The organism is Streptomyces sp. NPDC002676 (genome assembly GCF_053592455.1).
Genome location: NZ_JBSFVT010000011.1, coordinates 1 through 115343 on the forward strand (window position 1 = coordinate 1; position 115343 = coordinate 115343).

Here is a 115343-nt window from a genome sequence, read left to right on the forward strand (position 1 = left end):
CGTCACCGTCACCGACCCGCGGCGCGGCCTGCCGCTGCGGACCACCGACGCCAACCTCAAGACGACCTCCCAGACCTATGACGCCCTCGGCCGCCGCACGGCCGTGTGGCTGCCCGGACGAGCCCAGGACCCGGCCACCCCGGCCAACCTGACCTTCGCCTACCGGGTGTCCAACCAGGCCGGAGTGCCGTCCACGATCACCACGTCCACGCTCACCCAGGACGGCGACACCCCCGTCTACACCACGTCCGTGCGGCTCATCGACGGCTTCGCGCGGACTCGGCAGATCCAGGAGACGCCCAAGAACCCCGCGTACAAAGCCGGCCGGCTCATCTCGGACACGGTCTACGACTCACAGGGCCGTACGGCGTTCACCGACGCACCGTGGTTCAACAACGCGTCGGCCCCGTCCGAGACGCTCGTGACGACGGCGGAGAGCGACATCCCCGCCCAGACACGCACGGAGTACGACGGACGGGGACGCGCCGTGGTGAGCGCCTTCCGGTCCCTGGGCGTGGAGCAGAACCGCACCACGACCACGTACAAGGGAGCCGACCGCGTCGACGTGGTCCCGCCGAAGGGCAGCTTCCCCACCACCACGCTCGCGGACGCCCGGGGCCGCCGCACCGAGACCTGGCAGTACCGGACGGCCACCGCCACCGGCTCGGCCCTCGACGCCGTCATCAGCCGGTACACGTACACGGCCGACGGCAAGCCGCTGACCCGGACGGACGCGGCCGGGAACACCTGGTCCACCGAGTACGACCTGCGTGGCCGGGAGACCGGCCACAAGGAACCCGACAAGGGCGTCTCCCGGCAGACCTGGGACGCGGCCTCGCGCCTTGCGACGACCACCGACGCCCGCGGCACCACCCTCAGCTACAGCTACGACCTGCTCGGGCGCAAGACCGGGCTGTACGAGGGCGACATCACGCCCGAACACCAGCTGGCCGGCTGGACCTTCGACACCGTCCCCGACGGCAAGGGCAAGGCGGCGAGCTCGACACGGTACGTCGGGGGCCGTGACGGCAAGGCGTACACGACGGCCGTCACCGGCTACGACGACGGCTACCGGCCCCTGGGCAGCAAGCTGACCGTCCCGGGTCCTGAGGTCGGCCAGCAGGCCGGCACCACCTTCACGTACACGACCGCGAGCGGATACGACCCGGTGACGGGCACGCCAGTCAGCAGCACGCTGCCCGCGCTCGGCGGTCTGCCCCGGGACGACATCGCGTACTCGCTCAACGACTACGGCCAGATGTTCTCGTACATGGGCGCCACCACCTATGACGTGCAGACGGAGTACGACGCCTTCGGGCGGGTGGTCCGATCCACCGTGAACCCCTGGGGCAAGCAGGTCGTCTCGACGACCGACTACGACCAGTCCACCGGGCGGGTCCGCAGCCAGTTCGTCGACCAGCAGACCGCGCTGAAGGGATCCGTCCAGCAGACCGACTACACCTACGACCCGTCCGGAAAGATCACCTCGATCACCAACCTCCCGGACAACACGCCCTCCCTGCGTGACCGCCAGTGCTTCCGCTACGACGAGCTGAACCGGCTCGCCGAGGCCTGGACCGACACCGGCGGCATCTCTGTACCACCCGCCTCCGAGTACCGGACCCTCGACCAGGGCGAGTGTGCCAACAGCCGGCCCAGCACCGCCACAGTGGGCGGACCCGCCGCCTACTGGGACGAGTTCGGGTACGACCTCACCGGCAACCGCACTTCGCTGGTCCGGCACGACCCGGCCGGCGACCGCGCCGCCGACGTCGCCGTCACCCAGACGTACGGCACGGCCGGGGAGCGCAACGCCCCCACCACCGCGCCGGACACGGGCGGCGGCACGGGCGGCCCGCACGCGCTGCTGACCGCGGAGACGAAGACCGGCTCCACGGTGACCGGCACCGGCCGGTACCAGTACGACGCGATGGGCAACACCACCCGGTACCAGGACCCCGCCTCGGGCACGGCCGAGGTGACCTGGAACAGCGAGGGCAAGCCGGCATCGGTGACCACGGCCGACCGGATCAAGGGCATCGCCGGCAAGTGCCTGGACCTGGACGGCACCGGGACGGCGGACGGCACCGCCCTGCGGATCGCCGCCTGCGGCTCGGCCGCGGGGCAGAAGTACCTCGTCACCGGCGACCGGCTGATCACCGCCGACAAGTGCGTGACCGCCACGGGCACCCTCGCGGGCAGCGCCGTGGAGCTGCGCGGCTGTGACGGCCGCCCCGGTCAGACCTGGAAGTCCCGGAGCGACGGCACGCTCTACAACCCGGACTCCACCCGCTGCCTCACCGTGCCCCAGGGCGCCACGGCGGACGGCACGAAGCCGGTCCTGGACGACTGCGCCCTCACGCCGTCTTCCGCCCAGCAGTGGACCATCCCGAAGTCGACCACCACCTACCTCTACGACACGGAAGGAAAGCTGCTCGTTCGCCACAGCCCTGGCACGACCGTGCTGAACCTCGGCGACGACCAGCTGAGCGTCGACACCGCCACGGGCGCCCAGACCGGCACCCGCTACTACCCGATCCCGGGCGGCATGACCATCGTGCGCGTCGGGGCCGGCACGGCCAAGGGGGCGTTCACCGTCCAGACCGCCGATCATCACGGCACGAACACGCTGAGCGTCGACCTCTCCTCGGGCGCGGTCAGCCGACGCGCCCAGGATCCCTTCGGCAACCCGCGCGGCGCCCAGCCGGCGGCGTGGGCCGGGGACCGGGGATTCGTCGGCGGCCGGCTGGACCCGGGCACCGGGCTGACCCTGCTCGGCGCCCGCCAGTACCAGCCGAGCACGGGCCGGTTCATCAGCTCGGACCCGCTGCTCGACTCGGACGACCCGCAGTCGTGGAACGGTTACGCCTACAGCGACAACAACCCCGTCAACGGCAGCGACCCCAGCGGGCTGTTCTGTGACGGCTGCTCGGTCGACAACCCGGACTCGGCGTGGATCGACCACGGGCCCGGCTGCACGAACAGCGGCTGCTACCACGAGGACGGCAGCCACACCGACCTCAACGGTTACTGGACGTCGGGCAAGGTGTACGGGCCGTACAACCCGTGTATGTGGTGCAAGCCGAAGCCGCCGGTGGACCCGTGCCCGTACTGCGTGAAGAAGCCGTCGGGTTCGACGTCCAGCGACCGGGGCCCGGGACCCTGGAAGCCCAGGCCGACTCCGGCCCCGGCGGGGTCGCAGCCGGGGCCGTACGGCGACATGATTCCGCCGAGCAACAAACTGGCGCCGATAGCGCATGCGTACACCCACACCGAAGACGTGGGATCGTCTCGATGGATGAGCCCCGAAAAACTGATGAGCGACTTCCAGCAGCATCCGCTGCAGTTCTTCCCCTTCCCGGTCGAGGGCTGCACTTCCCTGACCGAAGGGGCCGAGTGCCGTCTCAAGCCCGGCGAGCTCATCCCCGGGGGCATGTACGTCGGCGGCAACGGCGTCGTGCGGGTGCACACCACGCCCACCAGCACGAGCTTCGTCGTCATCTCCCAGAACTACTTCGACGATCCGGGTTCGGTCATCACGTTCACGACCTCGGAGAAGAACGGCAGGCTGATCATGACTCAGCGAGGCGAATCCACCGGTTCCAACGGGATGATCTGGGCTGGGGTCAAGGCCGGCCTCGCTGACTACTCGTGGGGGTTGATGGGCGACAAGCTCCGCGACCACGTCGAGCCGCCGGTGACCCAGTCCCAGCTGTCCTGGTCGCTCACCTGGGACAAGATCCGAGGAGGCTTGGGCTACTAGTACTGCGGTTGTGGCGACGAGGTCACAGCTCTACGGGCTGTGACCTCGTTGTCTGTGATGGCCCCGCGAGCGCCGTTCCCACCGGCCTCTCGGCCCACTGAGCAAGCAGCAGCGGCTGCTCGTCCACGGACTTCAGCAAGTCTGTGAACTGGCCGGCATCCGGTGCAGCCGGAAGGGCGCAGCCGATCACCGTGCTGCTCGTCGCACGTTGACGGCCAACCCCCCAAGCGGGCCGCGGCCACGGTGTTTGCCGTACCGCCGCGCGCCGAGCGTGGGCGGGTGTAGCGCAGGATCAGAACCCCGGCCCCCAGCGGGGGCCAGGCCTCCGATCAGCACCACGGCTGACGCGGGGCGAACTGACTGACCAGGATAGGGAGACCCGGCCCTCTTCGGCGTCGCCGGTGACGGAGGAGACCACGGAGCGGCGTCCTCGATGGGCGGTCAACTGATCGGCAGGGTAGGGGCCTTCGGGTCGCTGCTGCGCGGGCAGCGGTGACTGCTTCGGGCGTCGCTGGCAACGGGGTCCGGCGGAGCCTCGTCGTGCGCTTGCCGTCAAGTGCACTCCAAGTCCTAGGCTGACGCTCCCAACCCACCCCCTGCCTGCGACGGAGTATCGGTATGCGCTATCGCTTCCTCGGCAAGACCGGTATCGAGGTCAGTAACCACTGCCTCGGTACGATGATGTTCGGTGCCGTTGGCAACCCCGACCATGAGGACTGCACACGCATCGTCCATGCGGCGCTCGACGCCGGGATCAACTTCGTGGACACCGCCGACATGTACTCGGCCGGCGAATGCGAGGAGATCGTCGGCAAGGCACTCAAGGGCAGACGCGACGACGTCGTGCTCGCCACGAAGGTGCATTTTCCGCTGGGGGAGGGACGTAACCGAAGTGGCAATTCGCGCCGCTGGATCCTCAAAGCGGTCGAGGACAGTCTGCGGCGCCTGGACACGGACTGGATCGACCTCTACCAGGTGCACCGTCCCGACCACACCACCGACATCGAGGAGACGGTGTCCGTTCTCAGCGATTTGGTGAGGGCAGGCAAGATCCGGGCGTTCGGCTGCTCCACGTTCCCCGCCGAGGATCTCGTGGAGGCTCACCATGTGGCGGAGCGGCGCGGTCTGATGCGGCTGCGCACAGAGCAGCCGCCGTACTCGATTCTCGCGCGCGGTGTCGAGCGGTCCGTGCTGCCGACGGCGCAGCGCCTGGGGATGGGAGTGCTGACCTGGGCGCCGCTCGCTTCGGGATTTCTGTCCGGCGCCTATCGTGAGGGCCGGCCCGTCGACCTCACCGCCGGCCGTGCCAGGCTCACTCCGCACCGCTTCGACCCTGCCCTCCCGGGCAACGCCGCGAAGCTCGCGGCGGTCGAGCAACTCGTCACTCTCGCTGAGGAGGTGGGCTGCACCCTGCCGGAACTGGCCGTCGCCTTCCCGTTGGTGCACCCGGCCGTCACGTCAGTGATCATCGGGCCGCGCACCATGGACCAGCTCACCTCGCTGCTCAAGGGGGCCGACCTGCTGCTGGACGACGCGGTGCTCGACCGCATCGACGAGATCGTGGCGCCCGGCACCGATCTCTATCAGGCCGACGGTGTCTGGCAGCCGCCCTCGCTCACGGAGCGTGCGTGGCGTCGGCGCCCGGCCGGGGAGCGGGCGGCTGCGGACTGAGCCTTGCCGTTCGAGCCGGAACGGCTGCCTTCTCGCCCGAGGCAGCAAGGGCGTTGATGAGGCGGGAAACGGCCGGATCGGATGCCGCCAGGCCGAAGACGGCCCAGGCGGATCAGGTCGATCGACGCCTCAGGCATGAGGGCGCCTTCCAGCTCGGCTCCAGATGCGACACACCTTCACTCGTCGTCGCCGGAGCCGGGCTCGAAGGTCGGGTTGAGCGCGTACTGCGCCACTCCGAACGGCTGGAAATCGGCATCGGCAAGGACGCGGTAGAGGAACTCCGCGGTGGACATGTCGTAACGGTGCCATGGGCCGACGTCATCGGCCCGCGCAAGGATGGGGTACTCGCCCGGCCGCTCGGCATCGATCAGCCAGCAGTACTCGTCGGCCCATTCGGTGGAGCCCCACTCAACCAGCCCCTTGCCGCCCGGCGCGTAGACCGCATAGGGATCGACGGCGGAGACGTCTCCGAGCGCGCTGTCCTGATCGGCCGACAGGGCGGCCCGCCACTGTCTCAGGAAGTCGAACGCGAGGCCCCCGTCGCGCCCCAGAAAGTAGACGCAATCACTGAAGACGCCGCCGCCGAACACCTCGTAGAGCTCCTTGTAATCCGCCGGCAGCGGAACCCCCAACTCTGCCTCGATCGCCGTCCAGTCGACGGAGATCCCGAGCGGCTTCCACCCGGTCAGTTCGATCACTCGCTGAACCCACATACAACAACCTTTCAGAAAGGATGGCCGGCGGGATCGGCATATGTCCGCCAACTCCGTCCGGTCGCAGCGTGGCCCAGTCCTCGCTGAGCGCCCATCGGGTCGAAGCAGTCCAGCACCACGCACTGCAGATCAGCGAACATGGGGGCAGATCCTAGGTGGCCAACTGAAGGCCCGACCACTCATAACTGAGTTCGCAGAGACGGACCCTGGTCAAGTTCCCCGGCTCTTCTCGCAAGACGTTGTGGAGAACGGCCGTAAGGGGCAGACAGCAGCTGCAGATGCTCGCGATAAGCCCGTGCCAGCAGCACTTCCAGCCCTCACCAGCCGACAGGCGCCTGTCGCAACCGGGCCAATGCTAGTGTTGATCCCCGTTTGGTCGAACACTGCTGACCACAGTGCGCGATGGAACGGCGATACGCCGATGCCGTAGGGGGACAGGGAGAATGTCTGAGGCCACGTCCGAAGACGTGTTCGACGGCCGCGTGCTTGAGTGGCGCAGGGAAGAGGGATGGGGAGTCCTTGCTTCCGATGCTCTTCCGGACGGGGTGTGGGCACACTTTTCGGCTATTCAGGCTGAGGGCTTCCGCGAGCTGACCGCCGGTCAGTCTGTCAGGTTTTCGGCCGAGCAGGCCGAGCAGGACGGGTACCGCTGGCGTGCTGTGTCTGTCTGGCCAGAGGGCGCAGCACACCCCCGGCAAAGCGGAGACGATGGTCCGGCCTATTCGTCCAGCCTGCACATCACTTTCGATTCCTGACCCGCCGTCATCGCCCGCCCGGATTCATTTCCGTCAATCGCTCAGCGGCAGCGTGATCTCTCCTGTTGCGCGATCGCAGTTCTCACCCTCTGTGCCCTTCCCGCGCACGCCGGGCCGGGACGCAGTACTCCGCACCTTCGAGGCAGCACAGGCCTTGCCACGGGCAGGAGTTCAGCGCACGCGGCCGACTGATCGTCTTCGGCAAGCTCGTCGAGGAACGGCCGGGGAGCCAGGCTCAGCCACCGGCGTTGACCGGCTGACGGCCGGTCAGGTCGCGGTTCCGGCCCTGGAAGGTGCGGCGGTACGCGGCGGGTGAGACGCCGATCGCGGCGGCCAGGTGCTGGCGCAGTGAGGAGGCGCTGCCGAATCCGGCGCGCTCGGCGACCTGGTCCACCGGCAGGTCGCTGGACTCCAGCAGCCTGCGGGCGAGTTCGAGCCGCTGGGCGGTGAGCCACTGGCCGGGGGTCTGGCCGGTCTCGGCGAGGAAGCGACGGCTGAAGGTGCGCACACTCATGCCCGCCTGGGTGGCCAACTGGGCGAGTTGGATGGGCCGGTGGAGCTGTTGGAGGGCCCACTCACGAGCCCCGGCGGTGTCGCTTGCGCTGTTGTCGGGGACGGGTCGGGCGATGTACTGGGCCTGCCCGCCGTCGCGCCACGGCGGAACGACGCAAAGGCGGGCGACCTGGTTGGCGATCTCGCTGCCGTGGTCGCGGCGGATCAGGTGCAGGCAGAGGTCCATCCCGGCGGCGGCGCCGGCCGAGGTGAGTACGTCGTCGTCGTCCACGTAGAGCACATCGGGATCGAGCGGGGTCCGAGGGTACTGCTTGCGGAAGCGCTCGGTGTGTATCCAGTGCGTGGTGGCGGGCCGGCCGTCGAGCAGTCCGGCGGCGGCGAGGACGAATGAGGCCGTGCAGATCGACACCAGGCGGGTCCCGGGCCGGATCTGGGCCAGAGCGGTGGCGACCGGTTCCGGGAGCGGGTCGCTGCCGCCGATCGGGTCTTTGATGGGCGCCACGATCAGGGTGTCGGCGGTGGCGATCACGCGTGCGTCGTGCTCGACGGCGATCGAGAAGTCCTCGCTGGTTTGCACCGGCCGGCCGTCCGGGGTGCAGGTGAGCACCTCGTAGAGCCGGTTCCCGTCCGGGCCGTAGGCGAGGCCGAACGTCTTGGCGGGGATGCCGAGTTCGAAGGGGATGACGCCGGGGAGGGCGAGGACGACGACGCGGTGCATGGTCTGCTGCATGGCCAGATTCTCTCACTTATTGTCAATCTGGCCACTCGTTTCGGTTGTTCGGCGGCGTCAGTCTGTGGATCAACCGCGAACGAGATCGCGAACGAGGTCGCGAACGAGATGGGGGATGATTCGGGATGGCGGAGAAGATGCTGGCCGTGGCCTTCGAGGAGCCGGGCGGGCCGGAGGTCCTGAAGGTCGTCGAACGGGAGCGGCCGGTACCCGGCCCGACGGAGATCCTGGTCCGGGTGCACGCGGCCGGCGTCAACCCGGTGGACTGGAAGACCCGGGCGGTCGGTGTCCTGTACCTCCCGGGTGATGGCATCGTGGGGTGGGACGTCTCGGGTGTGGTGGAGGCCGTCAGCCGCGGCGTGACACTCTTCCGGCCGGGCGACGAGGTGTACGGCATGCCGGGCTTTCCTCGGATGGTCGGCGGCTATGCGCAGTACGTGGCCGCTCCGGCACGCCATTTCGCCCCCAAGCCGGCTGGACTCGACCATGTGCAGGCGGCGGCCCTGCCGCTGGCCGCGCTGACGGCCTGGCAAGCCCTGGTGGACACGGCGGCCCTGCGGGAGGGGCAGCGAGTCCTGGTACACGCCGCGGCAGGTGGCGTGGGGCACCTGGCGGTGCAGATCGCCAAGGCGTACGGCGCGTACGTCATCGGCACCGCCAGCGCGGGCAAGCACGAGTTCGTGCGGGGGCTGGGTGCGGACGAGGTGATCGACTACACGGCGGTCGACTTCGCGTCGGTGGTCTCCGATGTGGACGTGGTGATCGACCCGATCGCCGGGGACTACCAGGAGCGCTCGCTGTCGGTCCTGCGGAACGGTGGCACCTTGATCACCCTCCCGGCCCGTGAGACCGAGGCGCTCGCCTCGGCTGCGGCCGCGCGCTCCATCCGCTCGGGCTTCATGCTGGTCGAGCCGGACCAGCGAGCGCTGTTGGCCATCACGGAGTTGGTCGACACCGGCAGGCTGAAGGTCCACGTCGACGCCGTCTTCCCGCTGGCGGACGCCGCCAAGGCCCACGAGCTCGGTGAAACCGGGAGGACCACGGGGAAGTTGGTGCTCACCGTCGGGTAATCCTCGCCCCGGGCCTGACCGCCGCCTGGCGCAACGCGCCGGCCGAGCTTCCCGGATCCATGCATTGCCGGACCCTGATGAATAAAGAGGCTTCCTATCGTGGCAAGTAGTCAGCAATCAGCCAGCCCGCCGTCAGTGGCCGCGAAAGCTGACGCCATTCCGTGGATGACGATATCGGTTGTCTTGTCCGCCCTGTTCATGGCGGTCCTCGACTCGTTCATCGTCGTGGTCGCCGACCCCTCGATCGTGGCGGACCTGCGTGCCTCCGCCAGCGATGTCCAGTGGGTTCTGGCGGGTTATCAGCTGAGTTACGCGGTCTTCATCATCACCGCTACTCGCCTGGCTGACCTGTACGGTCGCAAGCGGATTTTCCTTCTCGGGGTGGCCCTGTTCACTCTGTCATCAGTCGCTTGCGCGCTATCACCGAACGCAGGCAGCCTTATCGCCGCGCGTGTCATCCAGGGCCTGGGAGCGGCCCTGATGGTTCCCCAGGTGTTCGCGTACGTCACCGTGCTGGTGCCGACGGTGAGGCGGCATAGCGTGTACGGCGTGGTCGGCATCGTCATGGGTATGGCCACCATCGGCGGACAGCTCATCGGCGGACTGCTGATCGGCGCCAACCTGTTCGACTCCGGCTGGCGCCTGGTGTTCTGGGTGAACGTGCCGATCGGGATTGCCCTGTTCCTGCTCGCCGTTCGATACGTGCCGAAGACAGGCTCGGCTGCCACCCGCAAGCTGGACATGCCCGGCGTCCTGGTGCTCAGCGCGGCCCTCTTCCTCCTGGTGCTCCCGCTGATCCAGGGGCAGGAGGCAGGCTGGCCGTGGTGGGTCTGGGCCTGCTTCGCGGGCAGCGCGGTCGCGTTCGGTTTGTTCGTCGCGGTCGAGCGGGGCCTGGAACGGCGGGGCGGGGATCCGCTGGTACCGCTGACGCTGTTCAAACAGCGCTCGTTCTCGCTCGGGATCATTCTCGTCCTGGCCCTGTACGCGCTGATCTACTCGTACTACCTGGCCTTGTCGGTGACGATGCAGCAAGGCCTCGACATGTCGGCGCTCGGCGCGGGCCTGGTCTACGCGCCGGCAGCCACCGCATTCTTCGTGTTCAGCATGGTGGCGAGCCGGATCATCCCGAAATATGGACGACGTGTCCTTGAGGTCGGGGCGATCATAATGGCGAGCGGTTACCTGGTGGCCGGCCTCTTGCTGGTGTCCGGCCCGCGGATCACTCCGCTGCTCGTGATTCCCGCCCTCGTTCTGCAGAGCGTCGGTGGCGGACTGGTCATCACACCGGCGCTCAATACAGTGCTGAGCCGCGTCAGGCCGGAGTCGGCCGGTGTCGCGTCAGGGGTCTTGTCCACGGCCCAGCAGTGTGGCGGAGCGCTAGGCGTTGCCGTTATCGGAGCGGTCTTCTTCGGCTCGTTCCATCCCGCGGCAGACGGCAGGGTTTCCGCCGCCGGTCACGCCTTTGCCGTCGCGTCCTTCGGGGTGTTCGTCATCGCTGTCATAGCGGGCATTGTCGTCTTCCTTCTGCCGAAGCGGCCAGCGGCCCAGGCCTGAGCGCGAGGATCACCAGTCTTGGCCAGGCTGCGGATGCAGCGGGCCCAGCCATAGCGACGTCCGGACAGGTCAGTTGTCCGGACGTCCGCCTTTTGGAGAGCACCGGCCAGGCGCTCGTCACGCCTGCAAGGGCGGCTCTGGGGCCTTCGAGCGGAACGTGGTGGCGCAGGACTGGTCGGGCCCGACGGCACCGCCTACATCGGCGTCTTCAACGGACTCGCCGCCGGGCTGGCGTGCGGTCGCGAGTTCATCAGCCTGCTGCGGGGAGAGACCCCGCCCGCGTACGACAGATGGGCCCGCTGACCGGGTCAGCTACGCGTTTGGTCAGCATCGGGTCTGATGAGCACATTGACCCAGCGTTCACGGCACCGCGGTCAGATCCAAATCCAGCTGAATTCACGGGGGATGGACCGCTACCGCCGAGGCTGCCCCCTCATCCGAAGGACAGCCGAAGCGCCTGTCACTCCTGGAGTCAGACCTCCGAGCGGAGCCACAGCAATCATCATTGTCAGTCCTCGTTCGTAGGATCACGGCATGTCTGATGCCTTCACCGTTTTGTGGACCCATGACACGTGCCGTGCGCTGCGTAGTGCGGGTCGCGTGGGAGAGCGGCCGCCGGTCGCCTTCAGCGGCGTACATTCCTCCCTGCCCGCATGGTCGGGTGCCCGAGCCGGGGACGAGGTGTACGCACTGCACGTCAACCGGTGCGTCGTGTATGCGGTGAGCCGGATGCGGGTGATTGACATGGAGCGGCGCGACTGCTGCGGCACCATGCCCACGACGTGGCAGGATCCGGCGTTTCCCGGGCACGGTGACTGGTCGATGCTCGGCGCCGGCGGCTGCGGCGCCGCCGCAGTGCACGTGGACGCGACGCCCGTACGCTTCGACATGCCGATCCCTGGTGAACTCTTGGCGAGACTCACTTGGCGTAACCGCCGGGGCCAGACCCGCGGTCTGAAGTACGTGGTGGATGGCCGCCTTGAGCGCTCGGTCAGCCTCCAGGGCTTCTACCGACTGACCTCCGAGTCGGCTGACGAGCTGGCGGAGATCGTGAGTAGCGCCGCCCCATGATCTAGACGAACGACGGGGTAACCGGATTGACTTGTCGCAGCGCAGGTTGAGCGACCCTCATCCACGACTGAGCGCCGGTTCATGCCCGACCGGAGGGGCGAAGACCCGGCAGACTTCCTCATACCGCACGCGGCGCAGTCCAGGTACTCCGCCCCTCTTCGTCTTCGACGACCGGCTCCGGAAGGGCAGCCCCGATCGTCAGCTCGACGGCGAGTTCAGCAGGGGCTCCAGGAGACGCCGCTGGTCCGCCGCAGCGGGCAAATCGCTGACCTGGCCGTCCCCGACTTCCACCACCCGCCAGACGCCGTCGGAACGCAGGGCCAGGTCAGTGGTGACGAACCGGCAGTCAAGGGCGCGCACCAGCGGTGCCACGCGGGCAAGTTCCGGGCCTGGCAGGGACACTGTGTCCGTGTCCGTGTGGGCGTCCGGGTGCAGGGTGACCAGGGACGGCTCGCCGTCGATCCACCACACCCGGAGCTCGTCGCCGGTGAAGTCCTCGAAAGCGCGCAGGACGATCCCCCCGGCAAGGAAGTCCTCCTGCAACTCCGTGAAGCGCCTGACCACGGCCGCCAGCCGCTCCGTGTCGGCGGCGTCGGGCACGAAACACGCCTCGTCCCACTCGTGCTTGCGGGACTTGACGTAGTCCTTGACCACGACCGGCCCGTGGCCCAGCGGTGCGGCGAGCGAGGCCAGGCGCGCTGCCGGAAGCGTGAGCCCCGGCTCCGCCGGAAGCCAGACGCTGCGGGGGGTCACGGCCGCGAACGTCTCGTACCAGCCTGGCAGTTCATGGGCTCTGCGGTAGCGGAGCGCATCGGTCGCCAAGGGGCTGCCGCGCTCGGCCAGCGCGTCCGTCAGTCGGGCGTAGCGGCTGCCCGGCAGCATCCAGCCTCGGTACCAGAGCGGGCCGAGACCGCGCGGCACGCCAGCCACGGCCTCTTCGGCATGCCCCCGCATCAGGGCGTCGTGATCGATGAGTGCGACGTCACCCCCCAGGGCCTTGGCGGTCTCGGCCGCTGCCGAGAAGTGCGGTTCCGGACGACGAGGCCGCAGCGGGTCGCGACATGTCAACAGGGCAGCCGTCATGGACGCAGCCTAAAGGGTCTTGCAGAAGGCCTGGCGGGACTCGGGCCTGGCCGAGCATTGAAGACCCCGGCCGCGGCCCACTGACCAGCGTCCGCAGGTCGGGAATCGGGCCGCGCTCACCCATCGGCAGCAGTGGATCGCTCATCGCCCACTCGCCGTCCGTGGGACCACTGATCACCCCGAGTGCCGAACGGACCGCTCTACGTTCTCTGCGGGATGCGTGAGCCCTTCGGATGGTCTCCCCATGCCGGGGCGTCGGAGGCATCACATGGCCGCGATCTGGGCCGGGCTTACTCCGAGGGTTCACACAGGCGCACGGCGAGGGCGGCGATGTCGTCGTCAAGGCGTCCTTTGCTGTAGCGGAGGAGGTCGTGGTGAAGAGCCGTGAGCAGCTCGTGGGGCGGTGTCGGGGGCTGTCGGCGCATCCAGGCCGCCAGCGGGAAGAACTCGCCGTCGCGGGCGCGGGCCTCGGCGACCCCGTCCGTATAGAGAAGAAGCAGGTCGCCGGGGGCGAAGTCGAAGGTGTCGACGTTGTAGTGATCGCCAATCAGCTCCGCGAGGTTGAGCAGTGGCGAGGGGGTGGTGGGCTCGAGGGTACGGACTTCCCCGCGGTTCAGGAGCAGCGGCGGGGGGTGTCCACAGTTGAGGATCTTGATGCGTCTGCCCCCGTGCGGGATCTCGGCGAGCAGGGCGGTGGCGAAGCGCTCCATCGGCCCCTCGGGGGGAAACGCGGCGTTGTAACGGGTGCTGCTGGCGTCCAGTCGGCGCGCGACGCTGACAATGTCGGCCTCGCCATAGGCCGCCTCCCGGAAGGCGTTGACGATCGCCGCGGCCTCCCCCACTGCCGGCAGGCCCTTGCCCCGCACGTCACCGATGAGAAGCCTGACCCCGTATCGTGTGTCGACCACCTCGTAGAAGTCCCCGCCAATACGGGCCTCCGCCGCGGCAGCGAGATACAGCGACTCGATCTCGACATTCCCGAAGCGGCGCGGCATAGGACTCAGCACAACCTGCTGCGCCGCGTCGGCGACGAGCCGCACCTGAAAGAGGGTCCGCTCCCGCTGGAGCCGGACATGACTTCCGTACGCGGCCGCCACGGTGACCGCGATGATCCCCGCAGCCGTCCACCACGTCCCAAGACCGGGAAACACGAGGCTGAGGCCGATCATCAGAAGGAGGCAGACCGTCCCCAGCAGGACAGTGGGGAGCACCGGCCACATGGCGGCGGCGAGGGCCGGCGCCGCGGGCAGGAGGCGGCTGAAGGCCATGTCCGGGGGAGTGGCGTATGCCAGGCTGGCGATGACGGCGGTCAGGATGACCGGCGACAGCCGCACAAGCCTCCCCCGGCCATGGCGACGACGGAGCCGTGGCCGTCCGGACTCGATCACACTTCATAGAATATCTATGCAATGAGGGCATAGCGCTCTGACGGATACGAGTCGGCCGCCTGCCCCGGACCCGGCTCGTCGGCTTTGTTCGTGTCGCACCTGTTCCGCGCGACTCCGGCAGGGCCAGCGGGAACCTACGACGCCCCCCCGTGATGCAACACACTGGGCACCAAGAGGCAGGGAGTCCTGTTAGGGGCCGAAAGAGTGAACGGCGGAGCGGCAGACGGCGCCTGCCCAGCCGGGGCTCGGCCGGGCGGTCGGCGCGAACGCGCGGTTCCGACGGAGCAGAGGCGTTTTGCCGCCGGACCGGTTGGCTATGCGGGCCACGGCGGGTGCGTCATCGAGGAGCTCTGCTCCTTGGAGCCGACACCGGTGGGCGAGACCTTCGTCTACGCCGAGAAGCCGCACGAGACCTTGCTCCACCGGTACTGTCTCCGGCACCGACCTGGCCTTGGCGGAGCAGCTCGCCTTCAAGGCTGCCGTCTTCATCGACAATGCCCGTCTGTACGGGCGCGAGCGCGAGCATGTCGTCTCGGTTGCAGCGCACCCTGCTGCCGCGCGTGACTTCGGCGACGCCGGGCCTGTTGGTGCATGCCGAGTACGCCCCTCACGGCGTGATGGCCCTGCCCATCGGGCGGACGGCCCTCTTGATGGGCGACGTAACGGGGCACGGGCTGACCTTGGTGGGCCCGACCGCCGCCTGGACGGTGGTTGTACCGTCGCGCCGAGAGGTGCACCGAGGGCTTCAGCACCCCTCTGCACGGTTCTGGCGTTCGTGCAGCTCACCCCCGTAGGCCAGCCCGAAGCCAATACCAACACCTCTTTCTCCGCGCCAGTCGGAGGAAGAGGACGATCCAGCAGCCAGAGCTGCGGGCTGGTCAGCGCGGTGTCCACACGGCGCAGCGGGCGACCGGTGTACCTCTTCCCGGTCGCGGAGAGTGCATGTGGTCGAGCTGCCTGTGCCGCCAGGGGTGTCTCCCGGCTTCGGTGACAGTGAGACCAGACACTGTCCCTGTCTGATGGAACGTCAGATAGGTACTGCGGAACCGCTCTGAGGCCCCCTGTTTCAGTGGTGTGTGCCGTCTCACGCGCTCAAAGGGTCGTCCAAGTTGTCTTAATCACAGCGCATATGTCCATTTAGCGTCCATGCTCGAAACGGCTACCGACTCCCGAAGTGGAGCTCATCGGCATTCTCTTGGGCACGAAGTTCAAAGTGGCCCAAGACATAGCACTTGTGATGCTCCTCATCGTTCCCCCTCGAAAGGTGCCCATCATGGCCGCTTACCTCTGTCCGCCTGCCGTGATACACGGCGAGCACGCCGTGGAGACCAGCCAGATCGTGGCGGAGGTGCGCGACCGGCACCCGCACGCGGCGTGGGCGCCGCGGATCGACGGCATCGCGGCCAGTACGGGCATCGAGACCCGCGGGTGGATGCTGCCGCTGGAGGCGGCCGTCGCGCGCGGCAACCGCGGCGGCCTGCGGGATGTCGGCATCGGGGCGGCCCAAGAGGCGCTGGCACGCGACGGGTTCGCCCAGCAGGACGTGGACCGTGTGATCGCCGCACTTGAGGCGATACCTGCGCCGCAGACCGTCCAGGAGCGCACCGCGCCGGCTTGGGAGGCCGTGCAGTCCTACGGGGAGCGTGCGGCGCGCGGGGCCCTGCAGATCGCCGGGCTCGACGCCGCAGACATCGACTGCCTGATCACCAGTCACTCCACCACCCCGGCGCTTCCGGGTCTGGACATCGCCCTGGCCAACAAGCTTCCGCTCCGCAACGACGTGAAGCTGCTGCCGGCCACGCAGTGGGCCTGTGTCGCGGGGACCCGCTCCCTGGCGCTGGCGGCGGATCTCGTGGCCGCGGACCCCGACCGCGTGGTCCTGGTCGTGATCGCGGAGGCGCTGAGCACGACCTACCAGCCCGCGGACGACACCCTGGAGTCCCTGATAGTCCGGTTGCTGTTTGCGGACACCGCGGTCGCCGCGGTGGTCACGGGCCGCCCGAGGCGCGAGTCGGTGCTGCGGCTGGACGCCGCCTGGCACTACACCCTGCCCGGCACCCAGGACCTGCACCGCCTGGATACGCGGTCGGACGGCACCCACTTCGTGATGGACCGGCGTGGGCCGCGCGCCGTACAGGAGACGGTCACCGCGATGTGGGAGTGGCTGCGCGTCCGTTACCAGGACCACCCCGACTCCTGGCACCCTGACGTGCTGCTCGCGCACCCCGGCGGGACCCGGGTGCTGGAGTACATGGAGCAGACGATGCCCGACGCGTGGCCGCCGGGGCTGCTGGACTACAGCCGGGACAGCTACACCAGTGGCAACCGCGGAGGCGCCGCCGTCTTCGACATCATGCGGCGGGCGCACGACGCCGGGCAGAAGTCAGGCGATCGCGCCGTCCTGTACGCGGCGGCACCGGGTCTCACCGCCACCGCCCTGGAAGGGGAGTGGCTGTAGCGCGAGCCCGCGCCACCCCCACCAGCAAACGGGCCACCCGCATCATCGGTCACGACAGCGGTACGCCGAGGGCGCCGTCCGTACCGTCGGTGGCGCCGGCTGCGCGCACGCCGCCCGCACACTCGCCGCGCTCCCAGACGACGGTCGCGCCCCCGCCCCGCAGCTACGTCACCTCGCGACTACCGCCCAGACCACCTTGCCGGTGTCCGTCCACCGCACCCCCCACCGGGTGGTGAGCCTGTGCACGACGTGCAGGCCACGACCGCCGTCGTCGAGGATGCCGCCCCGGCTCAGACGTGGCCTGCCGTTGCCGGTGTCGCCCACCTCGCACAGCAGGCCGTGACCGGCCCTGATCAGCCGTACCGTGATGGGCCCGGTGGCGAAGCGCACCGCGTTCGTGACCAGCTCACTGACCAGCAGCGGCACGTTGTCCAGGGTGTCGTCCCTGGTGCGCCATTGCCGCAGCAGGGCGGAGACCTGCGCGCGGGCACGGGCGGGCGCGTCGTCGCGGGCGGGCAGCCGCCAGGTCGCGGTGTCCCCCTTGCGATAGCCGATCATGCGCGCGAGCAGCAGGGTCACGTCGTCGCGCTGGGGCTCGGGCGCCAGCGCGGAGGCGACGCGCCGTGCGGCCTGCTGCAGGGCGTCCCAGGGGTGCACCGTGGACACGGCGTCCGCAAGCCTGTCGATCCCCTCGTCGATCGACACGACCGGATCCTCCACCAGACCGTCGGTGTAGAGGGCGAGCAGGGAGCCCGGTGGTGCGCCGAACGTGTGCACGTCGAACGGCTCCCGCAGCGCGAACTCGGCGCCCAGGCCGGGATGAGGGCGGACCGCGATCGGGCCCGCATACCCGTCCGGGGACACCAGGACCGGGGGGAGGTGGCCGGCGCTGGACAGCGCCACATGGTGGCTGACCGGGTCGTAGAGGGCGATGCAGCAGGTCGACCCGAGGGCGCTGTAGCCGGCCGCCAGCCCGGACTCCGCGTCGTCCAGCAGCGTCACGGTCTCGTCCAGGTGCTCCAGCACCTCGTCGGGCGCCAGCCCCGCGGACAGCAGCGCGCGGGCCTCCATGCTCAGCTGGCCCATGACTGCCGCGGCCCCCAGGCCGTGCCCGACGACGTCACCGACCACCAGCGCGGTACGGCCGTCCGGCAGCGGAAAGCTGTTCACCCAGTCACCGCCGACGCCCGCACTGTCGGGGGTGGCGGGCTGGTAGACGCTGGCGATCTCGATGGTGTCGCCGCCCATCCGGGGCAGCAGCCGACGCTGCAACGCCAGCACCTGCGTGTGCTCGCGCTGGTGCTGACGGGCCAGGTCGACGTGATGGGCGGTCCTGGCCACCAGTTCCTGCAGGTCGAGCAGCTCGCTGTCGCGGAAGGGGCAGTCCGCCCGCCGCCAGACCTCCGCCAGGCCCAGCACGACGGGCGGCGCGCCGTCCAGGACCAGCGGTATGCACGCCACACCCGCCGACCGGTCGCCGGGCACCAGGGCACGCATCACTTGCGGACTGCCGAGTACCCGCTCGACCGCCTCCCGGTCGGGGATGACGATGGCCTGCGGGGCGTCGTTCCGCTGCACCGCCTGCGCCAGCAGACGACTCGCGTCGCTGGGAAGATCGTCGCCCGGAGTCACGTAGCCCTCGGGCCACGCCCGGTCCGGCACCAGGGCCGCCCGCCGTAGCCGGATGCGCCCCTGCGCCTGCCCGGTGACCCCCTCGCCCGTCCACACGGCGAAGTCGAGGTCGATGGCGGCCACGTCTCCCCAAGCCAGCAGGGACTCCGCCAGCGACTGCGCGGTCTCGCCGATGTCCAGCGAGGTGCCGATCGCGGTCTCGGCGGCGTACAGGTGCAGCCTCCTGGCCATCGCGATCACGGAGACGGTCAGACCCTCCTGAGGCACCGCGGCGGGCAAGATGCTCAACGAGACCACCAGCTCCGACCCGTCGCCGCGCCGCAGGCGCTGGATCCGGGCGACATGCGCCTCACCGGTCTCCAGGACCTGCCGCAACCGCCGTGTGACCGTCGGTACGTCCCCGGGGGGCAGGAGATCGACGAAGGGCCTCCCGGCCACGGCGTCCAGACCCGCAAATACGGGGGCGTCCAGATTGCAGCGGGTGATTCTCAGATCCCTGTCCAGGTTGACCGCGCCGAGAATCTGCTCCTGACCGCCGGCTGCCGGGTTGTCGGGTACGCGTCGGCGTGTGATGCCGTCGCCCTGCGCGTCGGCAGGACCGGTGGCCGCTGCCGCTCCGCCGCGCGGGATGTAGCGCCCCAGGGCGCCGCTGACCAGGTCGAACGGCGAAGAGGACGAGGGGGAGGGTGTGGAGTCCATGCGGCTCTCTCAGAAATCCCCGGTGCAGCGCCGGGGCCGTACTCGGACCCGTGCGACGGGGCCCCGAGATCCCTGACCGCACACCTCATTGAATAACACCGGGGGTCGCGTCGCGCCCAGAGCAGCGGATCGCGCGGTGAAAAAGGAGCGCAGGCGCGCCCTCGAGCGCATCCCCCTGAGCTCCGGCCGGCGCGCGCCTGAGGGGAAGGCGTCCGGTGTCAGCGCAGCCGGACCGGCAGGGTGAGCAGTCCCCGGTGCCGGGGGTTGTCCTGCCATGCGGGGGCGCGGTCCGGGTCGGCAAGGCGCAGAGCGGGAAAGCGCCGCAGTACGTGACCGAAGGCGATTTCGGCCTGGAGGCGGGCCAGCGGGGCGCCCAGGCAGTGGTGAATGCCGTGGCCGAACGCCAGGTGCCCGGAGGTGTCACGGGTGAGGTCGAAGCGGTCGGGGTCCGCGAAGACCTCCGGATCGCGGTTGGCGGCCAGCAGCGCGATCTGCACGAACTCCCCGGCCGGGATCGTGGTGCCCTCGATCGTCACCGGCTGCGTGGTGTAGCGCAGGCTCGCGATGCCGAACGGGCTCTCGTGGCGCAGGACTTCCTCGGTCAGGCCGGGGATCAGCGAGGCGTCGGCGCGCACTGCGGCCGACTGCCCGGGGTGGGAGAGCAGGGCGTAAAGGCCGTTGGCGATCAGGTTGACGGTGGTCTGGTGGCCCGCGATCACCAGCAGGAACGCCATCGAGGTGACCTCCTCCTCGGTGAGACGGTCACCGTCGTCGCGGGCAGCGACGAGAGCGGACAGGAGGTCGTCGCCCGGGTGGGCCCGCTTCTGCTCGATCAGGGCGCGCAGCCGGTCCAGCATCGCCTCGGCCGTCGGAACGGACACCTCGCCGTCGCCCTCGTTCCCGGTCACCGTGTGGCCCCGGACCTGGAGGATCCCGGGGTCGCCCGGGTCCGCGCCGAGCAGGTCGAAGATCACCGCCAGCGGCAGCGGGAGCGCGAACCGGCCGATCAGATCGACCTCGTCCCTCCCGTCCAGGGCGTCGAGCAGTGCGGTGACCCGGGCCTCGATCCTGGGGCGCAGCTCCGCCACCCGCCGCTGCGTGAAAGCCTGTTGCACCAGACGGCGCAGCCGGGTGTGGCGCGGCGGGTCGGAGTTGAGCATATGGGTGGTGAGCGCTCCGCCCGGACCGCCGGTGGGCAGTCCCGCGTACCGGGCGAACGCCTCGGTCGCGCCGTCCTTGCTCAGCCGCGGGTCGGCGAGGGCAGCCCGGCAGGCCGCGTGCCCGGTGACGACCCAGCCGGCCAGAGGCGCGGCACCGGAGAAGCGGACCTTGCGGACCCCGCCCGTCTCACGCCAGCGCCGATAGATCTCGTGCGGGTGGCAGGCGAAGGACCCGTCCACCCTCTCGGTTCTGTCGGACGGTTCAGGCAGCGGCACGGCGCACCCTCGTCACCTCTACGTCCTCCACGCCGAGCAGTCCGACGAGGGGCACCTTCGCGGAGGTCTGCCCGGGGGCTACCTCCAGGCCCGATGCGCGGATGAGGTCCAGGAGCAGTTCGGCGAGCGGCATCACCATGTGCCGGCCCCAGCAACGCTCGGAGGAGTGGCCGAAGGGGAGGTAGCCGGGAGCGGTATCCGGGTCGAGGGTCTCCCAGCGCTCCGGGCGGAACTCGTCCGGGTCCTCCCACAGCTTCGGGTCCCGGTGCGAGAGGAGAGGCAGCAGGAGGACGTCGTCGCCCGCCCCGATGCGCTCGTCGATCTCGGGGTATTCGGGGCAGGCGTTGCGCAGGATGTTCCAGGACGGCGGCAGCAGCCGCATGGCCTCGTACAGGATGTGCCGGTTCGGCGTCTCGGGGTCGAACGGCGAGCCGAGCCACAGTGCGTTCGCGACGAGGGTGGACACCGTGAAGCACACGGGGGCCGCCGCGCGCCGGTACATGCCCATGGCGTAGCGGCGCTCGTGATAGCCGGTGGCGTCGGCCGTCAGGCCCGCGATCGCGGTCAGCGGGGCTCCCCGCCGGCCGACCCGCCCCGGGAGCGCGGCGCCCGCCGCGATCACCGTCCAGGTGAGCTTGGGGGTCAGTTCGAGGTTGCGGCTCATCAGGATCCGCAGCCGGTAGGGGTCCTGGCCGAGTATCAGGTCTCGCAGGAACAGATGTCCCCTGAGGGGCCAGACCCCGGACAGATCGACGTCCTCGGGCCGGGGGCGGGTCCTCTTCAGCGCCTCGCGCACATCGCCGCCGATGGTCCGCATCACCGAGGAGGCCTCGCTGCGGGGGATCGAGCGCCCGTGCAGCGGCTTGAACGTGGGCCGTTCGGTCTCGGTGGCCCGGCGGGCGGCGAGGATCCGGTCGGCGACCTCGTGTCCGGCGATCCCGATGGTGTCGGGTTCGAGCCGGAAGACGTCCTGCCCGAGGTGGTCCCGGAACAGGGCGGCGAGTCGTGGGTGGAACACCGTGGCGCGCATGGAAGTCTCCGGGGAGGCCGAGGGGGCAGGCGACGGCAGGCGGCGTCGTCCCCGCCTCGCGGCGGGGACGACCACTCGGCCTAGTACCAGAAGTACCAAGCACTGGCCTTCAGGCTCTTCTGCGCGGACACCTTGTTGCGAATGGCGAAGAGAAGCTTCATCACTGCACCCCCTTTCCGGGTGGAGATGTCACGCACTTCCTCGTGCGGAGGTCGTGCGCAGCTGGCTCGACAAAGATGTGTCAGGGCGATCAACGAATGATGAATGCCCAGGCCAGGCAGCTGGTTGTCGCAGCCGCGCATGACGAAGTCCCCGCCTCTGGGCAGTCCGCTGTGATGTTCTCGGCCCCGGCGATCACGAGACTGAGGCCGCCGACGGGCCCGGTCACTGTTTGGTTTCCCGACCGCAGGGTGGCGGTCGCAGACGGCACGGCGACCGGGAGGTCCTGGCGGCGATCGTGTTCGTTGCCACCTCAGGCCGCACGTGGAACCAGTTGCCGCCCGGCTTTGGCCCATCGGGCGTGACCGCGTTCCGCCGGTTCACCGAGTGGTCGCAGGCTCGCGTGTGGGCCAAACTGCATCGCCTGATCCTCGACGAACTCTGCAGCCAGAGTGAGCTGGACCGGACAAGGGCTACGGCTGCTCCCACCTGCGGCGATGGTTACGCATGCGCGGCATCGCCCGGCGCATCGCCCGCCGCGGCATCGAGGACTCCACGCACCTGGGCCGACATCGCCGCCCATTCCTGGCCTTCACCGCGATCGCAGCCCTTCCACCTGGAGGAGGCGCAAGGGTGGCAATCCACTCCGCCGCTCGGGGCGATTGTGGCGAGCCCAGCTGTGGTGGTGGCAGCACGCCGCCGGTGTCGGCAGCGCCCGCCTACCGCCGCTTGGGTCAGCTGTCGGCTTCGTCCTCCGGCCCGGGCGCGTCGCCGATGGCGACGCGTAGGTCATGCACGCCTTGCAGGATGTCGATGAGGGCTTCTTCCGCCCCGCTCAGGGCGTGTCGGGTGCCCTCCGTATCACCGCGCTCCGCGTGGAGTTGAGCGCTGAGCGCGTACACCGCCGTCATGACGGCGGCGAAGGCGGCCTCTCGGCCGGGTGGCAGTTCTTCCGCCTCGGGTTCGGAGACCTGCACCGCAGTGCGCTGCAACCTGTTCGTCACGACGTTGACCGCGAGGCCGGGATCCGCTTCCAGCTGTTCCCACCAGCCGAGCAAGGTCTCAAGGACGTCCTCGATCTCTTCTTCCTCGGTCAGACGGGTCGCGGCGGTGATCTCGAGCTCCGTTTTCGCCAGCAGACTGCCCAGCAGGTGCAGGCGGTCTTCTTCCTGCGGCCCCTCGGGCCGCTTCTCCGGATCTGCCGCCGGCTCAGCCGCCAGAGCGGCTAGCGCTGCGTAGATCTGCTCAGCACTCACCGGGCGCTCGCTACTGATGCTCACGTCTTCAGCTTCACCCAGCAAAGGCGTACCCGCCCACCCAGACACACGGAATCTATCCACAGGTAAGCCGTTCTGGCGTCGGTGCCCGCTTCCGCGTGTGAGGCGCCGTAAACGCACCGAAAGGACACGGCCTGTGAAGCGCACCGACGCCGCCGCTCCTACAAGGCCGGTGGGAGGCGCAGCGCCACCCGCCTGATCCGGCTCGGTACCTTCACCGAGGGCGGCTACCTGGTCGACGCCGCCTACGAAGTTCGCCCGGTCGCTGTCAGCAGCAACCTCCACCCGCCCGGCTTCGACGAGATCATGCCCAAGACCCTGGCCATGGCCACGGTCGACCGGGCACGGTGACGTCCGGGTCATTCCCGAGCTGCTGGGCGAACCGGAAGCGGAGCATCCGAGCTGAACTACCTGACCGGCCCGGTCAGATCTGTTCCTCGGACGCGGCTGGGCGACCACGCGACCGGTCCTGCGCAGCCTCAGCCCCTCGGCGCGCCGTCCTCGTGCAGAGGACCGGCGGTGGGCATGCCGAGGTCGGCGCGGGGCGGCGCTGTCCCGCAGGCGGCTGCCCGTCGTCGTCGAAGAGCCCGGTGACGGCGGCTACGGCCAGCACAGCGAGGGCGGGCACCCAAACGGCTCCGATCGCGGAGGCAGCCCCGACCCCGCCCAACAGGGCCAGGAGCGGTCCCGCGCCGCACACCGCGCACGCGGCCACCGCAGCCGCTCCGGCGTCCGACGGGGTGGTGGTCATACGGGTGCTCCAAAGAGGTCGTCCAGTATCCCGGCGGCACCCTCTGGTGCGCGGACCGTCAGCTGGAGGGCTTCGGGGGTCAGGTGCAGGGTGAAGTCGAAGAAGGCGCAGCAGCTCTGCTCGGCGGCGGCGAGCGCCGCGATCTGGCCGGCGAGGTCGGCGTCCGGCGGGAAGGACAGCCGCGCTCCGTCGTCGGCCTCTTCCCGTCGGTCGGACATTCCGATGAGCGTGCGCCACTGCTTGGTGCGCTAGCCCAGCTCGGCGCCACCGAGGGTGCAGGCGACCGGGACATCCCGCCACGTCTCTTGCTCCGGCTCGGGCGCAGGGCCCGTTGTGGGGCGGGTCAAGGAGAGCGCCACCGGCACGGGCCCGACGGGGCGAGCACCCGTTGTGGTGCAGCCGCAGTCCGGCCCGCACGCACCCTCGGGCGCCGGGCCGGACAGCGTGGTGTGAACACGGGCCAGGTGTGCGGAGAAGGCGCGCAGCTCCGCGATCCGGCCGTCGGTGTCCCTGATCCGATCAGCGACCAGTGGCAGCATCCGGGCACGCAGTGAAGCGCACACACCCTCCTCACGGACGTCCAGGAGCTCGCGGATCTCCTCCAGCGCCAGGCCCAGCAGCTTCGCCGAGGAGATGAACGCCAGCCGGTCCACCGCGTCCTCGCCGTACACGCGGTACCCGGATGCGGTCGCTCGAAGGTCAAGCCGTGACCGCCCCCACGACGGAACCTGCACGCGAAGAGCGACTCATACGTCGCCCGCGGACGGGGGCACTCGCGTCGTCGCTGCCCACCTCGCCGTTCAGGCCCGCGCGATCTCCGCGATCAGGCCCTCCACCAGGGTCCTGATCTCGTCCCGGATCGGCCGGACGGCCTCGACGCCCTGACCCGCCGGGTCGTCGAGCTTCCAGTCGAGGTAGCGCTTGCCGGGGAAGACGGGGCAGGTGTCGCCGCAACCCATGGTGATGACGACGTCCGAGGCCTGGACCGCCTCGGTGGTGAGGATCTTCGGGGTTTCGGCGGAGATGTCGATGCCGACCTCGTCCATCGCCTGCACGACGGCGGGGTTGACCGAGTTGGCGGGAGCCGAGCCGGCCGAGCGGACCTCGACGCGGTCACCGGCGAGGTGGGTGAGGAAGGCGGCGGCCATCTGGGAGCGGCCGGCGTTGTGGACGCAGACGAACAGCACCGACGGACGCGGAGTGGCGGGAGCGCTCATGAGCAGGGGGCTTTCTCGGGAGAACGGATAGGTCAGGAGGCGGCGCGTTCCGGCTCGCCGTGCGGGACGACGACCTCATCCGTGGCGGGTGCAGGGCGGCCGTAGACCACCACGACGGCCCCCAGCCCCAGCGCAGTGCCGAGCAACTGGGCCGCGATGAACGGGGCGACGGAGGCAGGGGCGATGCCGGTGAAGGTGTCGGTGAACGCCCGGCCGATGGTCACCGCCGGGTTCGCGAAGGACGTGGAGGAGGTGAACCAGTACGCGGCACCGATGTAGGAGGCCACGGCGGCCGGGGCGAGCGCGGCGCGGCCGATCCGGCTGAGGCCGAAGATCAGCAGGATCAGCCCGGCCGTCGCGACGGCCTCGCCCAGCAGCAGGTGACCGGTGGACCGGTCGTGGCTGGAGAACTTGACCAGCGGCTTGGCGAACATGGCGTCGGCCAGGACTGCGCCGCCGATCGCGCCCGTGATCTGGGCGGGCACGTATGCGACGACTTCCCGCAGGGCCAGGCCGTCCGGATCACGGCCGTCCGGATCACGGCGGCCGGTGAACCAGGCGGCGAGGGTGACGACCGGGTTGAAGTGTGCGCCGGAGACCGGCCCGAGCAGCAGGATGAGCACGCCCAGGCCGAAGACGGTGGCGAGGGAGTTGGCGAGCAGCTGCACGCCGACGTCCTGCGACAGCTCGGTGGCCTGGATGCCGGAGCCGACCACCACGGCCACCAGAAGCCCGGTCCCGAGTGTCTCGGCGGCGACCCGGCGGGCGAGAGAGGCGTTCACGCGTCGGCTCCGTCGGGCTGCGCGGTGCTCAGGAACGCGGCGAGCTTGTCCAGGACGCCGGGCAGCACCCAGTAGTAGACCCAGGTCCCGCGCCGCTCGCAGTCGATGAGCCCGGTCTGGCGTAGGAGCTTGAGGTGGTGGGAGATCGTCGGCTGGGACAGGTCGAAGGCCGGGGTCAGCTCGCAGACGCACACCTCGCCGCCAGGGCCGCGCGAGGCGATCATCGACATCAGGCGCAGCCGGACGGGGTCGCCCAGGGCCTTGAAGACCTTGGCCAGGTCGGCGGCCTGGTCCTCGTCCAGAGGCGCGGCGGACATGACCGGGCAGCAGGCGGCGTCCTGGCCGATCACCTCAAGCTGTTGTTTCGACATGCCTCTATGTTGACGCTTTTCGATTCAAGGCACAAGGTTGCATCAATGAGCGTCAATACAGAGCAGGAGACCGTCCGCCAGCGGTACGCGGCGGCGGCCGTGGAGGTCACCGAGGGCGGCACCGCCTGCTGCGGGTCGGAGCCGGTCGAGGCCGACGAGAACTTCGGTTCGCCCCTGTACGCCGCCGGCGCTCGCGACGTGCCGCCCGCGGAGGCGGTCGCCGTCTCGCTCGGCTGCGGCAACCCCGATCGACGTCCTGCTGTCCGCCCGTCGTGTCGGCCCGGCCGGAGCTGATCACCCGACGGCCATTGCCCACGGAACCAGTGTGCCGAGCTGCTCGCGACAGCGGCTCGGCGTACGAGTACATACCGGCTGCCCTGCGGGCCGTCGGCTCGTGGGCCCGGTCTGGAACTTCCACGCGAACGCGTCGATGGCCTGCCGGTGATCCCGTCGGCGCCCGCCCCGCCTGGGGGATCGGTCTCGCAGCAACGGCTCGATTCGTGCCCAAGTCATGCCAAGGACCGCCACCCGGAAGCTGACTCAGCGCGGGCCACTTCTGCGTCGTACTCGCTCGCGTCGAAGTCGAATTCCAGCAGTGGGCCCTCCCTGTGAGGAACCTGCCAGCCCGACCACTGGACGACATTCCCCATGCGTTGCACGGCCACGGAGAGGAAGCCGCAGCACCCCCCGGTGCACTCCGGCTCGCCCAACTGCACGCGGCGCGGCTCAGACGTCGCCCGCAGCGGGCTGGGGAGCCCGACGGGCAATGCTTCCGCTGCCAGAGTCCCGCGGCCCCCAGGGCCCACCGCCTGCTCCACCACGTCCTCGCCGTTGACCCAGAAGCGCAGCTGGGCAGGGAAACGCGGTCCCGGCGGCAGCACCGTGATCGCCAACCGATCGAACATCACTCCCGTCGTCACCACCATGTGGGCGTAGTTGTCGGCCACGCGGTCATAGGACTCACGGACCACGTCGAGTTCGGCTGGGCGGTCAATATGGCGTGCGCGCATCGGCCAACGATAGGACTGTGCGACTGCCTACTGGCGGGCTCGCTTCTTCAACTGTCGCCAGTTCTCCGCGGGGTCCAGCCTGGTGGTGACCGCCGGTGCTCTGCAGAGGAGTATCGGCTCCAACTGCCTCCAGATCCCATTGCTGACCAGCCTGCTCGCCCCCCCGGCGACGCCCGCCGCTGAACGTTCAGCGCGGAATCACCCAGCCCGGCCTCCAGGTCCCGGCGGCGTCGTGGCCGGTCGCCGTCGCGGTGAGGTGGGCGCGGAGGGCGGCCAGCGCCGGGTGGGGGTTGTCACGGTGCCAGAGGAGCGAGTGCGGGTAGACGGGCGTCGGGTCGGTCACCGGGATGCGGCGCAGGCCGTGGCCGGCGGGCCAGACGAGGCGGGTCAGCTCGCCCATGAAGGTGGCCAGGGCCGGGGTGTCGGCGACGGTGTCGAGGAGCGCGTCGGAGCCGAAGTTCGGGCCGGTCGCCTCGATGGTGAGGCCGAACTCGGCGACGAGGTCGTCGTAGTACGCGGCCCACTCGGTACCTGGGACGATGCCTGGCATCCAGATCCGGTGCCCGGCGAGCTGAGCGACGGTCACCGACCGGGCGGACGCCAGCGCGTGGGCGGGGCCGGTGAGGAGCTGGAGCGGCTCGTCGAGCACGCGGACGGACTCGATGTCCTCGGGAAGGGGCCGGCCGGGCATGGCGACGGCGCGGAAGGACGCGTCGATGGCACCGGAACGGATGGCGGTGACGGCCGTCTCGACGTCGAACAGCATCACCACGTCGAGGTCGATCTCGGGGTGCGCGCGGTGGAAGCCGCGCATCAGGCCCGACGGCGCGACGCGTGAGGCGATCACGTCGACGCGTAGCGGACGGCGGCCGGTGCGCACGGACGCGACCGCGCGCTCGGCGGCGCGCAGCAGCTCGCGCGCGTGGGGCAGGAAGGCCTGCCCGTCGATGGTGAGCTCGGCACCGCGCTGCGTGCGGGTGAACAGCCGCACGCCGAGGTCGCGCTCCAGCGTGGCGATGCGCTTGGAGACGGCCTGCTGGGTGACCGACAGGTCGACAGCCGCCTTCTGGAACTGGCCCGCTTCCGCGGCGGCGACGAAGGTACGTACGGCTTCGAGATCCACGCCGACCCACCTTAGTGAACAACGGATCGTTGTGAAGAGCAGGTAAGGCAGTTGTTTGACCTGCTGTTGTGCCGCCCGCTTAGCTCTCACCGGTCAACGTCGGTTTGTTCGAGTAGGACATCGAGGGGCGCGCTGAGCATGGTGGGCAGGAGGCCGTTGGGCCGGCAGTTCGGCTGGCTGTGGGCGGCGTACGCGGTGAGCGCGTACGGGTCCGGGCTGGGGTTCGGGGCATTACCACTGATCGCCGTGCTGGTGGTGCATGCCGGCTCGGCTGAGGTGTCCGCGCTGTCCGCGGTGGGGCCCGCGGTGGGTGCGCTGATCGCGGTACCACTCGCGCCGTGGGTGGAGTTCCGGCGCAAGCGCCCGGTCATGATCGCGATGGACCTGACCCGGTTCGCGGCCATGGCGACGATCCCGGTCGCCTACGCCCTCGGCCGGCTCGGTTTCATCCAGCTGCTCGTGATCTCGGCTGTGGTCGCCGCGGCCAAGATCGCGTTCAACGCGGCCAGCGGCGCCTACCTCAAGGCCCTCGTCCGGCAGGACGATCTGCTCGTGGCCAACGCGCGGTTCGAGTCCACGAACTGGAGCTCCATCGCGGTCGGGCCACCGCTGGGCGGGGCGGCGATCGGTCTGTTCGGGCCGGTCACCACCGTGGTGGCGGACGCGCTCAGCTACCTGCTCTCCGCGCTGGGCATCACCGCGATTCACGACCGAGAGGAAGCGCCGCAGCCAACCGACAAAAGCCCGGTCCGGGCCGGCGCATTGTTCGACGGCTGGCGACACATCATGGGCGATCCCGGTTTGCGGGCGCTCTACCTCAACAACATGCTCGTCTCCGGTCTGATCATGGCCACCGAGCCGCTGCTGGCCGTACTCCTCCTCCGCCAGCTCGGGTTCCCACCCTGGCAGTACGGCCTCGCCTTCGCCGCCCCGTGTCTCGGCGGACTCATCGGCTCCCGGCTGGCCCAGCGTGTCGTGGCTCGCTACGGCCGGCAGCGGGTCTTCCGGACCGTCGGCACTCTGCGTGCCGTCTGGCTGATCGGCCTGGCCTTCGTCCGTCCCGGCGTCGTCGGCCTCGTCACCGTGATGGCCGTCGAGCTGGCGATCATCATCAACATGAGCCTGTACACCCCGGTGCTCGCCACCTACCGGCTCGAACGTACGCCCAAGCACCTCGTCGCCCGCACCCTGTCGGCCTGGTCGATCGGCCAGCAGGCGTCCATCGCCGTCTTCACCGCGCTCGGCGGGCTGCTCGCCGACGTCACCAGCCCACGCACCGCTCTCACGGTCGCGGGACTGCTCATCCTGGCCACCCCGCTCCTGCTTCCCCGACGCGACCAGACGTCTCAGCACGAGCCGGAACTGTCCCGTAGGCACGCATGACGCACCGCAACTCTCCGCTGAAGCCGGCAGGCCGCAGCTGATCCGCCGGCGCACGTCCACACCGTCCAGGCACACCACCAGCAAGGAGCACACTCGCGTGAGCACTGCCCCCGCACTCGACCCCGCGCACACCGCTCTTCTCGTCATCGACTACCAACCCGCTATCGTGGCCGCGCTGCCCGAAGGCGGGGACCGCGAGGCCCTGCTCGGTCGCATGGAAGGGGCCATCGCCGACGTTCGTGCAACGGGCAGCACCATCGCCTACGTACGCGTCGGCTTCACCGAGGCCGACTGGGACGCGATCCCGGCGGTCAACAAGTCCTTCGCCCCGCTGGCCCAACACCGTGTCATGCACCACGAGGACCCGGCCACTGCCATCCACGAGCGCCTGGCTCCCCAGGACGGCGACATCATCGTGCGCAAGACCCGCTACGGCGGCATGTCCACCACCGACCTCAACCAGCAGCTGCGCGAGCGCGGCATCACCACTTTGGTCGTCTCCGGCATCAGCACCAGCGGTGCCGTCCTGTCCACCGTCATCTACGCGGCCGACCGCGACTACCAGCTCTACGTCCTGTCCGACGGCGTCGCCGACCCCGACGCCGAAGTCCACAACGTCCTGCTCCATCACGTTCTCCCCTCACGGGCACACATCGTCGACACCGCCGACCTGCATGCCCTGCTCCGGGCCGACTAGCCCGAAGCAGTCCGGAGCTCTCACCGCCGCCTACCGCACCCGCCGCCCCGCGTAGCCGCCACGACCTCCGCCGGTGTTACGGCTCCCGGCCCCGTACGAGCCGATGACCAGTGCAAACGTCACCGCCGCGAGAGACCCCGGCGGTGACGGCCACCCGCATCGGGTTCACTGAACAGTCTGTAGAACGCCAGCTGAGCGGCCGCGACCCCGACTTGCTCGGCGACGTACTCGACCGCGTCGGGCGGCAGCTCCGGTTATCCGGCGATGTACTCCCACTTGGCGTCGAAAGCCAGATCATTTATCGGCGTTCACCGTTCACTTACCGGTGAACGCCGACGCCCCGGCCAACCGTTCGTCAGCGCCCAGGAGTTGCCCTCGACGGCGGCCGACACCCCCGCTGCTGGTCCGGCTCGGCCTGCTTCATCAGCCCCTGCACATACGTCCCCACTGCGGAACCGCACAGTTGCAGGTCGGCGTCTGCCGGGTCGAGCCGCAAAGTGGCGACGAGTATTTGGGGGCGGAGTGCAGCCGAACAGTGGACCAGGCGTGGGTCTCAGCCCGGAGGAGTCAGCCGCACTCCTGCTGGACAAGATCCGGCAAGGCAACGGCTACGCCCGCGGCAAGAAGCAGAGATTCCGTAGAAGTGCTTCGGTGACCAAAATACTGACGCTGGCGCTGTCCGCCGCGTCCACCATCATTCTGGGTCTGCAAAACCTCAACACATGGGCTGGTCTGGCCTTTGCGCTGGTGGCCCTGGGGACGTTGCTGGGCGCCGTTGAACCGTTCTTCAACTGGCGCTCCCGGTGGGTACTGATGGAGGAAGCGCAGCACCGGTTCCAGCGCCTTGCCGATGACCTCGAATACCTGGTGGCATCAACGCCTGTCGATGAACTCACCTATGACCAGCTTGGCGAGGTTTTCGATAGATACCAAACGATTTGGGATGACCTGAGTCGCACGTGGCTGGAGCACCGCCGGGAACCGACACCGTCGACCAGCGCATAGCTCGAAGCTGCCGCGGCACTGCATGCAGACGTGGTCATCCTGGTGGGCGGTGCGCAGGCGCCCGCACGGTCGCAAGCGGCCCGCCTGGGCGACGGAGCCCCGGCTGATCGTGCTGGTTCCGCTGAGGCCCTGGTGCGGCAGGGCGAGCAACCGATCGCGATCCCGGAGGACGTGCAGGCTCTGGTGGAGAACGTTCACGGCCACCCACCGGACCAGTTCGCTTGGGACGATCCGGCGAAGTCCGCCGCCTGCACTGCCTACCGGGGCAAGGAGCCGGCCGATCGCCGCGTCGGTGATGTCCTGGTCATTCCGCGGGCGCGCAGCGTGGCGGGACTGCAGGATCTGCATCATCTGCGGGGGCGGAAGATGAGCGGGAAGCGGCGACCAGACTGCGTGCGGACACCGCACGCCTGCTGTGGTCTCGCGACCTCGGACGTGCGGGCGGTGATGGCGCGTCTGTCTGGATGCCGACTTGGGGGCTCGTGCGCACGTGACGGGCTAGGCCTTTTCTTTCGGATCACTCTCACGAGTGTGCGATAGGTTGCCCGCCATGACTGGACTCGGACCCGTCGCCTGGCCCCCTGCCCCGACAAGGACCGAACGGCTCGTGCTCCGCGAGTCCGAGGCCCGGGACCGTGCGGCGTTCATCGAACTGTTCGCATCGCCAGAGGTGGGCACCTACATCGGTGGCCCTCGACCGCGCGATGAGCTCGAACGCGCGGTGCCTGACATGCCCGGGCGGCGACCTGGCCTTTTCGTGATCGATCTCGACGGAGCGATGATCGGTGTGGTCACGCTCGATCGGCGCGATGCAGAGCGTCCGGGTCACGTCCGTCCGGATGCCGGGGAGGCCGAACTCGGTTACATGTTCCTGCCGGAAGCGTGGGGATGCGGGTACGCCGCCGAGGCGTGCGCAGCGGCACTCGACTGGTTCGCCGACGTACTCCCCAACGAGCCGGTGGTGCTCTGCACCCAGACCGTCAACGACCGCGCGATGCGCCTCGCGGCGAAGCTGGGATTCACCGAGGTGGCGCGGTTCGAGGAGTACGGCGCCGAGCAGTGGTTCGGCGTGTGGTCCTCGGTCACACCGTCCGGTTGAGCTAGGGCCCGCCTTCGAACGGATCTTGCCCAGCGCAGGAACGACGCCAGGCTGACTGCCGCTTCGCAGGTGGGGGGCGGCAGCGTGGGCGGCCGGGACCGAGGCGTGGGACGCGGATGCGTTTCAGCAGCGCCTGCGCGCAGACCCCGTGGCGGCGGCATGCTGGTGAGCTCGCACGATGGTGGAGTCGATCTGGACGAGCCAGTCGAGGGCGCCGGCCGCATCAGCTCGGGCCTGGATCGGGCCTGGATCTGTTGGAGGGCCTGGGTGAAATCCTGTCGGCCATGATCCACCAACAAGTGATCTCTGATGACAGGGGCGTAGGACCCCCGCACAATCATGGTGTGACCAACATCGTCGAGGCAGCCTGGCACAAGATCCTCGCCGCTGCTGGTGAACCCGCCCGGCCGGAGGGATCACCTCTTCTGGAACCGTTTGCCGAGCTGGTGCGGGAGGCGCATGCAGAGCCGCTGCTGCGTCAGCTCTACCCCTGGACCGGTATGTGGGAGCTGCACTTCAGCAGGTGCACGGAGATCCGGCACACCTGGGACATCCCCTACATCGGCACACTGAGCGAGGGCCGGTACTACGTCGAAGGACCGAGTCGGAGCAGCCCGCGGATCGCCGAGACGGACAGCGCCCAGGCCGCAGTAGCTATGGTCATCGATCGCCTGCCGCCACGCTGCGGCCCGGCCTTCATCGGCAATGCGGAGGAACTGACCGCTTACGAGAGGCGCGGCACAGCAGGTAGGAGCGGGCCCATCAGCTTGGCGGAAGCAGAACCCCGGGACACTGAGCGGCTTTGAAGAGGGGCCCTAGTTGGCCCGTCCGTCCGGTCAACTCTGTGCTCAGCTCCTGGCGGGAGTTCGGGTCGGTCGCGGCTGGTGTCACCGGCCTGGCCCTGCTGTGCGTTTTCGCGGCGTGAGCAGCCCCGGCCCACGGCCCGAGCAGGACGCGGTCAGTGGCCGGGGCTACTGTGCTGCCGCATGAAGATCGAATCCCTTCTCGAGGACCTGGACAGCGACGACGCCGTGCGCGTGGAGGCCGCGGTCGCACGGCTGGCGGAGCAGGCCGACAGTGTGGTGCCGACGCTGCTGCGGGGTCTGGCCGGTGTGCAGCGGACCGCTGATCTGGAGCCGGTCATACGAGTGTTGAGGCGCATCGGGCCGCCGGCCTTCGACGCCCTACTGGCGGCGTGGGGCCGGAAGGAGGTGACGGACTGGCAGGCGGGCCGGCTCCTCGGGGTGTTCGACGAGCGCTCCGCCGACCAGTACGCGGCCTTGGCGGCCGATCCGGACTACGGCAAGTCGGGCAACGGCTTCCAGGGGCTCTTGAGGCTGCGGACGGACTCCGAGGCCGGACTGCGGGCCCTGGTGGATTGCCACGCCCGCGGCCGCCTCATCCCGTACAAGGCTTCCGACTACGCCCGCCTGCTGCACGATTCCTTCCGACCGCGGCTGCGCTCCCTGCGCCGCGACCCGGCCGCGTCCCCGAGGACCCGGCGGGGCGCGATGGCGGCGCTGGTGGCGGGCGGCGGCGCCGACGCGCTCGACGACCGCGACCGCGCGGCGATCGAGCGCCTGATACGGGTGAAGATCCCGCACGAGACCCCGAAGCTGCCGTCGTCGACCCTCAGCGGTTGGTGGATGGCCGTGCCCGGGGCGTCGTACGAAGGCGTTTTCGAGGCCCTGGACCTGCACGACCGGCGGCCCGTCACGGTCACCGCCGGCGTCCAGGCGGCGGAGAGCCAGGAGATCCGGGTGCCCGGGCCGGACGGCGCCGGCCACACCGTGGGGCGGGCCTTCGTCACCCCGGAGCTGGACGGCTGGCGCCTCGTCTTCGGTCCCTTCGACCTGCTCGTCGGCGACCCCTGGGACGGCATGATCGAGACGGTCGAACGGGTCAGTGTCCACTGCGGCCAAGCCCAGTTCTTCTTCCTGGACGACGCCGGCGGCTCCGACGTGTGGATGGTCGCGGAGAACGGCCGGGTGATCCGTCGGTACGCCGCCGAAAGCGACCCCGAATGGGAAGGCGACCCGCTGCCGTGGGAGACCCTCGCGGTCGACGACCCGGACTTCGACCCCGAGTACGACGAAGCCCCGTCCAACGCGGGCACCACCGGTGCCCGGTCCGCCTGCGGGTACCTCTCGGTCGATCCCGGCGAGGTCGGCCCGGACGCCGAAGTACGCGGCCATGGCTGGCTGGCCCTCACTGCACCAGGCGTCGGCCACGGCGCGTTCCCCGGGACGCTCCGCATCTGAGGCTCACTGCTGACGGCCCCGGCCCCGGCCCCCGACACCAGCCCGGCCACCTGTCACCTCGACGCCTCAGGTGGCCCGGACGGACCGGGCCCTCGGCCGAGGTGCCGGCGGGACGGACTTGTACAACCGGCCTTCGACACCGCACTGTTGGCCGGTATTCGTCCATACGATCAGGAGTCCCGGCTTGTCTTCCCACACCCCCGCTCCCGCGCACGCCCACGTCGTCGACCCCGCCGGCGGCTGCCCGCACGCCCTGAACGCCGACCTGCGGGCCCGGGGGCCCGTTGCGGACATCGTCCTGCCCGGCGGGGTGCCCGCAGCGGTCGTCCTGGGGCACGACGCGCTCAAGGAATTCCTCTCCCACCCCGACGTGGCCAAGGACGCCCGCCACTGCCCGGCCCTGAACGACGGCACGATCCCCGCGGACTGGCCGCTGCGGGTCTTCGCCAACGCCCAGGGCATGCACACCGCCGACGGCGCCGACCACCGCCGGCTGCGCTCCCTCGTCGGTAACGCCTTCACCACCCGTCAGGTGGAGCGGCTGCGGCCGCGCATCGAGGAGCTGACCGCCGGCCTCCTCGACGACCTCGGCCGGGCCGCCGCCGAGGACCCGGACGGCGTCGCCGACCTGCGCACCCACTTCGCGCTCCCGCTCCCGATGAGCGTCATCTGCGAGTTGCTCGGCGTGGACCCCGAGCACCGCGGCCGGCTGCACGACCTCACCTACACGGTGGTCATCGCCACCGACACCACCCCGGCGGAGGTGATGGCTGCCGTACGCGAGCTCGTCGAGTTGCTCGGCACGATCGCGACCGCCCGCCGGGCCGCCCCCGGCGACGACCTGACCAGCGCCCTGATAGCCGCCCGCGAGGACGACGGCGACCGGCTCAGCGAGGCCGAACTCATCGGCACGATGCGCCTGATGCTGGTCGCCGGCCACGAGACCACCCTCAACCTGATCAGCAATGCCGTACGGGCACTGTGCACCCACCGCGACCAGCTGGCGCTGGTCCTGGATGGCGAAGCCACCTGGTCGGACGTGGTGGACGAGACGCTGCGCTGGGACGGCCCGGTCAGCTGGTTCCCCTTCCGCTACCCCACCCGCGACCTGGCCCTCGGCGGCACCGTGATCCCGCAGGGCACCCCGGTCCTCGCCGGCTACACCGCCGCCGGGCGCGACGAGGCCTTCCACGGCCCGGACGCCGACCGCTTCGACGTCACCCGGCCCGGCGCGGCCCGGCACCTCTCCTTCGGCCAGGGTGTGCACTACTGCGTGGGTGCCCCGCTCGCCCGCCTCGAGGCCACGATCGCCCTGGAACGGCTCTTCACCCGCTTCCCGGACCTCGACCTCGCCATCCCCGAGGCCGAACTGCCCCGCCAGCGCAGCTTCATCGGCAACAGTGTCGAAGCGCTCCCGGTCCGCCCGGTGCGCCCGGTGCGCCCGGTGCGGCTCTGAGGCGCGTTCTCTCTCTGACCCCTACCGGCCCGCGGCGGGCGGGGACAGTTCTGTACTCAGCCAGCCCAGCACATCGGGGTACATCCCGCGCCAGTTCTGGAAGTTGTCGCCGTCGGCGGGGCGGATGAGGGGTCCTGACGCGGACCCCGCTGCCCGCCACGGCCCGGACGAACGCCTCCAACTGCTGCGGCGGGCTGTCCCGGTGCTGAGCGGAGATGGCCGAGAACAGCCCGATGCCGGCGTTCGCGCCTGTCGGACCAGCCACATCGGGCTGTTGCGCCCCCGCAGCCGCGCGTCCGGCAGCACCTCGGGGTCCGCGGTCAGCGGGTCCGGATCCAGGGCCGCACCGGCTCGGAACAGGGCCTCCACCGAGATCATCGCCCAGGCCGACCAGGCCCGCCTGTCCCGCAGCAAACGCGAGGGCGTCGAAGCCTGCCACCGCTACCTCACCGGACAGCCCCCGCAGGGCGGCGCCGAAGGGCCAGGGCGAGTCGGGGGTCTGGTCGGTGGCGAGGGATCAGCTGTTGCAACACCGACTTCACCGGCCCGGAACGCCTGATCCCGACGCGACGCTGAAACGGGCGAAGGGCTGTTTCCCGCCCTCTCAGGAGTGCCGGTGATAGGCCTTGTTGGCGATGCGCCAGCTGTCGTCGGCGCGGACAAGCAGGAAGATGTCGGTGAACGTGTCCGCACCATGCGAGAGCGTCATCGTCGCGGTCGCGACGGTGCCGTGGACATCGATGGCGTCGATGCGACGGGAACGGGTCGGTTCGTCCGGGGCCGGCTGGCCCCGGAAGAGAGCGCAGTACTCGTCCAGGGGCCACGAGACGAATGCGCCGTCCCGGATCCCTTCTATGTGGGCGGTGGGCAGGAACGCGTCGCGAAAGTGGGTGGGATCGCCGGTGGCGTGCCCGCGGATGTAGGCGCGCAGCGGTTCGAGCACGGCGTCCTCCACGGCGGGGACCATGGCGGCAACGGCGATATCGGCCTCGGGGGCGGCAGGAGAGTCGGCCAGGCCCGCTGCGCTGCGCAAGGGGGTGTCCGACGCGGCGGCCAGCAGAGCCATGTCCTTGGCCAGCGCACCGATGGTGAATTCGGCCGTGGCAGCGGTCGGCTCGCCGAGGAGGAAGGGTCGCTTGCGGGCCACGAGCCCGCCGAGCTGGCCGAGTTCGAGGACGTCCAGCACGTGGGTACGGGGCAGGCCGAGGGCGTCGGCTTGCCGTAGTGAGTCACGCAGCGCGAGGACGGCGCCGGCGAGGCTGTTGTTGGCGATCAGCTTGAGCGCGGCGGCACTGGAGGCGTCGTCCACGCGCCGGACGGTGCCCAGCGTTTCCAGAATCGGTCGGACTCGATCGAATGCGTCTTGGTGAGCGGCGGCGAGAATCTGCAGGGCGCCGGCGGAGACAGCCGGCACAGAGCCGAGCACGGGCGCGTGGACGTATGAGGGGCCGAGTTGCCGGGCCAGCTTCGACGCTTCGGCGGGCGCGATCGTGCTGGTGTTCAGCACGATCGTCTCCGTTCGCAGCGATTCACGGACGTCGTCGAGGACCTGCAGGCAGGCAGGGCCGTCGAACAGCGCCAGGAGCACGAGGTCGGCCTTCGCCACGGCCTCGTTCGGGTCGCTGGTCATCTTGACGGCGCCTGATGCGCGCCCTGAGCGTGTCCAGCCAACGACGTCCCAGCCCTGGGTGGCCAGTCGAGTCCCGATCGCGCCGCCCATGCGCCCCAGACCGAGGACGGCGATCGTGTGCGGTGTGGTCATGCGCACCAGATTGGTGCACCTCGATGGATGCGACAAGCGCAGATTTCGCAGGCCTGCCCTGCGGAACTCGCATACCGGATAGGCATATTGCCGCCATGGAATTGCAGCTCGGCGTGCCTCTGACAGAGCGCCATGCGCGCCGGTGCCCGCACGGGGTGGAGCCACGCCGGGGGGACGGACCGGTGCAGCTGCCGGGAGATGCTGCTGCACGGTCGGGCCGGCGCGGGCACCAGATGGGGGGAAGGTCACCGGCCGGTCCGGCGGTCAGATCAGCGGCCCGGCTGCTCGGTCAGCGGCCCTGGATGTCATGTCCGCGCCATTCCTCAGCACATGGCGAGACTCCCCAAAAACTCCACCCACTATCAACTGGGAGCTGCTACCATTTACCTATGGCTGTCAGAAATCGCGGGTTAGCGCTGATCGGTCTGACGATCAGCGTCCCTCGTCATCATTCGATGCGACGATCCTGCACGTCGCCCTCCCAACTCTGGCCGCCGAAACCGGCGCCTCCGCAGGTGAGTTGCAGTGAATCGTCGCCCCTATGCCGGCGTCTTCGCCGCCTCGATGCTCCCCGCGGGCTTCGGTGCAGGAAGTCATGAACAGCGAGGGCGGCGGCACCGCATGAGTACGCCTGACCGACGGCACGTTCGTGGCCCACCGCACCCCCGCGGTCGCTACCCGGATGCAGGCCCGTACCGAGGGCTCGGACGGCCTGAAGCTGCTGATGGAGGAGCTGCCCGACAACACGGGGCGCCGCTTCGCCTCCGGCATGGCCGGCACCACCGAGGTGCCGGGCGTGTGGGTGGCCTGGCAACGCCACCGAGCTGACCGCCCAGGTCGGCGCCTCCGCTGCTGCAGACGCCCTGGCCGCCACCCACATCAACGCCCTGCCGCCACCGCTGACACCAACGCGGCCCTCGCCGCACCACAGGGTGCCACCACCACCTGGCGTCCGGGCCCGCACCCACCTCCCATCCACTCGGCGACCGGTCCTCCGGCGCTGATTCTGCATGTCCTTTTCGAGAGGAATCCATGAGTACGAACCCTGCACCGGTGGCACCCGCTGACGGGAGCGGCGGGGGCGCGCTGGATGCGCGTCAGCTGCGCGCGATCCTGACCACCGTCTCGATCGCGCTGATGGCCGTCATCGCGTCGGTGTCCGGGCTGAACGTCGCCCAGACGCACATGGCCGTCGACTTCGACACCTCGCAGAACACGGTCCTGTGGATCATCAACATCTACACCCTCGCCCTGGCCGCACTGCTGCTGCCGCTCGGCGCGATCGGCGACCGCCTGGGCCGCAAGCCCATGCTGATCGCCGGGCTGGCCGTCTTCGGCGTCGCGAGCGTTGTGTCGGCTGTGGCCCCGAACGCCGAGGTGATGCTCGCCGCGCGCGTGGTCAGCGGTATCGGCGCAGCGACGATCATGCCCGTCACCCTGGCCGTCATCACCTCCAGCTTCCCCGAGGAGCAGCGCGGAAAGGCGATCGGCGTGTGGACCGGCGTCGCCGGAGGCGGCGGCATCCTGGGCATGTTCCTCTCCGCCCTTCTCGTGGACGTCGCCGACTGGCGCTGGCTGTTCGCCCTGCCCGTGGCCCTGGTCGTCGTGGCCCTGGCCATGACGCTGAAGACGGTTCCCAACTCCCGCGAGCGCTCCCCCCACGCCTTCGACACCGTCGGCGCACTGCTGTCCATCGTCGCCGTGGCCGCCGTCGTCTTCGTCCTGCAGGAGGGACCGGAGCGAGGCTGGACCGCAGCCAGGACTCTGATCAGCCTCGTCGTCGGCCTCGTCGCCACGGCAGGTTTCGTGTCCTGGGAACTGCGTCGCCGGGACGCCTCGCTGCTGGACGTACGCCTGTTCCGTGAGCGCGGCCTGGCCGGCGGCTCGATCACGCTGGTCGTGGTCTTCGCCGTCCAGGGAGGTATCGCCGTAGTCCTCTTCCCGTTCCTCCAGGCCGTGGCCGGCTGGACGGGACTGCAGGCCGCTGCGGGGCTGATGCCCCTGGCCATCGCCATGATGGTGGCCTCCGGCCTGGCCCCCAAGCTGGCCGCGAAGATCGGCCCCCGAGCGACCATGAGCGCGGGAATCGCGCTGGTCGGCGTCAGCCTGGCGCTCATGGCCCTGTTCGTCTCCGTCGACGGCGGCTACCTGTCGATCCTGCCCGGCATCATTGTCATGGGCCTCGGCCTGGCCCTGTCCATGGTGCCCTCCACCGAGGCCATCACCCGCTCCCTGCCGCGCGAGAAGCAAGGCGTCGCCTCCGCCCTCAACGACGTCACCCGGGAATTCGGCACCGCACTCGGCGTCGCCATGCTCGGCGCGATCCTGACGGCCGGCTACCGCAACGCCATCGACGACAAGCTGCACGGCATCCCTCAGGGGACCGCGGACACCGCACGGGAAGGCATCGCCAACGCCGTCGAGGTCTCGGGCAGCGCAGGCTCACACGCGAAGGACCTGCTCCACGCCGCAAAGCAGTCCTACGTCGACGGATGGCAGCAGTCCATGTGGGTAGGCGTCGCCGTCATGGGCGTGCTGTTCGTCTACATCGCCCTGCGCGGCCCGAAGAACGCCACCCCCGCGGCTGCGTCGGACGAGGCAGAGGACACCGAGACCGTCGCCGCCTGATGACCGCATAAGAACTGGATGCACGGCACGCAGACTGTGCGAGGGCAGACCTGAACTGTGCGGCAGCCGGTCCCCGTTGATGGGGGCCGGCTGCCGCACAGTCGGGGCGGGGGCGGGGGTGTTCAGCTCGTGACCGGCTCGGCGGTACGCTTCGTCGTCGCCCGGAACCATGACCAGGACGACTCGATGGGCGACCCCCCTGCGGAACCTCCCAACGATGCCGTTGGGCACCGTCCTGTCGTCCAGTCGGGGCCGCCCCAGACCAGCTGCCCGTCCGTCAGCAGCACCCGCTGCGGGGCAGCGCTGCCCAGGCGGCGGCGAGGCGGGTGACCAGTTCCGTCGCGGTGTCCGGGGTGAAGGAGTACGGCAGACGGAGGAAGTCGTCGTGGGCCCCGGTGGTGTCCATGGTGTTGCCCGGGATGACCTCGGCGCCGTGGCGCAGGGCCAGCTGGGCGTAGCCGTGGGCGTCGGTACCCGGGGGGAGCCGGATCCACAGCACGGAGCCGGCCTGCGGGGGCTGCCACTGCCAGTCCGGGAGGTGCTCACCCAGCAGCCGGGTCATGGTGGCGAGCCGTTTTTGGCGCAGGCGTTCGCGCTCGGGTGCGAGGGCGGGAAGCCCGGGAAGCAGGCGCGCGGCCAGGGCCTGGTCGAGCAGCGGGCTGCCGAGATCGTTGAGCGCCTTGAGTCGGGCCAGGCGCTCAACGGTCTCCCGCGGCGCGCGGATCCAGCCGATCCGCAGCCCGCCCCAGACCGCTTTGGTCAGCGAGCCCACCGTCAGCACCGTTCCCCCGGCGGGGTGCGCGGCGATCGGCGGCGGGGCCTGCCCGGGGGCGAGGGCCGCGGCATGCGCGCTGTCCTCGACAAGGATGACGCCGTGTTGGGCGGCGAGTTCAGCCACCCGGCGGCGGCGTCCGGCGGACATCAGGGTGCCGGTGGGGTTGTGACAGGTCGGCGTGACATACAGCAACGCGGGGCGGTGGACGACGAGTTCGGCTGCGAGACGGTCGATCCGAATGCCGTCGGAGTCGAGTTCGACGCCGATCAGCCGGGCGTCGGCCGCCCGCAGCGCGTCCAGGCAGCCGGGCCAGCCGGGGGACTCCACGATCGCGGTCGAGCCCCGCCCGAGGTACAGCCGGGCGATCAGGGTGACCGCCTGCGTGGCCCCGGTGGTCACCACGACCTGCTCGGGCACGGTCGGCAGGCCCTGCACGTTGTGGTGGTCGGCGATCGCCGCGCGCAGCGCGGGCAGCCCGGCCGGGTGATAGCCCGCGTCGCGGACCAGGCCGGGCAGGTCCTCGCGGGCCACGTCGAGCAGCGCCCCGGCCAGGTCCGGGCCGCCGGTCTCGGCCGCCTGCCCCAGCGAGATGAGGTCCGGCAGCTCCGTCACCAGCCGTTGGATCACCGCGGTGGCCTGGCCACCGCGCACCCGCCCGTCCTCTGGGGTCCGGTGGCCGGCCGCCGCCGCGGACACCCGGGTGCCGCTGCCCCGGCGGGTGTCGACCAGGCCCGCGGCGCGCAGCTCGTCGTAGGCGGCGACCACAGTCGCCCGGCTCACCGAGACCGCGTCGGCCAGCCGCCGCTCGGACGGCAGACGGTCGCCGGCCCGCAGGTCCCCGCAGCGCACGGCGTAGGTCAACGCCTCCGCGAGCCGCCGGTACAGCGGGCCCCCGCCCGAACTCCACTCTCCCAGCAGGTCGATCAGCACGGCGGGCTCGGAGGTCCCCCGATTCCAGTCCACTTCCCCCTCCATTGGCACGGGATCGCATACCGCCGCCGCCCGAGGCTAACGGTATGACGATCACCTCTTCTTTCGACCCCCGGCTGACCGCCGTCTGCGAGCTGTCCGTCCCCGCCGCGCGGGACGGCGCCGGACGGCACGAGTACGACGGCTCCGTCCAGGACCTCTCCCCGGACGGCGTGCGCCGCGGCCTCGCCGCCCTCGGCGGCCCGGCCGGCACCGCGCCATATGCGGACCCGCACGACGAGGCGCACGCGACGGCCGCCGAGCAGGCCCTCCGGGTCCGCTTCGGGGAGCTGAAACTGCACCGCAGCAACCCGATCTGGCACATCGAGAACCTTGAACTGTCCGGCTACGACCGCCCGTACGCGCCCCGACCCGAGCGGGACGCCGCCCGGGCGGCCCATCTGCGACAGTGGCCGGACGCTGTGGACGCGGCCGTCGAGGCCCTGGACCGGGTGCCCGCGCCGCTGGCCGAGGCCACCCTGCCGCTCGCCCGCGGCCTGGTCGCCCACCTCGACCCCGAGGGCGGCCCGGTGCACACCGCCGCAGCCCGGGCGCACGCACGGCTGGTGGCCCACCTGGAGCGGGCCGCCGCCGACGGCCCGCCATCTGCCGCGCTCGGCGGCCCCGCGCTCGCCCGGCTGCTCGGCGTGGCCGAGGCCTGCAGCGTCGACCTCCCCGCGCTGACCGCCCGGGTGGATGCCGAACGCGACCGGCTGCGCGCGCTGCTCGACGAGTCACTGCGCCGTATCGACCCCGAGGCCGCGCCCGCCGACACCGTACGGGCCCTGCAGGCCGACCACCCCGACACCGACGGCCTGTTGGCCGAGTTCGCGGAGCTCGTCGACGAGACGGTCGCCTGGACCGCCCGGCTCGACCTGGTGCCCCACCACGACGTGGAGGTCGCTGTCCAGCCCATGCCCGACTCCCAGCGCCGAGCACTGGCAGGCCTGTTCGCGTCCGCTCCGTACGAGGCCGACGCCCCCGCGAGCTTCCGGGTCACCCTCCCGGACGCCGGCTGGTCGGACGCCGAGGGCGAGCAGTGGCTGGCGACCGGCTTCAACCGGACCCTGATGCCCAACATGGCCGTGCACGAGGTGGCCCCCGGGCACGCCAGCCACGGCCGGGCGCTGCGCCGGGCCCCGAGCGAGGTCCGCCGCACGCTCCACTCCGAGGCCTTCATCGAGGGCTGGGCGCACTACTGCGAGGAGTTGGCCCTGGAACAGGGCTTTCGCGCGGGCGATCCCCGGATCGCCGTCGCGGTCGCCCAGGACGCGCTGCGCCGGGTGACCCGCTTCGCCTGCGCGATCGGGCTGCATACCGGGGCGATGTCCCTGGCGGACGCGGCGGCCCGGTTCACCGCGGACGTCTCGCTGGTCGGGCCCGCCGCCTGGCACGAGGCGCAGCGCGGGCTGTTCGACCCCACCTACGGCCGGTACACCTGGGGCAAGTTCGCCATCCTCGACGCGCGCGAACAGGCCGCGAAGCTCTGGGGCGGCGGCTTCTCGCTCCGCCGCTTCCACACCGCTCTGTTCGACCTCGGCGCGCCCCCGCTGGGCCTGCTGCGGACGGCGCTGGACCGCGGATGACCTCGCTCGCCGCCTTCCTGCTGGCCTCACTGCTCCTGGTCGCCGTGCCCGGGCCCAACCTGGTCTACATCGTCACGCGCAGCGTCCAGGACGGACGGCGGGCCGGCCTCGTCTCGGCCCTGGGCGTGGAGACCGGAACGCTGGTCCACGTCCTCGCCGCCGTCGGCGGGGTGGGAACCCTGATCACCGACCACCCGCTCGCCTTCACCGTGCTGCGCCACGCGGGCGCCGGCTACCTCGCGTACCTGGGCGTACGGACATTGCTCAGCCGCCCGCGGCCCGCCGCCGAGGCCGTCCCTCCCGCTCGGCGCCGACTGCTCCGGGTCTACCGGGACGCGGTCCTGGTCAACCTGCTCAACCCCAAGGTGATCCTGTTCTTCCTGGCCTTCCTCCCGCAGTTCCTGCCGACCGGCCTGTCCCCCGGGCAGACCAGGGCCCGGATGCTGCTCCTCGGTGTGACCTTCCTGGCCGTCGCGCTCGCCCTGGACCTCGGTTACGCCCTGCTCGGTGCCGCGCTCACCGGTCGACTGCACGGCACACCGCGCCGCGAACGGCGGCTGTCCCGGCTGGTCGGCGGCGTCTACCTGGGGCTGGCGGCCCTGGTGTCCGTCTGAGCCCGAGGTCGTGGTCGACCGGCCGGCGTCGATCGGAGCTCTGCCGCTGGCGGTCGCCCGGGCTTGCATCGTCCGAGGAAGCGTTGCAGCGGGCGAAACTCGTTGGCCGGCCCCCGGTAGCCCTCGTCGACCTCGGCCTTCGCCTGCGGGTGCAGGCGGAGCTGTTCGGCGATGCCCTCGGTTCGGACGGATGTCTGATCGTGCATGCGGCCCGGCCGGTCAGCTCCGGACCACAGGGTGCAGCCCTGCCCATCGGGGAGCTGCTGCCGTGGCCGTCGCCGCGATCAATCGGTGCTGTCTGTGGCGTAGCCGTGGCTGTGGGCCCAGGCGACGGCCTCGGCGCGGGTGGTGACGCCGAGTTTGGCGAACAGGTGGTTGACGTGAGTTTTGACCGTGGCGGGGCCGATGAGGAGGCGGCGGCCGATGGCGGCGTTCGGCAGTCCGGTGGCGAGCAGCCGCAGTACGTCCTCCTCGCGGGGCGTGAGCTGGAGAGCTGAGGGCGGCGTCCGCCGTCGTTCATCGTCTTGGTCCTGGAGGTCTTGTGCCTGGTGGCCGCGCACGGCTGCGGCGAGCAGCCGGCGCTGGACCTCGGGGTCGAGGGTGACCTGGCGGGAGACCGCCGCCTGGATGGCACGGGCGATCTGGTCCTTGCCGGCGTCCTTGGTGAGGTACCCCAGGGCGCCGGCCTGGAGAGCGTCGATGATCTTGCCCTCGTCGGCCAGTGTCGTCAGCACCACGACGGCGACGCCGGGCAGTTCGGAGGTGATTCGGCGGGTGGCCTCCACGCCGTCGAGGACGGGCATCACCAGGTCCATGAGGACGGCGTCCGGGCGCAGTTCCTCCGTGCGGGCGAGGGCTTCCTCGCCATTGGCGGCGCCGGCGACCACGTCGATCCCCGGGACCATGTCGAGGAGGGTCATCAGTCCTTCGCGGACGGCTGCCTGGTCGTCCGCGACCACGACTCGTACTGTCATGCCTCCACCTCCGCGGCCACTCGCCAGCCCTCCGGGCAGGGACCCGCGGTCAGCTCCCCGCCGACCAGGAGCAGTCGCTCGCGCATCCCGGCCAGGCCGTAGCCGCCGGACCTGCCTTCCACGGTACGGGGCTCGGCCGTCTCCGGGGCCGTCGAGGCCATGTCCGGTGCCGTGTGGGAGACGACGGTGAGCCGGACCCTGTGCTCGGTGTACTCCAGGGTCATGCTCACCGGTCGGCCCAGGGCGTGCTTGGCGGCGTTCGCCAGAGCCTCCTGGGCTACGCGCAGGAGCGCCAGGCTGGCCTCCGCTCCCAGGGGGCGGGGCTTGCCGTGCAGTTGGAAGTCCGCGGCGCGGCCTGTGGCCGTGTGGTGGCCGGCGGCCAGCAAGACGAGGGCCTCGGGCAGGGGCGGGGTGTCGGTACGGAGAGCAGCGATGGCGCGGCGGGTCTCGGTGAGGCCGTCTTTCGCGATCAGACGCGCCCGGGCGGCGCGTTCGGTCGCCTGGGCCACGTCGGCCGGATCGGCGGCGAGCAGGTTCTCGATCACTTCGAGCTGGATGACGAGTGCACCGAGGGAGTGGGCCAGTACGTCGTGGATCTCCCGGGCGAGGCGGGTGCGCTCGGCCAGTGCTGCGGCGCGCTGGCGCTCCTCCTGCGCTTCCTGGGTTTCCGCGAGCAGGCGGCGCGCTTGGAGGTGCTGGATACGGATGCTGCGGCGGGTCACCCCGGCCAGGTAGGCGGCCAGCAGGACCGCGCTCCCCACCGCCAGGGCCTGGGTGTGGGTCCCGTGCGGGACAAGGGCCGTACCGGCGGCCAGAGCGAGCGCGCCGCAGGTCAGCACCCCTGCGCTGATCAGCATGGGCAGGTCGGCGCTGGCCGCGATCGTCGCCAGGACGACCAGCAGGGAGACCGGCTGGGCGCCGGGCGCCGCGGTCAGCAGCACGCTGCCGGACACCACGACCACGGTCAGCAGCGCGGCCGTGGTGCGCTGAGGCACCAGGTCGAGGGCGAATGCGGCTCGCGCGGCCACCACGGACCACACCAGCCAGGCCACGGCGAGCAGCAGGAATGCGGCGAGGTGGGCCGTGCTCCACTGGAACTGCCGCTGCGGCACGAGCGCGGTGACGACGGCGGCCAACGCGATGGGCCGGAGCAGGACCATCGTCCACAGCTCGGCGCGCGTTCCGGACGGGCGACGGGATGTGTCACCGGTGGTGGCCTGCCGGTCGTGTGCGGCCGGATCGGGCCGGGAGCCAGGCTGCATGTGATCACGCTAAGCGAGCCGGTGCCCGCTCGCTTCCACCGACGGGTGGACAAGGGTGGACGTCACCGACTCAACCCTCCTCGACCGGCAGGCGGAGGCCCCGCGCGGCCTGGCGGACGCACACTCGTCGAGGTTCGCCGGAATCGCCCGCAGATCCCGAACCCCACCCCTTTCCGCCACGCCCCCGAGGAGTCTCCATGTCCGCCTTCGAACAGGCGCTGCTGGTGAACGCGGCCGTCCTGACCACCACCCTCCTGGCCGACCTTGGCCTGAAGCAGGTCACCCGCAAGCGGTTGACCCGGCCGCTGATCACCGCCGCCGTCATCGTCCCGCTCTTCATGCACACCCTGTTCACCAGCGGCATCGGCCTGACCATCGAGATGGTCGGCCTGGCAGCGGGCATCCTGCTCGGCCTGGCCGTCGCCAGCCGCCTGAAGATCACGCGGCAGACATCCGACGGCGCCCTGTCCACCATCGGCGGCTGGGACTACGCCGCCATCTGGATCACCGTTTCCGCGGCACGGACGCTGTTCTCCTACGGCGCCTCGCACTGGTTCACCATGAGCCTGGGCCGCTGGTTCGTCCAGCACGGCGCACTGCCCACCCAGGTCGACGCGATCGTCACCAACGGCCTGGTGCTGATGGCCGTAGCCGCGGTGATCACCCGCACCATGGCCCTGCGCGTCCGCTCCCGCAACGCACTGACCGCCGCGCCCGCCCCGGTGCGCGTGTGAGGGAGGTGACAGACTGGCGGTCCGGGGCAGGGTGTGTGGCCAGGGGAGGGGAACCGGGTTGGGCTTGGTGATTGAGAGCCGACCGTCGGAGCTGCCGTACATCGAGCGGGTGTGGCGCAGCCGCAGCGACGACGTCAGCCGGATGATGTCGGTCGCCACGCCGCACTGGGAGCTGGTGTTCTGGGAGCACCGCGGTCAGGTGCAGGCGGCTGTGCTGGGTCCGGAGGCGAAGGCGTCCCGCGCCCCGGTCCCCGGGGACGCTGTCTTCTTCGGGATCAGTTTCGCGCTGGGTACGTCGATGCCGCATATCCCGGTCAGCCGACTGGTGGGCGGCAATGCGGCGATCCCCGACGTGACGCGGCGTTCGCTGTGGCTGAAGGGGTCGGCCTGGCACGTCCCCGACTACGACAACGCCGAGGCGTTCGTGTTGCGGATGGTGCGCGAGGGCATCGTGGACCTGGACCCGGTCGTGCCCGCTGTCCTCGACGGCGCCAGCCCGGATGTCTCCGATCGCACTCTGCAACGGCGCTTTGTCGCGGCGACCGGCCTGGCCCGAGGCGCCATCCGGCAGATCCACCGCGCCCGCCAGGCGGCGGTGTTGGTCCAGGAGGGCGCGCCGGCCCAGGAGGTCGTGCACCGGCTGGGGTACTTCGACCAGCCTCACCTGGCACGGTCCTTGAGGCGGTATGTGGGGCGGACCGCCACTCAGCTGAGCGCACCGGACGCGGCGGAGCCGCTGTCGCTTCTGTACAAGACCTGACCCTTGGCGCCTGCCTAGCCTTCATGACGTAGCCGACGGGGTCGGCTCGTCCCGGCCGGAGCACCGTCCGGGCCGGGGCGAGGACAAGACTCCGGACTCATCATGGAGGAATCATGCGCAAGGTTGTTTCGGGTCTGTTCGTCTCGCTCGACGGTGTCGCCCAGTCGCCCAACGAGTGGCAGTTCGAGTTCGACGAGGAGATGGGTGCGGCGCTGGCCCGCACGCTGGAGACGGCCGATACGATCCTGCTGGGCGGGGTGACCTTCACCGAGTGGGCCGGATACTGGCCGACGGTGACCAGCGGTGAGGACGCCGGTTTCGCGAAGTGGATCAACGAATCGCCCAAGTACGTCGTCTCCTCGGCCCTGGACAGCGTTGAGGACTGGTCGAACAGCACGCTGATCAAGGGCGATCTGGTGGCTGCGGTCAACGAGCTCAAGGCGGGCGAGGGCAAGGACATCACCATCGCGGGCAGCCCGACGCTGGTGCGCTCGCTGCTGGAGCTGGACCTGCTGGACGAGCTGGTGTTGCTGATCCACCCGGTGGTGGCCGGCGAGGGTCGCAAGAAGCTGTTCGCCGACGACGCCGCGCTGAAGAAGCTGCAGCTGGTGAGCGCCCAGCCGACCAGCAGTGGGGTGATCATCGCGACCTACCACCCGGCGCGCTGAGCCGGCGCGAAGGATCGTCTCTCCTGGTGACTCACGCGGGCCGTGCGCCAGCCGGAGACCCGGCCTGGCTTGCTCCACGTTCGCCGAGCCATTCGCTCGGCCGGCCGCCCCGTATGCACGCATCACCACGCGGCTGGCCCACGTCCTGGAACGCGTCGGGCTCGCACTCGCCGGACGGGCCGGCGCACGGCTCGCTGATCAACTGAGTCTGTGCGCAGGGCGGATGACCTTGCTGCGCAGGGGCATGGCGCTGCCGGACCCGCAGCCCAACACGCGGCGCGTGCCGGGCGCCCCGACAGAGCCGGGAAACTTGATCGTCGACAGCCCTCACGCGGGCGACGTTCTACCCGAACTGACAAGTGGGAGGCGGGGGTTCGGACGTAGGCTGTGCCTTGAATGATCCACGCCTTGGCTGAAAGACGGACGCGACTCATGACTGACCCGACCACGACCACCGAGCAAGCGATGCGCCAGAAGATTGACACGTCGGTTCCGCACTCCGCCCGCATCTGGAACTACTGGCTCGGTGGCAAGGACAACTACCCCGTGGACGAGGAGGCCGGCGACGCGTACACCGAGGTCTTCCCTGGCATCGTCACCATCGCCCGCAGCAGCCGTGCCTTCCTGCGCCGCAACATCGCGTACCTGATCTCGGAGGCGGGCATCCGGCAGTTCCTGGACGTCGGCACCGGCCTGCCGACCGCCGAGAACACTCATGAGGTCGCCCAGCGTCTCGCCCCCGAAGCGCGGATCGTCTATGTCGACAACGACCCTCTGGTCCTGACCCATGCCCGTGCCCTGCTCTATTCCTCTCCCGAGGGTGCGACCGCATACATCGACGCCAATGTGACGGACCCAGACCGCATCCTCGCGGCCGCCGCCGAGACGCTCGACTTCGGCCGCCCCATCGCGCTCATCCTCAGCAACATCCTGGGACACGTCGCCGACTACGATCAGGCCCGTTCCATCGTCACCCGGCTGATGGACGCCCTGCCGTCGGGCAGTTACCTCTCCATCAACGACGGATCACGCGGCATCGACCCCGTCTTCGAGCAGGCCCAGGACGCCTACAACAACAGCGGCGCCGCCCCGTACATCCTGCGCACCGTCGACGAGATCACCGCGTTCTTCGACAGCTTGGAACTCATAGAGCCCGGCGTCGTCTCGGTCACGCAGTGGCGTCCAGAACCTGGTTCGCCCACCCCGGACGTCATCGCCGAACACGGCGGACTCGCCCGGAAGCCGTGACTACTGGCTGGTGCCTGGGCTGGAGCGGCCAGGCTGCTGAGCCGCCCTGGGGATGCCAGTGCGTGGGAGGGCGATGGCGCGAGCCGCGATCGTGCCGACGGCAGACCTCGGCGAAGGCGGCCGATCCATATTGCGCGCCCCTGTCCATGTGAACGACGATGCTGTGGACCTGGCCGTCGCGGGCGGCCACGGCCAGGTGATGCCGAGGTCCGCGGCCACCGTCGCGTATGTACGCTTGCCGCCTGCGGCGCGGTAGAGCGAGACCGCGTCCTTCCGGAACTCCTCCGGGTACGGAGACTTGCGTCCCACCTGGACATCCCTCCCTGGACCATCAAGATCCATTGTCAGGGTGTCCACTCCATAGGATCAGCCTCAGTTGCACGCATCGCCGTACCGGCGTGAAACCGGTACGGCGATGCGTGGAGAGTTGTCGGGTATCGGTGTGGCCGCAAGGGGCTACTTCTGCCAGCCGACGGTCTCCGGGAGGGGGGTGCCGAAAATGGTGGCGCCGACGTTGGCCAGGCCGTTCTTGACGCCGTAGATGGACGGGCCGCTGAACAGGGGCAGGTAGCCGTACTGCGCCAGTGCCTTGCGCTCGACGGCGTTGGCCTGGGCGATCTGCTTGTCGGGGTCGGCGATCGCGGAGACGGCGTGGATCTCCTTGTCGAGTTCGGGGGTGCCGATGCTCACGATGTTGGAGTCGCTGTCGGTGCAGTAGAACTGGCACAGGTAGCGGGTGCCGAATGGGTCCGTTTCGCGGTTGCCGACGAGGAAGATGTCGAAGCTGCGGTCGGTGAGGATCTTGGCGAAATCGGCGTCGGTGGAGTTCTTCAGTGTGACCTGGATGCCGACGGGCTTGAGCATGGCCACGAGGGCGCCGGCGGTGGCCTTCTCCAGTGGGTCGCCGCTACGCAGGGTGTAGGTGACGGTGAGCTTCTTGCCGTCCTTCTCACGGATGCCGTCGTTGCCGGGCTTCCAGCCGGCGGCGTCCAGGATCTTCTTGGCAGCCTCCGGGTCATGTTTGATCACGGCGCCGACGTTGTCGGAGTAGCCCTTCTGGAAGCTGAAGAGCAGCAGGGAGCCGGGCAGGGGCTCGCTGTAGCCGCCCAGGCCCTGGAACTGGATCTTGGCGATCTGGGTCCGGTCGATGCTCTCCAGGAGAGCCTTGCGCACCTGGATGTCCTTCAGGTTGGGGGACTTGGCGTTCACGTAGAAGGAGTACGCGAACGGGCTGCCACCCTGGCGGATCTGGGTGCCCTTGATGCCGGTGAGCTGCTTCAGGCCCTCGGCGTCGCCGGTGGGGGCGTAGTCGATCTGGCCGTTCTTGAAGGCGTTGACCGCGGCGTTCGACTCCAGGTTGACGTAGACGCGCTTGTCGAGCTTGCCCTTCTTCCCCCACCACTTGGGGTTGCGCACGAAGGTCAGGTCGCCGGTCTTGGTGTCGAACTTCCCGACGGTGTAGGGGCCGGCGCCCCACTCGGGGTGGGCCTTCTTGACGTAGGCGTCGTTGAAGTTGGTGACGGTGGCGGCCTTGGGGTGCAGGAACGTGGTGAACAGGCTCGACCACCAGGGGTCGACGCCCTGGAAGTCGACGATGGCCTGCTTGTCGTCGGTGCCGCGGGTGACCGAGGTGATGTGGCTGTAGCCCTCGGTGTTGGTCGCGTTGTAGCTCTTGTTCGTGCCGTTGTTCGCCTGCCACGTCGCCTTGACGGCCCGCCAGTCGATCGGGGTGCCGTCGTTGTAGGTGGCCTTGGGGTTGAGGGTGAGGACCACCCGCTGGTTGCCGCCGGTGACGGTGACCCTGACGTTGCTGAGGTAGTCGGGGTTGTACCGCGTCTCACCGGTGGGGGAGTAGGTGATGACGTCCGGGTTGTACCAGGCCCAGACGCGCAGGGCGGTGAGCGTGGCGTTGGCGTTGAAAGGGTTGCCCTGGTCGTCGAAGCTGCCGGCGGTGGTGTAGGTGCCGCCGTCCTTGATGTTGTCGTAGGGCTGCGGGTTGTAGTCGACCTTTGCCGAAGCCGCGGCGGGGGTCGCGCCTCCGGATGCCTTGCCGGTGTCCGGGGTGCCGGAGCCGGAGGAGCCGCAGGCCGTGACGGCGAGGGTGAGGGCCGCGGTAAGGGCGGCTGCGGGGACGGCGATTCTCGGTCGCATGGGGGAGTGGATCCTCATTCCTTCAACTGGTTCCGCGACACCATCGGGGTGCGGCGTCGACTTGATGGGGCCCGCGGTCAGCGGGCGTGGCAGGCGTGGCGGTGTCCGGAGCCGGATGCCGCCGGGCCCAGGACGGGCCGTTCGGTGCGGCACCGCTCCTGCAAGCCGTGGTCGAGCAGCCGGTACAGCGGACAGCGGTCGACGAAGACGCAGCCCTGCGGCAGGCGTGACGCGCTCGGCTGCTCGCCTTCCAGCACGATCCGCTCACGGGAGCGCTCGCGCTGCGGGTCTGGCACCGGGATCGCCGAGAGCAGTGCCTCGGTGTACGGGTGCTTCGGGTCTTCGAAGAGTGCTTCGGTGCTGCCGGTCTCGACGATGTGCCCGAGGTACATGACCGCGATGCGGTCGGAGAAGTGCCGCATGACGGCGAGGTCGTGCGCGACGACCAGATACGCCAGGCCCAGTTCGCGCTTGAGCCTGGCGAGCAGGTTGACGACGCCCGCCTGCACGGACACGTCCAGGGCCGAGACCGGCTCGTCCAGGACCATGATCCGCGGTTCGGTCGCCAGGGCGCGGGCGATGCCGACGCGCTGGCGCTGGCCACCGGACAGGGCCGCCGGGAAGCGGTCCGCGACCGACGCGTCCAGGCCGACCAGGTCCAGAAGTTCGGTCACCCGGGCGCGGATCGTTGCCCGGCTGCCGCCGACGGCCTGCAGCGGTTCGGCGAGCAGTTGGAAGACCGGGAGCCGCGGATCGAGGGAGCCCATCGGATCCTGCATGACGATCTGCACCGCGCGGCGCAGTTCACGCACCCGCTCGGCGGAGCCGAGGTCGGCGACGTCCATGCCGGCGACCTCGATCCGGCCGCGCTCCGGCTGCCTGAGCCGCAGGATCTCCAGCAGCGTTGTGGTCTTGCCGCTGCCGGACTCGCCCACCAGGCCCAGGGTCTCGCCGGCCCGCAGCTCGAAGCCGACGTCGCTCACCGCGTGCAGCGTGCCGACGCGGCGCTTGAGGAATGCTCCCTGGGTGACCGGGAACGTCTTGGCCAGGCCGGACACCCGCAGCACCACCTCCCCTGAGGCGCCGGTGCCGTTCGTGTCCTCCCCGGCGGACTCGACGTCCTCGGGGGCCGGGAAGAGCGAATCCGCCTCCAGCCGGCCGTCGGCGATCTCGTCGGCGCGCAGACAGGCGACCTGCCCGTGACCGGCGACCGGTGTCGGCGCGGGTTCCTGCGTGCGGCAGCGGTCGAGTGCGGCGGGGCACCGGTCCGCGAAGGGGCACCCGGCCCGGAGCCCCACCAGCGACGGGGGCTCGCCGCCGATCGGCACGAGCGGCCTGTCCGCCCGGGCATCGGGACGGGGCACCGCGCCCAGCAGCCCGATCGTGTAAGGCATGGTGGGCCGCCGGAACAGCTCGTCGGCGCCGGCCTGTTCCACGATCCGCCCGGCGTACATCACGGCGACGTCGTCGGCGTACCCGGCGACGACACCGAGGTCATGGGTGATCAGCACGACCCCCGCACCGGTCTCGGCCTGCGCGGTCCGCAGCACGTCCAGGATCTGGGCCTGCACGGTCACGTCGAGGGCGGTGGTGGGCTCGTCGGCCACGATGACCGAGGGTGTGTTCGCCATCGCGAGGGCGATCACGACACGCTGGCGCATCCCCCCGGAGAACTCGTGCGGGAACGACCGTGCCCTGCGCTGCGGTTCGGGGATGCCGACCAGATCCAGCAGCTCGACCGCGCGGTTCCACGCGGCCTGCTTCGTCAGATCCTGGTGCACGCGCAGCGCGTCGGACAGCAGACGGCCGACGGAGAAGATCGGGGTCAGCGCGGACAGCGGGTCCTGGAAGACCATGCCGATGTCCTTGCCGCGCGCCTGGGACAGCTGCCTGTCGTTCAGCCCGACCAGGTCGAGGCCGCCCAGCAGCACCTCGCCCGACACCCGGGCGGTCGGCGGCAGCAGTCCCATGACGCCCATCGCGGTCGCGGACTTGCCCGAGCCCGACTCGCCGACGATGCCGAGCGTCCGGCCGGGCAGCACGTCGAAGCTCACTCCGCGCACCGCCTCGACCCGTCCCGCCTCGGACGGGAACGAGATCCGCAGGTCCCGGACCGACAGCACCGGGGTCTGCGCGGCGTCGCGCGACGGCGATTCGGGGGCCGGTGTGAGGGCGTGCGTCATCGCGTGCCTCCCGAGGCCGAGACCGAGGTGGGGTCGAGGGCGTCGCGCAGCCCGTCGCCGACGAGTGTCATCGACACCGTGAGCAGCACCACCAGACCAGCGGGGAACGCGAACAGCCACGGGGCGCTGGTGATGGTGCCGGATCCGTCGGCGAGCATGGTGCCCAGCGAAACGTCGGGGGTCTGGACACCGAAACCGAGGAACGACAGGGCGGTCTCACTGAGCACAGTGGTGACAACGCCGAGGGTCAGGTTGACCACCAGCAGGGAACCCAGGTTGGGGATGATGTGCCGCACCACGATCCGCCACGGCCGTACCCCCATGAACTCGGCGGCCAGCACGTAGTCGCGTTCACGCAGCGAAGTGGACATCGACCAGATGACCCGGGCGGTCGACATCCAGCCGAAGAGGGTGAGCACGAGGATCAGCACCCGCCAGTCGCCCGCGAGACGGTGTGAGACCAGGGCGAGGATCAGGAACGACGGAACCACCAGCAGGAAGTGGATGACCGCCAGCGTCAGCTTCTCCACCCTCCCGCCGAGGTAGGCGGCCCCCGAGCCGATCACCGCGGCCACCACGGTCGTCAGCACCGACACGCTGACCGCGATCACCAGCGAACGCTGCAGGCCGTGCACCGACTCGGCCAAGACGTCGTTGCCGCCCTGGTTGGTGCCGAAGTAGTGGGCCGCGCTCGGCGGCTGGGTGAGCGCGGTGAAGTCGGCGTCGGTGTACGCGAAGTGTGTGAACAGACCGCCGAACACACTGAACAGCACCAGGAGCGCGAAGAGCGCCACTCCGAGCAGGGCCCCGCGGTTGCGGGCGAACCGCCGCAGGTACAGCCGGCCGCCGCCGAGCCGGGGAGCCGGGTCGCCGTCGGCGGTGTCCGGGGAGGGCAGCTCGGGCGGGGATGTCAGGGTCGCTGCCATGTCAGCTCACCCGCACCCGTGGGTCGAGGAGGACGACGGCGATGTCGGCCAGGATCGCGCCGATCGCGGTCATGGCCGCGCCGAACGCCGCCACCGCGACGGCGCCGTGCACGTCGTTCTTGCTGATGGTTTGGATGAAGTACTGGCCCATGCCGTTCCAGCCGAAGACGGTCTCGGTGATCACCGCGCCGGTGAAGATGGCGGGGATGCCGAACGCGACCGATGTGGCCGTCGGGATCAGCGAGGTGCGCAGCGCATGGCGTCGGATCGCCTGGGCGCGGGTCAGCCCGGTGGCCCGCGCGGTGCGCACGAAGTCCGAGTCGATGGCGTCCAGCAGCAGCGTGCGCTGGGTCAGGTGATAGCCGACGTACCCCAGCAGGGTCAGGCTCAGCGTCGGCAGGATCAGATGCTGCACCCGGTCGACCACCGTCGGCAACAGCCCTTCGACGGTCGGAGACTTCTCCCCTGCAACATACAGAAAGCGCAGTCCGAGGCTCTGGTTGAGCCAGACGCCGGCGAAGACGACCGCCAACGCGGCGACCGCGGTGGGGATGTTGAGCAAGAACACCGACACCAGCTGCGTGGTCCGGTCCCACCAGCCGTACTGCCGGGACGCGGTGGACACGCTGAGCGCGACACCGCCCACCACGGACAAGAGCGTGGCCACGGTGACCAGCTGGCCGCTGACCAGCACCCGGAAACCGATCTCGGAGTTCACCGACGCCCCGACCGGGGACTTCCCCCAGTCGAAGTGCCAGACCACGTTGCTGAACCAGTGCCACCACCGGTCCACCAGCGGCACCCGCGGGTCCAGGTTGTACGGCGCCAGGGCCCGGTCGATCTCCGCCTCGGTGCGGACCGGGCGTGTGCCCTTGTAGTTCGACCTCGGGTCGAGGAACCAGGCGGCCAGTACGTACGTGACATTCGTGGCGACCACGATCATGGCCAGCCAACCTGCCGCCTTGCGTATCACATGGCGGAGCATGGATCCGCCTTCCCGGGCGCCGATACGGCGGTCGTGGCGCGGGCTGCGGCGGTGTGGGCCGCGTGGGCCGCGTGGAGGGCCGGCGGAGGTGTGCCGGTTCTGGGCATGATCGTCGTGGCCTTCTGACGGGTGGATGGAAGCAGGCGACCGGTCCGGCGACGCTGTGCTCGTGTTGAGGTGCCCGGCCCGATTCCTCTGAGTCGGAGGAGAACTGGCCTGACGAGGAGTGATTCTGGAGGCGTGATCACTTTCACTGCCAGTCTTCGAAGGCTCCTGCCATGTGATCGCAATGCGCGCGTCACAACTGCCCGCTGGACGCAGGGGAGGCCTCGGCCGGGCGGCCATCTCGGGCACTGCGGTGCGGCCGGCGATCGCGACGGTGGCGCCTGCCGTCTGCGCCTCCCCGCCGACGCGAGAGGTGATCCGCCGCCTTCACTTTCGTGGGCACGTCAGCGTGCTGAGTCGTGCTGACGGCTTCCGGATGAGTCCGGCGATGGCCTCCCGCCCCCTCGTGCGCGGTGCGGCGGGAACATCCCGGGGCGGAAGTCTCACGCCGAGGCGGTGTCTTCACTGCGGGGAGCCCATGAGGTTCGTTCGCGTGTGGCCTCCCCGGCAGTTCCCAGGCTGAGAGCAGGTTTTCGTTACGGCATGTCGTATCAGTGAGCTCGTGCTCGGTTGCCGCGACCCTGAGGTGCTGGCGCGGTTCTGGTGCGAGGTCCTGGACTTCGCCGTGCTCGATCGCGAGGACGACGGCACGTTGGAGATCGGGCCGCGCGAAGGGTTCGGTGGTCCGCAGCCGACGATCATCCTCAGTCGCAGGGATGAGGCGGAGAAGGGGAAATCCCGGCTGCACATCGGCGTCAACGCCACCGACCGCGATCAGGACGCCGAGCTCGAACGCCTTCTGAAGCTCGGTGCGCGCCCGGCCGACATCGGCCAGACGGGGGAGGAGCAGTGGCATGTCCTGACCGACCCCGAAGGCAATGAGTTCTGTCTGCTCAAGGCCCGCCTCGCCCCACTCCGGTAGAGGGTGCATCGACCAAGAAGAACCTGAACACCGGAGAGCTCGTGGCCACCCTAGTGGTGACAAGGCGGCTTGACCTGACCGGTGAGCAATGGGCGCGGCTGGAACCGCTGTTGCCTGTGCCCACGCGGTCGGGTCGGCCGTCGGCGAGGACGAAACGGCAGCTCATCGACGCGATCGGGTGACGGGTACAGGTCGGTGCGCTCTGGCGGGACGTCCCGGACTGATTGCGGTGCTGCCGGCCGGCGGAGATCCCGGGCGACGGTTCGTGCTCCAGCACGTGCGGGTGCTGCTCGGCCAGCCGGCCGGCGACGGCAGGCAGGGGACGTCTCCGACCGCAGCTTCGCGGCCAAGGAGATGGTCCTGTCCCGGCACACGCATCACGACGTGGCGACGCTGCGCGCGGAGATGGACCGGGACAAGGTGCTCACCGCCGAGGAGGCCGTCGTCTACGGGCTCGCCAACGAACGTACTGCGCCGTGGGCGACGTGCGGCCCCGGCCCACCGGGCTCCGCGAGTACCGCGCCGGCTCGTTGTGGGCGAGCGAGAGCAGGTCGGCGAGGCCGAGCCCGAGGGCCTGGACGGCGGCCGCGCACCACATCGCCGACGAACTGGCCCGCGGGATGATCCTGCGGGCCCTCGCCTCAGCCCTGCCCATCGCCTGGGTGACCGGCGACTGCACCTGACGACGTCATCCGGACTCCCGCCCTGGTCGACGGCAACTCGCCCGCGCGTGGGGTCAGGAGGTCAGGACCGAGGCGTCCCATGCGGGCGCCTCGAGGACGGCCAGCAGCCGGGCGACCTCGGTGGCGACGGCCGCGCGCCCGGCGCCGAGGTAGCGGCGGGTGTCGACCAACCGCGCTTCGTCGGCCAGGGTCTGGCGCACGGCGGTGGTGAACACCTGGTTGAGGTGGGTGGAGATGTTGATCTTGGTCATACCGTGCCCGACGGCGGCCGTGAGGTGCTCGTCGGCCACGCCGGAGGAGCCGTGCAGGACCAGCGGCACCGGGACGGCGGTGCGCAGCGCGGTGATCAGGTCGAAGTCGAGCGCCGCGTCACGGGTGAGCATGGCGTGCGAGGTGCCGACCGCCACGGCGAGCGCGTCCACGCCGGTCGCGGCGACGAAGGCGGCGGCCTCGGCCGGATCGGTACGGGCGCCCGGGGCGTGCACGCCGTCCTTGCCGCCGACCTTGCCGAGTTCGGCCTCCACCCAGACACCCTCGTCGTGGCAGTGGGCCACCACGTCGGCGGTGGCGCGCACGTTGTCCGCATACTCCAGTGCCGACGCGTCGAACATGACTGAGGAGAAGCCGAGTTCGACGGCCTGGCGGACGAGGTCGGGGTTGGTGGCGTGGTCGAGGTGGACGCCCACCGGCACCTGGGCGGCGTGGGCGGCGGCGAGCACAGCAGCGCCGATGACGTCGAGACCGCCGTGGTAGCGGACGGCGTTCTCGCTGAGCTGGAGCACGACCGGCGTCCGGGCGGTCACGGCTCCGGCGATGATCGCCTGGGCGTGTTCGAGCTGGATGACGTTGAACGCGCCGACGCCACCTGCGGCGTCGACGGCGTGGGCGACGATCACGCCGGTACCGGTCAGCGGCATGCGGGAACTCCTTCGCGAGGGGTGAGGCGTTCGACGGTCACCTGCTCCAGCAGGCTCCGGTGGACGCCGGGATCGAAGTCACCGGCCTGCGGCGCAGCGACCGCTGCGGCGGACAGTGCCACGGCCTCCACGAGCTGGGCGGGCCACGGCGTGCCACCGACCACGCCCAGCGCCAGCGCGGCGACGGCCGCGTCACCCGCGCCAGTGGGGTTGCCCGCGATCCGGCGCGGGGGGCGGGCGCGCCAGCAGCCCTGCGGGGTGACGGCGAGTAGGCCGGCCGGACCGAGCGAGGCGACCACGGCACGGGCGCCTGCCGTCAGCAGGGACTGTGCCGCGCGGAGCGGATCGGCCTGCCCGGTGGTGGCGATGAGCTCGTCGGCATTGGGCTTGATCACCGCCGGCTCCTCGGGCAGCCCGGCGAGCAGAGCGGGCCCTTCCGCGTCCAGCACCGCGGGCACGTCGTGGCTGTGTGCGAGGCGGAGCAGGACGCCGTACGCGTCGGCGGGCAGGCCGGGCGGCAGGCTGCCGGACAGGACCACGGCCGCGGCGCCGTCCAGCAGTTGCTCGAAGCGGTCGAGGAAGGCCGCCCACTCGGCGGGCGAGACCGGCGGCCCGGGCTCCAGGAGGATGGTGGTGTCCCCGGCCTGCTCGTCCACCACCGCGACCGTGCGGCGGGTCTCGCCCATGGTTGCCACCAGGTGGTCGGTGAGACCGGCGGTGGCGAGGTCGCGGCGGACGGCCTCGCCGGTCGGGCCGCCGACCAGGCCGGTGACGGCCGTCGGGTGGCCGAGCGCATGCAGGACGCGGGAGACGTTGACACCCTTGCCCCCGGCGCGGCCGGCCGCATCGCGCACGCGGATGCTGGCGCGGGGGAGCAGCCGGTCCACCCGGTAGGTGATGTCGAGCGCCGGGTTGAGCGTGACGGTAAGGATCACGAGAACGTCCTTACGGCGGCGGTGGACGCGTGCTGGGGGAGCGGCGCCCGGCGGTCGGCGAGGTCCCGGGCGAGCAGCGCCGCACCGAGGCAGCCGGCCTGGTGGCCGAGCCTGGCGGGGACGACCGGCGGTGCCGCGCGGAAGGTCAGCCGGGCGGCCAGTGCATTGCGTAGCTGGCCGAGGTACGACTCCCCGGCTCGGGCGAGCCCACCGCCGATGACGATCCGTTCCGGATCGACGAGCTGGACGGCCGCGCTCAGCCCGTCGGCGAGGGCGTTGACGGCCTCCCCCCAGACCGCGGCCGCCACGGCGTCGCCCGCTCGCGCGCGCCGGTGGACGTCCTTGGCGCTCAGTCCGGTCCGGCCGGTGGCACTGCGGTAGCGGCGGGCGACGGCGGAGGCGGAGGCGAGCGTCTCCACGCAGCCGCGGCTGCCGCACCGGCACAGCTCGCCGTCCGGGCGGACCGTCAGGTGGCCGAGCTCACCGGCCGACTGCGAGATGCCCGTCCAGGCGCGGCCGCCGACCATCACGGCGGCGGCGATCCCGGTGCCCACCGGGACGAACAGGAAGGAGCGACTGCCCCGGCCGGCGCCGAGCCTGGCCTCGGCGAGGCCTCCGGCCCGGACGTCGTGCGCGAAGGCCACTGGGAGGTCCAGTTCGTGGGCCAGCCAGTTCCGTACGGGCACATCGCGCCAGCCGAGGTTGGCGGCGAAGACGGCCTTCCCGGCCTCCTCGTCGACGAGGCCGGGCACCGCGATGCCGGCCGCGACCGGTGCGTACCGGTCGGCGAGGTCGCGGGCGTGATCGATGACAGCGTCGATGACTGCGTCCGGACCCTGCTCCGCCCCGGTGGGGCGACGTTCGCTGTGCACCAGCGAGCGGTCCGCCGCCATGACCCCGGCCTTGATCTCGGTGCCGCCGACGTCCAGGGCGATCACCGGTCCGTCGGCGATCGCGGCGCGGTGGTCGTCCACGGGGCTCACGCCCTTGCCCGGCTCACTCATGCCTGGGCCAGGACGATCGAGCGGGTGAGGTTGCGCGGCTGATCCGGGTCCAGCCCACGGGCCTCAGCCAACTCCACCGCGAGCCGCTGGGCGCGGATCAGGTCGGCGAGCGGGTCGAGCGAGGAGACCGAGGCAGCCGCTCCGGTCGCCCGGACCTGGTCCAGCAGCCCGGTCGGCGGCTCCCCGAAGAACCACACCAGGCTCTCTGGGCCGGTGACGCTGATCGGGCCGTGTCGGTACTCCATGGCCGGGTAGGACTCGGTCCACGATCCCGAGGCCTCGCGCAGCTTGAGCGCTGCCTCGTTCGCCAGGCCGACCGTCCAGCCGCCGCCGAGGAAGGTGAACTGGTTCGCCTGGAGGGCGCCCTGGGGGAGCGGCTCGGCCAGCGCCGACTGAGCCTGCTCCGGGAGGTCGGCCGGCGCGAGACCGAGGTGGGCACGCAGCAGCACCAGGGCGGTGGTCGCGAAGCGGGTCTGCACGACCGACTTCTCGTCCGCGAACCCAAGGTCGACCACGGTCTCGGCGGCCTCGCTGATCGGCGTGGCGAGGTCGCCGGTGAGCGCGACGGTCGGCACTCCGGCGGACCGGGCGAGGGCGGCGAGCACCTCGGTGGTGGTGCCGGAGCGGGTGATGGCCACGACCCGGTCGTAGCGACGGGCCGACGGGAACTCGGACGCGGCGAAGGCGTCGGTCTCGCCCAGCCCGGCCGACTCGCGCAGCGCGGCGTAGGCCTGCGCGATGTAGAGCGAGGTCCCGCAGCCCAGCACCGCCACCCGTTCGCCCGGCTCGGGCAGGCCTGACGGGCGCAGGCCCATTGCCCGGCGCCAGCAGGCGGGCTGGCTGGCGATCTCTTCGGCGACGTGACTCATCGCGACCTCCCTGTTAGGTCAAGTGATCTGGAATGGAGCAGATATATCGCATCAGATCAGATGCGCGCAATTAGTGATCGTGGATCGATCGATCTGTTTTGATCGTTCAGGGGTGTACGGGATCGCCAACAGGGCCCGCAGGCGCTCCGCCCGCGGGCCCTCAGCGTGGCTGGCCAAGGGCGTCCACGATCGGGCCGTACGGGAACGGTCGCGCAAGGGGTGGCGGAACCCTGTCAGCACCGGCCGCCCCTCCAGGGTGGGCGCACGCGCCATGGGATCACCTGCCCTGGCCCGACCACGGCGGTCGGCGTCGAAACGCTCCTCCCGCAAAGCAGCGGCCGAGAGCAGGGGAGCCCCCCAGTACACGGCCGTGCAGAACGAAAGCCCTGAGGCCCGCGCGGAGCCGCGCGGGCCTCAGGGCTTCCCCAAGGGCGACTGGCTAGCCGACGGTGAGGCTGAGGTCGTCGCAGGTGGACGTGGCCGATGCGGACGGCAGGTAGCAGAAGACCCTGGCGGAGGTGTCGGTGGCACCGGTGGTGAAGGTGTCCGACAACCGGGTCCAGCCGGTGGCCGAGGTGCGGCTGGTGACCTGTGCGCCTCCGTAGTTCTTCACACCGAAGCTGGTGGAGCTGCCCGAATCGGCGCGGACCCAGCCGGAGTAGGTGTATGTGGTGTTCGGCGACAGCCCGGTGACGGTGTACTCCATCGTCGCGTAATCACCGGCCCCCGACCTGAGGTGCAGGTCGTGGGCGGGGCTGTGGGCCGCGGTGTCGGTGACGACGGCGGCGCTGTGGACGCTCCAGCCGGCCAGGTTGCCGGATTCGAAGTCCCCGGCAGGAATGAGGTTGGACGAACCGGCCGGGAAGGTGAGCGTCTGGGCGTCGACCGGGTGGGTGTCGCCGGAAGTGCCGGTGTTGGCCCAGTCGCGCTGGGGCGCGGTGACAACGCCGCCGGCGCCGGAGGTCAGGCTGAGGGCCTGGCCGCTGTAGCGGTTGACCAGGCGGTAGCTTCCGGCCGGCAGACCCGCGTCGTGGACGGTCTGCAGGAACCACTGCCAGCCGACGCTCGTGCCCGTGCCCAGCTTGAGCGGGGCGCCCCAGACACGTCCGGAGTCGGCGGTGTCGTTCACGCCGATGTTCTGGCCCGAGGCAGCGTTGGCGATGGTGAAGAACCCGTCGCCGGTGGCGGTGAACTTCCAGCTCTGCGACGCGGAGGTGTTGCTGTCGGCCGTGGTGGTCAGGGCGGTCCCGGACTGGGCCAGGTACTGGCCGTCGCCGGCGGCGATCTGGTAGGGGGTGCCGGAACTGACGGGCGGGACGGGCAGGTTGCCCGGCGCGGTGTCGATCGTGGTGCTGACCCACTCGGTACCCGACGTGGCGGTGCAGCTGTACATGCAGTAGTTGCGGAAGGTCTTGCCGACCAGGTAGTTGGCGGTCTTGCTGGTCCCGTCCAGCAGTGACCGGTACCAGGCGGCGCCACTGGGGTTGGTGACCGTGCCGATGTCCTCCCACTTCTGCGTGGACAGGTCGGAGGTGGCGTAGACGTGCAGCGGGGTGGAGGTGGTCGGGTTCTCGGGGCGGGCCATGCTGATGTACTTGCCGAGGTACGCGTCGTAGGCGACGTCCACCCAGGCCAGCGGCGGGGCGCTGGGCAGCTGGCCGGCGCTCAGCTGCTGCGCGGTGGTCCCGGTGTTGTTCGGGTTGTAGACGTCGTCCAGGTATCCGGGGCTGGTGCCGTCGGAGGGGACCAGGTCGGCCTCCTTGCCGCCGGTGCCGGGCTCGGTCCAGGTGCCGCCGTACCACTTCTTCCACGACGACGGCGCCATCTTGTCCGAGATCGGGGCCCGCGCGACGTGGCCGAGGTCGACCCGGCCGCCGCCCGCCTGGTTGAGGATCTGTGTGTCGTAGTAGAGGTAGAAGTATCCGGAGGCGTAGTCGACGAACAGCTTCGGGTCGCCGTCGCCGTAGTAGTAGGTCTGGTTCGGGAACTGGGCGCGGCCGTCCTTGGTGGGGTCGTTGCAGGCGGCCAACTGCACGGTGGTGTAGGCGTCGACGCAGGTGGCGGGGGTGCCGGTGAGGTGGATCTGCCCGGCGGCGCCGGCGGCCGGCGTGGTGAAGGACTGCGTCGCCGAGCCGGAGGCGCTGCAGGTCTGGATGGTGAAGGTGGCGCCGGCAGCGGTGCCGGAGGCGGTCAGGCACAGGTTCGAGGCCGGGTTGACCAGGGTGCCGTTGGTGACGGTCCACTTCTGGTTGGCGTTGCCGTTGCAGCCGTACCTGTCGACCGCGGTGCCGGCAGCCGTGCCGCCGCCGGTGACGTCCAGACACTGGCCGGCGCCCACGTGGACGCTGCCGTCGGAGGCCATCGTCCACAGTTGGTCGTTCTCACGCCAGGTGGCGAACGGCGAGGTGATGATGTGGTCCACGACCGTCCACGTGCTGCCGTGGTCGCCGGACCGCGCGTAGTCGATCGAGTCGTAGTGCAGACCGTCGCGGAACGGCGACGGGGTGAACTCGTTGTGCACGGCCCCGTACCAGGTGCCGGAGTCCGGGTCGACCCACACCCCGATCAGGTCGCAGTAGTTCCGCTCGGCATACCCCGAGGTCTGGGAGCCCTTGGGATCGTAGGTGGAAAGCACGCCGGTCGGGCTGTTGTTGCAGCGCACCGTGGTGTCGGCGTTGTCGGGGGCCGAGGAGATCGCGGCCCTGGTGACGTTGGTGTCGATGTCCGACCCGGTCCAGAACTGCCAGGAGCGACTGTTGCTGCCGCCGTACAACGAGTGCGAGGACTGGAAGTAGAACTTCCCGTCGCTGTCGATGAAGGGGTACGCCGGCGTGTCGTCGGCATAGGCATAGCTACCGGTGGCACCGGTCGTGATCGTGTACGCCGGTGTCGTCGCGCCGGCGGGTGGCGTGGTCACCGCGCCGATGGCGGTGACCGCCAACGCCATCGGTACCAGTCTTGCGAGCACGGCCCGTGCCTGCCGCGCAGTTCGAGACAGCATGCGCATCCTCTACGTGGGGTTCGGGGAAGCTTGGTCGGCTGCCGCGGCGACATGCCGCCGCGCAATTCGGCGGAGGGAGAATTCCCACGCCAGACCGTGGAATGGTGGTCGATTCGCAGCGGTCCACCTGACGCGGAGAAACCTAGGATCGACAGATGCCCTGGGCAACAGGCCGACAGCACATGATTGGCACATGATTTGCCGGGCGCGGGGACTCCGCGATCAACTGCACGGCAGAGCTGACCCGCCCACCAGACCGCACGGCGGTCCAGGCTGCGCGAGTCCCGGCAGCTGCAAACGCCCTGCCGCCGACGGCCGGACCCTGCACGAGGACGGGCAGCGCCGCAGCAGACTGCGGTGTCCTTTCGATCGACTGATCAAGTCGAAAGATGCAGTCCTCGATCTCAGGCAGCCTTTTGATCTGCTGGTGATCGAATGATAGAGTTCGATCTGATCGGATCCGCACAGGTCGGCGTCGGACGCCAGGGGAGGGAACCACGTGGCCGTCTCGGCGGGGATCCGGCGCGTGTGGATCACCAACGCCGTACGGGAGCTCGGGACGGTCCGGATCGTGGATCTGGCCCGGCGTCTTGGAGTCCCCGCGGTGACCCTCCGCCGTGACATCGCGGCACTCGCCCGCGAAGGGATCCTGCGTCGGTCGCACGGCGCGGTCTCGCTTCCCGAGGATGCCGGGACGGCCGGCCCCGGCAACCGGGAACGGGTGATCGGGATGCTCGTGCCCACCGTCGGCTCCTACTTCGACGAGGTGATCGCCGGTGCGCGCGCTGCGGCCATGGCTGCGGGCGCGCGGCTGGTTCTGGGCATAGCCCCGTACGAGTCCCGGGACGACAGCGCCCAGGTCGGGCGACTGCTGGAGTCGTCCGCCGAGGGACTGCTGGTGACCCCCAACTGGGGCCCCGAGGGCCGCGACGAGGGCTTCGGCTGGCTCGACGAGCTGCCGGTGCCCGCCGTGCTCGTCGAACGCCGGGCGGCCCTGGGAGGCCCCGGCTCGGTACTGGACGCCGTCGGCTCCGACCATCGTCACGGTGTCCTGCTCGCCCTGCGGCACCTCGCCTCGCTCGGCCACCGCTCCGTGACGCTGTGCGCTCGCAACGACACCTCGACGTCACATCAGGTCCGGGTGGGCTACGCCGAGGCCGTGCGCCTGCTCGGCCTGGAACCGCAGCCGCCCGTCGACCTGGACTCCTCCGGCCCCGGCCCCGATCCTTGCGGCGTCGGGACGCTGGCCGACCGGATCGCCGAAGGCATCACCGCAGGTGTCCGGGCCGCACTCGTCCACAATGACCACGCCGCCATCCAGCTGCCCCCGCTGCTGCGCGCCCGTGGCCTGAAGGTTCCCGACGACCTTGCGTTGATCTCGTACGACGACGTCTACGCCGCCCTCGCCGTCCCCGCGCTGACGGCCGTCGCCCCGCCCAAGCGCGCGGTCGGCACGGCCGCCGTGGAGCTGCTGCTGCGGCGCCTGGACGGCGGTTCGGGCCTCCCCCTGCGCCGGATCGACCTGCTGCCCGCGCTCAAGATCCGGGGTTCCTGCGGAGCCTGAACGGGGCGGCGGGAGAAACCCGGAACGGCGGTACGGATGAGCTGATCCGTACCGCCGTTCCAGGTCTCCTGTCACGCTCAGTCCCGCACTTCGGCTTCGGTGGCGAGTGCGGCGCCGGCCCGGTGGAGCCAGTGGATCGCACGGGCACGAGCCGCATCCGGGTCGCCGGCGAGCCGGCTGAGTGTCAGCACGCCTTCCTCGGGCGACTCCCCGGCGACGACGCGGGCGGCGACCCCGGCCCGGTCGGCGCGCGAGAGGACCTCGCCGACGACCTTGCCGAGCAGACTGGTGGCGTCGAACCGGCCCTCGCCGGTGACGACCAGGTCGGCCCCGGCCAGCGCCTCGTCCAGGCCGAGCAGGTCGGCCACGGCCGCCGCGCCGGGGATCACGGTGGCGCCCCAGGCGGCCATCAGGCCGTGGGCGGCGCCACCGGCCGCGCCCGCTCCGGGGCGCCACGGGTCTCCGCCGAGCAGCTCGGCGAGGCGGGTCAGGCCCCCTTCGAGCAGCTCGATGTCGGCGGGGGAGGCCCCTTTCTGGGGGCCGTACACAGCGGCGGCACCCTCGGGACCCAGCAGCGGGCTCGCCACATCGGTGAGCAGCTGCACGCCGCCGGGGGGCGCGGCCCGGAACCGGCCGCGGTCGACCCGGTGAGCATGGGGGAGCGCACCACCGCCGTCGGGAAGGGGTACGCCGTCGGCGTCTAGCAGGTGCAGGCCGAGGGCCGCCAGCAGGCCGGCTCCGCCGTCGGTGGAGGCGGAGCCGCCGAGGGCGACCATGAGCCGCCGCGCGCCCCTGTCGAGGGCGGCGGCGATGAGCTCGCCGGTGCCCCGCGTGGTAGCGGTGAGCGGGGCGAGTTCGGCCATCAGCGTGATCCCGCTGGCGGTGGCGAGTTCGACCACAGCGGTGCCGTCCGGCAGGAGCGCGTACTCCCCGTCCACGGGACGGCCGTCGGGGCCGGTGCAGCCGCCCACCCCGGTCAGGGAGGTTCCGGGGTGGGCGGCCGCGACGGCGGCGAGGGTGCCCTCGCCGCCGTCGCCCATGGGGCGGATCACCAGGTGGTCCGCCGGTCTGACGGAGCGCCAGCCGCCATCCAGCGCCCGGGCCGCGTCGGCGGCGCTGACGGTGCCCTTGAAGGAGTCGGGCGCGAGGACGACCTTCACGGGGTTTCCACGTGGGCACGGTGACGCTCGATCATGGTCCGCAGCGTCTGCTCGCCGGGGGTCTGCCAGACCTGCTCGTTGAAGATCTCGACCTCGATCCAGCTGGTGTAGCCGGCTGCGGCGACCTGCTCGGTCATGGAGCGGAAGTCGATCCGGCCGTCGCCCACGTGGCCCCGGCCGAGCAGGGCGTCGGCGGGCAGCGGCAGCGTCCAGTCGCAGACCTGGTACGAGGCGATCCGCTCTCCCGCGCGGGCGATCTGGCGCTCCAACTCCGGGTCCCACCAGACGTGGTAGCTGTCGACGACCACGCCGACCTGCTCGACCGGGAACTGCTCGGCGAGGTCGACGGCCTGGCCGAGGGTGGAGACCACCGCGCGGTCGGCACAGAACATCGGGTGCAGCGGCTCGATGGCCAGACGGACACCGAAGTCGCCCGCGTGTGGTGCGAGTTCGGCCAGTAGCTCGGCGACCCGGGAGCGCGCGCCGACCAGGTCCCGGCTGCCCTCGGGTAGCCCGCCGACCACCATCACCAGGGTGTTGGTGCCGAGTTCGGCGGCCTCCTCCAGGGCCCGGAAGTTCTCCGCCAGCGCGGCCCGGCGCTGCTCGGCCCCCTGGGCGGTGAGGAAACCGCCGCGGCACAGGGTGCTCACGGCGAGGCCCGCGTCACGGACCAGCTTGGCGGCCGTCGCGACGCCGGTCTCGGCGACCTTGTCCCGCCACAGGCCGATCGCCGGGATTCCGGCGTCGACACAGCCCTGGACGGCCTCGGGCAGGCTCCAGTCCCTGGTGGTGATCTGGTTCAGCGACAGCCGCATCAGGCTTCCACCCCCGCCATGGCGAGGAACCGGCGCATCCGGTGGACGGCCAGGTCCGGGTCGGGCAGGACGCCGGCCGCGTCGGCGAGGCGGAACAGCTCCACCAGATGCGGCACGGAGCGATCGCTCTGCGCTCCGGCCACCATGGTGAAATGGTCCTGGTGGCCGGCCAGCCAGGCCAGGAAGACGATGCCGGTCTTGTAGTGGTACGTGGGCGTGGCGAACAGGTGCCGGGCCAGCGGCAGGGTCGGGGCCAGCAGCGCGTCGTAGCGGTCGAGGTCGCCCGCGTCGAGCGCGTGCAGGGCGGCGGCGGCCTTGGTGGCGATCGGGTCGAAGACGCCCAGCAGGGCGTGGCTGTGGCCGAGTTCGTCGCCCCGGATGAGCTGAGGGTAGTTGAAGTCGTCGCCGGTGTAGAGCTTGACGCCCTCGGGCAGGACACGGCGCAGGGCGACCTCCCGGTCCGCGTCGAGCAGGGACACCTTGATGCCGTCGATCCGGTCGGCATGCTCCTTGATGAGCGCCAGCACCGTTTCGGTGGCCCGGTCGAGGTCGGGGGAGCCCCAGTAGCCCTTCAGCGCCGGGTCGAACATCTCACCGAGCCAGTGCAGGATGACGGGCTGCCGTGACTGGCCGATCAGCCTCCCGTACACGCGCAAGTAGCCGTCCGGGCCGTCCGCGGTGGCGGCGAGCGCCCGGCTGGCCATCAGGATCGGCTGGGCGCCGGCCGCCTCGACCACCTCCAGCTGCTGCTCGTAGGCGGCGAGGATCATCGGCAGGGTTGCGGTGGGACGGGTGAGTTGGTCGGTGCCGACGCCGCAGGCGAGCCTGCCGCCGACGGCGCGGGCCTCGGCGCCGGAGCGGGTGATGAGCTCCTTGGTGGCGGTCCAGTCGAGGCCCATGCCGCGCTGGGCGGTGTCCATGGCGTCGGCGATGCCGAGGCCGAGCGACCACAGGTGGCGGCGGAAGGCGAGGGTGGCGTCCCAGTCGACGGCGGCGGGCGCGCCCGGCGCGTTGGGGCCGAGCGGGTCGGCGACGACATGGGCCGCGGCGAAGGCGGTGCGGTGGGCCGTCGCGCCACCAGGCACGTCGAGCGGCTCGGGCCCGCGCAGCCGGTGGGCGCCGATGCCGGGAAGTGTGATCTCGGCCATCAGATCTCCAGTTCGGGGAGGTCGAGGCGGCGGCCCTCGGCCGCGGAGCGCAGACCCAGCTCGGCGAGCTGCACGCCCCTGGCGCCCTCCAGCAGGTCCCAGTGGTATTCGGCACCGGTGACCACATGCTTGAGGAACAGCTCCCACTGCACCTTGAAGCCGTTGTCGAACTCCTGGTTGTCCGGAACCTGCTGCCACTGTGAGCGGAAGGACTCGGTGACCGGGAGGTCGGGGTTCCAGACCGGCTTCGGGGTGGCCGCGCGGTGCTGGAAGCGGCAGTTGCGCAGGCCCGCGACCGCGCTGCCCTCGGTGCCGTCCACCTGGAACTCGACCAGCTCGTCGCGGTCCACCCGCACCGCCCAGGAGGAGTTGATCTGGGCGGTGATGCCGCCCGCCAGCTCGAAGACGGCGTATGCGGCGTCGTCGGCGGTGGCTCGGTAGGTGCGGCCCTGCTCGTCGACGCGCTCCGGGATGTGGGTCGCGGTGTGGGCGTACACGGAGCGGATCGGCGCGATGATGCCCTCCAGCACATACTGCCAGTGCGGGAACATGTCGAGGATCATGCCGCCGCCGTCCTCGGCCCGGTAGTTCCAGGACGGGCGCTGCGCGGACTGCCAGTCACCCTCGAAGACCCAGTAGCCGAACTCGCCGCGCACGGACAGGATCCGGCCGAAGAAGCCGCTGTCGACCAGCCGCTTGAGCTTCAGCAGGCCGGGCAGGAAGAGCTTGTCCTGCACCGCACCGTTGCACACCCCGGCCTCGCGGGACAGGCGGGCCAGGTCCAGGGCGGCCTCGACGGACTCGGCGGTCGGCTTCTCGGTGTAGATGTGCTTGCCGACGGCGATCGCCTTGCGGATCGCCCCTTCGCGGGCCTGGGTGACCTGGGCGTCGAAGTAGATCTCGGCGAGCGGGTGGGCCAGCGCCTCGTCGAGCGAGGTGGTCCAGTGGCTGAGGCCGTGGCGGTCGGCAAGCTCCTTGATCTTCTGTTCGCTGCGGCCGACCAGGATCGGCTCGGGCCACAGGACCTCGCCGTTCCCCAGGGCGAGGCCGCCCTGCTCGCGGATGGCCAGGATCGAGCGGACCAGGTGCTGGCGGTAGCCCATCCGACCGGTGACGCCGTTCATGACGACGCCGATCACTTTGCGGGACATAGGGAGGCTCTCCTCATCGATGGGAGCTTCGGCGGTTGACGCCGAGGCGTGGTAAGCGCTTTCCCGAGAGGGAAACGGAATCCCGCCGGGCTCTGTGGGACAACCCCGGCGGGTGATAGGGCGGCCTGATGCTTCGTCAGGCCGTACGGTGGATCGCCTCCGGCAGGACCGGGTAGGCGAACGGCAGGCCTGCCGTGTAGCAGGCGAGTTCGTCCGCGACGGCGGCCCCCAACCGGTGCAGCTCGTTGCCGAGCGAACCGGCGACGTGTGGGGTGAGCAGCACGTTCGGCAGCTCGTACAGCGGCGAGTCGGCGGGCAGCACCTCGGGGGTGGTGACGTCGAGTACGGCGCTGAGGCGCCCGGACACCAGTTCCTCGACCAGGGCGTCCTGCTCGACCAGCGACCCGCGGGAGGTGTTGACCAGGGTCGCGCCGTCCGGCATCAGCGCCAGCATCCGGCGGCTGATCAGGTGGCGAGTGGAGGGGAGTTCGGGCGCGTGGACACTCACCACGTCGCTGAGCATGCAGAGTTCGTCCAGCTGCACGGCACGGGCACCGAGCGAGAGGGCCTCGTCCCGCTCCACGTACGGGTCGTGAAGCAGCAGTTCGAGGTCGTACGGCTGGAGCAGCTCCATCACCCGGCGGCCGATCTGCGAGGCGCCGACGATGCCCACGGTCTTGCGGTAGTTGCCCATGTCCGGGTGGGCGTGGTGCCAGTCCCGCCGGGCATGGTGCCGCCGGTATTCGGAACTGATCTGCAAAACCTGCTTGTTGGCGAACAGGATGGCGGCGACGGTGTATTCGGCGACCGGGAGGGCGTTGGCCCAGGCGGCCGAGGTGACCTGGATGCCACGCTCCCAGCAGGCGTCGGTGATGTGGTGCTTGACCGAACCGGCGGCGTGCAGGACGGCACGCAACCGGGGTGCGGCGGCCAGCACGGCCTCGTCGATCGGCGGGCAGCCCCAGCTGCTGACGATGATCTCGGCGTCGGCCAGGGCGGCGCGCGCTTCGGGGGTGCCGAAGTCGTCGAGGACCAGTGAGGGATCGAGGTCGGCGAGGCTGGTGAGCCGGCCGAGCGTGCGGGAGTCGATCAGACTCACAGCGAGCTCGCGGTGCATCGCCAGCACTGCTCGCGGCCGCGTACGTCCGGCTGGCGGCACCTGCGTACCGTCGGTGGACGCGGTCTGCGGGTCGGGCACTGGGGTCTCCGGAGTGTCGGCGAAGTGGGCTGAACGCGCGGTCACTTGATGCTGCCTGCGGTGAGGCCGGCTTTCCAGTGCCGCTGCAGGGAGACGAAGGCGACCACCAGCGGGATGACCGCGAGCAGCGAGCCGGTCACGACCAGCGGGTAGAAGCTGGGCTCGCTCCGGGTCAGGGTGTTCCAGGAGTAGAGCCCGAGGCTGACCGGGAAGAGCTTGGTGTCGGTGAGCATCACCAGCGGCAGGAAGAAGTTGTTCCAGATGGCGGTGAACTGGAACAGGAACACCGTCACGAAGCCGGGCATCACCATCCTCAGGCCGATCGACCAGAAGGTGCGCAGCTCGCCGGCGCCGTCCATCCGGGCGGCCTCCAGGACCTCTGTGGGCACGTAGCCGGCGCAGAACACCCGGGAGAGGTAGACGCCGAAGGGGTTCACCAGACAGGGGATGAGGACGGCCCAGAAAGTGTTGACGATGCCGACCTTGGAGGCGAGCAGGTACATCGGCAGAGCGAGCGCGGTGGTGGGCACCAGGACGCCCAGCAGCACCAGGCCGAAGAGCTTCTCCTTGCCGCGGAAGGCGTAGACCTCGAAGGCGTAGCCCGCGCAGACGCAGATGAACGCGCAGAGCAGGGCGCCGCCCCCGGCGTACAGCAGGGAGTTGAGGTACCAGCGGAAGTAGATCCCGTCGTCGACGGTGGCCAGGTCGTGCAGGTTCTGCTGGAGGTGGAAGTTGGACGCGGTGAGTGCGTTGCCGCCCAGCAGGTCCGGGGTGTTCTTGGCGGCGGCGGTCACCAGCCAGCCGAGCGGCAGCAGGGTGTAGAGCGTGAACAGCAGCAGGGCGCCGTTGACGGCCGCCCTGGAGAGGCTCCACAGCCGCCGCGCACGCGTGCCGGGAAGGGGAGGAGCCTGGTGCGCGACGGGCCGCTTGCGGTGGGAGAGCGTGATCATGCGGTGGCCTCCGCTCGGCGCTCGGATCGGCCACGGGTGGCCCGGGTGACGATGAAGGACAGCGCGGCGGCCACCAGCGCGAGCATCACGGACGAGGCTGCGGCCAGACCGTAGTTGTTGTGATCGAAGGCCGCGGTGTAGGCGTACATGTTGGGCGTCCAGGAGCTGACCACGGCGGGCGCGGTGCGATAGAGGACCATCGGCTCGGTGAACAACTGGAGCGAGCCGATGACGGTGAACATGCCGACCATCGTGATCGAGGCCCGGATCAGCGGGACCTTGATGCCGAGGGCGGTGCGCAGGGGGCCTGCGCCGTCCACGACGGCGGCCTCCAGGACCTCGCGCGGGATGGCCTGCAGCGCGGCGTAGAAGATCACCATGTTGTAGCCGGTCCACTCCCACACGGCCATGTTGACCACGGCGGGCAGCGGGTGGCCGAGCAGGTCCAGGTGGGTGCCGGCCGAGTCAAGTGTGTCGATCACCGGGCTGATGCCGGGGGTGTAGAGGTACGTCCAGATCAGGGCTGCGATGATGCCCGGCACGGCGTGCGGGAGGAACAGCGCCAGTTGGAAGAAGCGCTTGGCCCGGGCCAGCATGGAGTCCAGCAGCAGCGCCGCCAGGAGCGACAGGCCGAGCATGACGGGGATGTAGAACAGGCAGAACTCGACGATGGTCAGGAAGCCGGTCCGGTAGGCCGCGTCGCCGAGTGCCCGGGTGTAGTTGCCGAGGCCGGTGAAGACCGTCTCGGGTTCGCCGAAGCCCAGGCCGGAACGGTGCTCGGTGAACAGGCTCAGATAGACCGCGTAGCCGATCGGGACCAGCATCACGGCGGTGAAGAGCAGGAAGAACGGGGTGAGGAGCAGGGCGGGGGCCCCGCTCCCCCCGCGCCGGCTGACGGTGGCGGCGCGGGGGAAGGGGCCGGTGCGACGACGGTTCACTGAGCGACCTTGAGCCCGAGGCTCTTGATTTCGGCGACCGTGGCCTGCTGGGAGGCGTCGACGGCCGCGCCGACGGTGCCGCCGCTGCCGAGCTTGCCGAAGGCGTCCTTCATGGCGTTGTTGGTGATGCCCATGACCGGGCCCCACTGCCAGTTGGGCAGGATCGCCTTGGACTCGTCGACGAAGACGGAGTAGATGTCCTGGCCGCCGTAGAAGTCGGTCTTGAACGCCGCCTTTGCGGTCGGGACCAGGTCCGGGTCCGCGGGGAAGAGCGAGGAGGTTCCGGAGGCGATGCGGGCCTGGATGCCCTCGGGAGTGGTGGTCGCCCAGGTGGCGAACTCCACGGCCGCCTTGGCCTTCTTGCTGTCCTTGGAGACCGCGAAGGTGCTGCCACCGAGCATGCCGCTGGCGGGCTTACCGTTCCAGGTCGGGACCGGGGCGACCGCCCACTTGCCGGCGGCGTCGGGGGCCCCGGCCAGGGTCGACTGCAGCACACCGCCGCCCCAGGCGGCGCCCACGTACGCGGCGGTCTCGCCCTTCTGCAGCGAAGCGGTCCACTGCTGGCTGAACGAGGGCTGGACGCGGATCAGGTCGTCGGAGATCAGCTTCTGCCAGTAGTCGGCGACGCGCTTGGTCTCGGGGGCGTTGATGCCGACCTTCCAGGTGTCACTGCTGCTGGTGAACCAGTGCGCGCTGTTCTGCCAGGCCAGCGCCTCCAGGGTGCTCGGGTCGTCCGGGAAGAATGTGCCGATGCGGGTCTTCGGCTCGGCCTTCTTGAGCTTGGCGGCGTCGGCGCGGTACTCGTCCCAGGTCTTCGGCGGGGTGGTGATGCCGGCCTTGGCGAACAGGTCCTTGCGGTAGAACAGTGCCTGCGGAGCGGCGTCCAGCGGGAGACCCCAGGTCCTCTTGGCGAGCGTGGTCAACTGGACGGCCTGCGGCAGGTACTTCGACCGGAGGCTGTCCGGGACGAGCGAGGTGATGTCCTGGACGGCGCCCTGGTTGACGAAGTCGGGCAGCGCCGCGTACTCGACGTTGAACAGGTCCGGGGCGTTGCCGGCCTTGACGGCGTCCGAGATCTTCGCGTAGCCGCCGGCGACGCCGGACGGGATCTGCTCGAAGTTGACCTGGACGTCCTTGTGGGAGGCGTTGAACGCCTTGACGACGTCCTCGGTGCCCTTGGCCCATCCCCAGAAGGTGATCCTGACCGGGCCGGAGGCCGCGCTGCCGCCGCTGGAACTCCCGCTGCCGCAGGCTGCGACGAGGGAGAGGGAAAGCGCACCGACGGTCGCGGCGGCCACGAGGCGCGCTCTGCGCGAACGAGCGGCGGTAGGGGTAGTCGACATGGCTCGGCTCCTGAGGAGGGGGACAGTGTGCCACTGGCCGACCGTCGAATCGTCGACGTCGGCGAGGTGTCGCTATCCTGCGACCGCCTTCGATCAGAGTCAATAGTTGACGATCGATTGATCCGATCTGATCTGATAGCAGGTGTACGAGGTGCTGAATCCGGGATATGAGGGCTCAGTGGCCCGATGGGGGCTGTTCTGATCATTTGCTCGAATCTTCTTGACGAATGATCTGCCGATTTCTAGATTCGATCAGCCCGCCTTGAGCAAGGAGCTCAGCCATGTCCTCGATCGCGCTGCCCCCCGAAGACCGGACCCTCAGTCCGTACACCGGATGGACCAGGGCCCACTGGGAAGCCGTCGCGGACGGCCTGCTGGAGTCCGTGGCGCGCTACGCCGGCCCCGAGCACGCTCTGATCATGCTCCCCGGCGAGCGGCCGAGCATCTCGGGACGGCGTTCGGACGCTCTGGAGGGCTACGCGAGGACCTTCCTGCTCGCGGCCTTCCGGGCCGCCGGGGCCGGTGGCGCGGACACGAACGGCGTCCTGCGCAGGTACGCCGAAGGGCTGGCGGCCGGAACCCGGAACCCGACCGTGGAGGGCGACCTCGCCGACGGGGACCTGGTCTCCTGGCCGAGGATCGCCGACCGGCGCCAGGCCCTCGTGGAGGCCGCGTCGATCGCCCTGGGTCTGCGCCTCACCCGCCCGTGGCTCTGGGACGGGCTCGACGAGCAGACCCGCGAGCAGGTCCGCGTCTGGCTCGCGCCAGGCCTGGAACACTCCCCGGTCGACAACAACTGGTGGCTCTTCCCAGCCATGATCGGCGGCTTCCTCGTCGAGGCCGGGCTCGATCACGACGGCGCGGGGCAGCGCGCCGTCGACCGCGGGCTGGCGCGGATCGAGCAGTGGTACCTCGGCGGTGGCTGGTACACCGACGGCCGCCCGCGCGCCTTCGACCACTACAACGGCTGGGCCTTCCACCTCTACCCACTCCTGCACGCCCACCTCAGCGGCGACGAGGTCTTGCTCGGCACCTACGGCCCCCGGCTAGCCGCCCACCTGGAGGGCCACGCCCGTACCTTCGGCGCCGACGGCGCGCCGATGCACCAGGGCCGCTCGCTCACCTACCGCTTCGCCTCCGCAGCGCCGCTGTGGGCGGGCGCCCTCACCGGGCACACCCCGCTCTCGCCCGGCACCACCCGCCGCCTGGCCTCCGGCGCGCTGCGCTACTTCATCGACGGCGGAGCACTCGACGCCGACGGCCTGCTCTCCCTCGGCTGGTTCGGCCGGTACCCGTCCATGATCCAGAGCTACTCCGGCCCGGCCTCGCCGTACTGGGCGAGCAAGGGCTTCCTGGGCCTGCTGCTGCCCGCCGACCACCCGGCGTGGACGGCGGCCGAGGAGCAGGGCCCGGCCGAGACGGCGGACGCGGTCGTCGCACTGCCACAACCGGGCTGGCTGATCCAGTCCACCGTGGCGGACGGCCTGGTCCGCCTGCACAACCACGGCAGCGACGACCAGCCGGCCGACCAGGTGCTCCCCGACAACCCGCTCTACGCCCGCCTCGCACACTCCACCGCGACCGGGCCGGTCTTCGACGGCGTCCCGGACAACCATCTCGGCCTGGTCGTGGACGGCGAGGTCAGCGAGCGCGGCCGGATCCGGCCGCTCGGCGCCGGGGACGGCTGGGCCGCCTCCGCGCACCGCCCGCGCGTGGGCGGCCGAGAGCTGCCCGGCGTCACCGTCACCTCGCTGGTCCTCGCCTCCGGCCCCGACGAGATCCACGCCCACCTGGTCAGCGGCGCCGAGCCCGGTACCGAGGTCCGGCACAGCGGCTGGGCGGCGGCCGGCGCCACGGCGGAGCAGCAGGCGGACGGCCTGCGCGCCTGGGGGAGCGCCACCGGCCCGCGGGGCATGCGGCTGACCTCCGTCCTGGAGGGCGTCGAGGGCTTCGCCTCCGCGGACTGCTCCGGGCTGCCCGGCGGGACCGCCTTCGGCGCGGCGGGCGCGGTACCGGTGCTCACCGGCCGCACCCGCGCGGAGATCGCGCTGTTCGTCAGCGCGGCCAGGCTGGACCGGTCCGCGCCCGGGTCCTTTCAGAGGCTCCGCGTACGTGCCGAGGGCAACCGCGTCCAGGTGTGCTGGCCGAACGGCGTCGAGCACGAGGCCGTCCTCGCGCCCGGCGAGGTCACCGTCACCACCGTCCACTCAGAGGTCTGAACGCCATGCGCCGCGCCTTCTCCACCCTCGGCCTCCCGGGCCGCCCGCTCACCGACGCCCTCCGGCTGGCCACCACGCACGGCTGGACCGGCCTGGAGCTGCGCTGCGCGCCCGGCGAGGCGGTGCACCCGGGGATGACCGCCGCCGAACGGTCGGCGGCAGCCAGGGCGTTCGCCCTCACCGGGACCACTGCGCTGACCCTCGCGGGCTACACCGGCGTCGCGGCGCCCGGCGACGACGCCGAGCCGATCGCCGAACTGCGCGACCAGTTGCACCTGGCCGCCGACATCGGAGCCCGGTACGTGCGGGTCTTTCCGCGCGGCGGCGACGGGCCGGCGGCCGAGGCCGACGACCGCGCGGCGACCCGGCTGTCGGCCGTGGCCGACACAGCACACTCCCTGGGCGTGCGGGTCCTGCTGGAGACCCACGACTCGCACCGCGGCGGGCAGGACGTGGCCCGGGTGCTGGAGCTGGTGGCCCACCCGTCGGTCGGCGCGCTGTGGGACGTGATGCACACCTGCCTCGCGGGCGAGTCGCCCGAGGAGTCCTACGCCGCCCTCGCCCCGCACCTCGGCTACGTCCAGGTCAAGGACATCGCCGGCCCGGACGACCTCGCCCCGCTGCCGCTGGGCGCAGGCGTGATGCCGCTCGCCGCATGCGTGCGGCTGCTGCCCTCCGACTGCTGGGTGTCCTGGGAGTACGAGGCTCCGTGGTTCCCACAGGCCGCACCGCTCGACGATCTGCTCGGGCCCGGGGCGGCCCTCCTCGCCCGGATGTCCAGCTGAGGGACAGGCGGGACGGCGACCGGCCCGGCAGACCGCTGGGCCGGTCGGGCGCCGTCACACGGCCCGGCCGTCGGCGCCGCCGCAGGAACTCCTGACCTTCAGCTCCGGCAGCAACTGGACGTGGTGAACCGGCAGTTCCGGTCCGTTGTCGATGCGGCGCAGCATCAGCTCCACCGCCCCGGCTCCCACCGCGTGCTTGGGCGGGGAGACAGCGGTCAGCGGAGGCGAGGCCAGCGCCGCGAACACATCGTCGTAGGAGATCAGTGCCAGATCGTCCGGTGCGCGCAGCCCCCGGGCGCGCAGCCGCGGCGTCAGCTGGATCGCCTCCTGGTCGTTGTGGATCAGGAAGGCCCGCACGCCCTCGGCGACGGCCTCGGCGATCTGCGCGGCGAGGCCGTCCGCGTCGATCCCGGGGCGGTTGATGTCGATCACCGGCTGCGGCTCCAGCCCGAGCAGCCGCACACCCTCCTCGTAGCCAACCCGTACCTGGCCCGCCGTCCAGGAGTCGAGGCGGGCGGCGAGCGCCACGGACTCGTGCCCGAGCGTGTGCAGGTGCCGGAGGGCCAGCAGGACGCCGTGCCGGTGATCCGAGGCGATCGAATCCAGTTCGGCGGCGGCACTGTCCGCGGGCGCGCGGCGCTCGACCAGGACGGTCGGCACCGGCAGGGCGCCGATCCACGCCGAGTCCACGGCGACGGTCCCCGGCGGCCAGTTGGGGGTCATCAGCAGACCGTCGAGTCCGGCATCGAGCAGTTGGTCCACCTGGGCGCGGTCGTCCGCCGACTCGTAGGTGGAGATGCCGAGCACCAGCCTGGCCCCGACCGCGGTGGCCGCGGCGCGGGCTCCGTCGATGATCTCGTCGAAGTACGGGCCGACGGTGGGCACCAGCATGCCGATGACCCGGTCGCGGCTTTCCCGCTCCGGCGAGGAAGCGTCTTGTGGGAGGGAGACGGCGCCGTGCGACCGGCGCAGCAGCCCGGCGTCGGCAAGGGCCGCGACGTCCCGCCGCACGGTGACCGCAGCGGTGCCGATCCGGGCGGCCAGATCCGTGACCCGGACCGTGCCCAGTTCGCGGACGACCTCGAGAATCCGGGCTCGCCGCTCCTCCGCAGTGATCGTCATGTCCCTCTTCTCCCTGCCTGGCACGCCGAAGAAGATGGCCGCTGTCCAGACCGCCCGGATATCACTTGCTCATGTTCTGATCGAGTACACAGTAGGCGACTGACCCTGGTCACGGAAAGGCGGGCAAGGGAGGGTCAGGTGGTGATGATCTCCAGCTGCGGCGGGTTGATGGGGTTCAGCCGGGTGTGGAGGACAGCAGCGAGTCCGGCGGCGCCGAGCGGTTCGAAGACGGCGAGGGATGTGGTGCCGTCACCGCCGGCCGAGGTCTGGGCGGCGGTGACAGCGCCGGTGACGTCGAGGGCGATCCAGTCGTTGCCGGTCGAGATCGCGCCGGTGCCGAGTGCGGTGGTGCGGCTCGGGGCGGTGTTCCAGGTGACACCGGTCTCGGCCCAGCCGTCCGAGGAGAGCCCGAACGCCTGGAGCGTGGTCTGGGCGCCGGCGGAGTCCTGGACGTTGCCGTAGACCCACAGCACTGCCCGGGAGACCTTGCCGGACAGCCCGGAGACGTCGAACTTCAGCAGCGACTGGCGGTTGTAGCCGTTGGCGGCGGCGTTGGTGTTCTTCACCACCATGGTCGTCGCGTTGCCGTAGTTGGTGTCGGCGTAGGAGCCGTCGCGGACGTAGGCGGAGGCGGTGGCCGCGAGCCGCGAAGCGGTGGCCGTCGCGGGCGCGGTGCCGGAGGTGCTGATCGTGGCGGTCTGGCTCGCGCCGTGCTTGCCGCCGGTCTCCGCCACCAGGCTGACCTGTCCGGACGTGGACAGCATGGTGATGCCGGAGCCGGACGTGACGGAGGCGTAGCCGGTGCGGGCGATGGTGACCTGGACGGTGGTGGCGGCCCGGGTGGGGTCGCTGACGGCGACGGTCATGCTGCCATCCTGCTCCCGCACCAGCACCGAGCAGGGGCCGTCGACGGTGATCGGCCCGGCGCTGCCGGCCGCGAAGAAGTTGGCCATGGTGAGACCGAGTGAGGGGCAGCTGATCGCCTGCACGGTGTCGGTGTTGGCGAGGACCATGACGTTCGGGCTCGTGGCGCGCGCGGCGGCCTGCGACGCGGTCGCGCCCGGCATCAGCTGGTAGCTGTAGCCCGCGTTGCTCGGGTCGGTGCCGTGGTCGAACCAGATCGAGAGGTAGTTGCGGGTGATCGGGGCGGTCGAGGAGGTGCTGTTGATGTCCGACCACGCGCCGGTGCGGGCCGCGCGCTTGACGTTGACGGTCGCGCCGCCGGGGAAGACCCAGGCACCCATGCCGCCGATGGCCATGTACCGGCTGTCGGTGAAGGTCTCGCTCCAGCCGAGGGTGGCCGGCCGGACGGTGCCGTCGACGGTGAGGACGTGGCCGTTGCCGGCGCCGAGGTTGCGGTTGTCGATGGTGCTGCGGACGCCCACGCCGTCGGTGCAGGTGATGCCGGCGCCCAGGCAGAAGACCGAGTCGTCCAGGAGGAACCAGGACTTCTTGCCGACCAATGTGGACCGCAGGCCCCGGACGTCCTGGCCGACCGCCGAGTAGGTGCCGTCCGTCGCGCCGCCGGCCCACGCGGTGTCGGGGTGGGAAGCGCCCCAGGCGCCGCCTGCAGCGTCGGCCAGGGCAAGCGTGGACACGGTGGTGCCGGGCAGCATGTACGGGTCGACGGTCGGCCAGAAGGCGTCCGAGTACTGGCCGTCGCCGTAGGTGTCGCCGTACCAGTAGAGCATCCCGCTGTTCTGGTGCCAGCCCCGCAGGTTCTCGCCGTTGCCGGTCTCGTAGAAGGCAGTGCGCGACGAGCAGATGCTGAGCTGCGCCGCCCAGGTGGCGCGGCGGTGGACCGCCCGGTCCATGCCGAACACCACGCTGTTGACCGGCTCCGCCGTGGCGGCGACCGTGGCGTCACTCAGGAGGGCCTGCGCGCGGGCGAGTTCGGGGACGTCCATGCCAGGGTCGTTCATCAGCGACTCGTAGTAGTCGCGCTGCAGCCAGCCCTTGACCATCGACATCCAGCTCTCCGACTGGGCGGCCGAGGCGGCGCCGGAGGTCGCCAGGCGCAGGATGTCTGAGACGACCCCGTGCCCGCGGGTGTGGTCGTCCTGCTGGATCGCCAGCGGGTCGCTGAGCAGCACGCCGCGGCTGACGGCCCGGCCGCAGACGCCGTCCATGACCAGGCCGTTGTAGACGAACGGCGCGAAGGAACCGGTCACGGCGGAGTAGATGTTCCGCACGTTCGGATCGGTGATGGCCCAGGTGGTGCCGGCGAACAGGGTGAGCAGCTTGCCGATGCCGTTGAGCAGTACGTCGCCGTAGGTGCCGGTGTAGGGGATGTAGGTGTGCTGGACGAAGCTGCCGTCCGCGTAGAGGCCGTCGCCGCTCAGCGCGTACGGGAAGACCGGAGACAATGCCTGCTGGGCGGTGGTGATCACGGATGTGTTCTTTCCGACCACCCCCCGCAGCGCGAGGACCCGGCAGAGGTCGACGCGGTTGGCGCCGGTGCTGGTGCCCGCGTAGGTCGCGACGGCGGACGTCGGGACGAAGTGGTCGATCGCCGCGCAGTAGTCGGCTGTCTGTGTCGAGGTCAGCCGGCCGTACATCAGCGCGCAGACGTCCAGCAGCCGCTGCGGTGCGCCGATCTGCCAGTCCCACCAGTTGTTGTACGTGGTCGTGGTGGGCGTGTACGCGTTGGCGTGCATCCAGTCGAGACCGGTGGAGATGGCAGACGCCAGCGAGGCACTGCCGGTGAGCCCGGTGTTCGGCTGCACGTACGCCAGCGCCATGGTCCGTAGCCGCAGGTAGCTGCTGGTGATGTTGGCGGAGACGGTGCCGATCGGCAGGTCCGGCCAGAGCGAACCGCTGCTGGGGGCCATCGAGTTCTGGAACGAGCCCGCGTTGGTGCCGAGGGTGGACAGTGCGGTGGAGAACGGTGCGGCCTTCGGGTCGAAGCCGCTGCCGGTGAGCAGCTGCACCCAGGTGCCGCGCATGGAGTCGTAGGTGTCCGCCCAGGCCGCGGTCGGGCGGAGCAGCTGTCCGGCACCGGCCAGCGCGGCGGCGGCCCCGGTGAGCCGGAGCAGTCGCCGACGGCTCATGGAAGCGGTGTAGCGGCTGGTGGATTGAGCTGCGGCCATTGGGCGTCCTCCTCGACGAACCCGCCCCGATGTGAGTGGTCTGGACCGTAAAGGCGGCGGCTTTTGAGGGTCAACGCGTCCTGGGCATATGACTGGCCACATGTTTTACCGGATCCTGCGAGGACGTGTCACGGAACGTAGGTCCGTGGTTGCCCTGGTGGAACGCCGTCGGCCGGGGCTCTGAACAGCGGGCCGATTCATGGGGAAGTCATGTGCTCGAATGGGTGTTGACCGGACACCGATCCTGGAAAATCCTGGCGGGATCGGTGCCCACGGTCGCGCAGGCTCCGACAAGGGATGGATCAGGGAGTAGGCATGACGGGCTCGGCCCACCGACCGGCGGAGGTCGCCGTTCCGGAGATCAGAGGGCTGAAGTTCCGCATGCTTGCGGACCGTCTGCGCCGGGAGATCGGCGAGGGGGTCTGGCCGCCGGGCAGTCGGCTGCCGACCGAGCAGGAGCTCGCCAGGGCACACGGGGCCTCGGTGAGCACCGTCCGCCGCGCCGTCGCCGATCTGGTGGCCGAGGAACTTGTGGTGCGCCGCCAGGGTTCGGGCACCTACGTGCTCGCTCCGAAGGCGGCCACCAGCCACTCCGCGCTGATCGGCGTCATCGTTCCCGACACCGCCTTCTACTACCCCCGGGTCCTGAAGGGCATCGAGGAGGAGCTCACGGCGACGGGTGCGCGGTCCGTCATCGCCTGCTCCGGCTACGACCAGGCCCGGGAGATCAGAGCCCTTGCCGACATGCTCGACGCGGGCGCCGACGGTCTGCTCCTCGTGCCCACCCTGGCCGGCCCGGAGACGCCCGAGGAGTGCCTGACCCGGCTGGCCGGACTGCCGGTGCCGGCCGTCCTGGTGGAGCGGCGGGGGACGAGCCTGGGCGACACCACCGAGAGCGTCTGCACCCACCACGAGGCCGGGGGCTACGACGCCGTGCGCCACCTGGCCGGGCTCGGCCACCGGGCCATCGGCCTGGTGCTGCGGCTGCACAGTCCCACCACCGAACCGGTCGGCCGGGGCTTCCATCAGGCCGTCCGCGAACTCGGCCTCTCCAGCACCGAGTTCAGGGCCGCGCTGGAGGAATGGAGCCCGGCTGCGGCCGACCGCTGCCTGGCCGGGCTGCGTCACGCCGGCGCGACCGCCGCCGTCTGCTTCGGCGACCGGCAGGCGGCCCTCCTACAGGCCGCCGCCCGGCGCTGCGGGCTGCGCGTCCCCGACGACCTGGCGTTGATCGCCTACGACGACGAGATCGCCGACATCGCCGAGGTCCCGCTGACCGCCGTGGCACCGCCCAAGCACCTCCTGGGCCGTACGGCTGCCGCGCTGCTGCTGAACCGGCTGGAGCACCCGGAGGACTCCCGCCGACAGGTGCTGCTGCGGCCCGCGATCACCGTCCGGGAGTCCTGCGGAGCCGCCAGGCCCCGCCTCGCCTCGCTCGCGGACTGACCCGCGTCCCGCTCGGCGGGTCGCGCGGAGAACGCCGCACCGGTGACGCGTTGTCAACGAGATCATGTCGCGCGAATGAAACATCGCGCTTGTGTCTGATCGAGTGCTCAATTTTCGACCGAAGCTGAGCAAGTATGCATTACATTCCCCGAGGCGAGCGCAGCCCGGCCATCGATGCCGGTCGCGGCTGATCGGGCCCGGGACGGCAGTGCGGCTCACGTTCCGGTCAGGGCGGTACCCCAGACCGCTCCCGTGCGCCCACGGCCGATCCAGCCCGAGCAGTTCGACCTATCGACCTGATCTCTTGAGAAGGGAACCCCATTGGCGACCATCCCGGGCAGTACACGACCACGGGTCCACCGAGCAGTTCGCGCCCTCCTCGCCACCGCGCTGGCCGCGGCCGGTGCGGCGATCGGTGCGGCAGCGCCCGCTTCCGCCTCCTCCGCACTCCCCAAGCCGGACCATGTGGTCGTCGTCATGATGGAGAACGAGGACTACAGCACCATCATCGGCAACACCGCCCAGGCTCCCTACATCAACTCACTTGCCCGGCAGGGGGCTTCGTTCAGCGACTCGCACGGCGTGTGGCACCCGAGCCTGCCGAACTACTACGCGCTGCTGTCCGGCTCGACCCAGGGCCTGACCAACAGCACCCCGCCGCCGGTGGGTTCGGTCAACGCCGACAACCTGCCCAACGAGCTGATCCAGCACGGCCTGGGCTTCGCGGACTACTCCGACGAGGCCACCCCGGCCGCCTGGCTGCGCTTCGCCGACCTGCCCGGCACCGCGACCGCCCCGAACCCGGTCGACAAGTGGCTGCACTGCCCGTCCCCGACCCCCGGCCAGGCCTGCGGCTTTCCGACCGACGCCACCGGCTACGCCGCCCTGCCCGCCGTCACCTTCGTGCACGGAAACCAGTACGAGTCGATGCACGACGGGAACATCCTCGGAGGCGACACCTGGGTCAAGAACACCCTGGGCGGTTACGCGACCTGGGCGAAGACCCACAACAGCCTGCTGATCGTCACCTGGGACGAGGACGACTTCACCCCCGCCAACCACATCCCCACCGTCTTCTACGGCGCCGGCGTCAAGCCCGGCAGCTACAGCGAGACGATAGACCACTACAACGTCCTGCGTACCATCGAGGACATGTACGGGCTGCCGCAGCTGGCCAACTCCGCGACCGCCGCACCGATCACCGACGTGTGGGGTTCGACCACCTTCGGCACCGGCAGCGGCCCCGGTCCGGTCACCGGCTACAACAACTGGTGTCTGGACGACAAGGGAAGCTCCACCGCCGACTTCAACCCCGTCGAACTCTATCCGTGCACCGGCGGCGCCAACCAGTCCTGGACCCTGCCCGGCGACGGCACCGTCCAGGTGTTCGGCAAGTGCCTCGATGTCCTGCACAGCGGCACCAGCAACGGAACCCTCGTCCAGCTCTACCACTGCAACGGCAGCGGCGCCCAGCAGTGGGCCGCCCAGGCCGACGGCACCCTGATGAACCCCCAGTCCGGCAAGTGCCTCGACGACCCGGGCTCCAGCCTCATCAGCCCCCAGCTGATCATCTGGGACTGCAGGGCGGTGGCCAACCAGATCTGGCATCTCCCCGCCTGACCGGCCGTCCACGGAACCGATGCCGATGACCACCACCCCCGGCGTGGCACCGGCACCGGCGGAGCCGTCACCCTTCTCCTGCCGGTGACGGCTCCGCAGCTTGCGCGGCGCTGCCGCCTCCCGCCGCGTCCACGCACCTCGGCGTGGGCATGTACACACCAGCTAACTCGTCCAACTCCCTTACCCGCTATCACCTTCGGAGCCACCATGCGACCACGCAGGTCAACCCTGACGCTCGTCAGCGGACGTCTCGGCCGAACGGCTCTCGCAGCCACGGCCACCCTCGCTCTGCTCGCTGCCGCGGCCGGTGTCGGCGCCCCCGCCGCGATGGCGGCCACCGCCACTGCCACCGTCACGCCGATGACCGGTGCGCAGCTCTCCGCCTCGTGGACCGGTCCGCTCAGCACCCGTGGGCGGTACGTCGTCGACGCCGACGGCAACCGCTTCAAGCTGAAGGCGGGCAACTGGGAGGGGGCGCAGGGCACCTGGACGGGGAGCGGGGACTTCAACGCCCCGGCCAGCAACCAGGCGGGCGAGCCCTCGTACAAGATGCCGCTCGGCCTGGACCGGGTGCCGATGGCGCGGATCATGGCCGACTTCCACAGCCTGGGCCTGAACGCGATCCGGCTGCCTTACGCGGACGCGATGATCTCCGACACCAGCAGGGTGCCGGCCTCGGCGGTCGCGGCCAACCCGCAGCTGGCCGGGCTGACCCCGCTGCAGGTGTACGACGCCGTGGTCGCCGCGCTCACTTCGGACGGGTTCGCGGTGATCCTCAACAACCACACCACGTCCTACCGTTGGTGCTGCGGCCTGGACGGCAATGAGCGCTGGAACAGCGGCCAGAGCACCGACCAGTGGGAGTCCGACTGGCTGTTCATGGTGAACCGTTACAAGTCGAACAAGCGGGTGGTCGGCGCCGACCTGCGCAACGAGGTCCGACGCGACACCTGGGACGACCCCAACTGGGGCTTGGGTGACGCCCACGACGAGAACGCCGCCTTCGAGGACGTCGCCAACAAGATCCTCCAGGCCGACCCCGACATGCTGATCGTCATGGAGGGCATCAACTGGTACGGCATCCCCAGCTCGCTGTTCTCGCACGGGCGGCCGATGCTCACCCCGGTTGCCACGCTGTCGAACACCCTGATCAACTCCGGCAAGCTGGTGTACGCCGCCCACTTCTACGCCTATACCGGCCCGGCCAACACCGGTGCCTGGAGCGGCCCGGGGTCGACGAGCGACCCGCGGTACGAGGACTTCACCCCTGACCAGCTCGCCCAGGTGGTCGACCAGGAGGCCCTGTTCGTCACCCGGTCCGGCCAGCACTTCACGGCACCGGTGTGGATAAGCGAGTTCGGCGCCGCCGGGCGCGGCTCCAGCGACGCCAAGGAACAGACCTGGTTCCGCAACTTCACCGACATCCTGGCCGCCAGCGACACCGACTTCGCGATCTGGCCGCTGATCGGCTGGACCGACGCCGACGGCAAGCCGATGGACAACTGGTCGCTGCTCTCCTACCGGAGCGACGGTACCCGGCTGAGTGTCAACGACCCCGGGGACTGGCGTGCCACCGACTGGAACAAGCTATTCACCGCGCCGAGCCTGACCGGCCCGGTCCCCCAGGTGAACCACTGGAACATGCTCGACCTGGACCACACCGACTACGACGTCTCCGCGAAGATGCTCGCGCAGATGCAGGCGGGGTCCGACTGGTCCCCCTACAACCGCAAGGGCAACTGCCCCGACACCGAGCGCCTGGTGGGCCTCGGGAGGAGCGACGCCCGCGGTCTGTGCACCGACGCCGGTCAGCCGGCCAAGGGCAGCGGCGCGTGGGTGACGGTCACCGACGAGCGGTACGTCACCGAGGGCGACTGGGCCTCCGGCTACAGCAAGCTGCAGTGCCCCGACAACACCTTCGCCGTCGGCTACAGCATCCACCAGGGGGCCATGGCCGCGCTGCTGTGCGCGCCGTCCGCAACCGCGGTGCCCACGACCGGACGCGACGTCTGGTTCGACCGCGGCGACAACCGTCCGGCGAGCGGCGGCTCCAACGCCAGCGACTGGGCACCGGGTTACTACAAGGGTCAGTGCGCCGACAACGAGTACGTCGCCGGAGTCGGCTACACCTGGAATTGGAGCCAGGGCGGTGTCCCCGACGTCCTGCTCTGCCGTCCCCTGCACTGACGGACCGGGCGGTCGGGGACAGACCGGCCCCGACCGCGACTGGCGCGCCGACGCTGCCTGGGCTGCGCACAACGCGTTCGCCGCCACCGCCGGCCCGCTCGTACGGGCCTGACGGCTCGGTGCGGGCCGCGTTCTGGTCGTATCCGGTGAGGAACGCGGTCAGCGCGTCTTGCGGGCCTGTGGGGGCGGCGCCGGGGTCAGGGACAGATCCAGCAGTCAGCGCGCGTCCGGCGTCGGTTTTCTGCTGCTCGTTGACCATGCGGCGGCTGAACGTTCCTAGGTCGTCTGCTCCCTGGTAGGTGCTGGCGTCGCAGGACTTACGACCTGGGGAGCGATTGCCGGTGACGGCTGGTTGGTCAGCGCCGTGAGATGTTGAGCGGCAGCGACCAACTGCCGGGATGGATCGAAGCGGCCACCGCCACCGAGCTGCCCAGCCTCCCGCGGTTCGCCCAGCACCTCGAATGCGACCTCGACGCCGTCATCGCCGGCCGGTCACAGCCTTGGAACTCCGACGTCGTGGAAGGCCATGTCAACCGGATCAGTATGCTCAAACGCCAAGTGACGCCAATCCGCCCGCCCGTGTCGGCCGTCTCGCCTGACGGGCACCGGACTCCCAAGTTGAACGCGTTCAAAAAGAAGGGCTACGCTGATGTCGAGCGAAGCCGAGGGGGTTCGATGAAGGTAGTGCTGCCCGGGGGAACCGGACAGGTGGGCACGATTCTCGACCGTGCGCTGACGGCAGCCGGCCACGAGGTCACGGTATTGACCCGGCGTCCCGCGCGGGCGCACGACATCGGATGGGACGGGGCCACGCTCGGCCGCTGGGCCTCGGCGATCGACGGCTGCGATGTCGTGATCAACCTGGCCGGGCGCAGCGTCTCCTGCCGTTACACCGCCGCGAACCTGCAAGCCATGATGGACTCCCGGGTGGATTCGGCGCGGGTGGTCGGCGAGGCGATCGCCGCCGCCGCGCGGCCACCGCGCGTCTGGCTGCAGATGAGTACGGCGACGGTCTACGCCCACCGCTTCGACGCGGCACACGACGAGGCGACCGGGGTGATCGGAGGCTCGGAGGCCGGGGTGCCGGACTACTGGGCGTATAGCGTCGAGATCGCGGAGAACTGGGAGCGTGCGCAGGCCGAGGCGCCGACTCCCGTAACCCGCAAGGTGGCGCTGCGATCGGCGATGGTCATGAGCCCGGATCGGGGCGGTGTGTTCGACGTACTGTCGCGGCTGGCGCGACTCGGGCTGGGCGGTCCGGTGGCCGGCGGCGCGCAGTACATCTCCTGGATCCATGACGAGGACTTCGTGCGAGCGGTGGAGTTCCTGATCGCCCGGGACGACCTGGAGGGGCCGGTGAACCTCGCCTCGCCCGGCCCCCTTCCGCACCGCGAGTTCATGCGGGCGCTGCGCAGGGCCTGGGGCGTCCCGGTGGGGCTGCCGGCGGCGCGCTGGATGGCCGAGTTGGGGGCGTTCGCGCTGCGCTCGGACACGGAGCTGCTGCTCAAGAGCCGTCGGGTGGTGCCGGGTCGGCTGCGCGCAGCCGGGTTCGCTTTCGCGTATCCCGAGTGGGAGAGGGCTGCTCCGTCCCTCGTACAGCGGGCCAAGCTGGTTCGTGCGGCATCGAGGGTATGACAGCAGTTGTTCGCCGGTTTGGGAGGCGCCCCGGGCGGCTGTGTTCGATGTTCACGAGACACGACAGCACAGCACAGGTATGACGAGGGTTGGCCCGTTGCCAGCATCAGAGCGGATGGCATGTTTCTGCTGGTCAGCTGGTCAGCTGGCCACGCCGCCTCTGCATCGGGTCGCAGCCTCCGCCGGGCGGTTCGGCCAGGGCCGGGCCGACTTCGCTGACGGCATCACAGCCTGAACAGCCTTGCCGCGTTGTCGTGGCACACGGCCCGCAGCCACTCCTGTCCGAGGTCCAGCCGCTCCAGGGCGTGGAGCTGGTGCACGTAGGGGTAGGGGATGTTGGGGAAGTCGGAGCCGAGCAGGATGCGGTCGCCGAGGCCGGCGAGCCGGGGCAGGGCCTGGCTGGGGAAGGGCATGAGTGCCTCGGTGAAGTCGGTGAACGCCATCGTGGTGTCCAGCCGCACTTGCTCGTACTGCTCGGCGAGGGAGAGGAAGTCCTCGTACTCGGGCATCCCCATGTGCGCGAAGATCAGCCGCAGTCTTGGGTGCCGTGCCAGCACCTGAGCGATCGGTTCGGGGCCGGTGTGTTTGCCGGGCGCGGGCCCGGAGCCGCAGTGGATCACCACGGGGACCTGGGCCTCGGCCAGAACGCCCCATGCCTGCTGGAGGAGTTCGTCGGCCGGGTCGTATGCCCCTACCTGGACGTGTGCCTTGAATACACGTGCGCCCGCTTCGACGGCCTCGCGGACGTAGGTCTCGACGCCCGGCTCGGGGTAGAGGGTGGCGGTGTGCAGGCACTCGGGGGTGCGGCTGGCGAAGTCGGCCGCCCATCCGTTCAGCCACCGGGCCATGCCGGGCTTGTGAGGGTAGAGCATCGCGGTAAAGGCCCGGACGCCGAACTGCCGCAGCACATCGGCTCGTTCCGCCTCCTGCTGCCGGTAGGTGATCGGCCACTCCAGCCCGCCGGTCAGCGGCCCCTGCGCGTCGAAGTAGTCCCAGACCTTGTGCAGGACGCGCTCGGGCATGAAGTGCGTGTGGACGTCGACCAGTCCTGGAAGGCCGAGCCAGTCCCAGAAATGGCGGACCTCACGAGCCTCCTCGGAGGCCGGGGGCTGATCGTTCATGCGGCCCACGATCGATCCTGGTGAGGGGGCGGGTCCACCCCTTTCGCCCTGAGCTGGGTGAGGGATTCGTCACCCGGGCCGTGGCGGCGGAGTGCCGTGCGTGGCCTCCACCTCTGCGGCGGGGGTGATGAGGAGCGGTCGAGCAGCCCGGCGGCGGCCGGCAGGTGCCCGCCCACGCACACCGACACGACCCGCCGGTGTGACGTCACCGCACCACGGCACGCCGCGGTGTGACGGCTGTGAAGGTGCGGCGGACGACGGGCGAAGGGGCTGCGGTAACCGCTTCAGGGCAGGGGGACGCCACGTGCGGCGACCCACAACGCGTACCACTCCTCGTGGGTGAGGTCCGGCTCGCGCAGCACCGCGTCCGCGCAGGCGCTGATGCGTCCGGGGTGGGTGGTGCCGACGACGGGGGAGATGCCCGCCGGGTGGCGTTGGAGCCACCACAGGAGGATGGTCTCCGGCGTGGTCTCCTTGCGGCCCGCGAGGTCGGCGACGAGCTGGTTCACCGGCGTGTCCGCGTGGGTGGTGAGGCGGCCCTGGGCGAGCGCGCCCCAGGCCTGGGGTCGGATGCCCTCGGCCGCGCAGAATTCCAGCGTGCCGGTCGCGAAGCCGTTCTGCGTCGCGGCCGGTGTGTTGAAAAGGACGCCCGCCTCCACCCAGTCGCGCCGGGCCAGGCTCATCTCCAGCTGGTCGACGACCAGCGGGACGTCCAGGTGGGACTGGAGGTACGCGATCTGAGGACCGCTCATGTTGGACACGCCGAACTGCCGGACCAGCCCCTGGGAACGCAGCGAAGCCAGCGCCTCGGCGATCTCCTTGGGGTCGGCGAGGGGGTCCGGCCGGTGCAGGAGGAGGACGTCCAGGGCCTCCGTGCGCAACCGGACGAGACTCTCCTCGACCCGTCGCAGGATGCTCGCTCCCCGCAGGTCGTAGTGCCCGGGCCGGTCGCCGTCGGGCAGCCGGATGCCGCACTTGGTCTGCAGGACGATGCGCTCCCGCAGCCCGGGCGTCCGGGCGAGCACCTCGCCGAAGACGGCCTCCGATTTGCCGTACCGGTAGATGTCGGCGTGGTCGAACGCCGTGATACCGGCGGCCAGGGCCGCCTCGATCGTGGTCTCGGCGTGCTGGATGTCCTCGGCCGTGTACGGCCGGCTGTCCCAGCCGCCGCCGAGGCCCATACAGCCGTACACCAGCTTGTGCGTGCGTATGTCGGTCTGTGCCGCCATGGCGGTCTCCGTGGTGAGTGCGGGTGGTGTGGGGGCGGTCAGGTGCGAAGGGTGTCGGCGAGCATCTCGGCGACGGCCAGGACCGGCAGCTGGGTGTTGGCGGCGGGCACGGTCGGCAGGACGGAGGCGTCGGCGATCCGCAGATCCGCCACACCGTGGACCGCGCCCTGCCCGTCGACCACCGCCCGCGGGTCGTCCGCCGGGCCCATGGCGCAGGTCCCCACGGGGTGCCAGTAGGTGCCCACCCGCCGGCGCAGATCGGTGTCGGACAGGGCGTGGGCCGGTGTTCCGTCCGCGGGGCCCGCCAACGGCCTCAGGGCCGCGGCCAGTTCCTCCACCTTCCGGAGCCCCGACCGGACCACCGCCACGTCGCGGCCGTCCGGGTCCGTCAGGAACGCGGGGTCGATCTCCGGGGGTTCGAGGGGATCGGCCGAGCGGAGCCGAACGTGTCCGCGCGAGACCGGCTTCATCAGGAAGGCGGAGATCCCGGCCTCGTACTGCCCCGGCGGAAGCTTGCCGAACAGCGGCGGGCCGGCCGTGGGCAGCAGGTGCAGGTCCCACGCCCCGTCCGGGCAGTACTCGCTGGCGGCCCGGACCAGCATCCGGCTGACGTACAGGTCCCCCTCCGCCTCCTTGGCCGCCAGGGCCGCGTTCAGGTCGTCCGTGGGGGACAGGGGGACGAAGACACCGGGCTGGTCGGACAGGTTGGCGCCGACGCCCGGCAGATCGGCCTCGCACCGGACACCGATCTCCTTCAGGTGCGGGGCGGGTCCGATGCCGCTGCGCAGGAGCACCGCGGGGGAGCCGAAGGTGCCGGACGCCAGTACGTACGTGTCGGCCACCAGCGTCGTCCGCTCGCCGTCCAGGACGACGTGTACGCCGCGCACGTGGCCCTCGCGTACGACCAGCCGGTCCACCAGGGCACCGCCCAGGATCGTCAGGTTGGGCCGTGCCCGGGTCGCCGGGTCCAGGTAGGCGAAGGCGGCGTTGAAGCGCAGGCCGCCCACCGCGTTGAGCAGCGGCCGGCCGTAGCCCGGCCGACCGGGCGTGCCCATGTCCACGTCCCGGTAGCCGAGTTCGCGCGCCGCCACCAGGGAGGCCGAGGCCCAGGTGGACAGTTCGCTGTCCGGGCCGGTGCGCAGGCCCATACGGTCCACGGCCCTGAGCCGGTACGGTTCCAACGCCGCCGCCGACCACCGTTCGCCGCCCGCGCGCGTCCACTCGGCGTGGTCGGTGTGCGAACCCCATGTGTTCCAGGCGCCGTTGATGCACGAGGAGCCGCCGAGGACCCGGCCCCGGATGCGGTAGAACGCGGTGTGCCGCTCCCACACGTCGTCACGCGGCAAGGCACGGGCGTTCAGCAGTTTCTGGGGCCATTCCTGTTGTAGTGGTCCGTAGTCGGGGCCCGCCTCCACGAGGCACACCGACCGGTCGGGGTCCTCGCTGAGGCGGGCCGCCAGTACGCATCCGGCCACTCCGCCGCCGAGGACGACGACGTCATGGCCGGACGGGATGGGTGATCTTGTCATGGTCGCTCCGTTGGGGTGTCGTCGCACGGGGTACGGCGGGAGGGGACCGGCTGAGCCGGTGAAGCCGGAGGGGGGTGCGCCGGACTCACAGCGGGCGCACGCCGAGTTCGGCGAGGAGCAGGCGCCGCTCGATGCGCGGGGCCGTGACCGGATCCGCGGCCGCCTTCCAGCGCCGTACGGCCGTGCGCAGTGCGTCGGTGTCCGCGTGGCGCAGCGCGGCCACGAAGCGGTCCAGTCCCCGGCCGCCGCGCGCCTCCTCGGGAGTCGGCACGGGACCGGCTGCCGGAGCCGACGCGGCGACCGGCTCGCCCCTCAGAGCGGGGGCAAACTCCGGCGAGAACAGGGAGGACAGCTCCGCGCGGCGCTCCGGGTCGGCCAGGGAGCGCAGCGACTTCACGGTCACAGGTTCCTCCTCGTGTCCGCGCGGTGAGCCCCAGGAGGCGATGTCCGCGGCGGGCAGCGTGCTGACGGAGGCCAGCAGGGCCAGCGCCGACGCGGCGCGGTGGCCGCGCAGCACCTGCCCGGCCCGGGCGCACCAGCGCGCCAGCCGCTGCCGCGCGGCGGTGTCCGGTGTGCCGCCCGCGGGCAGCGCCGCGAGCAGGATCCGCCAGCAGTCCAGATGGACGTCCAGGAGCTCCTCGGCCGACGAGAACGCGGACGCGCGCCTGGCGTCTTCGCCCTGCCCCTGGGTGGCCAGCGCGGGAAGGATCTCGGCGTACAGCAGCCGTACGATCCGGTGCGGGGCGCGCTGGACCCGCCAGCAGTCGTCATGGACGTGGTCCGCCAGCAGCTCCTCCACCGCGACCGGCTCCGCCGCCAGACCGGTGCGCACGCCCCCGCCCTCCGCCTCGAAGTGGTACAGCTCGTCGAGGTGTTCCCCGGGCCGCAGCGGGGCGGAGACCCGCTCCACCTCCGCCAGCACCGCGTCGCTGCGCTCCAGCAGCGCCGCACGGCGCTCGGGCGTCGGGGCCGCCGCGTACGGCTTGAGGCGGTCCAGTTCCCGCGAGAACGCCTGGAGCAGGAACGGCGTGGTGAACCGGTGGCTCATCGGCAGTCCCAGATAGGGGAAGACCGCGCAGGTGCGGCAGGCGGGGCGGTGCCCCACCTCCTCCTCGCGCACCCGGATCAGCTCCGGGTCCCGCACCAGTTCCCGGTACGGCCGTTCCCAGGCGAGCGAGGCGTCCCACTCGTGGTAGCAGGGCAGCATGACCCGGCCGTCCGGACCGATGGTGAGGATCCGGGAGTTGGCCCCGCACGCGGTCACGGTCGCCGGATCGAGTGTGCGCAGATGATGCAGGAAGGCCAGGTTCACCACGGTGTGCGGGGCGTACCGCTGCTCCGCGACCCGGCGCAGCAGCAGCGACGACGGAACGGCCGGAGGTGCCTCGGTGACCGGGGCCGTAGCGCCGCGCCCGTTGACCGCGGCCAGCTTGAGCATGCGGACCGAACCGGCCGGGCGCACCTCGCTCTGCGCGGCGAAGTAGCTGAACATGGGCGCCAGATAGATGTCCACCTCGTGCCGCTGCGCATAGGCGACCACGTCCTGGAGCTCCGCGACGTTCTGGTCGGTCACCACGCAGATCAGCTTGAGGTTGTCCGCCCCGTCGGCCCTCAGTTTCTCCACCAGCGTGAGGGTGCGGTCGAGCGTGTCGGTGCCCCGGATGCGGTGGTAGCGCTCGGCACTGAGCGTGTCCAGCGAGATGTTCAGTGTGTCGACGAGCGGCACGATCTCCGCCGCCTGCGGGGCGAAGCGGATCGCGTTGGTGGTGAGTTCCACGGTCATGCCCAGGTCATGGGCATGGCGTACCGCCGTGGTCAGTTCGCGGTGCAGGGACGGTTCGCCACCGGTGATGTCGAGGTAGGTGACGCCGAGTTCCGCGAGTTCGTCCAGGCAGCGGCGCAGCCCGTCGGCCGTCAGCTCCTGGTGTCCGTCGAAGACGGGATCCTGCCAGACGTTGCAGTAGCCGCAGCGGGAGTTGCAGCGGAAGGTGAGGTACAGCCGGGCATGCCGGAAACGTGTGGGCGCCTTGGCCAAGGGTGGCTCCTCGTGCAGGTGCGGATTCAGACGACGTAGGTCCCGGCGAACGCCGGTGCCAGCAGGCGCGCGCCCTCGCGCACACCCCGGACGGGGATCCTCTCGGTGGCGGGGAGAGTCGCCAGCAGCTCGCTGGTGAGACAGGCGTTCACCGGACGGGAGGCGTACCGCGTACGGGCCCGGGGCACCGGTGTCACCAGGCCCGTGGGCGCTCCCAGCACCCCGGCGATGACGGTGGCCCACTCGGCGCGTGTGACGCGGTCGGGGCCGCCCAGGTGCAGTACCGGGGGCAGCGGGTGCCCTGCGTGCAGGAGGGCCGCTGTCACCTCCGCCACGTCGTCCAGCAGCACCGGTGTCGTCCAGTGGTCGTCAGGCGCCTCGATCCGCTCTCCCCGTTGCAGCCGGTGGGCGCAGGCGGCGAAGAAGTTCAGCCACTTGCCCGCGTCGGCCGGCTCGTGGCCGTACACCAGACTGACGCGCAGGGCCACGGCCCGGGAGGCCTTGGCGAGCAGCGCCTCCTCGGCCTTCAGCTTGGCCCGGCCGTAGGCGTTCGCCGGCGACACGGGTGTGCTCTCGGTGTTGTGGGCTGACCCACCGCTGAAGACGTTGTCGGTGGAGATCATCACGCTCCGCGTGTCCGGTGCCAGGGCGGCGAAGGTTTCCGCCACGGCGACGTGCGCGGTCCGTGCCTCGTCCGGGTGGTCCTCGCACCAGGTGACGTCGGACGGGCCGTGCACCAGGACGATCCGCCCGGGACGCAGGCGGTCGAGCAGTCCCCGGCAGGCCTCGGCATCGGTGGCGTCCAGGGCGCCCCAGCGGGCTCCGTAACTCTTGGGCGGCAGGACGGGCGGACGGCGCGATGCGAGTGTCACGGTCTCACCCGCCGCTGCCAGACGCCGTGCGATCCCGGTGCCGACCAGGCCGCTGCCCACGATCAGGGTGCTGTCACCGGTCATGGCGCCGCCTGGGAGGAGGACACCGGAGTCCGGTCCGCCAGCAGCCGGCCGGCACCGATCAGCCCGTGGTCGTCGTCGGCGACCCCGAGCGACACCATCCGGTCGATCTGCCCGGGATCGAGGCCGAAGCAGCCCAGCCGCACCAACTCGGCCACCAGCAGGCGCCGGTAGGGTTCGCCGACCGCCAGGGCGAAGCCGCCCATCAGGATGTAGCGGCACACCCCGATCGACGTGAAAACTCCCGTGATCGCCTGGGCGAGCGGAGCGAGGGTGCCGCGCAGCACCTGTGTGGCGAAGGGATCACCCGCGCGTACCGCCTCGGCGACGGCCCGGTTGTCGATGCGCTCCGCGCGGCCGTGGCACAGAGCGGCGAGCCGGGAGCCGCGGAAGGACATCCCGTCGGCGCGAGCGGCCCGGCGTGCCGCGGCCAGCACGCCCCGCCCGGAGGCGATGGCGCCCAGGTGGCCTCGCCCCCCGCAGTCGCACAGCGGCGCGTCGGGGGAGAGGTCGCACACCCAGTGCCCCAGCTCGCCGCCGTGGCCGTCGGCGTCGACGAGGACCTCGCCGCCGCGGAACACCTTGTTGCCGATGCCGGAGCTGACGGTCAGCAGGCAGAAGTCCCCGGGTTCGGTGGCGGCGTACCGCCAGGCCGCCGCCGTAAGGTCGTTGACCACCACGGCCGGTGCGCCGGTCCGCTCCGTCAGCAGCTCCCCGAGCGGCAACGGGTCTCCGCGCCGCCCCCAGACGGTGGGGGCGGCGAGCACCAGCCCGGCGGCCGTGATCGGTCCCGCGAAGGCCACGCCCAGCGCCCGCGGCGGACGTCCGCCGGTGTGCCCGGCGACCTCACGCACTATCTGCGAGACCACGCGCCGCTGGAGCACCGCCACCGGTGCGCCGGGATCGCGGTGCATGCCGTCGACCGGTACCCGGCGCACCCGGGAGACGGCGCCCGTCGTGGGGTCGTAGGTGCCCACCCGCAGCGTGGTGCCGCCGACGTCGAGCACGGTGAACACGTCGTCAGCCGGTACGTCGCTCACCCAGTTCCTCCTCGAAGACCAGCAGCCTGAGGTCCCGCTCACCGTCGTTGAGCAGCCCGTGCTCCCCGTAGGCGGGGTTGACTACGACATCGCCGGGGCCCACCCGGAACTCCTCGCCGTCGCGGTACATCAGGCCGCCGCCGTCGAGCACCACGTAGGTCTCGCGGTCGGCGCCGTGCCGGTGCCGGCCGATCGAGGTGCCCGGCGGCAGGACGGCCAGGTCGATGAAGTCCGCGCCCGGGGAGCCGGGCCTGCGTGCGAAGACACGGTGGGCGAGGATCGTGCCGAGACCGCCGTGGTCCCGCTCCTTGCCCGCCAGCAGGTTCCGCAGGTTGACCACGGGCTCAGTCATCGTGCCGCTCCCCGTCCGCCGCCAGCGCCTCCAACGCGGCCGTCAGGACGTCCCCGGGCACGTCCTCCAGCTCCTCGACGAAGGCCGCCTTGCCGATGCCCGTCGGGACGACGAGGTGCAGCTTGCGGCCCCGGCGCTGCCAGGAGGCGCGCAGGGCCTGGGTCATCAGTTCCGGTGTGCAGGTGCCGGGATCGAACACGGGCAGCCCGATCCGCCGCAGCAGCCGGACGATGCGGTCGCAGGTCTCGTCGTCCGCCAGGGAGAGCAGGCGCGCCAGGTGAGCGGAGAGCGCCATGTCCACGGCGACCGCCTCGCCGTGCTCCAGGCGGTGTCCGCCGGCCGTCTCGACGACCGGGCTGAAGGTGTGGCCGAAGTCGACGAGCCGGGCCAGGTCGTGTTCCTGGAGGTTGGGGCAGAGCTCCTCCATCATCAGCCGCATCGACGTGCGCAGGACGTAGGTCTCCAGATCCCCGTGGGAGTGGTCCGTGCGGCCGTCGCCGCCGACCGGGCGCCGGAACGCGTCCGGGTGCCGTTCCAGCGTCCGGAACAGGTCCTCGTCCAGGATCACGGCCATCTTCACGATCTCGGCGAGGCCGCAGCGGATCTCCCGGCGCGGGAGCGTCGCGAGGAAGGCGGGGTCGTTCAGGGAGGCGTGGGCCGGGTGGTAGGCGCCGAACATGTTCTTCGTCTGCAGGGCGTTGACGCCCGTCTTGACGCCCACGCCGACGTCCACCTGGCCCACGAGGGTGGTGTTGACCTTGATGTAGCGGATGCCCCGGGCGTAGATGGACGCGGCGAAACCGACGACGTCGGCGACGATGCCGCCGCCGACGGCGAGCATCACACCGTGCCGGTCGAGTCCGTCCGCCTTGGCGAGGGCGCAGACGTTCTCCGTCGCGGCGAGCGTCTTGTGGTGCTCGCCGGTCGGTATGACGTGCAGGGTCCACTGGCCGTGCCTGCAGTGGGTGTCCAGGTAGGCGCGCAGCCGGTCGCCGTAGAGCCGGTCGACGGTCGGGCTGACGAAGGCCACGACCCGGCGGCCCTCCAGGTGGCCGGCGAGCAGGGCGTTGTGCGGGTCGAGCGCCCCGGCGGTGACGTCGACCCGGTAGCGGGTGCCGTCCGGGGCTCTCAGGTCGAAGCCGCCGGGGTCCTCGCGGACCCCTGCCGGGGGATGGCCGACCCGATCAAGAACCTGGCCTGACATGTCTCTCCTCAACTGTTCTCACGTTGACGCCGAAGGTCCGCGAACACCCGGGACAGAGCGGCCACCAGGGGCCGGCCGGACAGGTCCTCCAGCGGTACGGGACGGCCCTGGCCATCGCTCACGGGCAGCCGCCAGTTGGGGTGCACCGTGGATGTGCCGGGAATGTTCTGGGGTCTGCGGTCGCCGGTCGCGTCCGGCAGCCAGACACCGAGCAGATGTGCCGGGGTCCGGCACAGGAACCGGTGCAGCGCGACGACCTCGCCGTCCGGGTCGGGCAGCAGCCCGAGCCGCTCCAGTTCGGCCAGCCAGCCGTCGCGTTCGGCGGCGGCCTCCGCCTTCTCCTCCGCCTCCGGGCGGGTGAGCAGGTCCAGCCGCGCGCGGAGTTCGACGTGCTCGCCGCTGAGCCAGGCGGCGGTCGTCGGCAGGTCGTGGGTGGTGAGCGTGGCCAGGCAGTTGTGCCGCCACTGCTCGGGAGGCAGCGGGCCCAGCCGGCCCTCCGAACCCCCGAGGTACTCGAAGCGCTGCACGGACGTGCCGAGTATGCCGCGCTCGTCGAGCGCCTTGCGTACGTCGGCCTCGACGGTGCCGAGATCCTCGCCGATGACGGCCGCGCCGGCCCGGTGCGCCTCCAGCATGAGCACGCCCAGCATCGCCTCGGCGTCGTAGCGGACATAGGTGCCCTCGGACGGGGGCCGTCCCTCGGGCACCCACCACAGGCGGAACAGGCCCATCACATGGTCGATGCGCAGGGCGCCCGCGTGCCGTAGCCCGGCCCGCAGCAGACCGGCCAGCGGCCGGTAGCCGGACGCGGCGAGTCCGTCCGGGCGCCACGGCGGCTGGCCCCAGTCCTGGCCCAGCGGGTTGAAGTCGTCCGGCGGCGCGCCGACGCTCATCCCGGTGGCCAGGCAGTCCTGCAGCGCCCAGGTGTCGGCGCCCTCGGGGGCAACCCCGACCGCCAGGTCGTGGATCAGGCCGATCCCCATTCCGGCCTCGGTGGCCGCCGCCTGAGCGGCGGCGAGCTGCTCCTCGGTGACCCAGGCGAGCCAGCGGTGGAAGTCCACCTCGGCGGCCAGCTCCTGCCGGGCGCGGGCCACGGCCGGGGAGCGCGGGTCGCGCAGGGCGGCCGGCCACGAGCGCCATGCCCCGCCGTGCACACCGGCCAGCGCGCACCAGGTGGCGAAGTCGGTGAGGTCCCCGCCCTCGCGCGCGGTGAACTCCGCGAAGGCGGCGGCCCGTCCGGGCGAGAGTGGCACCTGGTGCACCGCGCGCAGCGCCTCGTCCTTGAGGAAGCGCACCGTCTCCCGGTCGATGAGCGCCTCGCCCCGCAGCACGCCCTCGTTCAGGGCTCGTGCCCGCGCGACGCACCGCTCGGCGGTACGCCGCGCCTCACCCGTGAGGTACGCGTACTCCGGGATCGCCTCCACCCTGAGGTGCAGGGGGTCGGGGTACCGGCGGGAACTCGGCCGGTACGGCGACGGATCCGGCAGCGGACCGGGCTCCACGGCGTGCAGCGGCCCGAGTTGCACGAAGTCCGCCCCGAGGGCACGCCCCGACCAGGACGCCAGCTCCGCCAGGTCACCGAGGTCGCCCATGCCCCAGGACCGCCGCGAGAGCACCGAGTACAGCTGGACCAGGAACCCCCAGTGCCGCCCGTCCGGCACGGGCAGCCGTTCCGGTACGACGAGCAGCGGCGCGGACTCCCCTCGCCCCGGTGCGCTGATGTGCAGGGTGTGCCGGCCGGCCGGGAGGGCACCGGACAGGGCAGCCGCGCCGCCTCCTTCGAGTTCCACTTCCGCCGCGGCGTTGCCGGGCAGCCCGAGCCGGGGCACGGCACCTGCGCGTACGACGACGCACTCGGGCAGCAGTCGGGCCGCAGTACGCTCGCGGTGGGCCGCCAGCGCGGCGCGGGCCGCCGCGTCGGTGGCCGCCTCCACGCCGCACGCGGCGAGCACGGCCACGAGCGTGTCCCCGGCCACCGTCACCCGGTGCCCCCGGTCGGTGGTGTAGGCGGTGGATATCCTGTGGGCGCGGGCCAGTTCGCGCAGGATCCCGGTCATGAGGCCGGCTCCGAGTTGCCGAAGAGGCGCTCCAGGACGACCGCGACGCCGTCCTCGTCGTTTTTGGGCGCGATCTCGTCGGCCATCGCCCGCAGCGCCGGATGGGCGTTGCCGACGGCCACGCCGTGCCCGGCCCAGGCCAGCAGCGGGATGTCGTTGGGCATGTCGCCGAAGGCGATGGTCTCCGCCGCGTCGAACCCGAGGAGCCGTGCCGCCCGCTCCACCCCGGCTGCCTTGGTGGTGCCCGCCGGCAGGACCTCCACCATCCCCTGCACCGAGTGCACGACGGTGACCTCGTCCCCGCACAACTGCCGTGCCACCGACTCGACTTCGTCCTCCGGCACGCTGGTGTGATGCAGCACCAGCTTGTCTATGGGGTCCGTCCACAGCAGCCGGCGGTCGGTCGTGACGTCCCAGCCGTGCCGGACGCGTTCACCGAACCGGGGAGTGACCTTGAAACGGCTCTCCGGCGGGGCCGTCACGACGCCGAGTTCCACGGGCCCCAGTGCGGCCTCGACGCGTTCGACCACCCGGCGCGCGAGGTCCAGGTCGAGCGAGGCCGAGGTGAGCAGCCGGTCGGCGCCGGCGTCGTAGAGCTGGGCACCCTGGCCGCACACGGCGAGCCCGCGGTAGCCGAGGGCGGCCAGATACTGCTTGCAGGCGGTGGCGGGCCTTCCGGTGACCACGAGATGGTGGGCACCCGCCTCGGCCACCCTGGCGAGGGCGCACAGCGTGCGGTCGGAGACGGTCTGGTCGCTGCGCAGCAGCGTGCCGTCGAGGTCGGTCGCCACCAGCCGGTACGGCGACCGGCCGGCCGGGGCTTCCGCCGGGGCCTCGACCGGGACGGTGTCCCAGGTGACGCGTCCCGAGGCCAGGGTCAGCATGAAGAGCAGACGGTCCGCGAGCGGCGGACCGTCCAGGACGCCCCGGAAGACGCCATCGCCCGCCGGTGCCAGGGGCGCCAGGACGATTCCGCTGCCCGCAGGCACGGCCTCGTCCGAGGCGATGGCCTCCGCACGGGACTCCAGACCGGACGGGGAACCAACCGTACCGGGGACCGCCACCTCCACGTGCCGCGCTTCCGGGTGCCGGTACGTGATGTGCCGGCGGTCCGACGGATCCTGACGCACCGCGCACCGCCCGTGCACCCGTGCCGCCCAGTCCTCCCGCCCGGCCGCGCGCGCTATGCCGGCGCAGCGGGCGAAGTCCGCCCGCGCGTAGGCGGCAGCGAAGAGACGTTCGTAGGCGCCCTCGTCGAGGGGTACGCACCGCCCGTACGCCGTCACGTCACCCAGGGCCGCGGCGGACCGTGCGATGAGCTCCCGGTGCCGGACCCAGGCGGCGGCGGGCAGGGCGTCGAACCAGCCGTACCGGATCGCGTCCTCGGCGGGGAAGGCTCTGGGCCGCTCGTGCAGGACGTCCGTGAAGGCCGCCAGGCGCCGGTCCGCGCTCCGCACCCAGGTGAACTCACGAGCGAGCGAACGGGAGTTGGCCGACAGTCGGGCGTAGTCGTCGGGGGCCGCGCGCCGCAGGGCCGCGGCCTGGCGTATGCGCTCGGTGAGCGCACGCGTGAGGTCCGGGTCGTCGTCGCGGAACGAGCCGGGCAACGACAACCCGGTGGCCCGCGGATCGTCCAGGGGCAGGGCGTGCCCGAAGTGCGCCGTGACGCTCTGCACGGTCGCGATGGGCACCGCGCCGCACGCCATCGCCTCGGCCTGGGCGATGAGGAACCCGTCGAGCTCGAACTTCGAGGGGAAGATGCAGAAGTCGGCACACGCGGCCTGCTCGAACAGAGTGTCCTCGTCGGCCAGACGCCAGTCCAGGTGGATCCGGCCGGGGTGACGGTCGGCGACGCTCTGGAAGTACGCGTTGCCGACGGATGCCCCCTGCCCGCTGCCCCCGCTGGTGGCGAAGCGCAGGACGAAGGCCGCCTCGGTGCCGCTCGCCAGGACCTCCTCGACGGCGCGGACCAGTTCCAACTGCCCCTTGTGGTGCACCGCGTAGCGGGCGGCGTGGTAGAAGACCGGGAGGGAGGGGTCGAGGCCCAGGGAACGAAGGACCGCCTCGCGGTCCACGGCGGCCGGATCGCGCGCCAGCCAGCTGTCGGATATCCCGCAGCCTCCCATGAGCAGCTTGTGCGCCTGTTCGCGCAGCATGCGGGAGACCGGCAGGGTGTGGAACAGGCTCTCGAACGGGGTGTCGCGGAAGGTGCTGTAGTAGTCCCGCTGGCCGGGCGAGACGAAGTCGACCAGGTCGGCGTGCGCCAGGACCAGCGGCAGGAAGGCGACATGGTCCGGGCCGTACTCGACGTGCATCCGGGTTCCGGCCAGGGCCCGCGCCATGGTCGCCTCCGGGCTGTCCTCGGCGGGCGGCGGTTCCTCCAGGGCGTCCAGGTTCGCGCGTACGCCGAACATGTCCAGCAGCCGTTCCACCTGAGGGCGGTACACCTTCTGCGTGACGGGCGCGTTGGCCGCGACCGTGCTCACGGTCCGCAGGGACGGGTCGCCGGCGAACAGGGGCGGCAGGAGGTAGTGGTAGTACGGCTCGAAGCCGTGGACCACCGCCTCCTCGCCCCCCAGGTACCGCTGGATGAAGTGCGCGCCCGCGACCTGGAACACCAGCGGCTTGAAGAACGCCAGGTCCCTGCCCTCGGTGCCGGGCGGCGGATACAGCCGGTCGGGCAGCAGGTCCAGGAAGGCGTCGGAGAGGAAGTAGACGTCCACGCCGTCGAGCCGCAGCCGGTGCGCCCGGGTGGTCAGTTCCAGGCTGGTCTCGGACGGGTGCTCCGGCCACACCTTGGGGTCCAGTACGAGCGGGACACTGTGCTCGTGGACGTAAGGGAGTTCCTCGATCGGGTGGTCGCGCCGCAGCGTGCCGAGGAGCCCGTGCGCCGGAGTGACCAGCGACACGCGGTGACCTCGGGCGGCGTACTCGCGCGACAGGTTCCACACCAGCGGTGAGAGCCCGCCGCGCATCAGGCGGTTGTCGAACCCGCCGCACTCGAAGGCGAAGTGGATGATGTGCATGCGCCGGCGCCTCACCGGCTCGCCGCGGCGCGCGCACTGGCCGCCCGCAGCCCCGGCAGGTCGATGAACTCGGTATGGGTGCCGACGCTGCCGCACACGAACGCGCCGGCCACCGACCCGGCCAGCACGCACTCCTGCAGCGTGTGGCCCTCGAAGAAGGCGTGCAGGAAGGCGGTGACGAACGCGTCACCGGCACCGTTGCTGTCCACGACCGGCCGCTCGGGCCGTACGGCGGGGAAGTGCCGGATCGCGTCGTCGCCGCGCTCCAGCAGGTGGCAGCCGTCGGCGCCGTCGGTGGCGACCACGAACCGGGCCCGGCCCTCGTCGACGACGACCCGCATGACGGTGTCCAGCCGGTCGTGGATCGCCGCCGCGCTGAGGAAGACGTAGTCGGAGTTGAGGGCGTAGTGGCGGTGGTGCGGGTTGTGCCCGTCCCAGTCGTGCAGGTCGGTGGAACTGCTCACGCCGAGACGGTGGATGTCCTCGTACATGTCCTGGTTGTGGCCGATGATCGACAGGTGGACGTGGGCGGACCGCTGGAGGAAGGGCAGGTAGAAGTCGCGTGGCAGCCTGAGGTCGGCGGGGTGCCGGCCGTCGTAGAAGGAGAAGCGGCGGCCCTGCGGGTCGACCAGGTTCGCCGAACGGGGGGTGCCGTGGGGCGAGACGAGGTGGCTGAAGTCGAGGCCGTGGCGGGTGTAGTGCTCCAGCACCATACGGCCCTGCGGGTCCTCGCCGAGGAAGTCGATGAACTTGGTGCGCAGGCCGAGCGCATGCCAGCCGAGTGCCACGCCGTTGCCGGTGTGCCCGACGTAGTCCCGCAGCGGCTCCACGAAGACCGAGTCGCCCGGCGGCACGCGCAACTCGTCCACGCGCACGATGGTGTCCACGCCGACCCCGCCGACGACCAGGACGTCGTAGTCGCTCGGAAGCTGTTCGTCGGTGTGTTGCTCGGGCAGGGTCATGCGCTCACTCCTTCGGCAATGTGCTGAATGTGTCCGTCCTCCAGGACGACCGCCCCGTCGATGTCGGCGTCGGGCGGTATCACCGCGCCGGGCAGCACCACGCTGCGCCGCACACGGGCGCCCGCGCCCACCCGGACCCCGGGGAAGAGCACGCTGTCCTCCACGAGCCCGGCGTTGACGAGGTCCGACGGGATCACCGACGCGCGCACCCCGGCGGCGTCGGCGACCCAGCGCCGCCCGACCCCCGGCCGCAGCGTCCGGGGCATCCGCTCGACGGGCAGGGGCGCCCGCGGCCCCGAGGCGAGGGCCAGATGCGCGCGGTGGTAACGCTCGACCGTGCCGATGTCCTCCCAGTGGCCGTGCACCTCGTGGCCGCGGATGTGCTCCCCGGCCGCGAGCATCGCGGGGATCACGTCACGGCTGATGTCGTGCTGCCAGTCGGTGCCGTCCAGGTCGGACAGGTACCGGCGCAGTACGGCGGCGTCGAAGGCGCAGAACGCCGCGAAGACCAGGTCGGAGCTGGGGTTCTCGGGTTTCTCGACGAACTCGGTGAGCCGGCCGTCGCCGTCGAAGCGGACCATGCCGAACAGGTGCACCCAGCGCCTCTCGATGCGCTGGTAGGCGACGGTCAGCGCCGCGCCGGAGGCGCGGTGCGCCTCGACCAGCGGGCCGTAGTCGTACCGGTAGACGTGGTCGGCATGCAGGACGAGGACGTCCTCGACGCCCTCGGTGAAGATGTACTCGCCCTTGCGGATCAGGGCGTCGGCGGTGCCGCGCTCCAGCGGCCAGGTGCGCCGCGGGAGCCGCGCAGGCAGCTCACGGCCGCGATAGGCGGCGTCGTACGGCCCGAAACGCACCCGGAAGCCCGGCCCGGTGTTCCACACCCGGTGCAGGTCGTCCATCAGCAGCCGCTCCTCGTACTGCGAGAGCAGCAGCACCTCCGGCAGACCCGAGGCGCGCGCGTTGGCCAGACTGAAGTCGATGAGCCGGCAGCTGCCGCCGTACGGGACCAGCGGTTTGAGCCGCCCGGTGCCCAGCGGGCCCATCCGGCGACCCTCACCGCCCGCGAGCAGCACCGCCCTTACGGTCCGCAGATCAGTCATGACGCACCTCGTCCCAGGTCACCCGACCTGAGGACAGGGTGAGCAGCAGCCGGCCGCCGGCGTCCGGAGCCTCGCCCGTGAACACGCCCGGCCCGGTGCGCTCCAGGGTGCGTACGTTCGGCAGGGCCCGGGCCGAGCCCCGCCGCGCCTCGACGACTTCCACCCGTTCGGCGTGCGGCAGCCGGTATTCCAGCCGTCCGTCGGCCGGCACCCGGGAGCGTGCGCGCAGCCGGGCGGTCTCCGCCGCGGGCACCGCCCCGGGGAGGCGGCCGAGGACCCGCTCGCAGGCGGCGAAGTCGGCCCGCTGCCACGCGGCACGGAACATCCGCAGGGCCGCCTCCGCGTCGAGCGGGGCGCGGCGCTCGTAGGCCTCGATGTCACCGTGCTCGATCGCGGCCGCCAGGGTGACCTGGTCGTCGGTGAGCAGGTCGAACCACCCTTGCCGCAGGGCGAGTTCGGTGGACAGGGCGGCGGGCCGGCCCTCCCACAGGCGGGAGAACGCCGCCAGGTGCAGGTCGGCGCAGTGGTCCCAGGTGAAGACCCGGGCGACGGCCGCGGCGCGCTCGGACAGCTCCTGGTAGCGGGCTGGTTCGTCCGACCACAGGGCCGCCGCCTGCCGGATGCGGTCCGCAAGCGCGGCGGTGAGCAGTTCGTCGTCCTCCGCGAAGGAGCGGTTCACGGCGAAACCCGTGGCCGTGTCCGGGCCGTCGGCGTGCCGGAAGTGCTCCATACCGCGCTGGTCCGTGGCGATCGGCACCGCGCCCACCGCCATGGCCTCGCCCTGGGCGATCAGGAAGGTGTCCATCTCGAACTTGGAGGGGAACAGGGCGAAGTCGGACGCCGCCGCGCAGGCGAAGACGCGCGCCTCCTCGACGCGCTCCCACTCGAAGTGCAGCCGGCCCGGGTGGCGGGCGGCGACCTCGTGGAAGAACGGGTCGTCGATGCCGTTCCCGGAGATGCAGCGGACGACGAAGTTGGCCTCCAGGCCCTCGCTCAGCACCCGGTCCACGGCCCGCATCAGCTCGACCTGGCCCTTGTGGTGGACGGCGTAACGGGCATTGTGGAAGAACGTCGGCAGAGCGGGGTCGAGGCCGAGGCCGCCGAGCACCTCCGCCCGGTCCACGTCGGCGGGATCCCAGGCCAGCCACTGGTCGGAGATGGCGCAGCCGCCGACGAACATCTTGTGGGCGTTGCGACGCACGACGTCGGCGATCGGCAGCTGCCTGAAGAGCGGCTCGAACGCGGTGTCGTTGAAGCCGGCGTAGAAGTCCAGCTGACCGGGCGACAGGAAGTCGATCAGGTCGGCGTGCTCGGCGGTCAGCTCGTAGATCGCCACATGGTCGGGCGGGTAGGTGTAGTGCAGGTGCGTGAGCTGCTGGTACTGGACGACCGCCGCGGGCACGTCGGGCTCGGGCTCGGGGCCGGGGAGCTTGACGTCCACGTCGAGCAGCTCGAAGAGCCGCTCCACTTCGGGCGCGTACACCTTCTTGGTGATCGGCATGTTGCTCTGCACGTTGCTGACCACCAGCTTGTCCGGGTGCGAACGCAGGGCGGCCGGCAGCAGGTAGTGGTAGTACGGCTCGTGCGCGTGGACGACGGCCTTCTCACCGCCGAACCAGCCGCGCAGGAACCGCACGCTGTCCACCTGGAAGACCAGCGGCTTGAAGAACACCAGGTCCCGGCCCTTGGCGGAGTAGGGAGGGTAGAAGGTGTCCGGCAGCCGGTTCAGGTACTCGTTGACGAGGAAGTACAGGTCCACACCCTCCAGGCGGATGCGGTGCGCGGTGGTGCGCAGCGCCAGGTCCACCTGCGCGGGGAAGCCCTGCCAGACCCGGGGGTCGAGGACCACCGGCAGAGCGTAGACGTCCTCGTAGGGCAGGTCCTCCACCTCGTAGCGCTGCCGCAGGTCGTCGAGCCTGCCGTGTGCGGGCGTGACGATGGACACCCGGTGGCCGCGGGCGGCGAAGGTCTTTGAGAGGTTCCACAGGTACACGGACGTGCCGCCCTGCAGGAAGGTGTGGTCGAAGCCGCAGCACTCGAAGTACGTCTCGATGATGTGCATCCGGGGCGCGTTCACGGCGGTCATGTCCTCGCGGGGGTCGTCGGGGCGGGGGAGGCCAGCGCGAGTGCGTGGCGCAGGTCGATCGCGGCGTGGTAGGCGCGGGCGTGGTCGTGGTTGTAGCCGAGTTCGTGCAGGAGCCGGCGCAGGTACAGCAGCCGCCGCAGCGGGCTGTCGGGGGCGGGTCCGAGCAGCAGGTGCAGGACACGCTCGCGCCAGGCGTCGGCGGTGCGGAAGACGTGTCCCAGCACGGCCCGTCCCGCGGGCGGCAGACCGGGCGCGCCGTCCAGGGAGCCGTTCATCGTCTCCGTGGAATCGATGCCGAGGCGGCGGGCGCTCTCGAAGGCCGCCTCGTCGGCCGCGAAGTACTCCAGCGCGCGCTGGACGGCGACGAGGTCCTGCAGGGGCGACTGGGCTGCGTAGTCGGGGCCGTCGCAGGAGAGGGTGGGTGTGGACAGGTCGATGACGCTCATCCGCCAGGTGCCGTCTGCTCCCTGCGCGCACAGCAGATGGGACAGATGCAGGTCGCCGTGACAGGGGCCGGCGCCCGGAGCGGTTGTCCGTCCTGCGAACGCGGCCTTCAGCGAACTCAGTTCGGACTGGAGCGCGTCGAAGGCCGCGTGCCGGGCGGCGTGCGGGAGGGGAGAATCGGCCCGGGCCAGCTCGTCCAGCCGTGCCGAGGCCCGGGTCAGGGCGTCGGTCACGGGGTAGCCGGTGGCGGGGCCGCCCAGGCGTGCCGCCAGATCCCGGTGGAAGGTGTTCAGGAATCGTCCGGCCGCGCGCAGCCTCCCCTCCAGTGGGCGCAGATGGGAGCGTACGAGCTCGCCCGGCGCGGTGCCCTCCGCGAGCCGCGGCCACAACGAGCGCAGGTTCTCGCGCAGCGGCGCGTCGATGCCGGGCCCCGGCGCATGCCGGTAGAGGACACCCAAGGGGTGCCGGGTCCCGCGGACGGGGTCCGTGTACGTGTAGTCCCCGGCCCATTCGGGCGTGTGTCCGGTGCCGTTCATGAGCCGCAGCACTTCGGGCTCGTGGATCGCCTCGTCCAGCCGCCGGTACGTCTTGTGGATGTACGGCAGGCCGCCTGTCTCCACCAGGGACAGCGCGTTGGAGGACCAGCCCTGGTCGAAGGGCAGCCACCGCACCTCGCCGGCCGGTGCCGAGGGCGCGCGGCGGAAGTCCACGTACCCGCCGCGCGTGGTGCGCAGTCGTGCGCCGGCGAGCACACGGCGCACGGCCGCGAGTCCGAAGGGCCCGTCGCCGCCGGCCTGTGTCACGGCGCCCGACGGCTCCCTGCGCACGGGGACGACGATCCGCTCGCCCGAGGCGGGGCCGCCCACGGCCGCCACGACCAGCAGCAGCTCGTCGTCGTCCAGCTCGACGTGGTCGACTGCTTCGTAGCGGTGCGCGGCGCGCAGATCGCGGGGCATCCAGGCCGCGGTGCGCAGCAGAGGTTCGAGATGTTCGTCGTGGATCACGAGGGTGGTCAACTCCCTGTCATTTCGAAGGCGTTGACGCCGCGCCGCCATACGGCCAGGGCGAGGGCGAGGGCACCGGCCGTCACCAGCGGCAGCCAGACCACCAGCCCCGTCGCGCCGGTCAGCAGGTAGACGCACGGCACGTAGGAGGTGAAGGCGAAGGGCAGCACCCAGGTCAGCAGGGCGCGCAGCGAAGGGTGGTAGATGTCCAGCGGATAGGAGGCGAACTCTGACACCTGGTTCGCCGCGTACATCGACGGCAGGCTGGTGACGGTCCAGAAGGACAGCGAGGCGAAGAGCAGCTTCACCGAGGTGTGGATCAGGGCGCCGCAGAGCACCAGCAGGGGGGCCACGGCCCACTGCAACGGGGTGAGCTGCAGGTCGAGTTGACTGCCGGACCAGCTCACCAGCACGGTGCCGACGGCCAGTTCGCCGAGTCCGTCGGGGTGGAAGAAGCGCTCCGAGAGCAAGGAGAACAGCGGGCTCACGGGGCGGATCAGATAGCGGTAGAACTCGCCGCGCTGGACCAGTTTGCGGCCCAGCTCCCACAGCTGGTCGGTGAACAGATGGTCCAGCCCGCGCGGCAGCAGGGAGAAGCCCAGCAGGAACAGCACCTCGTGATACGTCCAGCCGCCCACCGCGGGAACCTGGCGGAAGACCAGGCCCACCACCGCCGTCTGCAGCCCCACCCGCACCAGGAAGGCCCCCGCCCCGAGAGCGAAGTCCATGCGGTACGCGCTCAGCCGGTGCAACCCGACCCCGCCGAGGAAGAAGGCCAGCCGCAGCCGGCGCCACACCGTGCGGGTCATCCGCCGAGCACCTCCAGACGCCGTAGCGAGGCCCGCCACAACGCGGCGCTCAGCAGCGTGAGACCGGCCACCCAGCCGAACTGCCGGGCCAGTACGTCGGCCGCGCCGGCCGCCCCGTCGTAGCGGCCGAGGAGCAGGACGAGAGGGCCGTCGACCATGCCGCGGAAGGGCAGCGCTGACGCCAGCGCCGCGAGCGGCCCGGGCATCAGCGCGAGGGGTACCAGCTGCCCGGCGAAGAAGGCGACCACGCTCTGCTTCACCATCCGTACCCCCCAGGTGTTGGTGGTGACGAACCCCGTCATCCCGGTGAGCAGGTTCACGAGGAAGGCGAGCAGGACGGACAGCACGGTCGACACCAGGAAGAGCAGGACGTCCACGGGCCGCGGCACGGTGAGCGGCACGATCAGGGCGAACAGTCCCAGGACGGGTACGCCGACCAGCACGGCGTTGGCCGCGACGACCGGCAGGCAGGCGAAGAACCGCACCACCGGATAGCTGACGGGCCGGACCAGCATGACAGCGACGTCACCGCGGTAGACCTCGGCCGCGACCTCGTCATCCACCCGGTTGGCGTGCAGGATCTGCAGCACCTGGGCCATCAGCAGGTACGTGGTGATGCCCTCGGTGGTGAAGCCGCCGGGGCCTTCGCCGGGAGCGGCGCCCGCGTACACGGCCCGCCACAGGAAGACGGTGACCGCCGCGCCGGCAGCGGCCGTGATCCCGGTCGTCACGAACGTCGAGCGGTACTGCAGCAGGGACTGCAGTCCGCCGGTGGCGAAGGGCAGGTAGCGCCGGACGCGCGTGGACGGCAGGACAGGTGCGCCGCTCTCCTTCTCCGCTAAGAAGCCGGTCATTGTGCCCCCTCCCGGCGCCGGCCCGGGACCTCGGCCGGCACCGGTTCGTGATGCCCACTGCCGTAGATCCGCCGCAGGACGTCCTCCAGGTCGGGTTCCGGCGCGTAGCAGTCCGTCAGGTCGAAGCGTTCGAGCAGGAAGGCGAGCACCTGCCGGGAGGTGAACCGGTCCACCGGATAGTCGACCCTGATCCGGGCGTCCTCGGCGGACGTGGCGTGCGCCCCGGGCAGCCCCTGCTCGATCTGCGCGCAGGCGTGCTCGGGCGGCGGCCCACCCCGGTGCTCGAACAGGACGCAGCGCCGGTCGGCGGTGCGCAGCAGGTCCCGGATGCTGCCCTGGTGCACCACGCGTCCCCGGTCCACGACCAGGGCGCTGTCGCAGATCGCGGCGATGTCCGTGATGTCGTGGCTGGTGAGGACGACGGTCGTGCCCAGCTCCTGGTGGACGTGGTTGACCAGGTGCCGTACCGCGTCCTTCAGCACCATGTCGAGACCGATGGTCGGCTCGTCCCAGAAGACGACCGCCGGATCGTGCAGCAGGCTCGCCGCGATCTCCGCCCGCATCCGCTGTCCCAGACTCAGCTGGCGCACGGGCGTGGTGCCGAGGGCGTCGATGTCCAGCAGCTCCTGGTACAGGGCGAGATTGCGCCGGTACACCGCGTCGGGGATGTCGTAGATGCGCCGCAGGATGCGGAACGAGTCCGGCACGGACAGGTCCCACCACAGCTGACTGCGCTGGCCGAAGACGACGCCGATGCCACGGGCGTTGGCCTGCCGGTGCCGGTAGGGCTCGATGCCCCGGACCAGACAGCGTCCGCCGGTCGGCGTCATGATGCCGGTGAGCATCTTGATCGTGGTGGACTTCCCCGCCCCGTTGGCGCCGATGTACGCCGTCTTGGTGCCGGCCGGGATCGTGAAGGACACGCCGTCGACCGCACGGACGATCCGGTGCTCACGGGTGAAGAGGGTGGCGAGGCTGCCGACGAGCCCCGGCTTGCGCTCGGCGATCCTGAACTCCTTGACGAGGTTCTCCGCGACGATCACGACAGCACCCGCTCCAGTGCCTGCTCCAGGAGCCCGACGCCCTCGTCGAGCAGCGGTTCGTCGATGGTGAACGGCGGTGCCAGACGCAGGATGTGTCCACCGAGGGCCACTCTGAGTCCCAGGTCGAGGGCGGTGGCGTACACAGCCCGCGCGATGTGCGGCGCCGGTGCCCGGCTCTGCCGGTCCGTGACGAACTCCAGCCCGTACAGCAGCCCCAGACCGCGCACCTCACCGAGGTTCTCGAAGCGGGCCGGGAGCGAGGACAGCCGCTCATGCAGCAATTCCCCGAGCACGCCCACGCGTTCCAGCAGGCGGTCACGTTCGACGACCTCAAGGGTGGCCCTGGCCGCCGCGATTCCGAGCGGGTTGCCCGCGTACGTCGACGCGTACGCGCCGGTCCCGGAGGCCGCCGGATGGTGCAGCAGGTCCGCCCGTCCCGCCAGGACGGCGAAGGGAAACCCGCTGGCCATGCCCTTCGACAGGGTGACCAGGTCGGGTTCGATGCCGAACTGCTCGCTCGCGAGGAACGTTCCGGTCCGTCCGCCCCCGGTCAGCACCTCGTCGGCGACGAGCAGCACTCCGTTGGACCGGCATGCGTCGGCGACCTGCTCCCAGTAGCCGGGCGGCGGCACGACCACGCCGGCGGCGCCCAGGACGGGTTCGAAGACCAGCGCCGAGATGTTCGGCTTGGCGGCGATGTGCCTGCGCACGAGGGAGGCGCAGCGCAGCCCGCACGAGGGGTGGGTGAGCTCCAGGGGGCAGCGGTAGCAGTAGGCCGAATACCCGAGGACCGAGTTGCCGGCGAAGGACTGGTGGCCGATGTCCCAGTGCACGAGCATCCGGGCGCCCATCGTCTTGCCGTGGAAGCCTCCGCGCAGGGCGCCGATCCGGTTGCGGCCCGGCGCCGCGGTCGCCTGCACCACACGCAGGGCGGCCTCGACGACCTCTGCTCCGGTGGAGAACAGCGCGTAGGTGTCGAGCTGTTCGGGCAGCAGCCGGGCCAGCAGGTCAAGGAGCGCGGCACGGTCGGGAGTCGCCGAGTCGTGCACGTTCCACAGGCGCCGGGCCTGCTCGGTCAACGCCTCCACGACCTCGGGGTGCCCGTGGCCCAGGGACTGGGTCAGGGTGCCCGCGGCGAAGTCGAGGTACTGGTTGCCGTCGAGATCCGTGAGGACCGCGCCGCGGCCCTCGGCGAACACCCGGCGTCCGACGGCCGCTTCCTCCGAGGCGCCCGGTGCCAGATGTCCAGCCTCCTGCTCCAGCCGTTCCAGCTGCTGCCGACCTGTCACTGCTGCTCCCGACGTCGGTGCGAACTCCCTTGCCTCACAGCGCCGTTGGGCGACGCCGAGGCCGAGTGAAACATCAATCACCCGATGGCTGCAAGAAGTTGCTGAAAGTTTCAGATCAGTCTTGCGGAAGGCGCTCGCTCTCTGCTTGAGTCAAGATCAGCTCAACCGGTGACACCGCGACTTTCGTTCGAGGAGAGATCCGTGAGACCACAGACCCAGCCCCCTCCGCGACACCGGTGGGCGACGTGAAAGCCCTGGTCCTGGCGGGCGGCACCGGCAGCAGGCTGCGGCCGTTCACCCACACGCGCGCCAAACAACTCCTCCCCATCGCCAACAGGCCCGTGGTGCACTACGCCTTGCAGGCGATCGCCGACGCCGGCATCGAGGACGTGGGGATGGTCGTCGGCACCCACGCCGACGACATCCGGCGCGCCGTAGGGGACGGGTCCGACTTCGGGCTGCGCGTCACCTACCTTCGTCAGCACCGACCGCTCGGCCTCGCACACGCGGTGCTGATCGCGCGGGACTTCCTGGCGGACGACGACTTCCTGCTGTACCTCGGGGACAACTACCTGGAGGACGGCGTGACCGGCTTCGTCCGGCGCGCCGCGGCCCGCCGGGACACGGCCCGCCTGCTGCTCACCCCGGTGCCCGACCCCACCGCCTTCGGCGTCGCGGAGGTCGACGACGAGGGCCGGGTGCGGCGGCTGGAGGAGAAACCGGAGCGGCCCCGCAGCGACCTCGCCCTGGTCGGTGTCTACGCCTTCACTCCTGCTGTGCACGAGGCCGTGCGTGCGATACAACCCTCCGCACGGGGCGAGCTGGAGATCACCCATGCCCTGCAGTGGATGATCGACCACGGTCTCGGCGTGCGGGCGGAGACGACCACGGGGCCGTGGCGCGACACCGGCAGTGTCGACGACCTGCTGGAGGTCAACCGGCACGTACTGGACCGCATGGAAGGGCGTGTCGACGGCAAGGTCGATCCGCGCAGCGTCCTGGTGGGCAGGGTCCATATCGCCGAGGGCGCGGTGGTCGAAGGGTCGCGGATCGTCGGTCCCGTGGTGGTCGGAGCGGGCGCGGTCATCAGCAACTCCAGCGTCGGCCCGTACACCGCCATCGCCGAGGACTGCCGGGTCGAGGACAGCGCGATCGAGTTCTCGGTGCTCCTGCGGGGCGCGTGCGTGGAGGGCGCTTCCCGGATCGAGGGCTCGCTCATCGGCCGCGAAGCGGTCGTCGCCACGGCACCCCGCCCTCCCCACGCCCATCGTCTCGTCATCGGCGACCACAGCAAGGTGCAGCTCACCTCATGACTTCTCGCATACTCGTCACCGGCGGAGCCGGCTTCATCGGTTCCGCCTACGTCCGGGCGCTGCTCGGCCCGTCGGGGCCGCCCGGTGTCGCGGTCACCGTGCTGGACAAGCTCACCTACGCGGGCAGCCTCGACCGCCTCGACCCGATGCGCGGTCGTCCCGGCCTGGCTTTCGTGCAGGGTGACGTGTCCGACGTCCGGACGGTACGCCGGTTGGCGGCCGGGCACGACGAGATCGTCCACTTCGCGGCGGAGTCGCACGTGGACCGCTCCATCGAGGACGGCTCCGGGTTCACCCGCACCAATGTCCTGGGCACCCAGACCCTGCTGGACGCGGCGCAACGGCACGGTGTGCGGACGTTCGTCCAGATATCCACCGACGAGGTCTACGGCTCGATCGCCGAGGGCGCGGCCCGTGAGGAGGACCAACTGCGGCCCAGCTCGCCGTACGCCGCCTCCAAGGCCGCGGCCGACCTCATGGCGCTCGCCCATCACCGCACCCACGGCCTGGACGTCCGGGTGACCCGCTGTTCCAACAACTTCGGCCCCTTCCAGCATCCGGAGAAAGTCATTCCGCGCTTCGTGGCCACTGTGCTGACCGGCGGCAATCTGCCGGTGTACGGCGACGGAAGACAGGTGCGCGACTGGCTGCACGTGGACGACCACGTCAGGGCGGTCGAGCTGGTGCGCACGGCGGGGCGGC

The 115343-nt window shown here is 70.9% G+C and carries 91 protein-coding genes and 7 pseudogenes (1 of these 98 running past the window's edge); 37 read left to right on the plus strand and 61 right to left on the minus strand.

The window, feature by feature from the left end:
- Positions 1–3763: ricin-type beta-trefoil lectin domain protein (locus ACWD3E_RS26960; RefSeq protein WP_451390151.1), on the plus strand; the 3763-nt coding region annotated here is incomplete at its 5' end.
- 618 nt (positions 3764–4381) lie between these two features.
- Positions 4382–5434: an aldo/keto reductase gene (locus tag ACWD3E_RS26965; protein ID WP_451390152.1), complete on the plus strand. Its 1053-nt coding sequence runs from the start codon at positions 4382–4384 to the stop codon at positions 5432–5434.
- A 176-nt stretch (positions 5435–5610) separates the two neighbouring features.
- Here the strand turns inward: ACWD3E_RS26965 and ACWD3E_RS26970 are convergent, their stop codons facing one another.
- A complete protein-coding gene (locus ACWD3E_RS26970; RefSeq protein ID WP_451390153.1) occupies positions 5611–6132 on the minus strand; it encodes an SMI1/KNR4 family protein in 522 nt (173 codons plus the stop codon).
- 458 nt (positions 6133–6590) lie between these two features.
- Between ACWD3E_RS26970 and ACWD3E_RS26975 the strand changes: the two genes are divergently transcribed.
- Positions 6591–6902, plus strand: coding sequence for a cold-shock protein (locus ACWD3E_RS26975; RefSeq protein ID WP_451390154.1), 312 nt, complete (start codon positions 6591–6593; stop codon positions 6900–6902).
- A gap of 235 nt (positions 6903–7137) precedes the next feature.
- Here the strand turns inward: ACWD3E_RS26975 and ACWD3E_RS26980 are convergent, their stop codons facing one another.
- Entirely contained in the window at positions 7138–8145 is a 1008-nt protein-coding gene (locus ACWD3E_RS26980; RefSeq protein WP_451390155.1) for a GlxA family transcriptional regulator, read from the minus strand.
- A gap of 125 nt (positions 8146–8270) precedes the next feature.
- On the opposite strand from ACWD3E_RS26980, the gene ACWD3E_RS26985 reads away from it, so the two are divergent.
- From ACWD3E_RS26985 to ACWD3E_RS26995, 3 genes are all read left to right on the plus strand, one after another.
- Entirely contained in the window at positions 8271–9215 is a 945-nt protein-coding gene (locus ACWD3E_RS26985) for an NADP-dependent oxidoreductase (RefSeq protein WP_451390156.1), read from the plus strand.
- A gap of 99 nt (positions 9216–9314) precedes the next feature.
- The gene (locus tag ACWD3E_RS26990) at positions 9315–10769 is read left to right on the plus strand and encodes an MFS transporter (protein WP_451390157.1); all 1455 of its coding nucleotides are present in this window, start codon (positions 9315–9317) and stop codon (positions 10767–10769) included.
- Positions 10770–11303: 534 nt separating this feature from the next.
- Positions 11304–11840, plus strand: coding sequence for a hypothetical protein (locus ACWD3E_RS26995; RefSeq protein WP_451390158.1), 537 nt, complete (start codon positions 11304–11306; stop codon positions 11838–11840).
- Positions 11841–12038: 198 nt separating this feature from the next.
- On the opposite strand, the gene ACWD3E_RS27000 is transcribed toward ACWD3E_RS26995, so the two are convergent.
- Positions 12039–12923, minus strand: a complete 885-nt coding sequence (locus tag ACWD3E_RS27000) for an ATP-grasp domain-containing protein (protein WP_451390159.1) — start codon at positions 12921–12923, stop codon at positions 12039–12041.
- A 290-nt stretch (positions 12924–13213) separates the two neighbouring features.
- Entirely contained in the window at positions 13214–14257 is a 1044-nt protein-coding gene (locus ACWD3E_RS27005; protein WP_451390160.1) for a PP2C family protein-serine/threonine phosphatase, read from the minus strand.
- 493 nt (positions 14258–14750) lie between these two features.
- Here ACWD3E_RS27005 and ACWD3E_RS27010 point away from each other — a divergent pair.
- Positions 14751–14988 (plus strand): annotated as a pseudogene (locus tag ACWD3E_RS27010) (serine/threonine protein phosphatase); the annotation flags it as partial.
- Positions 14989–15584: 596 nt separating this feature from the next.
- Positions 15585–16769 carry a type III polyketide synthase gene (locus tag ACWD3E_RS27015; protein WP_451390161.1) on the plus strand — a complete coding sequence of 395 codons (1185 nt, stop codon included), beginning with the start codon at positions 15585–15587 and terminating at the stop codon, positions 16767–16769.
- Between the two features lie 168 nt (positions 16770–16937).
- On the opposite strand, the gene ACWD3E_RS27020 is transcribed toward ACWD3E_RS27015, so the two are convergent.
- The 4 genes from ACWD3E_RS27020 to ACWD3E_RS27035 form a co-directional block, all read right to left on the minus strand.
- Positions 16938–19100: a SpoIIE family protein phosphatase gene (locus ACWD3E_RS27020; protein ID WP_451390162.1), complete on the minus strand. Its 2163-nt coding sequence runs from the start codon at positions 19098–19100 to the stop codon at positions 16938–16940.
- A 218-nt stretch (positions 19101–19318) separates the two neighbouring features.
- Positions 19319–20500 (minus strand): cytochrome P450 family protein, encoded by a 1182-nt coding sequence (locus tag ACWD3E_RS27025; protein ID WP_451390163.1) that lies wholly within the window; start codon positions 20498–20500, stop codon positions 19319–19321.
- Positions 20501–20522: 22 nt separating this feature from the next.
- Positions 20523–21566, minus strand: coding sequence for a cytochrome P450 (locus ACWD3E_RS27030; RefSeq protein WP_451390164.1), 1044 nt, complete (start codon positions 21564–21566; stop codon positions 20523–20525).
- A gap of 80 nt (positions 21567–21646) precedes the next feature.
- Positions 21647–21868, minus strand: coding sequence for a tryptorubin family RiPP precursor (locus tag ACWD3E_RS27035; RefSeq protein ID WP_451390165.1), 222 nt, complete (start codon positions 21866–21868; stop codon positions 21647–21649).
- 98 nt (positions 21869–21966) lie between these two features.
- Between ACWD3E_RS27035 and ACWD3E_RS27040 the strand changes: the two are divergent.
- Positions 21967–22334: pseudogene (locus ACWD3E_RS27040) on the plus strand (transposase); the annotation flags it as partial.
- A 125-nt stretch (positions 22335–22459) separates the two neighbouring features.
- Here ACWD3E_RS27040 and ACWD3E_RS27045 read toward each other — a convergent pair.
- Positions 22460–23005 (minus strand): hypothetical protein, encoded by a 546-nt coding sequence (locus ACWD3E_RS27045; protein WP_451390166.1) that lies wholly within the window; start codon positions 23003–23005, stop codon positions 22460–22462.
- 216 nt (positions 23006–23221) lie between these two features.
- Here ACWD3E_RS27045 and ACWD3E_RS27050 point away from each other — a divergent pair.
- A pseudogene (locus ACWD3E_RS27050) lies at positions 23222–23344 on the plus strand (ATP-binding protein); the annotation flags it as partial.
- An 82-nt stretch (positions 23345–23426) separates the two neighbouring features.
- Here ACWD3E_RS27050 and ACWD3E_RS27055 read toward each other — a convergent pair.
- The 6 genes from ACWD3E_RS27055 to ACWD3E_RS27080 form a co-directional block, all read right to left on the minus strand.
- Positions 23427–23753, minus strand: coding sequence for a hypothetical protein (locus ACWD3E_RS27055; RefSeq protein ID WP_451390167.1), 327 nt, complete (start codon positions 23751–23753; stop codon positions 23427–23429).
- Positions 23750–23971, minus strand: coding sequence for a hypothetical protein (locus ACWD3E_RS27060; RefSeq protein ID WP_451390168.1), 222 nt, complete (start codon positions 23969–23971; stop codon positions 23750–23752). Before ACWD3E_RS27060 ends, ACWD3E_RS27055 begins: the two co-directional genes overlap by 4 nt.
- 30 nt (positions 23972–24001) lie before the next feature.
- Positions 24002–24487 carry a MerR family DNA-binding protein gene (locus ACWD3E_RS27065; RefSeq protein ID WP_451390169.1) on the minus strand — a complete coding sequence of 162 codons (486 nt, stop codon included), beginning with the start codon at positions 24485–24487 and terminating at the stop codon, positions 24002–24004.
- A 66-nt stretch (positions 24488–24553) separates the two neighbouring features.
- Positions 24554–24970, minus strand: a complete 417-nt coding sequence (locus tag ACWD3E_RS27070) for an arsenate reductase ArsC (RefSeq protein ID WP_451390170.1) — start codon at positions 24968–24970, stop codon at positions 24554–24556.
- A 32-nt stretch (positions 24971–25002) separates the two neighbouring features.
- Positions 25003–25752 (minus strand): aquaporin, encoded by a 750-nt coding sequence (locus tag ACWD3E_RS27075; protein WP_451390171.1) that lies wholly within the window; start codon positions 25750–25752, stop codon positions 25003–25005.
- Entirely contained in the window at positions 25749–26123 is a 375-nt protein-coding gene (locus ACWD3E_RS27080) for an ArsR/SmtB family transcription factor (RefSeq protein WP_451390172.1), read from the minus strand. Before ACWD3E_RS27080 ends, ACWD3E_RS27075 begins: the two co-directional genes overlap by 4 nt.
- Before the next feature lie 45 nt (positions 26124–26168).
- On the opposite strand from ACWD3E_RS27080, the pseudogene ACWD3E_RS27085 reads away from it, so the two are divergent.
- Positions 26169–26412: pseudogene (locus ACWD3E_RS27085) on the plus strand (arsenite S-adenosylmethyltransferase); the annotation flags it as partial.
- 220 nt (positions 26413–26632) lie between these two features.
- On the opposite strand, the gene ACWD3E_RS27090 reads toward ACWD3E_RS27085, so the two are convergent.
- Positions 26633–27133 carry a hypothetical protein gene (locus ACWD3E_RS27090; RefSeq protein WP_451390173.1) on the minus strand — a complete coding sequence of 167 codons (501 nt, stop codon included), beginning with the start codon at positions 27131–27133 and terminating at the stop codon, positions 26633–26635.
- Positions 27134–27320: 187 nt separating this feature from the next.
- Positions 27321–28256, minus strand: a complete 936-nt coding sequence (locus ACWD3E_RS27095) for a LysR family transcriptional regulator (RefSeq protein WP_451390174.1) — start codon at positions 28254–28256, stop codon at positions 27321–27323.
- 138 nt (positions 28257–28394) lie between these two features.
- On the opposite strand from ACWD3E_RS27095, the gene ACWD3E_RS27100 reads away from it, so the two are divergent.
- The 4 genes from ACWD3E_RS27100 (at position 28395) to ACWD3E_RS27115 (ending at position 32440) form a co-directional block, all read left to right on the plus strand.
- Positions 28395–29639, plus strand: coding sequence for an MFS transporter (locus ACWD3E_RS27100; protein ID WP_451390175.1), 1245 nt, complete (start codon positions 28395–28397; stop codon positions 29637–29639).
- A 97-nt stretch (positions 29640–29736) separates the two neighbouring features.
- Positions 29737–30336 carry a cysteine hydrolase family protein gene (locus ACWD3E_RS27105; RefSeq protein ID WP_451390176.1) on the plus strand — a complete coding sequence of 200 codons (600 nt, stop codon included), beginning with the start codon at positions 29737–29739 and terminating at the stop codon, positions 30334–30336.
- 546 nt (positions 30337–30882) lie between these two features.
- The gene (locus ACWD3E_RS27110; protein WP_451390177.1) at positions 30883–31341 is read left to right on the plus strand and encodes a DUF4231 domain-containing protein; all 459 of its coding nucleotides are present in this window, start codon (positions 30883–30885) and stop codon (positions 31339–31341) included.
- A gap of 550 nt (positions 31342–31891) precedes the next feature.
- A complete protein-coding gene (locus tag ACWD3E_RS27115) occupies positions 31892–32440 on the plus strand; it encodes a GNAT family N-acetyltransferase (RefSeq protein WP_451390178.1) in 549 nt (182 codons plus the stop codon).
- Positions 32441–32593: 153 nt separating this feature from the next.
- Here the strand turns inward: ACWD3E_RS27115 and ACWD3E_RS27120 are convergent.
- Positions 32594–32680, minus strand: a pseudogene (locus tag ACWD3E_RS27120) (IS5 family transposase); the annotation flags it as partial.
- A 104-nt stretch (positions 32681–32784) separates the two neighbouring features.
- Between ACWD3E_RS27120 and ACWD3E_RS27125 the strand changes: the two are divergent.
- From ACWD3E_RS27125 to ACWD3E_RS27135, 3 genes are all read left to right on the plus strand, one after another.
- On the plus strand, positions 32785–33246 hold the full coding sequence (locus ACWD3E_RS27125) for a DUF6193 family natural product biosynthesis protein (RefSeq protein WP_451390179.1): 462 nt from the start codon (positions 32785–32787) through the stop codon (positions 33244–33246).
- A gap of 180 nt (positions 33247–33426) precedes the next feature.
- Positions 33427–34701 carry a hypothetical protein gene (locus ACWD3E_RS27130; RefSeq protein ID WP_451390180.1) on the plus strand — a complete coding sequence of 425 codons (1275 nt, stop codon included), beginning with the start codon at positions 33427–33429 and terminating at the stop codon, positions 34699–34701.
- Between the two features lie 184 nt (positions 34702–34885).
- Positions 34886–36157, plus strand: coding sequence for a cytochrome P450 family protein (locus tag ACWD3E_RS27135; RefSeq protein ID WP_451390181.1), 1272 nt, complete (start codon positions 34886–34888; stop codon positions 36155–36157).
- Positions 36158–36178: 21 nt separating this feature from the next.
- Here ACWD3E_RS27135 and ACWD3E_RS27140 read toward each other — a convergent pair whose 3' ends face one another.
- Entirely contained in the window at positions 36179–36571 is a 393-nt protein-coding gene (locus ACWD3E_RS27140) for a hypothetical protein (protein WP_451390182.1), read from the minus strand.
- Between the two features lie 190 nt (positions 36572–36761).
- Complete coding sequence (locus ACWD3E_RS27145; protein WP_451390183.1) at positions 36762–37919, minus strand: nuclear transport factor 2 family protein; 1158 nt, start codon at positions 37917–37919, stop codon at positions 36762–36764.
- Between the two features lie 1032 nt (positions 37920–38951).
- Between ACWD3E_RS27145 and ACWD3E_RS27150 the strand changes: the two genes are divergently transcribed.
- Positions 38952–40547 (plus strand): MFS transporter, encoded by a 1596-nt coding sequence (locus ACWD3E_RS27150; protein WP_451390184.1) that lies wholly within the window; start codon positions 38952–38954, stop codon positions 40545–40547.
- A 277-nt stretch (positions 40548–40824) separates the two neighbouring features.
- Here ACWD3E_RS27150 and ACWD3E_RS27155 read toward each other — a convergent pair whose 3' ends face one another.
- Positions 40825–42285 carry an aminotransferase-like domain-containing protein gene (locus ACWD3E_RS27155; RefSeq protein WP_451390185.1) on the minus strand — a complete coding sequence of 487 codons (1461 nt, stop codon included), beginning with the start codon at positions 42283–42285 and terminating at the stop codon, positions 40825–40827.
- Between the two features lie 53 nt (positions 42286–42338).
- On the opposite strand from ACWD3E_RS27155, the gene ACWD3E_RS27160 reads away from it, so the two are divergent.
- Entirely contained in the window at positions 42339–43877 is a 1539-nt protein-coding gene (locus ACWD3E_RS27160) for a DUF885 family protein (protein WP_451390186.1), read from the plus strand.
- On the plus strand, positions 43874–44491 hold the full coding sequence (locus ACWD3E_RS27165) for a LysE family translocator (protein WP_451390187.1): 618 nt from the start codon (positions 43874–43876) through the stop codon (positions 44489–44491). Before ACWD3E_RS27160 ends, ACWD3E_RS27165 begins: the two co-directional genes overlap by 4 nt.
- A gap of 284 nt (positions 44492–44775) precedes the next feature.
- On the opposite strand, the gene ACWD3E_RS27170 is transcribed toward ACWD3E_RS27165, so the two are convergent.
- Together ACWD3E_RS27170 and ACWD3E_RS27175 are read right to left on the minus strand one after the other, a co-directional pair.
- A complete protein-coding gene (locus ACWD3E_RS27170) occupies positions 44776–45465 on the minus strand; it encodes a response regulator (protein ID WP_451390188.1) in 690 nt (229 codons plus the stop codon).
- Positions 45462–46727, minus strand: coding sequence for a sensor histidine kinase (locus tag ACWD3E_RS27175; protein ID WP_451390189.1), 1266 nt, complete (start codon positions 46725–46727; stop codon positions 45462–45464). The genes ACWD3E_RS27170 and ACWD3E_RS27175 overlap by 4 nt, the downstream gene beginning before the upstream one ends.
- A gap of 197 nt (positions 46728–46924) precedes the next feature.
- Between ACWD3E_RS27175 and ACWD3E_RS27180 the strand changes: the two genes are divergently transcribed.
- From ACWD3E_RS27180 to ACWD3E_RS27195, 4 genes are all read left to right on the plus strand, one after another.
- Positions 46925–47461: a hypothetical protein gene (locus ACWD3E_RS27180; RefSeq protein ID WP_451390190.1), complete on the plus strand. Its 537-nt coding sequence runs from the start codon at positions 46925–46927 to the stop codon at positions 47459–47461.
- 67 nt (positions 47462–47528) lie between these two features.
- Entirely contained in the window at positions 47529–48221 is a 693-nt protein-coding gene (locus tag ACWD3E_RS27185) for a helix-turn-helix domain-containing protein (protein ID WP_451390366.1), read from the plus strand.
- A gap of 113 nt (positions 48222–48334) precedes the next feature.
- A complete protein-coding gene (locus ACWD3E_RS27190) occupies positions 48335–48889 on the plus strand; it encodes a dihydrofolate reductase family protein (protein ID WP_451390191.1) in 555 nt (184 codons plus the stop codon).
- 432 nt (positions 48890–49321) lie between these two features.
- Positions 49322–50137 (plus strand): SAM-dependent methyltransferase, encoded by an 816-nt coding sequence (locus ACWD3E_RS27195; RefSeq protein WP_451390192.1) that lies wholly within the window; start codon positions 49322–49324, stop codon positions 50135–50137.
- Positions 50138–50272: 135 nt separating this feature from the next.
- On the opposite strand, the pseudogene ACWD3E_RS27200 reads toward ACWD3E_RS27195, so the two are convergent.
- The 5 genes and pseudogenes from ACWD3E_RS27200 to ACWD3E_RS27220 form a co-directional block, all read right to left on the minus strand.
- A pseudogene (locus tag ACWD3E_RS27200) lies at positions 50273–50446 on the minus strand (IS3-like element ISRhosp1 family transposase); the annotation flags it as partial.
- 147 nt (positions 50447–50593) lie between these two features.
- Positions 50594–52288, minus strand: a complete 1695-nt coding sequence (locus tag ACWD3E_RS27205; RefSeq protein ID WP_451390193.1) for an ABC transporter family substrate-binding protein — start codon at positions 52286–52288, stop codon at positions 50594–50596.
- 77 nt (positions 52289–52365) lie between these two features.
- On the minus strand, positions 52366–54471 hold the full coding sequence (locus tag ACWD3E_RS27210; RefSeq protein WP_451390194.1) for a dipeptide ABC transporter ATP-binding protein: 2106 nt from the start codon (positions 54469–54471) through the stop codon (positions 52366–52368).
- Positions 54468–55397: an ABC transporter permease gene (locus ACWD3E_RS27215; RefSeq protein ID WP_451390195.1), complete on the minus strand. Its 930-nt coding sequence runs from the start codon at positions 55395–55397 to the stop codon at positions 54468–54470. Before ACWD3E_RS27215 ends, ACWD3E_RS27210 begins: the two co-directional genes overlap by 4 nt.
- A gap of 1 nt (position 55398) precedes the next feature.
- A complete protein-coding gene (locus ACWD3E_RS27220) occupies positions 55399–56382 on the minus strand; it encodes an ABC transporter permease (protein ID WP_451390196.1) in 984 nt (327 codons plus the stop codon).
- A 655-nt stretch (positions 56383–57037) separates the two neighbouring features.
- Here ACWD3E_RS27220 and ACWD3E_RS27225 point away from each other — a divergent pair.
- From ACWD3E_RS27225 to ACWD3E_RS27235, 3 genes and pseudogenes are all read left to right on the plus strand, one after another.
- Positions 57038–57409 (plus strand): VOC family protein, encoded by a 372-nt coding sequence (locus tag ACWD3E_RS27225; RefSeq protein WP_451390367.1) that lies wholly within the window; start codon positions 57038–57040, stop codon positions 57407–57409.
- Between the two features lie 226 nt (positions 57410–57635).
- A pseudogene (locus tag ACWD3E_RS27230) lies at positions 57636–57874 on the plus strand (ClpP family protease); the annotation flags it as partial.
- A gap of 11 nt (positions 57875–57885) precedes the next feature.
- Positions 57886–58092 (plus strand): hypothetical protein, encoded by a 207-nt coding sequence (locus tag ACWD3E_RS27235; RefSeq protein WP_451390378.1) that lies wholly within the window; start codon positions 57886–57888, stop codon positions 58090–58092.
- Between the two features lie 53 nt (positions 58093–58145).
- Here ACWD3E_RS27235 and ACWD3E_RS27240 read toward each other — a convergent pair whose 3' ends face one another.
- From ACWD3E_RS27240 to ACWD3E_RS27260, 5 genes are all read right to left on the minus strand, one after another.
- Positions 58146–59009 (minus strand): class II fructose-bisphosphate aldolase, encoded by an 864-nt coding sequence (locus ACWD3E_RS27240; RefSeq protein ID WP_451390197.1) that lies wholly within the window; start codon positions 59007–59009, stop codon positions 58146–58148.
- A complete protein-coding gene (locus ACWD3E_RS27245; protein ID WP_451390198.1) occupies positions 59000–59944 on the minus strand; it encodes a 1-phosphofructokinase family hexose kinase in 945 nt (314 codons plus the stop codon). The genes ACWD3E_RS27240 and ACWD3E_RS27245 overlap by 10 nt, the downstream gene beginning before the upstream one ends.
- Complete coding sequence (locus ACWD3E_RS27250) at positions 59941–60948, minus strand: ROK family protein (RefSeq protein ID WP_451390199.1); 1008 nt, start codon at positions 60946–60948, stop codon at positions 59941–59943. The genes ACWD3E_RS27245 and ACWD3E_RS27250 overlap by 4 nt, the downstream gene beginning before the upstream one ends.
- Positions 60945–61817 (minus strand): SIS domain-containing protein, encoded by an 873-nt coding sequence (locus tag ACWD3E_RS27255; RefSeq protein ID WP_451390200.1) that lies wholly within the window; start codon positions 61815–61817, stop codon positions 60945–60947. Before ACWD3E_RS27255 ends, ACWD3E_RS27250 begins: the two co-directional genes overlap by 4 nt.
- A 439-nt stretch (positions 61818–62256) precedes the next feature.
- Positions 62257–64764, minus strand: a complete 2508-nt coding sequence (locus tag ACWD3E_RS27260; protein ID WP_451390201.1) for an RICIN domain-containing protein — start codon at positions 64762–64764, stop codon at positions 62257–62259.
- Positions 64765–65317: 553 nt separating this feature from the next.
- Here ACWD3E_RS27260 and ACWD3E_RS27265 point away from each other — a divergent pair.
- Positions 65318–66382, plus strand: a complete 1065-nt coding sequence (locus ACWD3E_RS27265; RefSeq protein WP_451390202.1) for a LacI family DNA-binding transcriptional regulator — start codon at positions 65318–65320, stop codon at positions 66380–66382.
- 77 nt (positions 66383–66459) lie between these two features.
- On the opposite strand, the gene ACWD3E_RS27270 is transcribed toward ACWD3E_RS27265, so the two are convergent.
- The 8 genes from ACWD3E_RS27270 to ACWD3E_RS27305 all read right to left on the minus strand — a co-directional run bounded on the left by ACWD3E_RS27270 (position 66460) and on the right by ACWD3E_RS27305 (position 75085).
- Positions 66460–67542: a glycerate kinase gene (locus ACWD3E_RS27270; RefSeq protein WP_451390203.1), complete on the minus strand. Its 1083-nt coding sequence runs from the start codon at positions 67540–67542 to the stop codon at positions 66460–66462.
- The gene (locus tag ACWD3E_RS27275) at positions 67539–68357 is read right to left on the minus strand and encodes a sugar phosphate isomerase/epimerase family protein (protein WP_451390204.1); all 819 of its coding nucleotides are present in this window, start codon (positions 68355–68357) and stop codon (positions 67539–67541) included. The genes ACWD3E_RS27270 and ACWD3E_RS27275 overlap by 4 nt, the downstream gene beginning before the upstream one ends.
- Complete coding sequence (locus ACWD3E_RS27280) at positions 68357–69505, minus strand: dihydrodipicolinate synthase family protein (RefSeq protein ID WP_451390205.1); 1149 nt, start codon at positions 69503–69505, stop codon at positions 68357–68359. Before ACWD3E_RS27280 ends, ACWD3E_RS27275 begins: the two co-directional genes overlap by 1 nt.
- The gene (locus ACWD3E_RS27285) at positions 69505–70656 is read right to left on the minus strand and encodes a Gfo/Idh/MocA family protein (RefSeq protein WP_451390206.1); all 1152 of its coding nucleotides are present in this window, start codon (positions 70654–70656) and stop codon (positions 69505–69507) included. The genes ACWD3E_RS27280 and ACWD3E_RS27285 overlap by 1 nt, the downstream gene beginning before the upstream one ends.
- A gap of 136 nt (positions 70657–70792) precedes the next feature.
- Complete coding sequence (locus ACWD3E_RS27290; protein WP_451390368.1) at positions 70793–71773, minus strand: hydroxyacid dehydrogenase; 981 nt, start codon at positions 71771–71773, stop codon at positions 70793–70795.
- A 122-nt stretch (positions 71774–71895) separates the two neighbouring features.
- On the minus strand, positions 71896–72804 hold the full coding sequence (locus ACWD3E_RS27295; RefSeq protein WP_451390207.1) for a carbohydrate ABC transporter permease: 909 nt from the start codon (positions 72802–72804) through the stop codon (positions 71896–71898).
- Positions 72801–73742 carry a carbohydrate ABC transporter permease gene (locus tag ACWD3E_RS27300; protein ID WP_451390208.1) on the minus strand — a complete coding sequence of 314 codons (942 nt, stop codon included), beginning with the start codon at positions 73740–73742 and terminating at the stop codon, positions 72801–72803. The genes ACWD3E_RS27295 and ACWD3E_RS27300 overlap by 4 nt, the downstream gene beginning before the upstream one ends.
- Entirely contained in the window at positions 73739–75085 is a 1347-nt protein-coding gene (locus ACWD3E_RS27305; protein WP_451390209.1) for an ABC transporter substrate-binding protein, read from the minus strand. Before ACWD3E_RS27305 ends, ACWD3E_RS27300 begins: the two co-directional genes overlap by 4 nt.
- 281 nt (positions 75086–75366) lie before the next feature.
- Here ACWD3E_RS27305 and ACWD3E_RS27310 point away from each other — a divergent pair, with 281 nt between their 5' ends.
- Positions 75367–77304 carry a DUF2264 domain-containing protein gene (locus tag ACWD3E_RS27310; protein ID WP_451390210.1) on the plus strand — a complete coding sequence of 646 codons (1938 nt, stop codon included), beginning with the start codon at positions 75367–75369 and terminating at the stop codon, positions 77302–77304.
- A gap of 5 nt (positions 77305–77309) precedes the next feature.
- Complete coding sequence (locus ACWD3E_RS27315; RefSeq protein WP_451390211.1) at positions 77310–78089, plus strand: sugar phosphate isomerase/epimerase family protein; 780 nt, start codon at positions 77310–77312, stop codon at positions 78087–78089.
- Positions 78090–78143: 54 nt separating this feature from the next.
- On the opposite strand, the gene ACWD3E_RS27320 is transcribed toward ACWD3E_RS27315, so the two are convergent.
- Positions 78144–79211, minus strand: a complete 1068-nt coding sequence (locus ACWD3E_RS27320) for a substrate-binding domain-containing protein (protein ID WP_451390212.1) — start codon at positions 79209–79211, stop codon at positions 78144–78146.
- A 134-nt stretch (positions 79212–79345) separates the two neighbouring features.
- Positions 79346–82300 (minus strand): polysaccharide lyase family 8 super-sandwich domain-containing protein, encoded by a 2955-nt coding sequence (locus tag ACWD3E_RS27325; protein ID WP_451390213.1) that lies wholly within the window; start codon positions 82298–82300, stop codon positions 79346–79348.
- Between the two features lie 315 nt (positions 82301–82615).
- Here ACWD3E_RS27325 and ACWD3E_RS27330 point away from each other — a divergent pair, with 315 nt between their 5' ends.
- The 4 genes from ACWD3E_RS27330 to ACWD3E_RS27345 all read left to right on the plus strand — a co-directional run bounded on the left by ACWD3E_RS27330 (position 82616) and on the right by ACWD3E_RS27345 (position 89188).
- Positions 82616–83746, plus strand: a complete 1131-nt coding sequence (locus ACWD3E_RS27330) for a LacI family DNA-binding transcriptional regulator (RefSeq protein WP_451390214.1) — start codon at positions 82616–82618, stop codon at positions 83744–83746.
- A gap of 321 nt (positions 83747–84067) precedes the next feature.
- On the plus strand, positions 84068–85366 hold the full coding sequence (locus tag ACWD3E_RS27335) for an alkaline phosphatase family protein (protein WP_451390215.1): 1299 nt from the start codon (positions 84068–84070) through the stop codon (positions 85364–85366).
- A 207-nt stretch (positions 85367–85573) separates the two neighbouring features.
- Positions 85574–87553, plus strand: a complete 1980-nt coding sequence (locus tag ACWD3E_RS27340; protein WP_451390216.1) for a glycoside hydrolase family 5 protein — start codon at positions 85574–85576, stop codon at positions 87551–87553.
- A gap of 675 nt (positions 87554–88228) precedes the next feature.
- Positions 88229–89188 carry a TIGR01777 family oxidoreductase gene (locus tag ACWD3E_RS27345; RefSeq protein ID WP_451390369.1) on the plus strand — a complete coding sequence of 320 codons (960 nt, stop codon included), beginning with the start codon at positions 88229–88231 and terminating at the stop codon, positions 89186–89188.
- Positions 89189–89412: 224 nt separating this feature from the next.
- On the opposite strand, the gene ACWD3E_RS27350 is transcribed toward ACWD3E_RS27345, so the two are convergent.
- From ACWD3E_RS27350 to ACWD3E_RS27435, 18 genes are all read right to left on the minus strand, one after another.
- On the minus strand, positions 89413–90309 hold the full coding sequence (locus tag ACWD3E_RS27350) for an amidohydrolase family protein (protein ID WP_451390217.1): 897 nt from the start codon (positions 90307–90309) through the stop codon (positions 89413–89415).
- Between the two features lie 284 nt (positions 90310–90593).
- Positions 90594–91538, minus strand: coding sequence for an aldo/keto reductase (locus ACWD3E_RS27355; protein ID WP_451390218.1), 945 nt, complete (start codon positions 91536–91538; stop codon positions 90594–90596).
- A gap of 38 nt (positions 91539–91576) precedes the next feature.
- Complete coding sequence (locus ACWD3E_RS27360) at positions 91577–93067, minus strand: GMC family oxidoreductase (protein ID WP_451390219.1); 1491 nt, start codon at positions 93065–93067, stop codon at positions 91577–91579.
- 85 nt (positions 93068–93152) lie between these two features.
- Entirely contained in the window at positions 93153–95102 is a 1950-nt protein-coding gene (locus ACWD3E_RS27365; protein WP_451390220.1) for a radical SAM protein, read from the minus strand.
- 26 nt (positions 95103–95128) lie between these two features.
- Positions 95129–96058 carry an SDR family oxidoreductase gene (locus tag ACWD3E_RS27370; RefSeq protein WP_451390221.1) on the minus strand — a complete coding sequence of 310 codons (930 nt, stop codon included), beginning with the start codon at positions 96056–96058 and terminating at the stop codon, positions 95129–95131.
- On the minus strand, positions 96055–97095 hold the full coding sequence (locus ACWD3E_RS27375; protein ID WP_451390222.1) for an ROK family protein: 1041 nt from the start codon (positions 97093–97095) through the stop codon (positions 96055–96057). The genes ACWD3E_RS27370 and ACWD3E_RS27375 overlap by 4 nt, the downstream gene beginning before the upstream one ends.
- Positions 97076–97447, minus strand: coding sequence for a cupin domain-containing protein (locus ACWD3E_RS27380; RefSeq protein WP_451390223.1), 372 nt, complete (start codon positions 97445–97447; stop codon positions 97076–97078). The genes ACWD3E_RS27375 and ACWD3E_RS27380 overlap by 20 nt, the downstream gene beginning before the upstream one ends.
- Positions 97440–98651, minus strand: a complete 1212-nt coding sequence (locus ACWD3E_RS27385) for a sedoheptulose 7-phosphate cyclase (RefSeq protein WP_451390224.1) — start codon at positions 98649–98651, stop codon at positions 97440–97442. The genes ACWD3E_RS27380 and ACWD3E_RS27385 overlap by 8 nt, the downstream gene beginning before the upstream one ends.
- Positions 98652–98659: 8 nt before the next feature.
- Complete coding sequence (gene malQ / locus ACWD3E_RS27390; protein ID WP_451390225.1) at positions 98660–100708, minus strand: 4-alpha-glucanotransferase; 2049 nt, start codon at positions 100706–100708, stop codon at positions 98660–98662.
- Positions 100705–103734 (minus strand): Cof-type HAD-IIB family hydrolase, encoded by a 3030-nt coding sequence (locus tag ACWD3E_RS27395; protein WP_451390226.1) that lies wholly within the window; start codon positions 103732–103734, stop codon positions 100705–100707. The genes malQ and ACWD3E_RS27395 overlap by 4 nt, the downstream gene beginning before the upstream one ends.
- 11 nt (positions 103735–103745) lie before the next feature.
- Positions 103746–104696, minus strand: a complete 951-nt coding sequence (locus ACWD3E_RS27400) for a carbohydrate kinase family protein (protein ID WP_451390227.1) — start codon at positions 104694–104696, stop codon at positions 103746–103748.
- Entirely contained in the window at positions 104693–105799 is a 1107-nt protein-coding gene (locus ACWD3E_RS27405; RefSeq protein WP_451390228.1) for a sugar phosphate nucleotidyltransferase, read from the minus strand. The genes ACWD3E_RS27400 and ACWD3E_RS27405 overlap by 4 nt, the downstream gene beginning before the upstream one ends.
- A complete protein-coding gene (locus ACWD3E_RS27410) occupies positions 105792–107885 on the minus strand; it encodes a glycogen/starch synthase (protein ID WP_451390229.1) in 2094 nt (697 codons plus the stop codon). Before ACWD3E_RS27410 ends, ACWD3E_RS27405 begins: the two co-directional genes overlap by 8 nt.
- Positions 107882–109345, minus strand: coding sequence for a hypothetical protein (locus ACWD3E_RS27415; protein WP_451390230.1), 1464 nt, complete (start codon positions 109343–109345; stop codon positions 107882–107884). Before ACWD3E_RS27415 ends, ACWD3E_RS27410 begins: the two co-directional genes overlap by 4 nt.
- The gene (locus ACWD3E_RS27420; protein ID WP_451390231.1) at positions 109342–110142 is read right to left on the minus strand and encodes an ABC transporter permease; all 801 of its coding nucleotides are present in this window, start codon (positions 110140–110142) and stop codon (positions 109342–109344) included. Before ACWD3E_RS27420 ends, ACWD3E_RS27415 begins: the two co-directional genes overlap by 4 nt.
- The gene (locus tag ACWD3E_RS27425) at positions 110139–110996 is read right to left on the minus strand and encodes an ABC transporter permease (protein WP_451390232.1); all 858 of its coding nucleotides are present in this window, start codon (positions 110994–110996) and stop codon (positions 110139–110141) included. Before ACWD3E_RS27425 ends, ACWD3E_RS27420 begins: the two co-directional genes overlap by 4 nt.
- Complete coding sequence (locus ACWD3E_RS27430; protein ID WP_451390233.1) at positions 110993–112039, minus strand: ABC transporter ATP-binding protein; 1047 nt, start codon at positions 112037–112039, stop codon at positions 110993–110995. The genes ACWD3E_RS27425 and ACWD3E_RS27430 overlap by 4 nt, the downstream gene beginning before the upstream one ends.
- Positions 112036–113328 (minus strand): aspartate aminotransferase family protein, encoded by a 1293-nt coding sequence (locus ACWD3E_RS27435; RefSeq protein WP_451390234.1) that lies wholly within the window; start codon positions 113326–113328, stop codon positions 112036–112038. The genes ACWD3E_RS27430 and ACWD3E_RS27435 overlap by 4 nt, the downstream gene beginning before the upstream one ends.
- 245 nt (positions 113329–113573) lie before the next feature.
- Between ACWD3E_RS27435 and ACWD3E_RS27440 the strand changes: the two genes are divergently transcribed.
- Both ACWD3E_RS27440 and rfbB read left to right on the plus strand, forming a co-directional pair.
- Positions 113574–114641: a glucose-1-phosphate thymidylyltransferase gene (locus tag ACWD3E_RS27440; protein WP_451390235.1), complete on the plus strand. Its 1068-nt coding sequence runs from the start codon at positions 113574–113576 to the stop codon at positions 114639–114641.
- Positions 114638–115343: the 5' portion of a dTDP-glucose 4,6-dehydratase gene (gene rfbB, locus ACWD3E_RS27445; protein ID WP_451390236.1), read on the plus strand. Its footprint extends 272 nt past the window's final position; 706 of the gene's 978 nt are visible here — the first part of the coding sequence; the start codon lies at positions 114638–114640; its stop codon lies beyond the right edge, outside the window. Before ACWD3E_RS27440 ends, rfbB begins: the two co-directional genes overlap by 4 nt.

Bases quoted from the DNA above. Each gene is read 5' to 3' on its own strand.
- ACWD3E_RS27100 (WP_451390175.1), top strand. From the start codon at position 28,395: ATGGTGGGCAGGAGGCCGTTGGGCCGGCAGTTCGGCTGGCTGTGGGCG.
- ACWD3E_RS27345 (WP_451390369.1), top strand. From the start codon at position 88,229: ATGAAGGTAGTGCTGCCCGGGGGAACCGGACAGGTGGGCACGATTCTC.
- ACWD3E_RS27190 (WP_451390191.1), top strand. From the start codon at position 48,335: ATGCGCAAGGTTGTTTCGGGTCTGTTCGTCTCGCTCGACGGTGTCGCC.
- ACWD3E_RS27195 (WP_451390192.1), top strand. From the start codon at position 49,322: ATGACTGACCCGACCACGACCACCGAGCAAGCGATGCGCCAGAAGATT.
- ACWD3E_RS27340 (WP_451390216.1), top strand. From the start codon at position 85,574: ATGCGACCACGCAGGTCAACCCTGACGCTCGTCAGCGGACGTCTCGGC.
- ACWD3E_RS27355 (WP_451390218.1), bottom strand. From the start codon at position 91,538: ATGGCGGCACAGACCGACATACGCACGCACAAGCTGGTGTACGGCTGT.
- ACWD3E_RS27060 (WP_451390168.1), bottom strand. From the start codon at position 23,971: ATGTCCGACCGACGGGAAGAGGCCGACGACGGAGCGCGGCTGTCCTTC.
- ACWD3E_RS27260 (WP_451390201.1), bottom strand. From the start codon at position 64,764: ATGGCGTTGGCGGTCACCGCCATCGGCGCGGTGACCACGCCACCCGCC.
- ACWD3E_RS27145 (WP_451390183.1), bottom strand. From the start codon at position 37,919: ATGACCACACCGCACACGATCGCCGTCCTCGGTCTGGGGCGCATGGGC.
- ACWD3E_RS26995 (WP_451390158.1), top strand. From the start codon at position 11,304: ATGTCTGATGCCTTCACCGTTTTGTGGACCCATGACACGTGCCGTGCG.
- ACWD3E_RS27020 (WP_451390162.1), bottom strand. From the start codon at position 19,100: ATGGACTCCACACCCTCCCCCTCGTCCTCTTCGCCGTTCGACCTGGTC.
- ACWD3E_RS27220 (WP_451390196.1), bottom strand. From the start codon at position 56,382: ATGCTCCGCCATGTGATACGCAAGGCGGCAGGTTGGCTGGCCATGATC.
- ACWD3E_RS27215 (WP_451390195.1), bottom strand. From the start codon at position 55,397: ATGGCAGCGACCCTGACATCCCCGCCCGAGCTGCCCTCCCCGGACACC.
- ACWD3E_RS27175 (WP_451390189.1), bottom strand. From the start codon at position 46,727: ATGCAGCCTGGCTCCCGGCCCGATCCGGCCGCACACGACCGGCAGGCC.
- ACWD3E_RS26965 (WP_451390152.1), top strand. From the start codon at position 4,382: ATGCGCTATCGCTTCCTCGGCAAGACCGGTATCGAGGTCAGTAACCAC.
- ACWD3E_RS27240 (WP_451390197.1), bottom strand. From the start codon at position 59,009: ATGCCGCTGACCGGTACCGGCGTGATCGTCGCCCACGCCGTCGACGCC.
- ACWD3E_RS27165 (WP_451390187.1), top strand. From the start codon at position 43,874: ATGACCTCGCTCGCCGCCTTCCTGCTGGCCTCACTGCTCCTGGTCGCC.
- ACWD3E_RS27405 (WP_451390228.1), bottom strand. From the start codon at position 105,799: ATGACTGATCTGCGGACCGTAAGGGCGGTGCTGCTCGCGGGCGGTGAG.
- ACWD3E_RS27180 (WP_451390190.1), top strand. From the start codon at position 46,925: ATGTCCGCCTTCGAACAGGCGCTGCTGGTGAACGCGGCCGTCCTGACC.
- ACWD3E_RS27255 (WP_451390200.1), bottom strand. From the start codon at position 61,817: ATGAGTCACGTCGCCGAAGAGATCGCCAGCCAGCCCGCCTGCTGGCGC.
- ACWD3E_RS27080 (WP_451390172.1), bottom strand. From the start codon at position 26,123: ATGTCGAAACAACAGCTTGAGGTGATCGGCCAGGACGCCGCCTGCTGC.
- ACWD3E_RS27000 (WP_451390159.1), bottom strand. From the start codon at position 12,923: ATGACGGCTGCCCTGTTGACATGTCGCGACCCGCTGCGGCCTCGTCGT.
- ACWD3E_RS27035 (WP_451390165.1), bottom strand. From the start codon at position 21,868: ATGCGCGGCTGCGACAACCAGCTGCCTGGCCTGGGCATTCATCATTCG.
- ACWD3E_RS27160 (WP_451390186.1), top strand. From the start codon at position 42,339: ATGACGATCACCTCTTCTTTCGACCCCCGGCTGACCGCCGTCTGCGAG.
- ACWD3E_RS27410 (WP_451390229.1), bottom strand. From the start codon at position 107,885: ATGACCGCCGTGAACGCGCCCCGGATGCACATCATCGAGACGTACTTC.
- ACWD3E_RS27380 (WP_451390223.1), bottom strand. From the start codon at position 97,447: ATGACTGAGCCCGTGGTCAACCTGCGGAACCTGCTGGCGGGCAAGGAG.
- ACWD3E_RS27395 (WP_451390226.1), bottom strand. From the start codon at position 103,734: ATGCACATCATCCACTTCGCCTTCGAGTGCGGCGGGTTCGACAACCGC.
- ACWD3E_RS27400 (WP_451390227.1), bottom strand. From the start codon at position 104,696: ATGACCCTGCCCGAGCAACACACCGACGAACAGCTTCCGAGCGACTAC.
- ACWD3E_RS27285 (WP_451390206.1), bottom strand. From the start codon at position 70,656: ATGTCCCGCAAAGTGATCGGCGTCGTCATGAACGGCGTCACCGGTCGG.
- ACWD3E_RS27420 (WP_451390231.1), bottom strand. From the start codon at position 110,142: ATGACCCGCACGGTGTGGCGCCGGCTGCGGCTGGCCTTCTTCCTCGGC.
- ACWD3E_RS27320 (WP_451390212.1), bottom strand. From the start codon at position 79,211: ATGACGATCACTGCGGAGGAGCGGCGAGCCCGGATTCTCGAGGTCGTC.
- ACWD3E_RS27170 (WP_451390188.1), bottom strand. From the start codon at position 45,465: ATGACAGTACGAGTCGTGGTCGCGGACGACCAGGCAGCCGTCCGCGAA.
- ACWD3E_RS27305 (WP_451390209.1), bottom strand. From the start codon at position 75,085: ATGTCGACTACCCCTACCGCCGCTCGTTCGCGCAGAGCGCGCCTCGTG.
- ACWD3E_RS27310 (WP_451390210.1), top strand. From the start codon at position 75,367: ATGTCCTCGATCGCGCTGCCCCCCGAAGACCGGACCCTCAGTCCGTAC.
- ACWD3E_RS27150 (WP_451390184.1), top strand. From the start codon at position 38,952: ATGAGTACGAACCCTGCACCGGTGGCACCCGCTGACGGGAGCGGCGGG.
- ACWD3E_RS27250 (WP_451390199.1), bottom strand. From the start codon at position 60,948: ATGAGTGAGCCGGGCAAGGGCGTGAGCCCCGTGGACGACCACCGCGCC.
- ACWD3E_RS27090 (WP_451390173.1), bottom strand. From the start codon at position 27,133: ATGCGCGCACGCCATATTGACCGCCCAGCCGAACTCGACGTGGTCCGT.
- ACWD3E_RS27115 (WP_451390178.1), top strand. From the start codon at position 31,892: ATGACTGGACTCGGACCCGTCGCCTGGCCCCCTGCCCCGACAAGGACC.
- ACWD3E_RS27015 (WP_451390161.1), top strand. From the start codon at position 15,585: ATGGCCGCTTACCTCTGTCCGCCTGCCGTGATACACGGCGAGCACGCC.
- ACWD3E_RS26975 (WP_451390154.1), top strand. From the start codon at position 6,591: ATGTCTGAGGCCACGTCCGAAGACGTGTTCGACGGCCGCGTGCTTGAG.
- ACWD3E_RS27315 (WP_451390211.1), top strand. From the start codon at position 77,310: ATGCGCCGCGCCTTCTCCACCCTCGGCCTCCCGGGCCGCCCGCTCACC.
- ACWD3E_RS27360 (WP_451390219.1), bottom strand. From the start codon at position 93,067: ATGACAAGATCACCCATCCCGTCCGGCCATGACGTCGTCGTCCTCGGC.
- ACWD3E_RS27295 (WP_451390207.1), bottom strand. From the start codon at position 72,804: ATGATCACGCTCTCCCACCGCAAGCGGCCCGTCGCGCACCAGGCTCCT.
- ACWD3E_RS27425 (WP_451390232.1), bottom strand. From the start codon at position 110,996: ATGACCGGCTTCTTAGCGGAGAAGGAGAGCGGCGCACCTGTCCTGCCG.
- ACWD3E_RS27205 (WP_451390193.1), bottom strand. From the start codon at position 52,288: ATGCGACCGAGAATCGCCGTCCCCGCAGCCGCCCTTACCGCGGCCCTC.
- ACWD3E_RS27210 (WP_451390194.1), bottom strand. From the start codon at position 54,471: ATGACGCACGCCCTCACACCGGCCCCCGAATCGCCGTCGCGCGACGCC.
- ACWD3E_RS26980 (WP_451390155.1), bottom strand. From the start codon at position 8,145: ATGCAGCAGACCATGCACCGCGTCGTCGTCCTCGCCCTCCCCGGCGTC.
- ACWD3E_RS26985 (WP_451390156.1), top strand. From the start codon at position 8,271: ATGGCGGAGAAGATGCTGGCCGTGGCCTTCGAGGAGCCGGGCGGGCCG.
- ACWD3E_RS27370 (WP_451390221.1), bottom strand. From the start codon at position 96,058: ATGACCGGTGACAGCACCCTGATCGTGGGCAGCGGCCTGGTCGGCACC.
- ACWD3E_RS27275 (WP_451390204.1), bottom strand. From the start codon at position 68,357: ATGCGGCTGTCGCTGAACCAGATCACCACCAGGGACTGGAGCCTGCCC.
- ACWD3E_RS27055 (WP_451390167.1), bottom strand. From the start codon at position 23,753: ATGACCACCACCCCGTCGGACGCCGGAGCGGCTGCGGTGGCCGCGTGC.
- malQ (WP_451390225.1), bottom strand. From the start codon at position 100,708: ATGACCGGGATCCTGCGCGAACTGGCCCGCGCCCACAGGATATCCACC.
- ACWD3E_RS27290 (WP_451390368.1), bottom strand. From the start codon at position 71,773: ATGCACCGCGAGCTCGCTGTGAGTCTGATCGACTCCCGCACGCTCGGC.
- ACWD3E_RS27350 (WP_451390217.1), bottom strand. From the start codon at position 90,309: ATGAACGATCAGCCCCCGGCCTCCGAGGAGGCTCGTGAGGTCCGCCAT.
- ACWD3E_RS27070 (WP_451390170.1), bottom strand. From the start codon at position 24,970: ATGAGCGCTCCCGCCACTCCGCGTCCGTCGGTGCTGTTCGTCTGCGTC.
- ACWD3E_RS27330 (WP_451390214.1), top strand. From the start codon at position 82,616: ATGACGGGCTCGGCCCACCGACCGGCGGAGGTCGCCGTTCCGGAGATC.
- ACWD3E_RS27280 (WP_451390205.1), bottom strand. From the start codon at position 69,505: ATGGCCGAGATCACACTTCCCGGCATCGGCGCCCACCGGCTGCGCGGG.
- ACWD3E_RS27385 (WP_451390224.1), bottom strand. From the start codon at position 98,651: ATGTCAGGCCAGGTTCTTGATCGGGTCGGCCATCCCCCGGCAGGGGTC.
- ACWD3E_RS27030 (WP_451390164.1), bottom strand. From the start codon at position 21,566: ATGCGCGCCACGGTGTTCCACCCACGACTCGCCGCCCTGTTCCGGGAC.
- ACWD3E_RS27325 (WP_451390213.1), bottom strand. From the start codon at position 82,300: ATGGCCGCAGCTCAATCCACCAGCCGCTACACCGCTTCCATGAGCCGT.
- ACWD3E_RS27130 (WP_451390180.1), top strand. From the start codon at position 33,427: ATGAAGATCGAATCCCTTCTCGAGGACCTGGACAGCGACGACGCCGTG.